121 protein-coding genes, 1 tRNA gene, 1 pseudogene and 2 CRISPR repeat arrays (1 of these 125 running past the window's edge) are annotated in these 111,666 nt (G+C 45.5%); of the genes and pseudogenes, 45 read left to right on the top strand and 78 right to left on the bottom strand.

Annotation, left to right across the window (positions count from 1 at the left end):
- Positions 1–165: 165 nt before the first annotated feature.
- A complete protein-coding gene (gene sodB / locus EE116_RS02705; protein ID WP_122873125.1) occupies positions 166–816 on the bottom strand; it encodes a superoxide dismutase [Fe] in 651 nt (216 codons plus the stop codon).
- 356 nt (positions 817–1,172) lie between these two features.
- Between sodB and EE116_RS02700 the strand changes: the two genes are divergently transcribed.
- The 5 genes from EE116_RS02700 to EE116_RS02680 all read left to right on the top strand — a co-directional run bounded on the left by EE116_RS02700 (position 1,173) and on the right by EE116_RS02680 (position 6,807).
- Positions 1,173–2,171, top strand: a complete 999-nt coding sequence (locus EE116_RS02700) for a DctP family TRAP transporter solute-binding subunit (RefSeq protein ID WP_122873124.1) — start codon at positions 1,173–1,175, stop codon at positions 2,169–2,171.
- Between the two features lie 6 nt (positions 2,172–2,177).
- Positions 2,178–2,720 (top strand): TRAP transporter small permease, encoded by a 543-nt coding sequence (locus EE116_RS02695; protein ID WP_122873123.1) that lies wholly within the window; start codon positions 2,178–2,180, stop codon positions 2,718–2,720.
- 9 nt (positions 2,721–2,729) lie between these two features.
- Positions 2,730–4,013: a TRAP transporter large permease gene (locus EE116_RS02690; protein WP_122873122.1), complete on the top strand. Its 1,284-nt coding sequence runs from the start codon at positions 2,730–2,732 to the stop codon at positions 4,011–4,013.
- 221 nt (positions 4,014–4,234) lie between these two features.
- On the top strand, positions 4,235–5,500 hold the full coding sequence (locus EE116_RS02685; RefSeq protein ID WP_122873121.1) for a sensor domain-containing diguanylate cyclase: 1,266 nt from the start codon (positions 4,235–4,237) through the stop codon (positions 5,498–5,500).
- A gap of 182 nt (positions 5,501–5,682) precedes the next feature.
- The gene (locus EE116_RS02680; protein WP_122873120.1) at positions 5,683–6,807 is read left to right on the top strand and encodes a hypothetical protein; all 1,125 of its coding nucleotides are present in this window, start codon (positions 5,683–5,685) and stop codon (positions 6,805–6,807) included.
- A gap of 188 nt (positions 6,808–6,995) precedes the next feature.
- Here the strand turns inward: EE116_RS02680 and EE116_RS12405 are convergent, their stop codons facing one another.
- The 3 genes from EE116_RS12405 to EE116_RS02670 are packed head-to-tail and all read right to left on the bottom strand — an operon-like array spanning position 6,996 to position 9,635.
- Positions 6,996–7,145: a hypothetical protein gene (locus EE116_RS12405; protein ID WP_163026379.1), complete on the bottom strand. Its 150-nt coding sequence runs from the start codon at positions 7,143–7,145 to the stop codon at positions 6,996–6,998.
- 16 nt (positions 7,146–7,161) lie between these two features.
- A complete protein-coding gene (locus tag EE116_RS02675; protein ID WP_122873119.1) occupies positions 7,162–9,009 on the bottom strand; it encodes a mechanosensitive ion channel domain-containing protein in 1,848 nt (615 codons plus the stop codon).
- Positions 9,006–9,635: a carbonic anhydrase gene (locus EE116_RS02670; RefSeq protein ID WP_122873118.1), complete on the bottom strand. Its 630-nt coding sequence runs from the start codon at positions 9,633–9,635 to the stop codon at positions 9,006–9,008. The genes EE116_RS02675 and EE116_RS02670 overlap by 4 nt, the downstream gene beginning before the upstream one ends.
- Before the next feature lie 159 nt (positions 9,636–9,794).
- On the opposite strand from EE116_RS02670, the gene EE116_RS02665 reads away from it, so the two are divergent.
- The 8 genes from EE116_RS02665 (at position 9,795) to EE116_RS02630 (ending at position 16,925) form a co-directional block, all read left to right on the top strand.
- Positions 9,795–10,496 (top strand): Bax inhibitor-1/YccA family protein, encoded by a 702-nt coding sequence (locus EE116_RS02665; protein WP_122873117.1) that lies wholly within the window; start codon positions 9,795–9,797, stop codon positions 10,494–10,496.
- Positions 10,489–10,872 (top strand): thiamine-phosphate pyrophosphorylase, encoded by a 384-nt coding sequence (locus tag EE116_RS02660; protein ID WP_122873116.1) that lies wholly within the window; start codon positions 10,489–10,491, stop codon positions 10,870–10,872. Before EE116_RS02665 ends, EE116_RS02660 begins: the two co-directional genes overlap by 8 nt.
- A 62-nt stretch (positions 10,873–10,934) precedes the next feature.
- Positions 10,935–11,264, top strand: a complete 330-nt coding sequence (secG, locus tag EE116_RS02655; protein WP_122873115.1) for a preprotein translocase subunit SecG — start codon at positions 10,935–10,937, stop codon at positions 11,262–11,264.
- A 9-nt stretch (positions 11,265–11,273) separates the two neighbouring features.
- The gene (locus EE116_RS02650) at positions 11,274–12,236 is read left to right on the top strand and encodes a polysaccharide deacetylase family protein (protein ID WP_122873114.1); all 963 of its coding nucleotides are present in this window, start codon (positions 11,274–11,276) and stop codon (positions 12,234–12,236) included.
- Complete coding sequence (gene frr, locus EE116_RS02645; RefSeq protein WP_122862362.1) at positions 12,226–12,783, top strand: ribosome recycling factor; 558 nt, start codon at positions 12,226–12,228, stop codon at positions 12,781–12,783. Before EE116_RS02650 ends, frr begins: the two co-directional genes overlap by 11 nt.
- 312 nt (positions 12,784–13,095) lie before the next feature.
- Entirely contained in the window at positions 13,096–13,707 is a 612-nt protein-coding gene (pyrE, locus tag EE116_RS02640; protein ID WP_122873113.1) for an orotate phosphoribosyltransferase, read from the top strand.
- A gap of 692 nt (positions 13,708–14,399) precedes the next feature.
- Positions 14,400–14,822 carry an RDD family protein gene (locus tag EE116_RS02635; RefSeq protein ID WP_122873112.1) on the top strand — a complete coding sequence of 141 codons (423 nt, stop codon included), beginning with the start codon at positions 14,400–14,402 and terminating at the stop codon, positions 14,820–14,822.
- A 540-nt stretch (positions 14,823–15,362) separates the two neighbouring features.
- Positions 15,363–16,925 carry a type IV secretory system conjugative DNA transfer family protein gene (locus EE116_RS02630; RefSeq protein ID WP_277418956.1) on the top strand — a complete coding sequence of 521 codons (1,563 nt, stop codon included), beginning with the start codon at positions 15,363–15,365 and terminating at the stop codon, positions 16,923–16,925.
- A gap of 301 nt (positions 16,926–17,226) precedes the next feature.
- Here the strand turns inward: EE116_RS02630 and EE116_RS02625 are convergent, their stop codons facing one another.
- Together EE116_RS02625 and EE116_RS02620 are read right to left on the bottom strand one after the other, a co-directional pair.
- Positions 17,227–17,820 (bottom strand): hypothetical protein, encoded by a 594-nt coding sequence (locus tag EE116_RS02625; protein ID WP_241091617.1) that lies wholly within the window; start codon positions 17,818–17,820, stop codon positions 17,227–17,229.
- A 75-nt stretch (positions 17,821–17,895) separates the two neighbouring features.
- Positions 17,896–18,633, bottom strand: coding sequence for a hydroxymethylpyrimidine/phosphomethylpyrimidine kinase (locus EE116_RS02620; protein ID WP_122873109.1), 738 nt, complete (start codon positions 18,631–18,633; stop codon positions 17,896–17,898).
- A 142-nt stretch (positions 18,634–18,775) separates the two neighbouring features.
- Here EE116_RS02620 and EE116_RS02615 point away from each other — a divergent pair, with 142 nt between their 5' ends.
- The 4 genes from EE116_RS02615 (at position 18,776) to EE116_RS02600 (ending at position 21,267) form a co-directional block, all read left to right on the top strand.
- Entirely contained in the window at positions 18,776–19,606 is an 831-nt protein-coding gene (locus EE116_RS02615; protein ID WP_122873108.1) for a class I SAM-dependent methyltransferase, read from the top strand.
- Positions 19,607–19,781: 175 nt separating this feature from the next.
- Positions 19,782–19,869 (top strand) — tRNA-Ser (locus tag EE116_RS02610).
- 55 nt (positions 19,870–19,924) lie between these two features.
- On the top strand, positions 19,925–20,614 hold the full coding sequence (locus EE116_RS02605) for a metallophosphoesterase (RefSeq protein ID WP_122873107.1): 690 nt from the start codon (positions 19,925–19,927) through the stop codon (positions 20,612–20,614).
- Positions 20,611–21,267: a metallophosphoesterase family protein gene (locus tag EE116_RS02600; protein WP_122873106.1), complete on the top strand. Its 657-nt coding sequence runs from the start codon at positions 20,611–20,613 to the stop codon at positions 21,265–21,267. The genes EE116_RS02605 and EE116_RS02600 overlap by 4 nt, the downstream gene beginning before the upstream one ends.
- An 80-nt stretch (positions 21,268–21,347) precedes the next feature.
- Here the strand turns inward: EE116_RS02600 and EE116_RS02595 are convergent, their stop codons facing one another.
- From EE116_RS02595 to EE116_RS02375, 45 genes are all read right to left on the bottom strand, one after another.
- On the bottom strand, positions 21,348–22,142 hold the full coding sequence (locus tag EE116_RS02595) for an undecaprenyl-diphosphate phosphatase (protein WP_122873105.1): 795 nt from the start codon (positions 22,140–22,142) through the stop codon (positions 21,348–21,350).
- Positions 22,143–22,703: 561 nt separating this feature from the next.
- Positions 22,704–23,258, bottom strand: a complete 555-nt coding sequence (locus EE116_RS02590) for a cysteine hydrolase family protein (RefSeq protein ID WP_122873104.1) — start codon at positions 23,256–23,258, stop codon at positions 22,704–22,706.
- A complete protein-coding gene (tkt, locus tag EE116_RS02585; protein WP_122873103.1) occupies positions 23,255–25,165 on the bottom strand; it encodes a transketolase in 1,911 nt (636 codons plus the stop codon). The genes EE116_RS02590 and tkt overlap by 4 nt, the downstream gene beginning before the upstream one ends.
- Positions 25,166–25,213: 48 nt before the next feature.
- On the bottom strand, positions 25,214–26,080 hold the full coding sequence (locus tag EE116_RS02580) for a hypothetical protein (RefSeq protein ID WP_122873102.1): 867 nt from the start codon (positions 26,078–26,080) through the stop codon (positions 25,214–25,216).
- Positions 26,081–26,198: 118 nt separating this feature from the next.
- Positions 26,199–27,467, bottom strand: a complete 1,269-nt coding sequence (locus EE116_RS02575) for a hypothetical protein (protein WP_122873101.1) — start codon at positions 27,465–27,467, stop codon at positions 26,199–26,201.
- Between the two features lie 149 nt (positions 27,468–27,616).
- A complete protein-coding gene (locus EE116_RS02570; protein ID WP_122873100.1) occupies positions 27,617–28,867 on the bottom strand; it encodes a hypothetical protein in 1,251 nt (416 codons plus the stop codon).
- A gap of 207 nt (positions 28,868–29,074) precedes the next feature.
- Positions 29,075–29,956 (bottom strand): polyprenyl synthetase family protein, encoded by an 882-nt coding sequence (locus EE116_RS02565; RefSeq protein WP_478210136.1) that lies wholly within the window; start codon positions 29,954–29,956, stop codon positions 29,075–29,077.
- Positions 29,957–30,334: 378 nt separating this feature from the next.
- Positions 30,335–31,546, bottom strand: coding sequence for a DUF7488 domain-containing protein (locus tag EE116_RS02560; RefSeq protein WP_122873098.1), 1,212 nt, complete (start codon positions 31,544–31,546; stop codon positions 30,335–30,337).
- Positions 31,543–31,860 (bottom strand): YbaB/EbfC family nucleoid-associated protein, encoded by a 318-nt coding sequence (locus tag EE116_RS02555; protein ID WP_122873097.1) that lies wholly within the window; start codon positions 31,858–31,860, stop codon positions 31,543–31,545. The genes EE116_RS02560 and EE116_RS02555 overlap by 4 nt, the downstream gene beginning before the upstream one ends.
- Positions 31,861–32,242: 382 nt before the next feature.
- A complete protein-coding gene (locus EE116_RS02550; RefSeq protein ID WP_122874425.1) occupies positions 32,243–33,019 on the bottom strand; it encodes an EFR1 family ferrodoxin in 777 nt (258 codons plus the stop codon).
- Between the two features lie 246 nt (positions 33,020–33,265).
- Positions 33,266–33,613, bottom strand: a complete 348-nt coding sequence (gene panD, locus EE116_RS02545; protein ID WP_122873096.1) for an aspartate 1-decarboxylase — start codon at positions 33,611–33,613, stop codon at positions 33,266–33,268.
- 55 nt (positions 33,614–33,668) lie between these two features.
- The gene (locus EE116_RS12400) at positions 33,669–33,827 is read right to left on the bottom strand and encodes a hypothetical protein (protein WP_163028017.1); all 159 of its coding nucleotides are present in this window, start codon (positions 33,825–33,827) and stop codon (positions 33,669–33,671) included.
- A 35-nt stretch (positions 33,828–33,862) separates the two neighbouring features.
- The gene (locus tag EE116_RS02540) at positions 33,863–35,155 is read right to left on the bottom strand and encodes a UDP-N-acetylmuramoyl-L-alanyl-D-glutamate--2,6-diaminopimelate ligase (RefSeq protein WP_122873095.1); all 1,293 of its coding nucleotides are present in this window, start codon (positions 35,153–35,155) and stop codon (positions 33,863–33,865) included.
- Positions 35,139–35,684 carry a histidine kinase gene (locus EE116_RS02535; RefSeq protein ID WP_122873094.1) on the bottom strand — a complete coding sequence of 182 codons (546 nt, stop codon included), beginning with the start codon at positions 35,682–35,684 and terminating at the stop codon, positions 35,139–35,141. The genes EE116_RS02540 and EE116_RS02535 overlap by 17 nt, the downstream gene beginning before the upstream one ends.
- Positions 35,677–35,946: a NifU family protein gene (locus EE116_RS02530; RefSeq protein WP_122873093.1), complete on the bottom strand. Its 270-nt coding sequence runs from the start codon at positions 35,944–35,946 to the stop codon at positions 35,677–35,679. The genes EE116_RS02535 and EE116_RS02530 overlap by 8 nt, the downstream gene beginning before the upstream one ends.
- A gap of 501 nt (positions 35,947–36,447) precedes the next feature.
- Positions 36,448–36,804: a 50S ribosomal protein L17 gene (rplQ, locus tag EE116_RS02525; RefSeq protein WP_002943070.1), complete on the bottom strand. Its 357-nt coding sequence runs from the start codon at positions 36,802–36,804 to the stop codon at positions 36,448–36,450.
- Between the two features lie 11 nt (positions 36,805–36,815).
- A complete protein-coding gene (locus EE116_RS02520; RefSeq protein WP_122873092.1) occupies positions 36,816–37,829 on the bottom strand; it encodes a DNA-directed RNA polymerase subunit alpha in 1,014 nt (337 codons plus the stop codon).
- Between the two features lie 14 nt (positions 37,830–37,843).
- Positions 37,844–38,470: a 30S ribosomal protein S4 gene (rpsD, locus tag EE116_RS02515; protein WP_122873091.1), complete on the bottom strand. Its 627-nt coding sequence runs from the start codon at positions 38,468–38,470 to the stop codon at positions 37,844–37,846.
- A 22-nt stretch (positions 38,471–38,492) separates the two neighbouring features.
- A complete protein-coding gene (gene rpsK, locus EE116_RS02510; protein ID WP_122873090.1) occupies positions 38,493–38,885 on the bottom strand; it encodes a 30S ribosomal protein S11 in 393 nt (130 codons plus the stop codon).
- Positions 38,886–38,894: 9 nt separating this feature from the next.
- Positions 38,895–39,263 carry a 30S ribosomal protein S13 gene (gene rpsM / locus EE116_RS02505; protein WP_002943382.1) on the bottom strand — a complete coding sequence of 123 codons (369 nt, stop codon included), beginning with the start codon at positions 39,261–39,263 and terminating at the stop codon, positions 38,895–38,897.
- Between the two features lie 3 nt (positions 39,264–39,266).
- Positions 39,267–39,380, bottom strand: a complete 114-nt coding sequence (gene rpmJ, locus EE116_RS02500; RefSeq protein ID WP_002947091.1) for a 50S ribosomal protein L36 — start codon at positions 39,378–39,380, stop codon at positions 39,267–39,269.
- 156 nt (positions 39,381–39,536) lie between these two features.
- Entirely contained in the window at positions 39,537–39,755 is a 219-nt protein-coding gene (gene infA / locus EE116_RS02495; RefSeq protein WP_002943098.1) for a translation initiation factor IF-1, read from the bottom strand.
- Between the two features lie 125 nt (positions 39,756–39,880).
- Positions 39,881–40,639, bottom strand: a complete 759-nt coding sequence (gene map / locus EE116_RS02490) for a type I methionyl aminopeptidase (protein WP_122873089.1) — start codon at positions 40,637–40,639, stop codon at positions 39,881–39,883.
- A complete protein-coding gene (gene secY, locus EE116_RS02485) occupies positions 40,639–41,901 on the bottom strand; it encodes a preprotein translocase subunit SecY (RefSeq protein ID WP_002953674.1) in 1,263 nt (420 codons plus the stop codon). The genes map and secY overlap by 1 nt, the downstream gene beginning before the upstream one ends.
- Positions 41,901–42,302: a 50S ribosomal protein L15 gene (rplO, locus tag EE116_RS02480; protein WP_009494836.1), complete on the bottom strand. Its 402-nt coding sequence runs from the start codon at positions 42,300–42,302 to the stop codon at positions 41,901–41,903. Before rplO ends, secY begins: the two co-directional genes overlap by 1 nt.
- A 9-nt stretch (positions 42,303–42,311) precedes the next feature.
- Positions 42,312–42,755: a 30S ribosomal protein S5 gene (rpsE, locus tag EE116_RS02475; RefSeq protein WP_002943402.1), complete on the bottom strand. Its 444-nt coding sequence runs from the start codon at positions 42,753–42,755 to the stop codon at positions 42,312–42,314.
- Between the two features lie 11 nt (positions 42,756–42,766).
- The gene (rplR, locus tag EE116_RS02470) at positions 42,767–43,123 is read right to left on the bottom strand and encodes a 50S ribosomal protein L18 (RefSeq protein WP_122873088.1); all 357 of its coding nucleotides are present in this window, start codon (positions 43,121–43,123) and stop codon (positions 42,767–42,769) included.
- A gap of 10 nt (positions 43,124–43,133) precedes the next feature.
- Positions 43,134–43,670, bottom strand: coding sequence for a 50S ribosomal protein L6 (rplF, locus tag EE116_RS02465; protein WP_122873087.1), 537 nt, complete (start codon positions 43,668–43,670; stop codon positions 43,134–43,136).
- Positions 43,671–44,052: 382 nt separating this feature from the next.
- A complete protein-coding gene (rpsH, locus tag EE116_RS02455) occupies positions 44,053–44,448 on the bottom strand; it encodes a 30S ribosomal protein S8 (RefSeq protein ID WP_122873085.1) in 396 nt (131 codons plus the stop codon).
- A gap of 9 nt (positions 44,449–44,457) precedes the next feature.
- Positions 44,458–44,643, bottom strand: coding sequence for a type Z 30S ribosomal protein S14 (locus EE116_RS02450; RefSeq protein WP_002941532.1), 186 nt, complete (start codon positions 44,641–44,643; stop codon positions 44,458–44,460).
- Between the two features lies 1 nt (position 44,644).
- The gene (rplE, locus tag EE116_RS02445; RefSeq protein ID WP_002947103.1) at positions 44,645–45,190 is read right to left on the bottom strand and encodes a 50S ribosomal protein L5; all 546 of its coding nucleotides are present in this window, start codon (positions 45,188–45,190) and stop codon (positions 44,645–44,647) included.
- 2 nt (positions 45,191–45,192) lie between these two features.
- The gene (gene rplX, locus EE116_RS02440; protein WP_002943173.1) at positions 45,193–45,429 is read right to left on the bottom strand and encodes a 50S ribosomal protein L24; all 237 of its coding nucleotides are present in this window, start codon (positions 45,427–45,429) and stop codon (positions 45,193–45,195) included.
- Positions 45,429–45,797, bottom strand: a complete 369-nt coding sequence (gene rplN / locus EE116_RS02435; RefSeq protein WP_002947105.1) for a 50S ribosomal protein L14 — start codon at positions 45,795–45,797, stop codon at positions 45,429–45,431. Before rplN ends, rplX begins: the two co-directional genes overlap by 1 nt.
- A complete protein-coding gene (rpsQ, locus tag EE116_RS02430) occupies positions 45,797–46,048 on the bottom strand; it encodes a 30S ribosomal protein S17 (protein ID WP_009494830.1) in 252 nt (83 codons plus the stop codon). The genes rplN and rpsQ overlap by 1 nt, the downstream gene beginning before the upstream one ends.
- Positions 46,049–46,058: 10 nt before the next feature.
- Positions 46,059–46,244 carry a 50S ribosomal protein L29 gene (gene rpmC, locus EE116_RS02425; RefSeq protein WP_002953667.1) on the bottom strand — a complete coding sequence of 62 codons (186 nt, stop codon included), beginning with the start codon at positions 46,242–46,244 and terminating at the stop codon, positions 46,059–46,061.
- Positions 46,231–46,656, bottom strand: a complete 426-nt coding sequence (gene rplP, locus EE116_RS02420) for a 50S ribosomal protein L16 (protein WP_002947109.1) — start codon at positions 46,654–46,656, stop codon at positions 46,231–46,233. The genes rpmC and rplP overlap by 14 nt, the downstream gene beginning before the upstream one ends.
- A 2-nt stretch (positions 46,657–46,658) precedes the next feature.
- Entirely contained in the window at positions 46,659–47,360 is a 702-nt protein-coding gene (rpsC, locus tag EE116_RS02415) for a 30S ribosomal protein S3 (protein ID WP_009494829.1), read from the bottom strand.
- A 1-nt stretch (position 47,361) separates the two neighbouring features.
- Positions 47,362–47,694 carry a 50S ribosomal protein L22 gene (gene rplV, locus EE116_RS02410; protein WP_002947114.1) on the bottom strand — a complete coding sequence of 111 codons (333 nt, stop codon included), beginning with the start codon at positions 47,692–47,694 and terminating at the stop codon, positions 47,362–47,364.
- Between the two features lie 9 nt (positions 47,695–47,703).
- Positions 47,704–47,985, bottom strand: coding sequence for a 30S ribosomal protein S19 (gene rpsS / locus EE116_RS02405; RefSeq protein WP_002947116.1), 282 nt, complete (start codon positions 47,983–47,985; stop codon positions 47,704–47,706).
- Positions 47,986–47,987: 2 nt separating this feature from the next.
- A complete protein-coding gene (rplB, locus tag EE116_RS02400; protein ID WP_122873084.1) occupies positions 47,988–48,818 on the bottom strand; it encodes a 50S ribosomal protein L2 in 831 nt (276 codons plus the stop codon).
- A 1-nt stretch (position 48,819) separates the two neighbouring features.
- On the bottom strand, positions 48,820–49,101 hold the full coding sequence (locus EE116_RS02395) for a 50S ribosomal protein L23 (RefSeq protein ID WP_002953664.1): 282 nt from the start codon (positions 49,099–49,101) through the stop codon (positions 48,820–48,822).
- Position 49,102: 1 nt separating this feature from the next.
- Positions 49,103–49,717 (bottom strand): 50S ribosomal protein L4, encoded by a 615-nt coding sequence (gene rplD, locus EE116_RS02390; protein WP_122867136.1) that lies wholly within the window; start codon positions 49,715–49,717, stop codon positions 49,103–49,105.
- Positions 49,714–50,292 (bottom strand): 50S ribosomal protein L3, encoded by a 579-nt coding sequence (gene rplC, locus EE116_RS02385; RefSeq protein WP_002943472.1) that lies wholly within the window; start codon positions 50,290–50,292, stop codon positions 49,714–49,716. Before rplC ends, rplD begins: the two co-directional genes overlap by 4 nt.
- A gap of 14 nt (positions 50,293–50,306) precedes the next feature.
- On the bottom strand, positions 50,307–50,618 hold the full coding sequence (rpsJ, locus tag EE116_RS02380) for a 30S ribosomal protein S10 (RefSeq protein WP_002947121.1): 312 nt from the start codon (positions 50,616–50,618) through the stop codon (positions 50,307–50,309).
- A 394-nt stretch (positions 50,619–51,012) separates the two neighbouring features.
- Entirely contained in the window at positions 51,013–51,507 is a 495-nt protein-coding gene (locus tag EE116_RS02375; protein ID WP_206159230.1) for a tetratricopeptide repeat protein, read from the bottom strand.
- A gap of 161 nt (positions 51,508–51,668) precedes the next feature.
- Between EE116_RS02375 and EE116_RS02370 the strand changes: the two genes are divergently transcribed.
- The 3 genes from EE116_RS02370 to EE116_RS02360 all read left to right on the top strand — a co-directional run bounded on the left by EE116_RS02370 (position 51,669) and on the right by EE116_RS02360 (position 54,322).
- Entirely contained in the window at positions 51,669–52,763 is a 1,095-nt protein-coding gene (locus EE116_RS02370; RefSeq protein WP_122873083.1) for a P-loop NTPase family protein, read from the top strand.
- Between the two features lie 11 nt (positions 52,764–52,774).
- Complete coding sequence (locus EE116_RS02365) at positions 52,775–53,656, top strand: S-adenosylmethionine tRNA ribosyltransferase (RefSeq protein WP_122873082.1); 882 nt, start codon at positions 52,775–52,777, stop codon at positions 53,654–53,656.
- 90 nt (positions 53,657–53,746) lie between these two features.
- Entirely contained in the window at positions 53,747–54,322 is a 576-nt protein-coding gene (locus tag EE116_RS02360) for a ribonuclease HII (RefSeq protein WP_122873081.1), read from the top strand.
- A 483-nt stretch (positions 54,323–54,805) separates the two neighbouring features.
- On the opposite strand, the gene EE116_RS12395 is transcribed toward EE116_RS02360, so the two are convergent.
- The 5 genes from EE116_RS12395 to EE116_RS02340 form a co-directional block, all read right to left on the bottom strand.
- Positions 54,806–54,967 carry a hypothetical protein gene (locus EE116_RS12395; protein WP_163028016.1) on the bottom strand — a complete coding sequence of 54 codons (162 nt, stop codon included), beginning with the start codon at positions 54,965–54,967 and terminating at the stop codon, positions 54,806–54,808.
- A 64-nt stretch (positions 54,968–55,031) separates the two neighbouring features.
- The gene (gene aroC, locus EE116_RS02355) at positions 55,032–56,240 is read right to left on the bottom strand and encodes a chorismate synthase (protein WP_122873080.1); all 1,209 of its coding nucleotides are present in this window, start codon (positions 56,238–56,240) and stop codon (positions 55,032–55,034) included.
- On the bottom strand, positions 56,237–56,905 hold the full coding sequence (gene rnc / locus EE116_RS02350) for a ribonuclease III (protein ID WP_009494817.1): 669 nt from the start codon (positions 56,903–56,905) through the stop codon (positions 56,237–56,239). The genes aroC and rnc overlap by 4 nt, the downstream gene beginning before the upstream one ends.
- Positions 56,905–57,342 carry a ribonuclease HI gene (gene rnhA / locus EE116_RS02345; protein ID WP_122873079.1) on the bottom strand — a complete coding sequence of 146 codons (438 nt, stop codon included), beginning with the start codon at positions 57,340–57,342 and terminating at the stop codon, positions 56,905–56,907. Before rnhA ends, rnc begins: the two co-directional genes overlap by 1 nt.
- Positions 57,320–58,345, bottom strand: a complete 1,026-nt coding sequence (locus EE116_RS02340) for a hypothetical protein (protein WP_241091616.1) — start codon at positions 58,343–58,345, stop codon at positions 57,320–57,322. The genes rnhA and EE116_RS02340 overlap by 23 nt, the downstream gene beginning before the upstream one ends.
- A gap of 63 nt (positions 58,346–58,408) precedes the next feature.
- Here EE116_RS02340 and dnaG point away from each other — a divergent pair, with 63 nt between their 5' ends.
- The 4 genes from dnaG (at position 58,409) to EE116_RS12390 (ending at position 67,536) form a co-directional block, all read left to right on the top strand.
- The gene (gene dnaG / locus EE116_RS02335; protein WP_122873077.1) at positions 58,409–60,082 is read left to right on the top strand and encodes a DNA primase; all 1,674 of its coding nucleotides are present in this window, start codon (positions 58,409–58,411) and stop codon (positions 60,080–60,082) included.
- Positions 60,079–61,065: an argininosuccinate synthase domain-containing protein gene (locus EE116_RS02330; protein ID WP_122873076.1), complete on the top strand. Its 987-nt coding sequence runs from the start codon at positions 60,079–60,081 to the stop codon at positions 61,063–61,065. Before dnaG ends, EE116_RS02330 begins: the two co-directional genes overlap by 4 nt.
- A 550-nt stretch (positions 61,066–61,615) precedes the next feature.
- The gene (locus tag EE116_RS02320; protein WP_241091615.1) at positions 61,616–62,188 is read left to right on the top strand and encodes a restriction endonuclease; all 573 of its coding nucleotides are present in this window, start codon (positions 61,616–61,618) and stop codon (positions 62,186–62,188) included.
- A 157-nt stretch (positions 62,189–62,345) separates the two neighbouring features.
- Positions 62,346–67,112: a CRISPR direct-repeat array (repeat unit 30 nt; unit sequence GTTTCAAACTCCAACGGAGTAAATTTTAAC).
- A gap of 253 nt (positions 67,113–67,365) precedes the next feature.
- Positions 67,366–67,536 (top strand): hypothetical protein, encoded by a 171-nt coding sequence (locus EE116_RS12390; RefSeq protein WP_163028015.1) that lies wholly within the window; start codon positions 67,366–67,368, stop codon positions 67,534–67,536.
- A gap of 112 nt (positions 67,537–67,648) precedes the next feature.
- On the opposite strand, the gene cas1 is transcribed toward EE116_RS12390, so the two are convergent.
- From cas1 to EE116_RS02280, 8 genes are all read right to left on the bottom strand, one after another.
- A complete protein-coding gene (gene cas1 / locus EE116_RS02315) occupies positions 67,649–68,647 on the bottom strand; it encodes a CRISPR-associated endonuclease Cas1 (RefSeq protein WP_122873073.1) in 999 nt (332 codons plus the stop codon).
- Between the two features lie 66 nt (positions 68,648–68,713).
- Complete coding sequence (cas2, locus tag EE116_RS02310) at positions 68,714–68,992, bottom strand: CRISPR-associated endonuclease Cas2 (protein WP_122873072.1); 279 nt, start codon at positions 68,990–68,992, stop codon at positions 68,714–68,716.
- A 6-nt stretch (positions 68,993–68,998) separates the two neighbouring features.
- Positions 68,999–69,499: a CRISPR-associated protein Cas4 gene (locus EE116_RS02305; RefSeq protein WP_122873071.1), complete on the bottom strand. Its 501-nt coding sequence runs from the start codon at positions 69,497–69,499 to the stop codon at positions 68,999–69,001.
- Positions 69,499–71,697: a CRISPR-associated helicase Cas3' gene (gene cas3 / locus EE116_RS02300; RefSeq protein WP_122873070.1), complete on the bottom strand. Its 2,199-nt coding sequence runs from the start codon at positions 71,695–71,697 to the stop codon at positions 69,499–69,501. Before cas3 ends, EE116_RS02305 begins: the two co-directional genes overlap by 1 nt.
- Entirely contained in the window at positions 71,675–72,385 is a 711-nt protein-coding gene (gene cas5 / locus EE116_RS02295) for a CRISPR-associated protein Cas5 (RefSeq protein WP_122873069.1), read from the bottom strand. Before cas5 ends, cas3 begins: the two co-directional genes overlap by 23 nt.
- A 1-nt stretch (position 72,386) precedes the next feature.
- On the bottom strand, positions 72,387–73,328 hold the full coding sequence (gene cas7b / locus EE116_RS02290; RefSeq protein ID WP_122873068.1) for a type I-B CRISPR-associated protein Cas7/Csh2: 942 nt from the start codon (positions 73,326–73,328) through the stop codon (positions 72,387–72,389).
- A 13-nt stretch (positions 73,329–73,341) separates the two neighbouring features.
- Entirely contained in the window at positions 73,342–75,102 is a 1,761-nt protein-coding gene (locus EE116_RS02285) for a TM1802 family CRISPR-associated protein (RefSeq protein ID WP_122873067.1), read from the bottom strand.
- 177 nt (positions 75,103–75,279) lie between these two features.
- The gene (locus EE116_RS02280; protein WP_122873066.1) at positions 75,280–75,972 is read right to left on the bottom strand and encodes a CRISPR-associated endoribonuclease Cas6; all 693 of its coding nucleotides are present in this window, start codon (positions 75,970–75,972) and stop codon (positions 75,280–75,282) included.
- A 144-nt stretch (positions 75,973–76,116) separates the two neighbouring features.
- On the opposite strand from EE116_RS02280, the gene EE116_RS02275 reads away from it, so the two are divergent.
- The 7 genes from EE116_RS02275 (at position 76,117) to EE116_RS02240 (ending at position 81,835) form a co-directional block, all read left to right on the top strand.
- Complete coding sequence (locus EE116_RS02275; RefSeq protein ID WP_122873065.1) at positions 76,117–77,289, top strand: MalY/PatB family protein; 1,173 nt, start codon at positions 76,117–76,119, stop codon at positions 77,287–77,289.
- Positions 77,290–77,503: 214 nt separating this feature from the next.
- Positions 77,504–77,977 carry a cyclic pyranopterin monophosphate synthase MoaC gene (gene moaC / locus EE116_RS02270; RefSeq protein WP_122873064.1) on the top strand — a complete coding sequence of 158 codons (474 nt, stop codon included), beginning with the start codon at positions 77,504–77,506 and terminating at the stop codon, positions 77,975–77,977.
- Positions 77,952–78,215, top strand: coding sequence for an HP0495 family protein (locus EE116_RS02265; RefSeq protein WP_122873063.1), 264 nt, complete (start codon positions 77,952–77,954; stop codon positions 78,213–78,215). Before moaC ends, EE116_RS02265 begins: the two co-directional genes overlap by 26 nt.
- Before the next feature lie 8 nt (positions 78,216–78,223).
- Complete coding sequence (locus EE116_RS02260) at positions 78,224–79,504, top strand: hypothetical protein (RefSeq protein WP_122873062.1); 1,281 nt, start codon at positions 78,224–78,226, stop codon at positions 79,502–79,504.
- Between the two features lie 146 nt (positions 79,505–79,650).
- Complete coding sequence (locus EE116_RS02255) at positions 79,651–80,592, top strand: DUF4299 family protein (protein WP_122873061.1); 942 nt, start codon at positions 79,651–79,653, stop codon at positions 80,590–80,592.
- A 240-nt stretch (positions 80,593–80,832) separates the two neighbouring features.
- Positions 80,833–81,234 carry a hypothetical protein gene (locus tag EE116_RS02245; protein WP_206159229.1) on the top strand — a complete coding sequence of 134 codons (402 nt, stop codon included), beginning with the start codon at positions 80,833–80,835 and terminating at the stop codon, positions 81,232–81,234.
- 1 nt (position 81,235) lies between these two features.
- Positions 81,236–81,835: a tetratricopeptide repeat protein gene (locus EE116_RS02240; RefSeq protein ID WP_122873059.1), complete on the top strand. Its 600-nt coding sequence runs from the start codon at positions 81,236–81,238 to the stop codon at positions 81,833–81,835.
- 188 nt (positions 81,836–82,023) lie between these two features.
- On the opposite strand, the gene EE116_RS02235 is transcribed toward EE116_RS02240, so the two are convergent.
- From EE116_RS02235 to typA, 6 genes are all read right to left on the bottom strand, one after another.
- Positions 82,024–82,836, bottom strand: a complete 813-nt coding sequence (locus EE116_RS02235) for a hypothetical protein (RefSeq protein ID WP_122873058.1) — start codon at positions 82,834–82,836, stop codon at positions 82,024–82,026.
- A 104-nt stretch (positions 82,837–82,940) separates the two neighbouring features.
- Positions 82,941–83,807 carry a DUF3137 domain-containing protein gene (locus tag EE116_RS02230; protein ID WP_122873057.1) on the bottom strand — a complete coding sequence of 289 codons (867 nt, stop codon included), beginning with the start codon at positions 83,805–83,807 and terminating at the stop codon, positions 82,941–82,943.
- 245 nt (positions 83,808–84,052) lie between these two features.
- A complete protein-coding gene (locus tag EE116_RS02220; protein WP_122873056.1) occupies positions 84,053–84,607 on the bottom strand; it encodes a LemA family protein in 555 nt (184 codons plus the stop codon).
- A 346-nt stretch (positions 84,608–84,953) separates the two neighbouring features.
- A CRISPR array of direct repeats spans positions 84,954–85,248; the repeat unit is 30 nt; unit sequence GTTAAAATTTACTCCGTTGGAGTTTGAAAC.
- A gap of 176 nt (positions 85,249–85,424) precedes the next feature.
- Positions 85,425–85,691 (bottom strand): heavy-metal-associated domain-containing protein, encoded by a 267-nt coding sequence (locus EE116_RS02215; protein WP_122873055.1) that lies wholly within the window; start codon positions 85,689–85,691, stop codon positions 85,425–85,427.
- Positions 85,688–85,948, bottom strand: a complete 261-nt coding sequence (locus EE116_RS02210; RefSeq protein WP_122873054.1) for a heavy-metal-associated domain-containing protein — start codon at positions 85,946–85,948, stop codon at positions 85,688–85,690. Before EE116_RS02210 ends, EE116_RS02215 begins: the two co-directional genes overlap by 4 nt.
- Positions 85,949–86,179: 231 nt before the next feature.
- Positions 86,180–87,988 (bottom strand): translational GTPase TypA, encoded by a 1,809-nt coding sequence (gene typA / locus EE116_RS02205; RefSeq protein WP_122873053.1) that lies wholly within the window; start codon positions 87,986–87,988, stop codon positions 86,180–86,182.
- Positions 87,989–88,106: 118 nt separating this feature from the next.
- Here typA and fliK point away from each other — a divergent pair, with 118 nt between their 5' ends.
- From fliK to EE116_RS02170, 7 genes are all read left to right on the top strand, one after another.
- Complete coding sequence (gene fliK / locus EE116_RS02200; RefSeq protein WP_122873052.1) at positions 88,107–89,555, top strand: flagellar hook-length control protein FliK; 1,449 nt, start codon at positions 88,107–88,109, stop codon at positions 89,553–89,555.
- A gap of 47 nt (positions 89,556–89,602) precedes the next feature.
- Positions 89,603–90,307: a flagellar basal body rod modification protein gene (locus tag EE116_RS02195; protein WP_122871903.1), complete on the top strand. Its 705-nt coding sequence runs from the start codon at positions 89,603–89,605 to the stop codon at positions 90,305–90,307.
- A 4-nt stretch (positions 90,308–90,311) separates the two neighbouring features.
- A complete protein-coding gene (locus tag EE116_RS02190; protein WP_122873051.1) occupies positions 90,312–91,943 on the top strand; it encodes a flagellar hook-basal body complex protein in 1,632 nt (543 codons plus the stop codon).
- Between the two features lie 149 nt (positions 91,944–92,092).
- On the top strand, positions 92,093–93,115 hold the full coding sequence (locus EE116_RS02185; protein WP_122873050.1) for a ribonucleotide-diphosphate reductase subunit beta: 1,023 nt from the start codon (positions 92,093–92,095) through the stop codon (positions 93,113–93,115).
- Positions 93,102–93,872, top strand: a complete 771-nt coding sequence (locus EE116_RS02180; RefSeq protein WP_122873049.1) for a carbon-nitrogen hydrolase family protein — start codon at positions 93,102–93,104, stop codon at positions 93,870–93,872. Before EE116_RS02185 ends, EE116_RS02180 begins: the two co-directional genes overlap by 14 nt.
- On the top strand, positions 93,869–94,501 hold the full coding sequence (locus tag EE116_RS02175) for a protein-L-isoaspartate(D-aspartate) O-methyltransferase (RefSeq protein ID WP_122873048.1): 633 nt from the start codon (positions 93,869–93,871) through the stop codon (positions 94,499–94,501). The genes EE116_RS02180 and EE116_RS02175 overlap by 4 nt, the downstream gene beginning before the upstream one ends.
- Positions 94,502–94,643: 142 nt before the next feature.
- Positions 94,644–94,862: a hypothetical protein gene (locus tag EE116_RS02170; RefSeq protein WP_002950945.1), complete on the top strand. Its 219-nt coding sequence runs from the start codon at positions 94,644–94,646 to the stop codon at positions 94,860–94,862.
- A 268-nt stretch (positions 94,863–95,130) separates the two neighbouring features.
- Here the strand turns inward: EE116_RS02170 and EE116_RS02165 are convergent, their stop codons facing one another.
- The 6 genes and pseudogenes from EE116_RS02165 to EE116_RS02145 all read right to left on the bottom strand — a co-directional run bounded on the left by EE116_RS02165 (position 95,131) and on the right by EE116_RS02145 (position 101,789).
- Complete coding sequence (locus tag EE116_RS02165; RefSeq protein WP_122873047.1) at positions 95,131–97,128, bottom strand: TonB-dependent receptor domain-containing protein; 1,998 nt, start codon at positions 97,126–97,128, stop codon at positions 95,131–95,133.
- Positions 97,129–97,358: 230 nt separating this feature from the next.
- Positions 97,359–97,544, bottom strand: a pseudogene (locus tag EE116_RS02160) (single-stranded-DNA-specific exonuclease RecJ); the annotation flags it as partial.
- 265 nt (positions 97,545–97,809) lie between these two features.
- Positions 97,810–98,115, bottom strand: coding sequence for a hypothetical protein (locus EE116_RS02155; protein ID WP_122873046.1), 306 nt, complete (start codon positions 98,113–98,115; stop codon positions 97,810–97,812).
- 59 nt (positions 98,116–98,174) lie between these two features.
- Positions 98,175–99,746, bottom strand: a complete 1,572-nt coding sequence (gene recJ / locus EE116_RS02150; RefSeq protein ID WP_122873045.1) for a single-stranded-DNA-specific exonuclease RecJ — start codon at positions 99,744–99,746, stop codon at positions 98,175–98,177.
- The gene (locus tag EE116_RS12385) at positions 99,736–99,888 is read right to left on the bottom strand and encodes a hypothetical protein (protein WP_163028014.1); all 153 of its coding nucleotides are present in this window, start codon (positions 99,886–99,888) and stop codon (positions 99,736–99,738) included. The genes recJ and EE116_RS12385 overlap by 11 nt, the downstream gene beginning before the upstream one ends.
- Before the next feature lie 236 nt (positions 99,889–100,124).
- The gene (locus EE116_RS02145) at positions 100,125–101,789 is read right to left on the bottom strand and encodes a CTP synthase (RefSeq protein ID WP_122873044.1); all 1,665 of its coding nucleotides are present in this window, start codon (positions 101,787–101,789) and stop codon (positions 100,125–100,127) included.
- Between the two features lie 132 nt (positions 101,790–101,921).
- Here EE116_RS02145 and EE116_RS02140 point away from each other — a divergent pair, with 132 nt between their 5' ends.
- The 5 genes from EE116_RS02140 (at position 101,922) to EE116_RS02125 (ending at position 106,141) form a co-directional block, all read left to right on the top strand.
- The gene (locus EE116_RS02140; protein ID WP_122873043.1) at positions 101,922–102,137 is read left to right on the top strand and encodes a DUF4492 domain-containing protein; all 216 of its coding nucleotides are present in this window, start codon (positions 101,922–101,924) and stop codon (positions 102,135–102,137) included.
- 1 nt (position 102,138) lies between these two features.
- Positions 102,139–103,668 carry a cytochrome ubiquinol oxidase subunit I gene (locus tag EE116_RS02135; protein WP_122873042.1) on the top strand — a complete coding sequence of 510 codons (1,530 nt, stop codon included), beginning with the start codon at positions 102,139–102,141 and terminating at the stop codon, positions 103,666–103,668.
- Positions 103,661–104,779 carry a cytochrome d ubiquinol oxidase subunit II gene (locus tag EE116_RS02130; RefSeq protein ID WP_122873041.1) on the top strand — a complete coding sequence of 373 codons (1,119 nt, stop codon included), beginning with the start codon at positions 103,661–103,663 and terminating at the stop codon, positions 104,777–104,779. The genes EE116_RS02135 and EE116_RS02130 overlap by 8 nt, the downstream gene beginning before the upstream one ends.
- 8 nt (positions 104,780–104,787) lie before the next feature.
- Complete coding sequence (locus tag EE116_RS12980; RefSeq protein ID WP_002943393.1) at positions 104,788–104,916, top strand: hypothetical protein; 129 nt, start codon at positions 104,788–104,790, stop codon at positions 104,914–104,916.
- Between the two features lie 79 nt (positions 104,917–104,995).
- The gene (locus EE116_RS02125) at positions 104,996–106,141 is read left to right on the top strand and encodes an iron-containing alcohol dehydrogenase (protein WP_122873040.1); all 1,146 of its coding nucleotides are present in this window, start codon (positions 104,996–104,998) and stop codon (positions 106,139–106,141) included.
- A gap of 69 nt (positions 106,142–106,210) precedes the next feature.
- Here EE116_RS02125 and EE116_RS02120 read toward each other — a convergent pair whose 3' ends face one another.
- Positions 106,211–107,509 (bottom strand): ABC-2 transporter permease, encoded by a 1,299-nt coding sequence (locus EE116_RS02120; protein WP_122873039.1) that lies wholly within the window; start codon positions 107,507–107,509, stop codon positions 106,211–106,213.
- Between the two features lie 7 nt (positions 107,510–107,516).
- A complete protein-coding gene (gene ilvD, locus EE116_RS02115; protein ID WP_122873038.1) occupies positions 107,517–109,190 on the bottom strand; it encodes a dihydroxy-acid dehydratase in 1,674 nt (557 codons plus the stop codon).
- A gap of 108 nt (positions 109,191–109,298) precedes the next feature.
- Here ilvD and EE116_RS02110 point away from each other — a divergent pair, with 108 nt between their 5' ends.
- Together EE116_RS02110 and EE116_RS02105 are read left to right on the top strand one after the other, a co-directional pair.
- Positions 109,299–110,750, top strand: coding sequence for an MBOAT family O-acyltransferase (locus EE116_RS02110; protein ID WP_122873037.1), 1,452 nt, complete (start codon positions 109,299–109,301; stop codon positions 110,748–110,750).
- Positions 110,751–110,758: 8 nt separating this feature from the next.
- Positions 110,759–111,666 carry the 5' portion of a surface array protein gene (locus EE116_RS02105; RefSeq protein ID WP_122873036.1) on the top strand. 130 nt of this gene lie beyond the right edge of the window, so 908 of the gene's 1,038 nt are visible here — the first part of the coding sequence; its start codon is at positions 110,759–110,761; the stop codon falls past the right edge of the window.

Genomic DNA, 111,666 nt, shown 5'->3' with positions numbered 1-111,666 from the left:
GACTCGAATATTACTTCAAAATAGTTTATATAAAGTAAACTTAGCCAAGAAGGAGTCCTCGTTCAAGGCTAAGTTTACTCGCGGGCTTACGCTTATTTAGAAAATAAGCCGCCGCAAATTTATCGCCGACCCTAAAAAACTCGCGAAATCGGCGAATTTTTGGCATTAATGGCAGCCGCAACCGCAGCAAGACTTCGCGCCGCCGTGAAGCTCGGTAACGTAAAATTTAACCGAATTAAGCCCCTCTTTTAACGCCCATTCGTAAGCGCTTGAGACGAAATCCCAGTTGATATTTTCAAACAGCTTCTCCAAATACGCAGGGCGCGCATTTCTATGATCGACGTAGTATGCGTGCTCCCAAACGTCCGCGACTAGAAGCGGCACGAGGCCGTCCGTTACCGGAGTTTGCGCGTTGCTTGTTTGTACGATTTGCAGTTTGTCCTCTTTTGGGTTGTAAACCAGCCACGCCCAGCCTGAGCCAAAAAGCGTAGTCGCAGCCTTTAAAAACTCCTCTTTAAAATTTGGAATATCTTTTTCTAGGCGCGCCTTTAGCTCGTCGCTCATTTGGCTTTTTTTCGCGATGCAGTCCCAGTAAAAGTCGTGATTATAAACCTGAGCCGCGTTGTTAAACACGCCGCCGGAGCTTTTTACCAAGATATCAAAGAGGCTAGCGCCCTCAAACTCAGTACCTTTTATCAAATTATTTAGGTTATTGATATAGGTTTGGTGGTGTTTGCCGTGGTGGTAGTTACAGGTTTCCTCGCTGACAACGGCGTTTGCTTTCGGATCGAAAGGCAGTTTTCTAAGTTCAAACATAATTTTTCCTTTGTAATAAAATTTATCCGTATTATAGCAATAAAATAGTAATTAATTTATTAACGCGCAAACAAACCCGCCGATGCTTCCGTTTTGTCAAATTTGACTCGTCTCGCCGCACGAAAAGATCAAATTTGATAAAAATAATGTGTATTTTAGTAACATTTAGTCTTTTTAGCGTTATATTTTACTTTGGCTTGCTCTCAAATTTAACGGTCAAATTTGAGATGTTGTTACTTATTTACACACAAATTTGAAATTTATTGCAAAAAGTCGAAACATTTTAACGCAGCCGCTTTTTTATGAATTATAATTGTACCTAGCTGATTTAGCTAATCTTTACAAAAGGATCACAGATGAAAATTAAGTTACTTTCCGCACTGCTTCTTTCTTGCGCGCTTGCGGGCAGCGCATGTGCCGCAGGCAAAACATACACGATCAAATTTGCCCACGTCGTGGCTGCCTCTACGCCAAAAGGCAAGGCTGCGGACTTTTTTGCCAAACGAGTCGGCGAGCTTAGTGGCGGAGCGATCAAGGTCGAGGTATATCCGGCTGCATCACTGATGGACGACGATAGGGTTTTTGGAGCGCTAAAGCTTGGCAACGTACAGATGGCTGCGCCTAGTTTTTCTAAATTTACACCGATAGTGCCGCAGTTTCAGCTTTTCGACCTGCCGTTTATCTTTAGAGATAACGCCCATCTTTACGCTGTTCAAGACGGCGAAGTCGGACAAGCTCTAAAAGATATGATTGCTAAAAAAGGCTTTATCGCGCTTGATTTTTGGGACGCGGGATTTAAGCACTTTAGCTCAAGCAAAAAGCCTATCGTAGAGCCTGCGGACGCTAAGGGACAAAAATTCCGCATCCAAAGCTCAAAAGTGCTTGAAGAGCAGATCAAAGTAGTCGGCGGCAACCCGCAAGTATTGCCTTTTTCGGAGGTTTATCCGGCCCTTCAACAAGGCGTAGTCGATGCGACCGAAAACCCGCTGTCAAACTTCTACAACTCCAAATTTTACGAGGCTCAAAGCTCTCTAACGCTCTCTAGTCACGGATATTTGGGATATTTAGTCGTTATGAGCGAGAAATTTTGGAAAGGTTTGCCTGATGATATGAAGGCTCATGTAACGCAAGCTCTAAAAGAAGCTACGGTATTCGAGCGCGAAGAGACGGCTAAGGAAGAAGAGCATATTTTAAGTGAGCTTAAAAAATTCGCAAGTGAGACCAAAAAGCTTGAGATCATCGAGCTAAACGCCGATCAAAAGGGTAAATGGGCAGAGGCTATGAAGCCGATTTATTCAAATTTCTATAACGTAATCGGTCAAGACCTAGTAGAAAAAACGATAAATACGAAGTAGGCTTTTATGGGTAAATTTTTTGAGATTTTAGATGTCGGCATCGCCTCGGTAAACAAAACCGTAGCGGTGCTAGGCATCGCCGCAGGTACGCTGTTAGCCTTCGTCAACGTCGTGATGAGGTATTGCTTTAACACGGGCTGGTCGTGGGCCGGCGAGCTAACCAACTACCTTTTTATCTGGTCAGCGTTTTTCGCCGCCGCTTACGGCTTTAGAAAAGGCATACATATCTCGGTTACGATTTTGATCGAGAGATTTCCCGCTCCTATCGCCAAGGCTTACCTCATCTTCGCAAACATCCTAACGACGGTGTTTTTGATGTTTATAGTAGTTTATAGCGTGCAGTATCTACAGGTGTTGATCGAGCTTGATTTCATGAGCGTGGATCTAGGCGTGCCGCAGTGGGTGCCGATGCTGGTACTTCCGATAGCGTTTTTGGGTGCCAGCTACCGCGCCGGAGAGAAAATTTTCCAGATCGCTATGACGCCTTCGGATAAAGTCATCGTAAATAACGAAGCCGAGATGATACGCGACTCGGTCAAGAAAAGCTAAGGAGAGCCTATGACCATCGCATTTTTGTTTATCTCGCTGTTTGGCCTCATGCTTATAGGCGTTCCAGTCGCCGTTTCTCTAGGAGCTAGCACAGTTATCACGATGCTTCTTTTCACGGATCTTGACGTCGCGACGATACCTCAGCTCATCTTTGACGGTATCAATAAATTTGCCCTCATGGCGATCCCGATGTTTATCCTGGCAGGAAATTTACTGAGCAAGGGCGGTTCTGCTAGACGCATTATAGATTTTGCTAAATCCATGGTCGGACACCTGCCGGGCGGCTTGCCGATGAGCGCGATATTTGCGTGCGTTATATTTGCCGCGGTTTCTGGTAGCTCGCCCGCTACGGTCGTAGCGATAGGATCTATTATGTTTGTCGCTATTAAAGAAGCCGGCTATCCGAAAGAGTACGCCGTGGGCGGCATCACAACCGCAGGCTCTCTAGGCATCCTCATCCCGCCTTCGGTCGTTATGATCGTTTACGGCGTGACGGCCGAGGTCAGTATCGCGCAGCTATTTATGGCGGGCGTGGTGCCCGGGCTGATGCTAGGTGGTATGATGATACTTCAGACTTATATAGGAGCGAAAAAACTAGGCTTTAAAGCTACTACGCCAGAGCCTTGGAGCGAGCGAGTAAAAAAATTCGGCAAGGCGTTTTGGGCGCTGCTAATCGTAGTAGTCGTTATCGGCGGTATCTACGGCGGCATTTTCACCCCGACCGAGGCTGCGGCGGCTAGCGCGATATATGCGCTGATTATTTCGCTATTTGTTTATAAAGATATCAAATTTAAAGACCTATGGGACATCTGCCTAGAGTCTGCCATCACGACGGCGATGATATTTTTCATCATCGCAAACGCGGTCGTGTTTGCGTATTTGCTAACTAGCGAAAACATCCCGCAAACTATAGCAGATAGCATCCTAGCCGCAAATATCGGCAAAATAGGCTTTTTAATCATCGTAAACATCCTGCTTTTCATCATGGGACAGTTTATGGAGCCATCATCGGTCGTGATGATCATGGTGCCGCTGCTACTACCGATCGCAACCGCGCTAGGCGTGGATCCGGTACACTTCGGTATCCTGCTCATCGTAAATATGGAAATCGGCATGATCACGCCGCCGGTTGGGTTAAATTTATTCGTCGCCAGCGGCCTAACGGGCATGAATCTAAAAGACGTCATCGTCGCGTGCTTGCCGTGGACTTTGACACTATTTATCGGACTCGTTTTGGTGACCTATATCCCGGAAATCTCGCTTTGGTTACCGAGGCTGATGTACGGAGGCTGATTTAAATTTGCAAATTTGCGGCGCCGCACGGGCTTATACGGCTCGGCGGTCGGTCCGTAAATTTGATACCATTCTTTATATTTCCGTCAAATTTACACTCAAATTTAACCGACCTAATTTATAAATTTAAACTCGGCGCAAATAGCTAAATTTAGCCGTTTCCAAAGCCTCGTTAAAGCTCGCCTGATGTATCATAACCGAAAAACAAAAAGAGGGCAGTCATGTACCGCGTCAAACTGCATATTTGTTTAACCCAAGATGTAAAAAATAAGCTTGAGCAATATGGCAAGATCCTGCCTAGGCCGCGCTTTGAGCATAAATTTGAACTCATAAAAAGCGCCTGCGACATCCTTGTGCCCATCCCAGACGAGCACCAGTATCTAATCATCGCAAGCCAGGATTGCGGGTCAAATTTATCCGAGCTAAAAAACCGCATCGGCGAAAACGGCTTTTTGGCGATTTACGCGAGGGATACAGACAAGATAACCGGCGAACAAAAACAAATCGCCGATGAAATTTGGCTTGAAAGTGCGAATTTAGACGATTTTTACTTTGAAAAGGCGCTAAATTTAATCGCCGAGCGCAAAGAGGCGTGGTTACAAAAAACATGGTTGCAGACAACGATAAACTCGTCTCCGGATATGATCTGGTTTAAAGATATGGACGGGCTGCACTTAGAGGTAAACGACGCCTTTTGTGAGGTCGTAGATAAGCAAAAAGAGCTCGTTCGCGGTAAAGATCACTACTATATCTGGAATATCCCAAAAGAAATATACGAGCAAACGGGCTATGTCTGCGTTCAGACCGAGGACGACGTCGTAGCCGCGCGCAAAACCTGCCTGCTGGACGAAGAGGTGATGAAGGCAGACGGCAAACTAAGCAAGCTAAAAACGTATAAAACGCCAATATTTGACGGTGAAACCATCATCGGCACCGTCGGTATCGCTCGCGACGTAACGAAAGAGTACGAATATCTGCAAAACATCGAGCGTCTAGCTCACTACGACCAGCTCACCGGATTAGCAAATCGCAACCAGCTAGATGCCTTTTTGGACAAGCTAAAAACCACGCATATGAGCATACTGTATATGGATCTAGACCGTTTTAAGCAGGTAAACGACGAGCACGGACACCAGGTGGGCGACAAGGCTCTAGTTGCGATTGCGGAGTTGATAAAGGAGATTTTTAACGACGCGATGAACGTACGCATTGGCGGGGACGAGTTTATCTCGATATTTACCGACGGCGCGAATATGCAAAGCATAGCGCCTCGCGTGCAAATTTTGATCGACCGATTTTTTAAAATTTGTCAAGAAAATCCGCTATTTAACGGACTATCCGTGAGTGCCGGCATCGCAGAAGGACAGATCGGGCACGGCTCGTTTGACCTGCTACTTCAGCGCGCCGACGACGCTCTTTATAAAGCTAAACACGCGGGCCGCGGAACGTACTGCGTAAATCCTTGGGAAGACTTTGAGCAAAAATAAATTTATGCAAGCGGTTGCCGATCGGTAGCCGTGGGCGCAAATTTACGGCGGCTCGTTAGCGCCTCTACCCCCCCCCCCTCGGCGACCGACCGTAAATTTGATACCGCTTCTTATCTTTTACTCTAAATTTTATTCGAATTTTGCCGATATCGTTAGAAAGCCAAATTTTAAAAGGACTTTAGATGATAGGCGGCGTAAACGGATTTAACGCAAACGTAAATTATGATTTTAGCGGCGCTCACGGGCAAAATTTAAAAGCGCGCGAGGAAAAAGAGGTAGCGAATTTAGCACCAAATTTAACGGCACGGATTGATTACGATACCGTAAATCCCGACGAACTAGACTACGACCAACTCAAAATTTGGGCGGATAACGTTGATCCCGAGAAGCTAACCGGTAAAAAATTAAGTATGTGGTTGGTTGCGAAAATGGGGTTTGATAAGTTGGAGGACGGATGGCGTAAGGAGCTCGGCCTAAATCCGAACGAGCCGGTAGCCGTGAGGAGGATATTTTCGCTAAGCGGCTACACTAAGGACGATAAAATAAGCGTCTGGGGCAAGATAAACGGGCTTGACTCATCGGTAAGCAAAGAAAAAGCCGCCGAGCTAAAAAGTTTCGTAGATAGTACGCGAGCTCTGATAGCGCACGCGGGCGATCCGTCCGATATATTTAGGCGGGACGTCTTTAGCGTGGATAAGTTTTTGAGTAAATTTAACGTGGATTTGGGCGGGTTTGGCTTAGGGCTCATGCGTAGCGGTAGCGGTCTGGCAATGGACGCCGAGGCCTCAAAGCTGCTGAATTCAGATATGAGCGAGGAGGAGTTTAAAGATAAATGGCTCGAGTACGCGGCAAATAAAATCCTAGGCGAATACGCAAACGTCAAAATTTCGCTCAAGGATGGCGCGCTAAATTTCGACCAAACGCCCGCAAAAGAGCGCATTACGCTTCTTGGGCAAGATCTCGAAACTTGCGTGAGCTACGCGGACGAAGCGAGTAAAAAAGAGTTTTTTAAATTTCTAAAAGACGTATTTAAAAACGGCGAGAGTATCGGGGACGCGCTGCAAAAAATCGCGCTAAAAAAGGGCGACTTTGACGAAATGGCCAAAGAGGAGGCGCAAGCAGACGCCGCAAAAGAAAAGAAATTTAAACCGATCAAAGCGACGAGTAAAAGCCAAACCTACGTTTATAAGGATATTAAGCGCGAGTTTTTCGAGAAATTTATCAAAGCCGAACAAGAAAAAGGAACGGACGTAACCAAGCTTTTAGAAGCTCTAAATAAAATCCGAAAGCTAGATATCAATGCGTAAAATTTAGCAAAAGCAAAAGCGTAGGGCTAAATTTAAAGCCTAAATTTACCCTGAGCTAAAAATAAGGCAAACCGCCAAGGCTCGCCGACATTAAATTTTGACAAAAATTATCCGCAAAAGCTAAATTAAACGCTCCAAATTCTGGCGGGTAAATTTAACCCGCCAAACCAAAATTTAACGCACCGAATTTACATCTCGTAGCTATCCTCTTCGTCTTCGTCGCCGTATTCGTAGTCGTTTTCGTCGTAGTTGTAGCTGTACTTCTCGGATCTCTCGTCGTCAAATTCGGAGTATTCTTCCTCCAAATCTTCCTCTTCGTAGTCAAATTCTTCGCTCATTTTTTCTCCTTTAAAATCATTTTTTCACTTCTTCGACATATAGGCTCTGGCTAGGGAAGGCAAATCCAAGCCCGTTGGCCTCTACGATATTCATTATTTTTAGCATCACATCCTCTTTGACGGCTAGAAACTCGCCCCAAACTATCGTCTTTGAAAAGCAGTACACGAGGATATTTATCGAGCTATCGGCAAACTCGTCCACGACGACGAATAAATTCGACTTATAACCGGCCAAATCGTCGATAGAGACGATGCCGCGGTCGTAGCGACTAGCCTTTTTCGAGCCCATATCGTCGCCCTTTGCGATGTCTGGGTGGTCGATTAGCATCTGCTTGATCTCATCGACACATTTTTTGATCTGCTCGGTCGTGGCGCTATATTCTAGCCCGATTAGCATCCTGATGCGTCGCCCCATCTTTCGCCTACTCCAGTTTCGGATCGGATCGCTGGCTAGCTTGGAGTTTGGCACGAATATAAGGGCGTTGTCAAAGGTTCGCACGGTCGTTTTTCTGAGCCCTATCTCCACGACCGTTCCCTCGATGTCGCCGCACACGATCCAGTCACCCTGCGAAAACGAGTTGTCAAAGAGCAGCATAACGGAAGCAAAGAAATTCGCCAAGATGTCCTTAGTCGCAAGAGCCACCGCAAGGCCGCCGATACCAAGAGACGCGATGATGGCGCTGACGTTAAACCCGAGCTTGCTAAGCACGATAAGTAGCGCGATAACGAAGATGATGAAATAGATGATCTTTAGGATCAAATTTATCACCTCTTTGCGCCCGCTTTTTTTAGTGAGTTCGTTGATGAGCACCATGCCGTAGCCGTTTAGTACGCTAAGTATGAGCCAGGTTACGGCGATGACGAAAGTGATCGCTAGGAAATTTGCAAATTTTATCGGCATCGGAGCCGGATAGTACGCGATCGAGACGCAAATATCTATCGCGTAGGCGATAAGAGTGAGAAGCATCGGGCGCTTGATGATTTCTACGATGCGCCCTTTGGTCTGCCTATCCGAGTCGTGCTTGACGAAAAATTTCATCAAAGCCCACAGCGTGAGCCTGCTAAGCAGCGTCGTAAACGAGACGAAAAACAAAAATACTATGAATATGATTGCCGCCTTGCCGACGTTAAATTTACTCGTAAAGGAGGCCTTTTCGTTCATAAAATCGATCGCCGTTTTTAAATTTAACTCCGAAATGATATAGTTTGACGTGAGTAGTTCGGCGTTATCGCGCAGGTAGTGGAGTATCTCCTCAAGCGTCTTTTTGTGCGCCTCTAGCGCCTCTAGTTCGCCTTTGTGCGCAGCGAGCGCTTCCTCGTTTAGACTATCTTTAAACTCCTTAAACTGCGAGTAAAACTCCGTCTGAAAGCTAAGCAGCGTCTCCTCGACGGCGAGCCTTACGTCCACGGCTTTGCCGCCTTCTTTGAAGATATTTTCCAAATTTAAAAGCGAGGAGTAAAACAGCCCGTCAAGCCGCATACGCTCAAACTCCAGCTTGTCTTTTACGTATAAATTTTGATTGCTAGAGTTTTTTAGCTTTTTGGTTTTTGCCTCCAGCTCTTGCATCTCTTGTTTGAAATTTTGCACCTGCTCTTCGTCGATTTCGATTTGCATGACGAGATAGGGGATCTGCTCGATCAGTTTTTCTTTTTTCTCCAAGACCGTTTTAAAAAGTACGTTTTTATCGGCGGTTTCGTTATTTTCGGCGGATTGGGCCTTGATAACGGCGATCTGCGCGTTTGCTTCGTTGATTTGATTTACGACGCTTAGGATGTCCGTCGCGTTTAGGTCGTCGATTTTGGTATTTGCTAGTAAATTTAAGCCAAAGCACAGCGCAAAAACGGCGGCTAAAATTTTTCTCATTTCTCGACTCCTAGCAGTTTAAAGCTCTTCGTCGCGAAGTTGTAGTTGTAGATTTCGCCCGTTTCTATTATGTAGTGCCAGGCGTAAATTTTTAGCTCCTCGTCTTTAAATTTAGCCTTGACGTCTGGGTAGCTTAGTAAATTTTCAAACGAATTTACGAGGCTTAAGCGCTCGGTTAGCCACTCTCTTTTTGCGATATTGTCGCCAAAAAGCTTTTGTACGCGCTTTTTTACGGGCTCTAGCAAATCTAGCCAGCGCTTTACGTTTGGCGTTTTGCTAAATTTAGCCTCGTCCATCCACAAAGCCGCGCAACCGCCGCAGTTGCTATGTCCGCAGATGATGACGTTTTGCACGTTTAGCGTTTGCAAGGCATACTCGATCGCCGAGGTCGTAGCCAAAAACTCCTCGCTTTTGCGGTACGGAGGCACGATATTTGCGATGTTTCGCACGACGACTAGGTCGCCCGGCATCGTGTTTGTTATGAGGCTAGGTACGACGCGCGAGTCGATGCAGCCGACAAAAAGAGTGTGCGGCGTCTGCTTCTCGCCCAGGCTTTCAAAAAGCTCCTTGTGCTCTAAAAAATCTTCTTCCATAAATTTGACGGCGCCGTCTAAAATTTCTTGCATTATATTTTCCTGACAATTTTTTAAAATATTATATCAAAAACGTTTCAAACTTCGTTAAATTTTTTTAAATTGCTTTTTGCGCGCCAAATTCAGCGATTTTTTATATTTTATTTACCTATTTTTGGCTAAATTTGCATCAAAAATTAAAAAGGAGAGAACATGAGTTTATATGACAGAAATTATGCAAGCTCAAGCGAGCATGAGGTTGCCGGCGAATATTCGCAAAGCGCGCTTAGCACGTTTATCAAGCAAACCTATCAGCTTTTTGCGGCTTCGCTTTTAGCCGCCAGCGTCGGAGCTTACGTCGGGCTTTACAGCTCGCTGGGAGCGACGGTAGCGGGCAACTACTGGCTATTTGTGATACTTGAGCTAGGACTTTTGGTCGGATTAATGTTTGCCAAACGCAAAGCGGGCTTAAATTTGATCCTGCTTTTTGCATTTACTTTTGTTAGCGGACTTACGCTTACGCCTATTTTGGGACGCACTTTTGCGATGCCAGGAGGCGCTGCGATAGTGGCTCAGGCCTTTACGCTTACGACGGTGGCATTTGGCGGACTTAGCGTGTTTGCGATGAACACCAAGCGCGACTTTACGACGTGGGGCAAGATGCTTTTCATCACGCTTATCGTTTTACTCGTGGCTGCGATCATAAATATATTTTTCCACAGCCCGGTTTTACAGCTTGCGATTGCTAGCGTGGGCGCGGTTTTATTTAGCGCGTATATCCTTTATGATACGCAAAATATCATCCGCGGCAACTACGAAACTCCGATCGAGGGCGCAGTTGATCTTTACCTTGATTTCTTAAATTTATTCGTTTCATTGCTTAGAATTTTAGGATTTTTTAATAGCGATGACTAACGATGAGCGGCTCTACCGCGTAATAGACGCAAATTTAAACCGCTTAAAAGAAGGGCTTAGAGTCGTCGAAGACGTCAGACGTTACGGCTTTGATGACCTAGCCCTCGCTAAAAAAATCAAAAATCTCCGCCACAAATCAAAAATCCCGCAAAAAGAATTCTTAAAATTTCGCGACGCCGCAAACGACGTGCTAAAACCAAGCCTAAAAGACGAGCAAATTCGCCTAAATTTGGACGATTTGCAAACAGCTAACATCAAACGCGCACAAGAAAGCGCAAGGGTTTTAGAAGAGTGTTTTAAGCTCGTCGACGTTAAAATTTCCGAGATTTTTAAGGCCGTGCGCTACGAACTTTATGAGATAGAAAAAGAAATTTAACCCAAATTCAAAACTTTTTTAGTATAATCGCGACTAATTTTAAAAATTTAAAAGGATTTTTAATGGATTCGCTTTTTTTAGTATTGCAGTTTATTTTTGCGGTAGTTTTGACGATCGCCGTTTTGCTTCAGAAAAGCTCCTCTATCGGGCTAGGCGCATATAGCGGTAGTAACGAAAGCCTATTTGGTGCAAAAGGACCGGCCGGATTTTTGGCTAAATTTACCTTCGTCGTGGGTGTTTTATTTATCCTAAACACCCTAGCGTTAAGCTATTTTTACAACACGCAAAGCAGCAAGTCTCTCATAGACAGCGTTGATACTTCGTCGTTGCCTGCGGCCCCTGAGGTAGTCGCGCCGCAAGCTCCTAGCGCTCCTGTAAGCGAGAAAAAATAAGGAGCGTCAATGAAAAATTTAATTTCCGCGCTCGCGTTTTTTGCGGCGGCGCAGTTTGCGCTTGCTGACGCGCACATTTTTAACTATCACAGATTTGACGACGATAGGCACCCTAGCACAAACATTTCTAGCAAAAATTTACGCGAACAGTTTGAGTATTTTAAAGAAAAAGGCTACGAGGTCATCCCGCTTTCAAAGCTCGTCGACGCGATCAAAAACGGCGAGCCGGTGTCTGATAACTGGGTCGTTTTAACCGTAGACGACGGCTACAAGAGCTTTTATGAAAAAGGCTTGCCGATATTTTTAGAGTACGGATATCCGTTTGCGCTGATGATTTATGTCGAGGCCACCGCGCGAAAATACGGCGACTTTATGACCTTTGAGCAGATTAAAGAGATTGAAAAATACGGCGAAGTCGGCTATCACTCCTACGGTCACTTGCATATGGTCGGTCTTAACGAGGAAAAACTAAAAAACGACTTTGAGGACGGCATAAGTAAATTCGAAAAAAATATGGGCTACAAACCCCGATATTTCGCCTATCCCTTCGGCGAATATAACGACAGGGTGCGCGACGTCGCGATAGAACACGGCATAGAAGTGATACTCAGCCAAAACTCGGGCGCAGTCGCGGCAGATAGCGATCTACACGAGCTAGATAGGATCCCTGCGATGAACGGCACGCATCTGCCGTCCGCGCTTGCTAGTAAATTTCTAAAAGCCGAATGGATACTTCCGCAAGACTATCCGAAGGATAATAAGATTAGCGAACTTATCATCAAAACCGACGAGAACGCGACGCATGGCTACTTCTCAATGACAGGGCAAAAAACAAAAAAAGTTAAGCTCGAAAACGGACAGATGACGCTTAAATTTAATAAGCCGATCGACCGATATAAAGTGAGAATGAGCCTTAAAGTAAACGGAAAAACGACGACAAAAATTTTAGTAAAGGATATAAATGCTGAATGAAATTTACAAAAAACAAAAAGAGCATAGCGATAAGTGTATCGAGGGCCTAAAGCGCGACTTTAGCACGCTTCGCACAGGCAAGGTAAATATAAGCATAGTCGATAATATTTACGTGGATTATTACGGTAGCCAAACTCCACTAAACCAAGTAGCCACCGTACTAACTAGCGATGCTAGCACCATAAGCATAACGCCGTGGGAAAAACCGATGCTAAAAACTATCACCGCAGCGATCTCTGCGGCAAATATCGGCGTAAATCCGAACAACGACGGCGAGAGCGTGAAGCTATTTTTCCCTCCGATGACGGTCGAGCAACGCCAAGAAAACGCAAAGCACGCTAAGGCATTCGGCGAAAAAGCCAAAGTCAGCATCAGAAACATCAGAAAAGACGCTAACGACGAGGTTAAAAAGCTAGAAAAAGATAAAGCTATCACCGAGGACGAGAGCAAAAAAGGACAAGACGAAGTCCAAAAGATCACCGACAGCTACACTTCAAAGATCGACTCGCTCGTAAAAGAAAAAGAGAGCGAACTTTTAAAAGTTTAAAATTTACGTACGGCTCGTTAAATTTGACGAGCCGCTTCTTTTGTAAAAACTTTCCGCTATTTCGCGTTTTAGCATAAATTTTAATCCGCTTTTGCTACACCCAAGAACGCGTTTATCTATTTTGTCCAAATTTTAAATTTATCACGCCATACTCGCTTTTACCAAAATTTATATCCAAATTTAAAATTGCTAGCCGTTTTTGCTCGGCAGAGGTATATAATAACGTAAAATCGCAAGCCGTCAAAAGCTCAAAAAATAGTAGCTTAAGCGCGCTTAGGGTAAAATTCGCTCAAATTTTATAAAGGAAAAACGATGGATTTAGAGAAAATTTACAAGGATGCGGGCGCATATTTGCAGGGGCATTTTTTGCTTAGTAGCGGCAACCACTCGCAGTTTTATCTGCAAAGCGCCAAAGTACTCGAGGATCCTCAGTTAGCAGGCGCTCTAGCAGACGAGCTGGCCGCCGTCATCAAAAAATCGGGCGTAGAGTTTGATAGCGTCTGTTCGCCCGCTCTAGGCGGTATTTTAGCGGGTTACGAGCTAGCTCGCGCGGCAAAAAAGCGCTTTATCTTTACCGAGCGAGTCGAGCGCGTGATGAGCCTGCGACGCGGCTTTGAGGTAAGGGAAAGCGAACGATTTATCGTTTGCGAGGACATCATAACCACAGGCGGCTCGGCGCTAGAGGCAGCGCGCGTGATCGAAAGCCTGGGCGGCAAGGTCGTGGCGTTTGCGGCGCTGGCTAATCGCGGCTTTTGCAAAGTCGAAAATTTAGCTGGTAGCGTCGCAAAACCCAGCGCCAAACTACCCGCCGACAAGCCGTTTTTCGCGCTTGGAAACTTTGAGTTTGAGATTTATGAGCCCACAAACTGTCCGCTCTGCGCCGATGGAAGCAAGGCGATAAAGCCCGGCAGCAGAGGCAACTAATTTGGCTTCGCTTGATTTGACCATGTGAATTTGGACGGATTTCATAAGCGCCAAACAAAGCAAACCGAGCATAGATCAAATTTGACTAGGTTATGTAGTATTTTGGACGATAAAGTAAAGTCAGTCGTTGCGTTTTATAGGTTGCGATCAGAGCGGGATTAAATTTGTGTTGCCATCTCGCGTATTTGGCAGCAACCGTCAAATTTAGATAAATTTACGCACGCAAAAGGGCGTCCTAAAATTTATTAATTTAAAATTTGGCGCGAGATAAACGCCTTAAATTTAAAATCCGCACTTTATAAATTTTATGGAGCTAATAATAAATCAAGCGTAAGCAGGCTTGATCAAAAAACATGCGAGACGAAAATTTATTAATCATCGCAAACTGGTATGCCGCCAAAAAGAAACAAAGACGGCAAATCTCGTAAAGATTACGCCAGGCGCATAATCAGGCGACAAACAAAGCTCCGTTTATGAGCTGAGCAAGACCGGCTGGATAAGATGGTGCAAGCGGCGGAGTGTGGAAACGGGCCCTAAATTTACCGCACCAAAGCGGCGACGCATAAAAGCAGAGCGTAAATTTGCCACACCGAAGCGGTAGCACAAGCAGGCGTAAATTTAGTCGGTAGCGAGCAAATTTGACGCTCAAATCCAAAACACGCACCCAAAAAATAGAAACAAAAGGAGTAAATTTGGCAAAACAAAAAGCGCAACTGGCCGGCATCGGCGCGCGAGTAAAGGCCTTTATCACTGATCTTTTTTTGATCGGGATGCCGATTTATTACCTCACGACCTATGTTTTTTTGGACGGCAAAGACGACTTTTTGCACAACCAAGCCGCGATATTCGGGGCAAATTTCGCAGTCGCTCTCATCTGCTGCGCCTTTTTTGCGATCAAAGCCCAGACGCCCGGCTACCGCTCGCAAAATATCTACCTCATCGACCTACGCAGCGGCCGCAAACTCGGTTTCGCACGCGTTTTACTACGCTACGCATGCTTCTTGCTTGCAGGCGTTAGCGTCGTCGGACTTTGCCTCTGCTTTTTTCGCAAGGACGCGCTAAATTTGCACGATCTGCTCACGCACTCGGCCGCCGTTTGCAAAAAAACGGAATAATTTTTGTCCGTTTGAGTGCGCTTTTGTCTAAATTTGATAGATTTTTCGCTCATTAGGCGGCGATTTTGTCCAAATTTAAGCCGAATTTAACCACGATTTTATGTTTTTAGCATAATCCGCATTCGTTTTATCGATACTTAAATCCAAGCGGCGGCTTGCGCGAATTTAGACTCAAAATTTACTCTTATCCGCTAAATCCGATGATCTCTTGCAAAATCGCGCGCCAAAAAGCCTCTAAATTTAACCCGAGTCCGGTGTTTAATTTTAAAACCTCTCCGCGTTAAATTCGCCTGAGTTTTTGCGGTGCAGGTTTGCAAAGGGCTAGATTTGGTTGAGCTCTCTTGCTAAAAATAAAATCCCTAACCGCAAAAATCCATAAATTTACCCTAACTCATAAAAGCGCAAAGATAATCGCTCATAGTCGCGAGTCTGCGGTCTTTGCGTTTTGCCGACGCCCTGCCTTTTACGGCGAGCGATTTTAAAGTATCACACCAAATTTAACCCACTCGCCGATACGTCAAATTTAAATCTTTAAACCAAATTTCGTTACAATCGCCCCCGACAAGGAAAAATATGCAAAAAATAATGGGATTTACGAGAACGCGGGAAAACGCGGAGAAAAAAGGCGCACTGATACCTAGCGACTTCACGCACGCAGCCATCATCGGAGAAACCGGCAGCGGCAAGACGACGGCGATGATATATCCGAATTTGCTTGACCGCATGCAAAACGGCTACGCGGTGTTTGCCGTGGATTATAAAGGCGGCGAGAGCGCCAAAATCAAGGCTCTAGCCCGTAGAGCGGGTCGCCTAAAAGACGTCGTGAGCGTGGGCGCGAGGCTGGACGCGCCGATAAATCTCATCGCTTCGATGAAGCCGCGGGACTTTAAAAACTGCGTGAAAAAGCCGATGGAGTCGAGGGAGAAGTTTTGGGAGGAGTTTGGCTCGAGCATCGCGACGGAGTTTTTTAAGGCGCTAAAGGCGCTTAAAATTTTCGCCAAAAAAATCACGCCGCTAAACGACTACTACACGGACGCCTTTTACGCCGACGTGCGCACGCTCGCGCGGGACTTTACCTTTGACGTCGCTACGATACTGCGCCTCTCGCAAGACCTAGAAAAGATGCTCGAGTTTAAAGACGCGCTGAGCCTCATCTGCGACAATCTCGACTCCTCGACGCTAAATTTTACCCGCGAGACGATAATGATAAACCGTGCGTTTTTGGCCACCGCGGACGAGTTTTTGGACGCGACGAGCCGCTACAAGGACATCGGCGACGAGCGCACGAGGGATGATTTTCGCAACTACTCGATGATGATGTCGCCCTTTCTTGGCCTCATGAACGACGACTCGCTAAATGGCGACGGCGAGGGCGCTGCGGGCGACGCGAGTATCGCAGGGCTGCTAAATAACGGCAAAATCGTGATATTTAACGCCGCTAGCTGCGACAAAAGCGCGCTGAGCTTCCTGCTAAACAGCTTCCTGCCCGAGCTTTTAAAGCGCGTAACGATGAAGCAAAAAAGGCCTATTAGCCTATTTCTCGACGAGTCGGCGAAACTGCTGAGCGAGAACACCGAGCTAAACGAAGAGATCCTGCGCGAGTGCGAGGTGGAGCTGGTGCTGGCGTTTCAAAATGAATTTTTGCTTAAACGCGCGATAGGCGGCACGGCGTACGAGGCGCTGATGGGCAACCTCACTAACCGTTACTTAATGCGCAACAAGGACGTCGTGAGGCTGGGCGGCAGCGAGGTGGACTGCTCTACGCTGGAGAAATTCGAGTGCGTACTAGGGGGCGACAAGATCGCGCTGGAGCCGATTTTCATCGATGAGGCGGAGTGTCTGCAGGCGCAACTGGAGTTTGAGCGCGAAAACCGCCTACACGAGCGACTGCTGGGCAAAATCTACGAAAATAGCGTGATAGAGTTTGACGAGGAGATCGTGGACGACGGCAAAATCTGGGTGCGCGACGTCGATACGGGCGAGCGAGAGTGCGTGTTTTTCAGCGACGAGGTGCTGGATATCCGCCCGCAAGATATCTATAAACGCCCGCCAAATACCGGCGGCTACAACATCTCGCTCGAAGACGGCACGGACGATGCGTAGATAAGTTTTAGGTAAATTTGACGGCGGCTAAGCGGGAGAGCGGGTTAAATTTGACCGAACGGACGAGCAAATTTGAGCGTAAATTTGGGTCAAATTTGAAGAACGGCGTAAATTTGAACAATATGGGTTGAATTTGCCGCCGTTATCCGCATCCAAATTTAACGAGCAAGCCGGACAAAACCTGCTCGTCAGCAGTTAAATTTAACAAAACCGCCCGTAATTTTATCTCTCCTCGCTTCGGATCAAATTTAGCCGCCAAACCAAACCCTAAATTTAAAGCGTCAATCTAAAATTTAGATTTTTATCTACGTTTTATATTTTTGCCGTCTTTGCTTACGCACATAAAATCCACGGTAGCCCCGCCGTCATAAATCAAAGCTACGCCGTCTGAATGAAATCTATCGTTGCAGCCCGCCTCTTTGTCGCCTCGCAGTATCTCGTCCGAAGCGTCGTCAAAAATCTCGTAATAAGCACCCCCAAAGCCCTCGTTGCGATAATAAATCGTAGTCTTGCGCTCGCCTCCAAACGCCTCGTTGCCCCAAATTCTTACGCCTATGACGTTTGCGCTTTTTAGTTTGGCTTTTAGTTCGCCAAAAGTCTGCTCGTCCCAGCCCAGTATCCGCAGAGGTTCCTGCACGCTCGTTCGCTCATCTACGCGGATGAAGCTCGCGGTTTGGTTTTTATCGGCATTCGCGGCGCTAAACGTCTCAACCAGGGTTCCGTCCAAGCGCAGGTCAAACCAAACTCCGCGAGGCCTAATCTCGCGCGCAAAATCGCGCAATGCTAAAATCTCGATACGATTTTTTTCGTAGTTTCGCGCCAGCTCCCGTCCGTCGTATAAATTTAAGTAGACGGCCGCCGCCGCGATTAGAAAAATAATAATAATAAAAGACATTTTACGGCTTATACTCATAAACCCTCGCAAGTTCTTTTATCCTTAGCCTAATTTACGGCGTCAACTACGCTAAATTTAAAATTTAACCCCGTGATTTAGCAGTTTTCTCACGCCTAGATTCGTGTCGATGCCGCTGATTATGGCGTTGTAGATGTACTCTTTGCCTTGTTGGATGGCGCCCTCTAGGCTCTCGCCGCGAGCGAGCAGGCAGGCTAGCGAGCTAGAAAAGGTGCAGCCAGCACCTATGATAACGAGCGGATCAGCCAGCGGCGTCTCAAAGTTTTGCACGCTGCCGTCCTTGCGGTAGAGCGTGTCGATGCTTTTGCCCGCGACGATGTGCTTTTTCACAATCACGTCGCACGGCAAATTCGTAAAATCATCGCCGAAAAGCACGTCCGCTTCGCGCAGGTTCGGCGTCGTGACGGCGGCAAATTTCATTAGTTCTTTTAGCCGCTCGATAGCGCTATCTTTGATGAGTTTATGCCCCATTTTCGAGACGCAGACGGGATCTAGCACCACGGGAGCGGAGTTTTTTTCTAAAAAGCCCTGCACGACGTCCATGATAGGCTCGTTAAAGAGCATGCCGATCTTGACGGCATCAAAGCTAAACTCCGCCGAGAGCATCTCGAGCTGATCGGCGATAAATGAGGGATCAAGCGAGACGATATTTTTGATCTTGTCCGTGTTTTCGGCAGTTAGCGCCGTGACCGCAGTCGCGCTATAGCAGCCAAAGTGCGCGCACGCCTTGATATCGGCTTGCAGTCCCGCGCCGCCGTTGCTGCACGAGCCTGCGATGATGAGGATTTTTTTCATTTTTTGCCTTTTTTCGTTTTTAAAAGCCGTATTATAAACGACATTGCATTAACGGCGAGTTAAACGCTAAATTTTATAAAATTTTAAAGCCATTTGCACTACAATTTTCATAAAGATTATCAAAATAAAAAGGAAAAGTTGTATGGAAAAGATCGAATTTGAGGGAACGGTCTCTGAGACGCTGCTCATAAATTTATACTTTAGAAGCAAGGAAAACCAAGAAACTACGCCCATACTAAAGGACGAGTTTTCTGGAGACGTCGTGAGTAAGATAGATTATGATTTCGCCAAATTTGACCGCTCGACGCTAAGCAGGGTCGGCACGGTGATACGCGCGAGGTTTTTTGACGACTGCATACTTAAATTTACCCGCGAGCACCCGACCGCCGTCATCGTTCAAGTAGGCGCCGGGCTTGATACCAGGCCTCTTAGGCTAGCTCCCGTTTGCCCAGAGGCGACCTTTTACGACCTTGATTTGCCGGACGTCATAGCCCTTCGCGATAAACTCGTGCCAAAAGCGCCGCGAAACTACAGCCTACCCTGCTCGATGCTAGAAACCGCGTGGATGGACGAGTTAGCCAGAAAGCACGCGGAAGAGGAGTTTGTTTTCGTGCTAGAAGGCGTGTCGATGTTTTTTGAAAAGCCGATTTTTCGGGAGTTTTTCTTAAATTTGGCAGCGCGATTTAGCGGGCTGGTACTGGTCGATCTACTCAACGACTTCGCGACAAAAATGAATACACGCAAACACGACACGCTAAAATTTATGAAAGAGGAGGTAAAAATCAAGATGGGTATCGCGGGCGAGGACGAGGTCGAGGCGTGGGATAAAGAGCGCATAAAGTGCCTGGAAATCGGCACGATGATGAATATGTACAAACATCGCTGGGGGCTAGTCGGTCGCGCGATGAGCTGGATAAAGCCGTTTCGCGAGGCGTGCAGGATGTTTGTTTTCGCTCTGGGTAAGCGCGGATAAATTTGCTCAAAATTAGGCTAAATTTGGCGGCAAATTTGACTGATCTGCGGCCTAACCCGCACCTTTATGACGCTAAAACCCTTATGCACGCTCAAATTTGACGCCGCCGTAAAACGCGATCAAACTCAAATATAAGTTTGCGCTTATTAAATTTTAGCTATAATCCAGGCTTCATAGATGGGTGTCCGAGCGGTTGAAGGAGCACGCCTGGAACGCGTGTAAAGTGCAAGCTTTCGAGGGTTCGAATCCCTTCCCATCTGCCATAATCTTATAAAACTTAACCCAAAATTTTCCACAAATTTAACGCAAGAACCAAAAATGATAAAGATAAAACACATAAACGAAGATGATTACGCGCGGATTTTCGTATTCGGCGATATGCACGGCTGCCTCGGGCTTTTTAACCTGATGCTTAAAAAGATAAATTTGACCAAAAAGGATTTGGTTATTATTTTAGGCGACAGCTGCGACCGCGGCGAGGATACGATCGGGCTATACAAAAGATACGCCGAGCTCGTTAGAAACGGATACGCGCTGATCCACGTGCTGGGAAATCACGAGAAAATGATGATGGACGGGTATTTTGGCGGCGACTCCCTGGATCATCAAATTTGGCTTAGAAACGGCGGTGATAAAACCAAAAGATCGATCTATAAGCGAAATTTAAACAGTTTCGCGCTCTCGTGGCTAAAGGATTTTATCAGCAATATGCCGCACATCGTAAGCTCGGAGCAAAGTATATTCGTCCACGCGGCCTTTGACGGCGATAAAAGCGAAGAGGAGCAGGACGAGGACTACGTGCTGTGGAGCATAGAGCCATTTTGGGAGAGTAATAATACGGGCAAGAGGATATTTCACGGGCACGTAGCTAGCGAGGAAAATAGAATAACCAGGCGCGAAAATAACGTATTTTCTATGGACGTAGGAGCCGTATTTTTTAAGCGCCTAGTTATCATGGAGATAAAAAGCGGCGAGAAATTTGAAGTGGATTTAAAGGAGCAAAAATGATTTATTTTACCTCCGATTTGCATTTCGGACATAGCAATATCATGAAATTTCATCCGTGCTTTAGGCCCTTTTCTAGCGTGGAGGCGATGGATAGCGCGCTTATTCGCCTTTGGAACGAGAGGGTAAACCCCTGTGACACGGTCTATAATATAGGCGATATTAGCTTTCACAAGGATATCGGGACCAACATATCCATATTTAGCAAGCTAAACGGCAAGCACGTCCTAGTGCTAGGCAATCACGACGAAGCGATAAAAAAGCATAAAGACGAGCTGCTGGCCATGAAAAAGCAAGACGGCAACGCGCTGTTTGAGGAAATTTGCGAATACAAAGAGATCACCGTGCAGCACGGGAAGGATAAATTTCGACTCGTGCTCTTTCACTATCCGATATCCGAGTGGAACGCAGGCCACCACGGTGCGATCCAGCTCTACGGCCATATCCACGCAAATATCGCAAATATAAAAGGCAAGGCGCTAAACGTCGGCTACGACCTGCACGGCAAGATTTTAAGCTTTGAGGAAATTTATGATTTGGTTAAAGACCTGCCGTCGTTTGAATATAGCGAACATAGGATGTTTAGCGAAGAAGATAGCATGGAGAGTAGAAACAAAAGGATAAAAGAGGTTTTAGAAAAGATAAATTTTGACTGACCTTAGTCAAATTTGCGCTTTAAATTTACAAAGCAAATTTGGGCCGCAAACCTCAAATTTGAGCCCAAATTCGCCCATTTTCATAAAAACATCGCAAACAAAAACACGCCCAAAATCATGCGGTAGATAACAAACGGCAGCATGCTCGCGCGCGCGATCAGCGCCATAAACAGCCGCACGCACAGATACGCGCTAAGGCCGCTAATCGCCGCGCCGATAGCAAGGTCGCTCCAAGGCAGCGCGTCTGGGGTTTTTATCAGTTTCACCGCTTCAAGGCCGCCTGCTAGCACGATCACGGGGATCGAGAGCAAAAACGAGAAATTTGCGCTTGCTTTGTGACTAAAGCCCAGCATCAGCGCCGCCGTCATCGTCACGCCCGAGCGCGAAACGCCTGGTATCAGCGCGATCGCCTGCGCTAGACCCACGATGAGAGCGAGCTTGATCGTCATTTCGTATTCGGTTTTTAGGCCTGATTTTTTGTCCGCGACGTAGAGCGCGATACCAAAGATTATCGTCATCGCCGCGATCACGAGCCCGTTTCTAGCGTACTGCTCGATGGCGTCGTTAAACGCTAGGCCAAAAAGCCCCACCGGTACGGTCGCAAAGCCGACCGACCACACGAGCGTGCTGTCGCCGACCCTCTCGCGACGCGCGATAGACGCGAAAAAATCTCGCATAAGCCCAGCAAGTCTGTCTTTAAAATAAAAAAGTATCGCCGCGAGCGTGCCAACATGAACGGCTACGTCAAAGGCTAGTCCCTGATCCGCCCAGCCAAGTAGCTTTGGTACAAGCACGAGGTGGGCCGAGCTAGAGATCGGTAAAAACTCGCTAATACCCTGAACTAGGGCCAAAACGATAATATGCGAAAGCTCCATTTTATACCTTGATTATAAAATTTTAGTCGTTTTACGCAAATTTGGCGGCAGATTTGAGATTTTTCGCCACAGTTTTAAAAGTCGTAAAGACGCGATTTTAGCAGAAAAATCATAAAATTTACTCAAATTTTAAGGCAAACGGGCGGGATAAATTTACGTATCGGCGCAGACAAGCGACGACGCGGTATCAAGAGCAAGAAGCGGCAATAAATGCAAAAAGCCGAGTTAGGCGTGAACACTACCAGACACTCCCGCTCCTTGCGGCGCAGAGTAGCGTATTTTAATCACGCCTTAAATCTACAATAGACCGCAAATTTACGTGAAATGGCCGTAAATACGGGCCTTAATAGACTAGCGCTTGTATGAGCGGTTTTTGGGGGGGGGGGGGGGTAAGCGCTTGGTTTTAAATTTAAGGGTTTTAGAGAAATCCTGGTAGCAAAATCTCGCAAGCGGCATGCTCGCTTAACCGCCCTAGCTTCCGAATAAATTTGTGCTAGACCGCATAAATATTCTTTCACGGCTAGCCTAAAATTTAAAAAATAGCGCACCTCGGATTAATTATTACTCGCTAAAATCCGCCAAAACCTCATCCGTGCTTTTAACGTCGGCAAAGATTCCACTCATAGCCGCCATAAACGCCTTGTGCACGAGCGCGGCGGGCAAATTTTCGCCGTTAAAGCTCATATCCTTAGTCGCGCACGCATCGTGAGCCAAAGCCACTTTAAACCCCTTCTCCATCGTGCTTCTCACGGTAGTATCGATACACATATGACTCATCGACCCGCAGACCAAAATTCGCTCCGCGCCGAGTGCCTTTAACCGCTCGTTCAGCTCGGTACCTGAAAAGCTATCCGGAGCTTGTTTAACGATGACGGGTTCGTGCGGTAGTGGGGCGACTAGCTCGTAAATCTGCGCGCCACGCGTGTTAGGTAAGAAAAACGTCGCTCCCGCGCTGGTCGCAATGTGCTGAACGTGAAAAACAGGCAGATTTTTCCGCCTAAAAAGAGCTAAAATTTTAGCCGCCTTTTTCGCCGCCGTCTCTTGCCCTACGAGTTCGTTTGTGCCGCCCTTGAAATAATCGTTTTGGATATCGATTAAAACTAACGCCGTTTTCATGCGCGTTCGCTCGCAAACTCCGCAATCTTTTCAGGCGTAAAGCCAAAGTATTCGAACAATGCGCCCGCCTTACCGCTCTCGCCAAAGCTCTTCATCGAGTAAATTTCACCCGCGAATTTATACCACTCTAGCGCGCTTGCGGCTTCGACGGCGATGACCTTGGTCGCTGGATCTATGATCTGATCTACGTACTCGCGCGGCTGCTCGCAAAGCAGGTCAAAGCACGGCGCAGAGACTACGTTCGCGCCGATACCGCGAGCGGCTAAAATTTCAGCCGCCTTGACGCAAAGCTCCACTTCGCTGCCGCTAGCTATCAGCGTGATTTTGGCGTTTTGCGCGCGTTTTAGCAGATACGCGCCGTTTTCTACCCCGCCAAATTCGCCTTTTTCAAGCGGAGCTAGGCCTTGGCGGCTTAGCACGAAGGCGCTTGGAGCGCGTAAATTTAACGCCGCCTTCCAGCAAAGCGCGTTTTCGTTGCCATCAGCCGGGCGGAAGGTATAAAAGTTCGGCATCGCGCGAAGCGTGCTGAGCTGCTCGATAGGCTGATGCGTCGGGCCGTCCTCGCCCACGCCGATACTGTCGTGCGTAAAGATAAAAAAGTGCCTGATGCTCATCAACGAAGCGATACGCGCAGACGGCTTTAGGTAGTCGCTAAAGATAAAAAACGTCGCGCTAAACGGCAAGAAAAGTCCGTATCTAGCGACCGCGTTGTTTATCGCGGCCATAGCGTGCTCGCGGATACCGTAGTGGATGTTGCGTCCGTTAGGGAAGTCGCCCATGCCTTTTAGCTCGGTTTTGTTTGATGGAGCCAGATCCGCGCTACCGCCGATAAAGCCCGGCAGCGCACGCGCGATCTCGTTCATGATTACGCCGTTACTGTCGCGCGTGGCTAGCTTTTTGCCGGTAAAATCAGGGAAGTTTATCTTGCTAAAATCTGGATTTAGTAGCGCGTTTAGCATATTTTTGCTCTCACTACTTAGATTTTCTACCTTTTTGTTCCACTGAGCTTCGGCCAGGTCGCCCTTTTCTAGCGCGGCGCGGAAGCGAATGAGCACGTCCTCGCCAATATCAAATTTACGCTCCGGATCAAAGCCAGCTGCGATTTTAGCAGCCTTTATGATCTCCTCGCCAAGCGGCGCGCCGTGGCTATGGTGGCTGCCCTCTAGCTCGCCCGCGCCCTTTGCGATGCGGGTGTTTGCGATGATGAGATACGGGCGCTCTTTTTCGGCGGCTTGCTCGAGCGCAAACTCGATCTGATCGTAGTCGTGACCGTCGATGCGCGCGACGTCCCAGCCCTGAGCCTCAAACCTCGCCTTCACGTCCTCGCTCCAAGCTATACTCGTGTCGCCCTCGATCGTGATGTTGTTGGAGTCGTAGATCAGCACGAGGTTGTCTAGATGCAGGTTGCCCGCGACCGCACAGGCCTCGTAGCTGATGCCCTCCTGCAAGTCTCCGTCGCCGCAGAGGCAGTAAATTTTATGATCGATGACGGCGTTTTGGGGGTCGTTTAGTAGATTAGCCGCGTATTTTGCCGCCATAGCAAAGCCCACCGCGTTTGCTACGCCTTGGCCTAGCGGTCCGGTCGCTACTTCGACGCCTTTTGTGTGGATCTCTGGGTGGCCAGGAGTTTTGGAGCCCAGCTGACGGAAGTTTTTTAGATCATCAAGGCTAAGATCATAGCCGCTAAGATGCAAAAAGCTATACACGAGCGAGCTTGCGTGACCGCCGCTAAACACGAGCCTGTCGCGGTTTAGCCAGTTTGGATTTTTAGGATTGTGATTTAGAAATTTAGCCAGCACGACCATGACGTCCGCTAGCCCCATCGGCGCGCCCGGATGCCCGCTATTTGCCTGCTGCACCATATCAGCGCACAAAAACCTTATCGTATCAGCCATCTTTTTTAGCATTTTTTCTCCTTAGTTTTTATGCGATTATACGAAAATTCGGCTTAAATTTTACGCTTTTAGCGCCGCCGTAAATTTTAAAAACCCGGCGAAATTTTCCTTTTTCTCTTTTAGCTCGGGAGGTATCTTATGCTCTTTTTCGCCGATTATTATAACGTCTTCTTCTCCCTCTTTTACCGTTACGGGCGCGTCTGCGATCTCGTCCCACGAGCTAAAAACCGGCTCTTCCATCAGCTCACGGCTAATTAGTCCGCGCTCGTCCAGTATCACGCCGTAAGGCTTACCAAAAAGCGAGCGGTCAAGGCTGTGAAGCATCGGCGAGACAGGCTTAAAGACGCTAAGCGATTTTGATAGCAGCTTCGTCTCGTCAAGCGGCGTTTTTAGCGCTTCGCCAAGACCGAGCTCTAAAAGTTTATCCGAAATTTTCGCCTCATCGTTTTGGACTCCGTCCTCAAAAATAGCGTTTAAAACGGCTTTTAGCGCAGTTTTCATCGCCGCTTTCATCTCGTCCTCGATTTCAAATTCGCATTTTTGTAGCTCTTGCCACGCGAGATTTTCCAGCTCGTTTTGCAGATACTTACCTAGCCTAAATGCCGCCGCTACCTCGTCTACGTTTACGGCCGACGCGTCAAATTTAACCAAAAGATGTCTTTCCGTGAGCAAAAATCCTATGCTTTTTCGCCCGATCATCTGCGCATGCACGCCGATAAACGCGAGCGGCCGGGCACCATAAAATTTAGGAGTTTTGCTATAATCCACGCCCTTTTGCAACCCTAGGCTTTTATCTAAAATTTGCCTCGTAGCTAGCGCGAAAACCTCGTTCGCATCGTCCCAAACGGGGTGTTTTGCGCATCCTAAAACCAAAACCTTTTGCGCGCTCTCGTCTAGCGACGCTAAAATTTGCTCTAAATTTCGCATATTTCTCCTAAATTTTATTTAAAAACCATCATCCGCCGCTCGTCAAATTTAGACGCCAAAATCCACCTCGCAAGCAAACATCATCGCGTCGCTGCTTGAAATTTAAACGATACACGGCTCACTCGCGAGACGGCTCGCACTTTTCGTAAAACCACTCGAGCGTCTCGTTTAGCTTAAACTCATCGCCGTCTAAAAAATACTGCTTGCTGCTTTTGATCGCGTTTTCGCCCGCGGCTACGTAGTCGCCGATAAAGCCGCGATCCATGACGTCGCGCGCCAAGATGTCCGGCTCAAAGACGTTTACCGTTTTTTGCGTTTCGCGCCATTTGCCGCTCTCATCGGGCTCGCGAAGCGCTGAGGATACGTTATTTCCCGCTTCGTCGTAGGCGTAGACGTACTCGCGCCGCTCGCCATCTGACATCTCGCGATTTTTTATCAGGTTGCCGCGCGCGTCGTAGCTAAGCTCGTTTTCAAACACGACCTCCCAGCGCTGCGACTCCCCCTGCCAAAACGACGATGCAGAGTACTTTGGCCGACCTTGCTCGGTCTCCTCGCGCACGTTTTTGTAGCAGCCGTTCCACTCGCTCTTTGCAGCGTCCCAGCGGCATCTAAGATCAGTAAAGCGCCTAAACTCGGGCTCTATTTTCTGCACCGTCCTCTCCTGCGGCTGCCACGCGCCCTGGCTCCAGGTAAAATTTATCTCGGTGCGCGCTCCGTCCGCAGCCGCAAAGGCCGCGTGCTTTGTCTGCGGCACCCATTTGCCGCGCCATTTATAACCCTCTGAGCTAGCATAAACGTCGCCTTTGTAGCGATATATCGATTTTTCGTACGGAGTCCATTTTTTGGCTTTGGCGCTCCACTCAAAGGTCGTTATGAGCGCGGTTTTATGGTTTTCGTCATAAAGTCTTTTGATTAGATACGTCGGCGTCCATTTGCCGTTTTTTAGAGTGAAATTTTGAGAGATTTCCGTCGCGCCCGTTCGCTTTTCGACGGTTTTTTGACCTTGATTTAGCTTGCCGTTTCGACCGCGCGTATCGATATAAACAAACGTGCCATCCTTTGTCCTCTCTGTTTTTGAGAACCCTGCTTTGCGCCATTTTTCGGCGCCAAAGTCCCAATCGTACTCAGTGCTACCTATCTCGCGCTCGCCTCTTTCGTCAAATTTGACAATGCTTTTCGTCCTGCGCCTGCCCTCATCGCTGATTTCGTCGTAGATTTTTTCTAGCGCTCTAGCCTTCGCGTCGTAAGCTTGGCTCGTTTCGTATTTGTAGCTCGGCACGGCGTCGCCCTGCGTTTTATAAATAGTCTTTTTTAGGCAAATTTCGCCCGACGCAGCTAGCGGCACCGCCCAAATCGCCGCTATCGCCGCTTTCCAAAAAAATCTCACATTCGCTCCTTTTTAAATTTAGCCGCCCAAACGGCGTCAAATTTGATGTGAAAGCAAAATTCAACGAGCCAAATTGACGCTCGGGCGCTCGTTAAATTTGACCGAATCCAAAGCGCCAAATTTACCGCAGTTAGGCCGCTAGCAAAAGATCATTTGACCTTTTTATACTTCCACGTCTGCTCTGAGGCGAGCTTAAATTTACCGTCCGCTGCGACGAATTGTTTAAAGCTCTTCACCGCGTATCTGCTAGGCATCTCAAAGGACATCAGCGAGCCGCCGTGTCCGACGTCGTCGGCTAGTATATGCGGATCAAAGGTCGTCTCCATGCGCTTATTTTGCACCCATCTTTTGCCGTTTTCGTCGATAACTAGCTCATAGATATCCACGCTCACGTTATCGCCGCGCTCGTTGTAGCCGTAGACGAACTTCTCGCTGCCGTCCATCGTGTCGTATCGCTGAGTTAGCAGACGCTCGCCGCTCTTGTCGTAGATGCTGCGGTTAGAGTACTCCTGCGTCCACTCTTTGCGCTCTTTATCCCACAAAAACGCCGCCGTCTCGAAGTCCGCACCCTCTACGACCGAGACGCTTTTGCTGTTGTTTTCCCATGCGTTTTGTTCGGCGTTCCAGATGAGGTTTATCGTCACGTCTTTGCCGCTAGAGGCGTCGTAGTCGTGCTTTGACATCTCGTCATAGCGCCACGCGCCGCCCTCAAATACGCTTCTTACCTGCTCGTATTTGCCCTTCACATCGCCCGCAACAGTGCTTCTTTCGCGGTTTTGCCATGCGCCGTTTTCGTAGTCCCAGCTCTCGTAGCCACGCGTCTGCCCGTCTGCGCCGTAGAGTAGCTGCGTTTTTGACTTGGGCTGCCATCTTTTGCCGTCCCAGACGCTAAGCACGATGAGCTCGTTCTCGCCGTATGCGTTCTCGACGGTTTTGGTTAGCGCAGCTTTTTGCCATTTGCCTTTTACTAGCTCGTATCTGATCTCCTCGCTAGCGTTTTTTAGGTACTTTGTGATGATTTTGCTGGCATTTTCCGGTACGCCTCTGATAAACGAACTAGACTCCTGCGTGAGGACGCCTTTTTTATAGTCGGCTTTATATTCGGTTACTTTGACCCATTTTTTCGCGGCAAAATCATAGCTATAGGCTTCAAATTTCGTCATCTTGCCGTCTTTGTTATAGTAGCTGATCTCTTTGTGTTTGCCCTTTAGGCCGTCTGCGAGCTCGGAGCTGCTCACCAGCTCTAGGCGGCGAGCCTTGGCGTCGTAGCTTTGCTTGGTCTCGTAGCTAGAAGTCGGTTCCTCAAAAGTTTTTTGCACGGTGCTAGCTAGCATGTAGTCGTACTCTTTGGCAAACGCCGCCGCACACAAAAGCGCAAGCGATAAGGCTATTTTTTTCATTATCTCTCCTTTTGATAAATTTAAAAGATTATAGCATAAAAAGGACACCGAATTTTGCCGAATTTACGGCAGGATCGGCACGGTTTAGAACGTCGTTTATTTATACCGAGCGGATAGAGTTTTGTAGTTATAGATAAAATTTGCGAAATTTGACGGCAAATTTGACGGCTCAAATTTAACCGACTCAAACGCAAATTTAAGCTAAATTTACCGCAAATGCTTGTCGATGAGGCCCGTCACGATAGCGCGGATACCAGCATGCACGCCGCCTAGCTCGCACTCTATCTTTGCGATGAGCTCGTTTTTAGCCTGCACCGCGCCCTCCACGCCAAGAAGGTTGGTAAAGGAGTTTTTCGCGCCATCGTTATGCGTCGGCTTGCCCGCCGTTTCGGCGCTTTGCGTCGCGTCGATGATGTCGTCTGCGATCTGAAACGCCAGCCCCAGATCAAGCCCGATGTCGTATATGCGCGCAGCCTCCGCCTCGTCTAGCCCCGCCACGACGCAGCCTGCTTGCAAGCTTGCTGCGATGAGGCGCGCGGTCTTGTGGACGTGCAGAAATTTTAGCTCTTCAAGCCCTAGCTTTTGATTTTCGAAATAACAATCCACAGCCTGCCCTAGCGCCATGCCGTAGATACCGGCGTTGCGGCTTAGGATCTCGACGCATTTTATGCGCGCGTCCGCGTCTAGCGGAGCCCTTGCTATCTGATAAAAGGCGTGGGTGTTTAGAGCGTCGCCAGCCAGGATCGCCGTCACTTCGTCAAATTTGACGTGCAGACTAGGCTGTCCGCGGCGCAGATCCGAGTCGTCCATCGCAGGTAGATCGTCGTGGATGAGCGAGTAGCTGTGCATCGTCTCAAATGCTAGCGCGACGTGAAACGCCGCCTCTTTGCGCTCCGGACGCACCGCTGCTACGACGCCAGCGACTAGCATCGCGCGAAAGTGCTTGCCGCCCGATTTTAGCGTGTATGAGAGCGCCTCGTCAAAACACGGATGAAAGCTAGGCGAGCTCGGTAAATGCGCACTCAAAAATGCCTTAAACTCGGCCAAAAGCGCGTCCTGATCGGCGGCGCTCGGAGCCGTTTGCTGCAAATTTGCGCCCGAGCTAAAACACGAGCCTTTTGCCGCGTTTAACGAGATCAAATTTGCTCTATTTTTTGGGCTTTGTGTCGGATTTTCGGAGTTTATTTTAGATTTGGACGCGTTTAAAATTTGAGGCTGATTTTGCGACGAGCTCGCGCGCGAACTGCGAGCTAAAATTTGACCCTTCGGCAGCGCCCGTGACTCGCTCAAATTTAACCCTCTCGCCGCATTTTGAACGCAAATTTTACCGTTACCCGTAGATTTTAATTTCATCGCTAAATTTTTTTGATCTTGCATCTATTCTCCGTTTTATTTTGTCGGCTCCAAGCATAGGCCAAATTTGACGCTTCGTTTACCCGCCAAAAGCGTCAAATTTACCGTCCGAATCTACCGCTCGTTGTAAAAAAAGTCAAAGCCGTTGCGTCTAAAGAGCAAATTTTGACCGCCGCCTTTAGCGAGCAGGCCGAGCGCTTCTTTGCGGCTTGAGACCGTTTTTTGCCCCACTTGTATCAGCTTGTCGCCGACTCTGACGCCAAATTTCGCCGCACCCGAGTTCGCGTCGACGCTTTTTACCGTTAGCTTCTCGTCAAATGTCATGCCGTAGAGCTTTTGCACGCTCGCGGCATCGCTACTTTGCGGTATGGACTGAGGTTTTGCGTCGCTAGCGGCGGCCTTTTTATCCGCCTTCATCGGCGCTTTTTGCTCTTTTTTGGCCGCATCGTCAGAGACCGCCACGCCAAATCTCAAAACCTCGTCGCCGCGCTTGATCTCAAATTTGAGCCGCTCGCCCTTTTTGGCGAACAAAATCCTCTCGTTTAGCTCGCGCAAACTCTCAAATTTCTCGCCGTTTACGCTCAAAATTTCGTCTCCCGCCATCAGTGCCGCGCCGCGTCCGAGCGGATCGACGCTCTTTACGTAGAGCTTGCCGTCTCGCTCCTCAAAGACCGCACCCACGTCTCCGTAGTACACGTCTTTATACGCCGCAAAGTGCCTTAGATAGCGGCTCGGGACGAATTTGTCCCCACCCACGGCGATACCGCGTAGCTTGCAGCACGGACTTAGCACGGCACCCGTGCCGTTTACGTCAAACGTGAGCACGTCCAGCTCGCCTAGCGCCTGTGCCTGCGCCTTTACGTGGCCGTAGACGGTCGCGTTTAGATCGCGCGTGACGCTGACCCAGTCGCTTTTTTTCGTCGCGTTATCGTCGGCCATCTTCATAGGTTCGAGTTTGGCGTCCGAGGCAACCAGATATAGGCCAAGATACGGGTCAAATTTGACGTAATTTTTCACGGGGATTTCGCCTTTAGGTACGGCGATTAAATTTGGCGTGATCGCGATGCCGCCGTTACCGGCGACGTTTACCATAGCAGGCAAATTTTTCTCGAAGCAAGCGTTAAAATCATCCTGCGTCGGGCGCGGCTCGGCTCTAAGCGACGCGGCAAATGCGCAAATCACAAAAACCGCAAAAAGTGGAGAGCAAATTTTACGGGCTAAATTTGAGTTCAAATTTACAGCCACACCGTCCAAAGCGCCGCTAAAATTTAACCGCGCAAGTCCAAAAACCGCGTCCAAACGGCGCGAGATAGCTGCGCGTTTCATTGCCCTAGCCCCATGCCGGCAAAGCCGCCTAGCATCCTTGACGCGGCGTTCTTGCGGTCGTCCTCGATCATCTTTAGCACGTCGTTTATGGCGCTGATGAGCAAGATCTGCAAACTCTCCTTGTCCTCTAGCAAGCTGTCGTCGATGCTAATATCGAGCACCTCGCCCTTGCCGTTTGCTCTAACGCTAATGAGCCCGCCGCCGCTTTTTACGCTAAACTCGCGCTTTTGGCTCTCCTGCTCAATCTCCTGCGCCTTTTTTTGCGCCTCCTCGAGCATCTGTCCCATTTTTGAAAAATCTATCCCCTCAAACATAAACATCCTTTCAAATTTCGCGTTATTTTAGCCAATTTAAGCTAAATTTACTTTATTTAAAGCCTGCAATGCAAGTTTCGTTCCCGCCTTGAAATTTGCGGCGGATACGGGCACGGACGGGTAAATTTGAGTCCGAAAAGCCGTCAAATTTGATGATGAAATTTTGCTTTAAATGAACTGCGCGCGTTTTGATCTATTTTAGTTTGGAGCATACGTATTTGCGGGGTTTTTAGCGCGGATTTTCTGTAAATTTGAGAAATTTACCTGGAATAATAGGCGGAATACAGAGCTAAAAGAGGATTTTCATCAAATTTAAAAGCCGTACGTAAAGCACAGCAAAATAAACTATCGCAGAGCTGAGACCCACGAAAACAAACGCGAATCAGATATCTTTAAACTCCGCCGCGACCGATTTTTCCAGATTTACCGCCTTGCCGAGGATCGTTATCGCCTTTTGCCTGCACTTGTTCACGCATCTGTAGCAAATCGTGCAGCGCTCGCTAAATCTCGCCTTGCCGTGCGCGATTTTTATATTTTGCATCGGGCAGGATTTTGCGCACTCGCCGCACCCGTTGCACCGCGCCGCATCGAGGCTCGGTTTGCGCCTGGCAAACGGCGTTTTGTCCCAAATTTTCATCCATAGCCGCTGCCCCAAAAGCCCCGCGATACGGCATAGCACGCCTAGCCCCTCTTGCGGCGGATTACCCGCGGCAAATGCCTCCGAGGCGCGCTCTAGCTTGGCGTTTGCCTCCTTGATCAGGCGCTCGTTTTTCTGCGCCGAGTAGCTAAAAATCGCCATGTCGAGGATAAACGCGGGCATTTTCACGTGTGCGCCGCCCGTTATCTTTGCGCCTGCCCGCTTTAGAATCCTAGCCGCGCAGCCCGCTCCGTCGCCGCTAAAAATCTCCATCGTAGCGATAATAAAGACGTTTTTGCCGCAGAAATTCGCGCTGTTTTCGTAAATAAACTCGCGCACGATCTGCGGCAGGTCGCTAAAGTAAACAGGATAGGCAAGGATCACGTCGCCATGGCGCTTTAGCAGCTCAGCGCAGCCCTCGTCCTCGATCGAAACCGCGGGGATATCGCCGCCCAGACGCTCTATAAATCTCTGCGTGCAATACTTCGTGTTGCCCGTGGAGCTGAAATAAATCGCTATCATTTTGCGAATCCTTTTAAATTTACGCGCAAGTTTTTGCCCATTTTCGTCAAATTTTACCGACCTCGTCAAATTTAACCCCAAACGGCGGCAAAATTTTAATAAATTCATATTCGGCGCATTCGCTTTTTGTCTGTTTGTAAATGACCGTCGTGCCGCACTAGCCTAAATTTTACCGCAAATTTGACCAGGCGTCACAAGCGTAAATTTAAACGGTTCTGCGCAAGAAGCACCAAATTTGGCTATATGTTATTTTACGATCTCGTTTTGCGCGTTTACCTGCACGATCTTTGGCTCGAAATCTCTCGCTTTTTTGGCGCTAAGAAGCGCATAAGCAACGATAATGACGACATCGCCTACGCAGACTTTACGCGCGGCCGCGCCGTTTAGGCAGATCTCGCCCTTTTTTTTGCCGCGGATCACGTATGTAGCGAAGCGCTCGCCGTTATTGACGTTTAGGATCTCGACTTTTTGGTATTCGCAAAGTCCCGCAGCCTCGATGAGCTCGGGTCCGATCGTAACCGAGCCCACGTAATTGAGGTTTGCGTCCGTCACGCGCGCGCGGTGGATTTTGCTTGATAAAATTTCGATTTTCATCGGCCGTCCTTTGTGTTTTTTAGAAAAATTATACTATAAATTTAGCCGCGGCGATTCATTTTTGTTTGCTCGCTACGATAAAATTCGGGGTTAAATTTGTGATTAAATTTGATTTTAGAAGCATTTGCGCGAGCGATAAAAACTGCGATAAATTTGACGCCGTTTGGTGGTAAAAATAGAAATTTAGACGCAAACAAAGGCAAATTTTACGCAAATTTACCCTTGTCTGCCGCCGTTTTATACGTAAATTTAGGCGCGTCCGTCCAAAAGTTCGCGCACGACCTGCTTGTCGCTAAACGGATACTTTACGCCTTTGATCTCTTGGTAGGTTTCGTCGCCCTTACCTAAAATCACCAAAATTTCATCCTGTGCGAGGCTTTCAAGCGCGTATTTTATCGCCTCTTTGCGGTTTGCGATGCATTTTACGCGCTCGTTCATCTCTAGGCCGCCGCAAATTTCGGCGATGATGGTTTCTGACTCTTCGCTACGAGGGTTATCACTTGTAACAACTAGTCTGTGCGCGTATTTTTGCGCGGTTGCACCCATTTTTGGGCGCTTGGTGCGGTCTCTATCGCCGCCGGCACCAAAAACCGCGACGATTTTACGATGACGCAGCGCGTTTAGAACCTTTTCGATGCCGTCTGGCGTATGCGCAAAGTCCACGATCACGAGCGGATCGCGACTCACGACCTCCATGCGCCCCTCGACGCCGTCAAATTTCGACGCCGCGCGCGCGATCTCATCTAGCGGCCTATCCGTCAGCGTCGCAACGCAAGAGGCGGCCGCGATGAGGTTATAGAGGTTAAATTCGCCGTGCAAATTTGAGCTTAGCTCCATCTGGCCGCGCGGAGTCTTTAGCGTCCCGCGTATGCCGCCCTCTAGCGAATACTCGCCGGGCGCAAAGTCCGCGTCAGCGTGAAGCGCGTAAGTTAGGGCGTTTGCTGGGTTAAATTTGATCCCGCCGCGATCGTCGACGTTTATGAGTTTTGGCGCGTCATCCGCGAAAAACTCGCTCTTTACGTGTGCGTACTCCTCAAACGTGCCGTGATAGTCGAGGTGGTCTTGGGTCAAATTCGTAAAGATTTTCATCGCAAATTCCAGGCTCTCGATGCGCTTTTGCGCGATGGCATGCGAGCTAGCCTCCATCACGAAGTACTCGCAGCCGCGCTCGCTAGCGGCTTTTAGGTAGCTAAGCGTGCGTAAAATTTCGCTCGTCGTTAGCGCCTTATCATCGATGCGTTCATTGTTTATAAAAGCGCCGCGAGTGCCGCACAGGCCGCATCCGTAGCCTAAATTTAAGAGCGTGGCGTAGATCGCCGCCGCGGTCGTAGTCTTGCCGTTCGTACCCGTGATGCCGATGATTTTGATACCCTCGTCGATGCCTAGCAGCTGCTTGCATTCGCTCAAATTTATGATTTTTGCACCCTTTGCCTCGGCGGCGGCTTCAAATTTGGCGTTCGTCGCCGTTTTAACGAAATAGCAACCCGCTTCGCACTCGTTCGAGTTGTCGGTGACGAAGCCTTCTTTAACGTAAATTTTCACTTTCGGCCTTTTCGTTGATTTCGCGAGCCAGCGCGCTTAGCCGCTCGTCGCCGGCAAACATCACGGCCGCGGTCTCGATGTAGTTTAGCCCCATTTCTATGAAGCCATTTTTGATAAGATTTTGTAAAAACTCGAGGAAATCGTCGCGGTTGTCGATCATCACGCGCGTGGAAAACATGATATCCTCGAAGGTGCTTTTAAACCCGCCGCGCCTAACAGCGTCCATAAAATCGGCATAGCTGATCGCATTTTGCTCCTCAAGGCTCTCATCGTCGTTAAATTTCGCCTCAAGCGCGCCTAAAATTTCCTCTAGTTCATAGGGGCTCATGCCGAGCTTGTCTTTTAGCTTAAATATCTCAAAAAGCGTCATCGCCTCGTCGCGACGAGTCTTAGCAAGCGAGCAAAGCATGATGAGAAAAAGCAGCTTTTTGTCAGGCTTCTTGTCATAGGCGAGCGAAAAATAGCTCGCTGCGGCGTCAAATTCGCCCTTGTTAAACGCTTTTAGCCCCGCCTTTTTGTAATCAATCAAATTTAACTTCCTCGCCGATAGGGATATTTACGACCTCTAGCTCAGGGTGGATATCCATGCGAAGCTGGCGCTCGACGCCGTATTTTAGCGTAGTAGAGCTAGCCGCACAGCCATGGCAGTGGCCGGTAAGACGGACGTAAACTTTGCCGTTTTTGATACCTAATAGCTCCATGCCTCCGCCGTCGTTTTCAAGCATCGGCAAAACCTTTTGTAGGCTTGCTTTTACAGGCTTTAAAAGCTCTTCATCAGTAAATGGGATCATTTTTAACCTTTTAAATTTTTGAGATATTATAGCAGATAAAATTTTAAATACGCTATGAGTTTGGCGTTTTGGTGGCTATTTTTGATCTAGTTAAATTTGGAATTTGAGGCGATTCTATGTGTAGATAAAACAAATTTAAAAGATACTAGTATCTGTTTAAGGATGAAAACTTGCGGTAGTAGCAGGGGCGTAATCCGTAATTCAAAACTCGAAATACCTGTGATCAATATTCCAAATGTTGTTTACAGACATGTATAAATTTGATATGGCAAGCGTTTATCGTACAAGCAAATCTTTTGAAAGCAAATTTGCACTTCAAACTGCGACAGAAATCAGAATAAAACTAGCTACAAATTTTATTATTTTCCGCCTATATGCAAAATTACGAACAATGCAACAGATGGACAAATAAAACTAATTGAGATGAAAGACTAAAGGAACTTTGAGGTAACTAAAATATGTAAATTTAAAAAGAAAAAGAGAGCCGAAGCTCTCTAAAAATTATTCTTTGATTAGCTCGATATAAGCCATCTCAGCAGCATCGCCTCGGCGAACGCGAGTCTTAACGATGCGCGTATATCCGCCGTTTTTGCCTACGAATTTTGGAGCAAGCTCAGTTACTAGTTTATTCGTAGTTTCTTTATCTTGCAAGCTGGCAAAAACTGCTCTGTGAGCGTTGCTGTCGCCTTTTCTAGCTCTAGTGATTAGCTTTTCGATATAGCTTCTCAACTCTTTTGCCTTAGGCAAGGTCGTCTCTATTTTTTCACTTTTGATGATAGCGATAGCTAAATTTTTAAGTAGAGCCGAGCGGTGAGCCGACGTCCTACCTAGTTTTCTGTATCCGTGACCGTGTCTCATTTATCTTCCTTTTACTCTTTTGCACTCATTTGTGATTTTAGGTCGGCGATTTTTTTCTTGAGTTGCTCTTTGCCGCCGCCTAGGTCGCCGCCGACCGGATATCCGATCTCTTGCATAACGGCTTTGATCTCGTCGAGAGATTTTTTGCCTAAATTTTTAAGCTCTTTTAGCTCGTTTTCATCCATCAAAGCAAGCTCGCCAATAAATCTAATCTCGGCTTTATCAAGGCAGTTGAAGCTTCTAGCGCTCAAATTTAACTCTTCTACGCTTTGTAACAACTTCGCATGCTCGCTACCTGAAGTTTGAGCGTTTAAGCCTGCAGAAACGTCGATATTTAAAACACCTTTAAACACCGACATCTGCTGATACATCGCCTCGATCGCGTGTTTAAACGCCTCAATCGCGCCCACTTGTCCGTCCGTCGTAACCGTGAAAATAATCTTCTCGTAGTCAGGGTTATCCTCAACCAGGACATTTTCCAGCTCATAAACAGCTTTTTTAACAGGCGTAAAGAAAGCGTCGAGAGCTATGTAACCTTCTTCGGTATTGTCTCTTATTTCTTCACTTGGGACGTATCCGATACCTTTTTGAATGATTACGGAAAATTTAAGCTCCGCATCCTCGTTTATGGTCGCAAGATAAGCGTCTGGATTTACGACATCTACAACATCGTTTTTTAGATCACCGGCTTTTATCTCTTTTGGACCTTTAAACGAATACTCAACCACTTCGCGCTCAGACTCGTTTTTTAGCTTAAAACGGATGTTTTTTAAATTTATAATAAACTGCGCTACGTCCTCGAGCATGCCTCTCATCGAATCAAATTCGTGAGATACGCCCTCTATTTTGACGCCCGTAGCCGCAAATCCAACCGTGCTGCTATATAAAAGTCGTCTTAGCGGATGAGCCAAAGTAACAGCATAGCCCGTCTCAAACGGATACGCGGTTATTCTGGCGACATTCTCGCTTATACTCTCTACTGAAATTTCGGTAGGCATATAAGCTGATGTGGTAATTTTTCTCATCGTTATACCCCTTATTATTTCGAATAAAGCTCTACTATGAATCTTTCCTCGACAGGAATGACGACTTCTTCCCTTTCCGGAGTTCTTGTGAAAATTCCGAATTTTTTATCTTTTTCGACGTCAACCCAAGCTACGATGCCAGTTTGTGCCGTAAGGTCGATCGCTCGAACTATTTGCGGATTGTTTTTAGATTTTTCGATAACCTCTACTTTAGCGCCCGCTTGAACTCTATAAGACGGGATGTCCACTCTCTTGCCATTTACTAAAATATGTCCGTGAGTAACTAGCTGGCGAGCAAAGCGGCGAGTCGTCGCAAAGCCCATTCTGTAAACTACGTTATCTAGTCTTTGTTCCAAAAGCTGCACCAAAAGCGCACCGGTATTTCCCTCGCGGCGAGCAGCCTCTTGGAATAAGCGGCGGAATTGCTTTTCGCTAATGCCGTACATAAATTTAGCTTTTTGTTTTTCGCGAAGCTGTAAGCCGTATTCGCTTATCTTGCTTCTTCTTTGTCCGTGTTGTCCTGGTGCATAATTTCTTTTTTCTAAAGCGCTTTTACCGGCAAGTCTTCTTTCGCCTTTTAACGCAAGAGACACACCAAGACGTCTTTCTAATTTTTCAACGGGTCCTCTATATCTAGCCATAATAATTCTCCTAAATTTCTAATTATACGCGGCGGCGTTTTGGCGGTCTGCAACCATTATGCGGAAGCGGAGTTATATCTTTTAAAAATATTACTTTTATGCCCTCTACCGCGCCTACGCTCTTGACTGCGGTCTCTCTACCGCTGCCAGGACCTTGTACTTTGATACCTACTTCTTTTATACCGTGCTCTTTTGCTTTAGTTAGAGCGTCTTCTACTGCTTGTTGGGCCGCATAAGGAGTTGATTTTTTACTTCCTTTAAAGCCTAGTCCGCCAGCACTGCTCCAAGCGATAGCATTTCCCATCTCATCGGTAACCGTTACCATAGTGTTGTTAAAAGTCGCGCTTATATAAACGATACCTTTAGCAATACTTTTTCTTACAATTTTCTTTTTAACTACTTTTCTTTTTGCCATCGCTTATCCTTATTTCGTCGCAGCGCCGACTGTTTTGCGCTTGCCTTTTCTAGTTCTAGCGTTTGTTTTAGTTTTTTGACCGCGCACCGGAAGACCTTTTCTGTGTCTTAGACCGCGGTAGCTTCCTAGGTCCATAAGAGCCTTGATATCCATAGCGACGCTTTTTCTAAGGTCGCCTTCCACCACGTGGTTCTCTTGGATCTCTTTGCGGATAGCTGCAGCTTCGTCTTCGGTTAGATCGTTTACTCTTTTATCGTAAGAAATTTTGGTAGCATCCAAAATTTGACGAGATTTGTGAAGACCGATACCGTAAATATAGGTCAAACCGTATTCGATTCTCTTTTTCTTTGGTAAATCCACACCTGCGATACGTGCCATGCTTTATCCTTGTCTTTGTTTATGTTTTGGATTTTCGCAGATTATGCGAACTACGCCTTGGCGCTTGACAATTTTGCACTTGTCACACATCTTCTTTACAGAAGGACGAACTTTCATTCTAGTCTCCTAAAAATTTATTCCACTTTTAGGCTGCATCAGGTTTAACGAAATTTTAAACCAACTATTTTCAAAACAAGTGGTGGGCTTTGAAAACAATTCTTCATACAGCAATTTGTCGCAAAGGGCTGAGTATAGCCAAATTTAGCTTTTAATTTACTTATGTCGGTAAATTATCCTACCCTTATCCAGACTGTAAGGGGTTAGTTCCACCTTTACGCGGTCTCCAGGCATTATTTTTATATAATGCATCCTCATCTTGCCCGCAATATGACACAAAATCACGTGTTTGTTGTCGAGCTCGACCTTAAACGTCGCGTTTGGCAGCGCCTCGATGACGTTGCCGTCGATCTCTATGACGTCGTCTTTTGCCACTTAACTCCTTTTTGTTAAATTTACTTTCGCCGTTTGACGAAAGTTTGGGTTTAAAATTTTAACTCACCACAAATTAAAATTTTAAAATTTACAAGTCGCACAAACGATTTGTAAATTTTAAAATTTTACGCCAGGCTTAAGATCTCCGCACGTCCGTTCACGACAGCCATACAGTGCTCATAGTGGCTGGTTCTTAGCCCGTCTTTACTGGTTACTTTCCATTTGTCAGGACCGATCACCGGAGTGCCGTCTTTTTGGCAAATCATCGGCTCCACGCAAAATACCATTCCGTTTTTGATTTTTGGTCCCGATTTTGGGCTCCCGCCTTCTAAATAATTTAAAATTTGCGGATCTTCGTGCGGGCGTCTACCGATGCCATGACCGCAAAATCCCGTTAACGGAACGAATCCGCGAGCTCTTATAAATTTCTCGATTTCAAAACTAAGCTCTTTAAAGTGCATTCCCGCTTTTACGGTATCTATCGCAAAGTATAACGCGTCTTTGGCGCAAGCGATTAGTTTTTCGTCCTCGTGCGAAATTTGACCAACACCCCAAGTCCTAGCCGAGTCGCCGAAATATCCGTTCAAATTTGAGCCGATATCGACGCTTACGATGTCGCCTTCTTGTAGTTTGTATTCGTTTGGGATGCCGTGGATGACTACTTCGTTTACGCTGATACAAGCGGCGTTTGGAAAGCCATAAAGCCCCTTAAACGCTGGCTTTGCGCCCGCAGCCCTTATCATATCTTCGCAAATTTTATCTATTTCGAGCAAAGAAATGCCGGGCTTGAGCACGCTTTCTACGTAGTCGAGAGTTTGAGCGACGATTTTATTCGCCGCTCGCATTTTCTCTATGTCGTTTGGCTGCATAATGGTTATAGCCATTACAAGCCTACCGCGCTTAGAGTTTGATATTTATTCATATAAATTTGAGCTTCTATCCTTCGCATCGTATCAAGCGCGACAGAAACCACGATCAGTACCGACGTGCCGCCGAAATAAAACGGAACGCCCATAATTTTAACGAGTACCCAAGGAAGCGTCGAGATAAGACCGAGGTAAATCGCGCCGCTAAATGTTAGTCTTGATGCCACTTCGTTTAGATAGCCCGCAGTACCCTCGCCCGGTCTAATGCCCGGGATAAATCCGCCCTGTCTTTTTAAATTTTCGCTGATATCTTTTGCATTAAACGCGATTGAAGCGTAAAAATATGCAAAAAATACGACCAGCAAGAACGTCAAAAAGTTGAAAAAATAGCTATTTGGATTTAAAAAATCGTGAATAGCTTGGATGTAAGGATTTGTGCTGGCCTGCAAAATGGTGCTCGGAAACATCAAAATCGCACTGGCGAAAATCGGAGGAATAACGCCGCTTAAATTTACCTTGATAGGTATATAGTTCATGATACGTTTATTTTGATTTTCCATCACGACTTTACGCGAATAGCTCACCGGTACGCGTCTCTCGCCCATCTCGACGTAGATAACTATGCCTACCGTGACCAAGATAACAAGCAAAATTACGATAACTACAAGGAAGTTCATCTCGCCCGTATTTACCAAATTTACCGTTCCGCCGATGGCTGAAGGTATGCCGCTAACGATACCAGCGAAGATAATAAGGCTGATGCCGTTGCCGATACCGCGCTGCGTGATCTGCTCGCCTATCCACATCAAAAGCATAGTTCCAGTTAACATCGAAGCTGCCGCAATCGCGATAAATAAATTCATATCTATCATTATCGCGTCCTCTCCGCCTCTGCCGTGAAGGCTCTGAAGCCCCATACTAACGCCTACTGCTTGAACAAGCGTGATACCGATAGTGGCATAGCGGATGATCTGCATATATTTTTGCATGCCGTCGCGGTCTTTTTTCATCTTGCCCAAATTTGGGAAAGTAGCCGCTAAAAGCTCCATAATAATCGATGCCGTGATGTATGGCATAATGCCTAGAGAGATGATGCTGAGGCGCTCTGCAGCCTTGCCGCTGAACATATTAAATAGTCCAAGCGCATTTGCAGAATTCGAATCGAAAAACTCTTTAATAACATTGACGTTTACGCCAGGAACCGGCACGTATGCCAGTATCCTGTATGCAAATAAAAATGCCAACGTGATTAAAATCTTGTTGGTCAATGTCTTATTCATTACGCACGTCCGCTAACGGTTACGTTCTCGTCTTTGATTTTCGAAGCCAAATCTTTCGCGCTCACTCCGATCAATTTGATTTTCTTGACGCTGCTTGAAATTTTGTGTACGGTAGCGATAGTAGCGATAGTGATCTCGCTTAGCTCTTTTACCGCAACGATTTTTTCTACGTTGATTACGTAAGGTTTTTCAAATTTAGACGTAAAGCCTACTTTCGGAAGGCGTCTTTGAAGCGGTTGCTGACCGCCCTCAAAGCCTCTTTTTTCATTGTAGCCTTTTCTAGCTCTTTGACCTTTGTGTCCTTTGCCCGCGGTTTTACCTTGACCGCTACCTTGACCGCGACCTAGTCTTTTGATTTGTCTAGTCGAGCCCTCGGCAGGTTTTAAATTTTCTAGTCCCATATCTTCTCCTTAGCCTTTAAGCATACTTAGCGCTTTTAAAGTAGCGCGAACGACGTTTGCCGAGTTGTTTGAGCCAAGCGATTTTGTTAGGATATCCTTGATGCCCGCAAGCTCTAGAATAGGACGAGCACTACCGCCCGCGATCACGCCCGTACCTTCGCTAGCAGGGCGAAGTAAAACGCGGCTAGCGTTAAATTTAACCTCTACGTCGTGAGGTATAGTCGAGCCTTTTCTTTTTACCTCGATGATGTTTTTAAACGCGTCGTCGACGGCTTTTCTCATAGCATCCGGCACTTCTTTTGCTTTACCGAAGCCAAAGCCTACTAGGCCGTTTCTGTTTCCTACTACAACAAGAGCCGTAAATCTAAATCTACGACCACCTTTTACGACCTTTGTAACGCGGCCGATATCAACCATTACTTCTTCAAATTCTTCTCTGTTATATTTTTCCATAGCGATTTTCCTTATAGTTTGATACCGTTTTCACGTAATGCGTCTGCAAAAGCCGCTACCACACCGTGATACAAATAGCCGTTTCTGTCGAATAATGCCGTTTCTATTTTTTTAGCTTTTAGAGTTTTTGCGAATTCTTTAGCCAAAGTTACGGCGCCTTCTTTGTTTGCTTTTATGCCTAGTTTTCTGCCGTCTGCTGCCGCTAGAGTTACGGCTGCTACGTCATCGATAGCTTGGACGTAAAGAGTTCTGTTTGATTTGAAGATAGAAATTCTAGGCAATACCGCAGTGCCGGAAATTTTGGCTCTGATTCTTCTTTTTCTCTTGATTCTAAGAGCGAGTTTTCTTTTTAATACATTTGCTGTCATTATCTATCCCTTACTTCTTAGATGTCTTACCGGCTTTGCGGATGATGCGCTCTTCTACGTATTTAACGCCTTTGCCCTTATACGGTTCAGGCGGTCTGTACGCCCTGACTTGAGCTGCAATCTGGCCGACCACTTGCTTATCGTCGCCTTTGATAGTTATGATATTTTTCTCTACGCTGATTTCAACACCTTTTGGCACTTCGTGATTTATCGGGTGAGAAAATCCTAAAGTAAGCTCAAGCACTTGGCCTTTAGCTGCAGCTTTGTAGCCGACGCCGTTGATCTCAAGCTGGCGAACAAAACCTTTTGTGATGCCGATGACGATATTGTTTGCAAGCGCTCTGTAAGTGCCCCAGTAGGCTCTATCTTGTCTCTCGTCGCTCTTTGGAAAAAATACTATGTGAGCATCCTCGACTTTAACGTCTACGTGCCCTTTTGTGTCAAGCTCTTTTAAATGAGCGCCTTTTTTAAATTTAAGGACGTTGCCTTCTACGCTGACTTCTACTCCGCTTGGAATAGCTATCGGCTGTTTTCCTATACGTGACATTTTTTTCCTTTTTACTTGTCTAGGGTATGTCTACTTTTACGAATGGATACCGCAATACCATAAAAATAGAAATGAATCGAAGCGATAAAAACCGCTTCAAACACTTTAATTTTCTTGTCAAATTTGACTTATTTTTCAGAGTTATTTTCCAAAATTTAGCGCCAAATTTGACATCGTCGTTTTTAAATTTAGCTTTGGCAAATTTGGGTAAATTTGCAAGTCGAGCTAAATTTGGGAAGTCTCTTAAATTTGAGCCTCCGATTTTAAATTTTAGAAATTTGACGATGAAAGTTTTCAGTAAATTTTATAAAATACAAAAACGTACCGAGTCAAATTTCATTTCTAAGTAATCTAAAACGCTACCTCGTAGCGTTTTAGACAATTACCACACAGAGCAGAGGATTTCGCCGCCTACGCCAACTTTGTGAGCGTCTTCGTTGCTTAAAACGCCTTTGCTGGTGCTAACGATGATCGTTCCGTAGCCGTTTTTAAATCTCTTGATCTCGTCTTTTCCCTTATAAACGCGGCGACCCGGGCTTGATACGCGCTTAAGCTCGTTAATCACGCTTCTACCGTGCTCGTCGTATTTTAAAACTACGTTTATAAATTTCTTTTTATCTTCTTCTACGACGTTGTAGCTCTCGATATAGCCTTTAGCCGCAAGGATAGATAAAGTAGCCTCGACGACGTTTGAATGAAGAAGCTTCGTGGTCTCGAGTCTTCTCATTGCGGCGTTTCTAATGCGAGTTAGTCCGTCTGAAATTAAGTCGTTTAACATTTCTCTTCCTTACCAGCTTGCTTTTTTTAGACCCGGGATTAGTCCCTCGTTAGCCATTTTTCTTAGGCATACGCGGCAAATTCCAAAATCTTTATAAACCGAATGCGGACGTCCGCAAATTTGGCATCTCGTATAGCCGCGAACCGCAAATTTAGGCTTTCTGGCAGCCTTTGCTATCATTGATTTTTTCGCCATATTACTTTCCTTTCGCAAACGGCAAACCAAATAGCTCAAGCAATTTGAATGCCTCTTTGTCGCTGTTTGTCGTCGTGACTATAACTATATTCATACCGTGAGTGCGTAAAATCTTATCATACTCGACCTCTGGGAACATTAGCTGCTCGTTAAGACCGAAGTTGTAGTTTCCACGTCCATCAAAGCCGTCTTTTGGAAGACCTCTAAAGTCCTTAACTCTCGGTAGAGCAATAGAGATTAGTTTGTCTAAAAACGCAAACATATTCTCTTTTCTAAGCGTTACTTTTACGCCGACAGGAAATCCCTCGCGCACTTTAAAGCCCGCGACCGATTTTTTAGCATCGGTAACTACGGCTTTTTGTCCTGCGATTAGCGAAATAGTATCGGCGATGTTTTGAAGTTGCTTTTGATCTTTAGCCGATTCGCCAGCGCCTACGCTTATCACGATCTTTTCGATCGCAGGGATTAGCATAGGATTTTTGATGTCGAATTCTTTAGCCAAAGCAGGCTTTACGACCTCATTGTATTTAGCTTTTAATCTATTCATTTTCAGCCCTCAACTTTTGCAACATTTGAGATATCAATAGGCATCTCTTTATTGATAAAGCCGCCGTTTGGGGTCTTTTCGCTAGGTTTTATAGCTTTTTTAGCTACCTTGCAGCCCTCGACGATGACTTGTCCTTTTTTGGCTAGGACGGATAAAATTTTACCTGTTTTACCTTTGTCGTCGCCTGCGATGATCTTAACGGTATCGCCTTTTTTTACTTTAAATTTAACGTTAGCCATTATAACACCTCCGGAGCAAGCGAAACGATTTTCATAAAGTTAGCATATCTAACCTCACGGCCGACCGGTCCAAAGATACGAGTACCGATAGGCTCGCGTTTGTTATCTAGGATGACGGCTGCGTTTTCGTCGAAGCGGATTAGCGAGCCGTTGTCTCTTTGAACCTCTTTTTTAGTTCTAACGACGACCGCTTTTACCACTTGACCTTTTTTTATCTTACCGTTTGGAAGCGCCTTTTTGACCGAGCAGATGATAACGTCGCCAAGCGTCGCGTATCTTCTCTTGCTGCCGCCCAAAACTTTAATACACATTAGCTCTTTCGCGCCGCTATTATCGGCGACCGTAAGCCTCGTAAAAGATTGTATCATTACTCAACCCCCGTCGCTAAAATAGTCTTTAAGCGGAAAGATTTTCTCGCGCTTAGCGGTCTGCATTCGATAGCTACGACCGTATCGCCCGCTTTAGTTTCGTTCTTTTCGTCGTGAATCATATATTTTTTAAAGCGTTTTACGAATTTGTGGTATCTTGGGTGCATAACGCGTCTCTCAACCAAAATCGTAGCCGTCTTATCGCCGGCCTTTTGTAAAACGACACCTTGAATTTCTCTTTTTAATGCCATTTCTCACCCCTTACTTTGAAGCGCTAATTGCAGTGTTGATTTGCGCTATTTCCTTGCGGACGGCGCTAATCTCGTTAGGGTTGCTTAGCTGCATAGTTTTTAGCTTTTGTCTTAAAGTAAATAAAAGCACCTTTTTCTCTTTCAATAACGCGTTAAGTTCTGCAACGCTTTTGTCTTTAATATCAGTATATTTCATTTTCACTCTCTCGCGTTACGATTTTAGTCTTAAACGGAAGTTTGTGGATAGCTAGAGTTAGAGCTTCACGCGCTAATTCCTCATCTACGCCCGCCATTTCGACTATTATACGACCTGGTTTTATATTCATAACCCACTCTTCGACTCCGGCTTTACCTTTACCCATACGAGTTTGTAGAGGTTTTTTGGTTAGCGGCTTATCTGGGAAAACTCTGATCCAAGTTTTAGCCTGGCGTTTTACGTGGCGAGTTAGAGCCACACGAGCCGCTTCGATCTGGCGCGAATTTACGCGGCCTGCTTCTACGGCTTTGATTCCGATCTCGCCCATGGCAAGATCAGCGCCGCGAGTAGCTTTACCGCGGTTTCTGCCTTTCATCTGTTTGCGAAATTTAGTTCGTTTTGGCATCAACATGATTATTTACCTCTTCTTGCTCTGCGCGGTTTTTTATCGGCTTTTTCTTCTTCGTTCTTTTCAGGTTGAACGCCTTTTTGAAGAACCTCGCCTTTAAATATCCACACTTTTATACCTATGTTTCCATAAGTCGTATGTGCTTCAGCAACGCCGTAATCGATCTTAGCTCTTAGAGTATGAAGCGGAACGCGACCCTCTAAGTACCACTCTGTTCTAGCGATTTCTGCACCGCCAAGACGTCCAGCAACTGAAATTTTGATACCCTTAGCGCCTGATTTTTGAGCACCTTGGATAACTTTTTTCATCGCACGTCTAAATGCAACGCGTTTTTCAAGCTGCATAGCTACGTTTTCCGCAGCTAGTTGAGCCGAAGCTTGAGCTTTTCTTTCTTCTTTGATATTTACGTTTACTTCTTTGTTGATCAGCTTTTGGATATCCTCTTTAAGCTTCTCTACGTCAGAGCCCTTTTTGCCGATGATAATACCAGGGCGAGCTGCTACGACGGTTACGCGGATTTTCTTAGCTGTTCTCTCGATCAAAATTTGAGAAACGCCCGCGTAGTAAAGTTTCTTTTTCAAGAAAGCGCGAATTTTGTAATCTTCGCCGATATTTTCAGCCAAAGTTCCTTTAGCAGGAAACCATCTTGACTCCCAGTTGCGGTTTATTCCTAGTCTTAGACCTATCGGATTTACTTTCTGACCCATATTACGCTTCCTTCTTTTCAGGTTTAGATACTTCTACTAAGATATGAGAAGTCGGTTTGCGGATTCTGCTTGCGCTTCCTCTCGCTCGCGGTCTAAATCTTTTTAATACTGGTCCTGCGTCTACGCGGCAGCTTGTCACGATAACCTCTTCAGGCTCGAATCCGCCGTTAGCTACCGCCGAGCTGATAGCCGTAGCGATAAATTTGGCGCCGCGGTTTGGCATAAAGCTAAGGCTAGCTAGTGCAAATTCGGCGTTCATGCCTTGTACTTCTCTTGCGATTAGTCTGGCTTTAGTCGGAGATAGTCTTACGAATTTAATAATTGATTTGCTCATCTTATCCCCTTACTTACCGATTTTCTTTTGCACTGAGCCTTTGTGACCCTTAAATGTGCGCGTAGGAGCAAATTCGCCTAGTTTATATCCGATGTGGTTTTCCGTAACGTATACTGGAATGAAACTCTTGCCGTTATGAACGTTAAACGTTAGGCCTATCATTTCAGGCACTATCGTGCTGCGTCTAGACCATGTTTTTATCGGCTTGTTGTCGTTAGCTTTTTTAGCGGCAACGACTTTTTTCATTACATGCTCATCGACAAAAGGTCCTTTTTTGAGTGATCTTGCCATCTCTATTTACCTTTCCTTCTTGAAATTATAAGCTTATCGCTAGCCTTTTTGCGGCGAGTCTTAGCACCTTTGGTCGGTTTACCCCATGGAGTAACAGGATGACGGCCAGAGTTTTTCTTGCCCTCACCACCGCCGTGCGGGTGATCTACCGGGTTCATCGCAGAACCGCGAGTTTGAGGACGGATACCTCTATGGCGATTACGTCCGGCTTTACCGATAGTTACGTTCGCCCAGTCTTCATTACCTACTACGCCGATACTAGCCATGCACTCTGCAAGCACTTGTCTCATCTCGCCGCTTGGTAGGCGAAGCATTACATATTTTTCCTCTTTACCCATTAGCTGAGCGTAACCGCCGGCTGAACGAGCCATCTGAGCGCCCTTGCCAGGTTTTAGTTCCACGTTGTGTACAATAGTACCAACCGGGATGTTTCTTAGTTTCATCGCGTTGCCAGGTTTTATGTCTAGACCTGCCTCGGCTGCTGCTACGACGTCGCCAACGTTTAGTCCGTTTGGTCTGATGATGTAGCGTTTTTCGCCGTCTTTATAAGCGATAAGCGCGATGCGGCAGTTTCTGTTCGGATCGTACTCGATAGCTTCGACTTTGCCTTCGATACCAAATTTGCGGCGTTTAAAGTCGATGATTCTATAAAGTTTCTTCGCTCCGCCTTCTTTATGTCTAGAAGTTATTCTTCCGTTGCTATTTCTACCGCCGCTTACAGGGATCTTTACAAGCAGGCTTCTCACGCTAGGTTTAGCAGTGATATCTTCGCTTGATAGGCCCGTCATAAATCTGCGGCTAGGTGTATAAGGTTTATAGGTTTTTATCGCCATCTTACGCCTCCGTGTTTTCTAGGCTTGAGCCTTCAGGCAACTGAACGTAAAATTTCTTTATCTCGTTGCGTTGTCCTTCTCTTCCTTTGAAACGCTTAACTTTTCCGTCGATTCTAAGCGAATTTACGCGAAGCGGCGTTACCCCAAAATATTCTTTCAAAATTTCTTTCAGCCTATTTTTAGTCATCTTAGGCGAAGTTTGTATAACGACCACGCCTTGCTCTTGAAGACCGAGAGTTTTTTCCGTATATAAAATCGTTTTGATATCAGTTATATCTGCCATTTCAGCCCTCTTTTATTATAGTTTCAAGTGCGGCCTTCTCGATAACGACGGCACCGTAAGTCGCCACTAAGTAAGCGTTTATCTCGCTCGCATCGATTAGATAGCAGTTTGATAGATTTCTAAACGCTAATAGCGTGTTGTCGTCAAGCAGATCTTTTACGACCAATGCGTCTCTCAAATTTAACGCGCTGATAATTTTAGCCGCGTCTTTAGTCTTACCGCTTGCGATCTCTATGCTATCTACCGCGAAAATTTTACCCGCGTTAGCTTTTTCGTTTAGCGCGAACTCAAGCGCCAATCTTTTTTGCTTTTTATTGACCTTTTGGAAGTAGTTTCGCTCGTTGCTCGGACCAAATGCTACCGCGCCGCCTACCCAGACGTTAGTTCTGGTTGAGCCCGCTCTAGCGCCGCCGCGACCTTTTTGTCTCCACGGTTTTTTACCGCCGCCGCTTACGAAAGCTCTGGTTTTGGTGTGAGCCGAATTTGAACGCATACCGGACAAATAAGACTTAACGTAAAGATATAGGTTGTGCGGGTTGATCTCAGCGTAATTAGCCGGTAGATCAAGCTCGCTAGCTTTTTCAAATTTTTCGTTTAATACGCAAACTTTACTCATTTTACTATCCTTATTCTGCCCATTGCGCCGTTATAGCCAGCGACGCTGCCTTTTAAAACCAAAATTCCGTTTTCGGCGTCAAAGCTTACGATCTCGTTTTTAACGGTAACTTTTTCGTTTCCGGTGTGTCCGGCCATCTTCATACCAGGCTGAACGCGTCCCGGCCACTCGCGGTTACCGATAGAGCCGTGTCTTTTGTGGAAGCGAGAACCGTGGCTTTTCGGACCGCCGCCAAAGCCGTGTCTTTTCACGACGCCTTGATAGCCTTTACCTTTTGAGCTGAAGCTAACTTTTAAAATTTTAGCCGAGCTAAGCGGACTAAAATCAAGATCGCCCGCCTCTTTATTGGCGACTTGTAGAGTTGCGAATTTATTAAATTCCGCTGTTAGGCTATATTTTTTTTGCTGACCCTCTATGGCTTTATTTTTTGCTTTACCTTTAGCATAAGCTACTATCGCGCTGCCGCATTCGCTCACTTCGCAAACTTTAGCGTTTACGACCTTTAGAAGCGTAACGGGGATGCTTGGGTTGTTTACCGTTCTGCTCATGCCTATTTTTTCTACGATATATTCCATCTTTCACCTCGCCTTTATTTGCCCATCGCGCGGACTTCGACGTTAACCTCAGGGGCTAAGTCAAGCTTTGTTAGCGAGTCGACGGTATCGGGCGTAGCCGCTACGATATCTAGCATTCTAGCGTGAATTCTCATTTCAAACTGCTCGCGTGAGTCTTTGTTGATGTGTGGTGATTTTAAGACCGTGTAGCGTTTGATCTTCGTAGGCATCGGCACCGGACCTCTGACGTCGGCGCCCGTTCGTTTGACAGCTTCTACTATTGCTGCAACTGTGCGGTCGAGAACTCTATGGTCATAAGCTTTAAGCTTAAGCCTGATTCTTTCCATTTTCTTTCCTTTGAATAGAACTTGTCGCAAACATACGACACTTCTTACTTGTGTAAGAGACTCGGATTTTATCCAAATGGCTTTTTAATGTCAATATTTTGAGCAAATTTGATGAAATTTAATAAAATTATTTCCTTTTTATAAGGAAGTTTTTGTAAATTTGGCTAAAAATTTGAAGCGATATATTTAAATTTGATTTGGGATAAATTTGGACAGTTTAAAGTCATGTCCAAATTTTAAAATCACCTTGAGCCTTGTTTTAAAAGTTCGTACATTCCGCAGGTTCGTTGCCAAAGTCTAACGCCTTCTTCAAAAGATTGAACAACATTATCGGTAGCCCCAGCAGTACATCCTCTTTGATAATATTTCATTGCGTCGTTTTTTTCATTTATTCTTAAGTATACATCGCCCAAAAAGCTGCAAGCAGTAAAATCCGGCGTGATGTCGCAGCTTTTTTAATACGCCCAATTCCTTCCAAAAACGCTTGCTTCTCATTTATGCCTGAAACATGCTTATTGATATACAAAAATCCGAGATTTCTACAACCGAGCGCGTCGTTTCCGATGTCGCAAGACTTAGTATATAACTCAAATGTCTTTTTATAGTCTAGTTTTACGCCTTTTTCATTTTCGTACATAAACCCTAGATTATTGCACGACCTGTAGTTTCCATTATCGCAGCCCTTTTTATAAAATTTCATCGCCTTGCCGTAGTCTTGCTTTACCCCGTACGCCTCAAAGGCAAAATCATAAACTCCGCCCGCCACGCCGCACGCCATCTCGTCTCCGGCATTACACTTGTTTTCATAGTCCTTTAGTATATCTGCCATCGGATTGTCTATCGCCAAAGCGCTTATTAACATCAGACCAAAAACCGTAATTTTTTTCATAATATCCACCTTTCAAATAAAAATTTAACGCATTCTACCCCCCCCCCTTTTTTTTTTTTTAAAATCGTTAAATTTACCCTTGTTTTTTGGCGTCAAATTTTAATTAGCTTCCTCTTTACAAGGAAACTTCGCTATAATTTTCCAAATTTTAAAGGCTAAAAATGCAAACTCTAAACGCGCTCTACCAAACCCCGCCAAAAAATATCAAATTTATAAATAGAAAATTTGAAATCACGGCACCAAAAACACTGATAAAAGGCGGTATAGGAAGCGGCAAAACATCTCTAATCGCTGGCTTTTTGTCGGCATTTGAGAGCAAAGAGTTTTTGTATGTAAATTTAGGCGATCTTCGCATAGATGCGGATGAGATTTTGTCAAATTTGCCCGAGTTTTTACGCCAAAATCCGCAGATAAAAATTCTAGCGATCGATGATTTCGAGCAGAGATTTCAGGATAAATTTGAGCCGGTTTTGGAGCTAAATTTATCAAATTTTATCGTCGCTTCGCGGCTTAAAGATGCAAATTTGAGCGGCTTTAGCGAGCTAAATTTGGATTTTTTAGACTACGAGGAATTTATCGCTTTTTTTTCAAAAAAGATCGATCCCCAGACGCTTTTTAGCCACTTTTTACTTCACGGCAGGAGTCCGGCATCAGCCTTTTGCGATGCCGAAAACGTCGCAGCAAATCTGCAAACCGCGCTAAAATCGTCGCTATCCGCCACGCAAATAGCAGTGCTAAGAGAGTGTGCGAAAGCTCAGGCGCAAAACGTGAGCGTTTTTGAGATTTTTAGCACATTAAAATCCGCCCGAAAAATCTCAAAAGATAGCGTTTACGGCGCGCTTAGCGAGCTAGAAAACATGAGCGCGGTTAGCCTAGTAGAGAAATTTAACGAACCAAACGCCGCAAAAAGGCTTTATTTTAGCGACTTTGCGTTTAAAAGCGCGCTGAGCCTAAAAAAGGACTTCGCTAAAAATTTTAACAACACGGTTTTTTGCGAGCTAGCCAAATTTAACGAGCGGATTTTTTATACAAAAGAGCTTGATTTTTTCCTGCCAAAAAGGAAACTTGCTATCATTTGCTCGCCGTTTAGCGATGCGGATTTGGTCTTTTTAAAATTTAAAAAACTGCACGCAAATTTAAAAAATTTAGGTATAAATAGGCTACAAGCAATCAGCGTGGCAAACTCGGGCGAGATGAGCGTAGAGGGCATAAAATGCGAGGTCGCACCGTTTTCGCGCTGGGCGCTAGGCATATAAAAGGAGCGGTTATGAGAGCGGTTGCGGCGATATTTTTGGCCTGCGTTTTGGCGCTAGGCTACGAGATCAGGCACGAAAATGAGGGCAAAATTTATAAATTTGCAGGCGAGGCAGACGGGAGCAAATTTGAGCTCTACATCAGCGAGCTTGAGGCTGAGTTTGAAAATTTTAGCGACAAGGGCGCCGTTTTACCGCCCAAATTTCAAGGTCACGCCTTTTTCGAGGGCGCTAGATACGACTTTAGTAAGGGCAGCATCGAAAAATCGGGCGCCGATATAACTGCCGTAAATGCGGTCACCGAGTGGCTAAATCTAAGCGTGAAAGCGGATAACGGCGAACTAACGGGCAAACTAGCGATCAGAGGCAAGGCGCGAAAGGCCGTGCTAAAACAGGTTGCAAGCTATGATTTTACCACGCTTGGGCTGCAAGAGATCGGGCGAGACGGAGCGCGATTTGAAGCTGTAGTGAGTGACTTTTACTCGCCTAAATTTGCTCAAAATAACAAAAAATCTCTCGCCGCAAAGCTTGAAAATTTTAAGTCGGCATGGCTCAAAGACTCCTCAAACAGCGCCGCAAATGTGCTAAATAACCTCGAGTATCAAAACGGCAAAATAAGAAGCGTCTGCGAACTAGGCGCAAGCGGAAAAGTCTGCAAAACCGTCTGGCTCAAAAACCTAAAAAAGGTAAATTTAAGCGACGTTTTTAAGGATCTAAACGACGCAAATTTGACCGCGATTTTCGCAAAAGAAAAGATAACGCCGAGCGAAAATTTTACGCTCTCGCCAAGCGGCATTACCTTTTATGATGGCACGGCCGGCGGTAAAAATAGCGAGATCTCACTACCGCTTGAGCCCATCAAAGAGCATTTAAAGCAAAATTTCGGGCTGTTTTAGGCAAATTTTCCGCCAGAAAAGGAAATCTTGAAACATGCAAGACAAAATTTGATAGCTTAAATTTTGCAAAATTTATTTGAAAGCGTAGCGATGAAAAACAAATCTGACGCCCAAATCTGCGGTATCGACGAAGCGGGTCGCGGCGCGCTGGCAGGGCCTTTGGCGGTAGCTGCATGTGTACTAAAGCGCGAGATAACGGGCCTAAACGACTCAAAAAAACTAACGGCGAAGCGGCGCGAGGAGCTGTTTAAAGAGATAATAAAAAACTCGGAATTTCTTATCGTATATTTTTCAAACAAAGAGATCGACGAGCTGGGCCTTAGCGAGTGCCTTAGACGCGCGCTGCGGCTGTTTAAGGCGCATTTTGCGGGCTGCGAGCTGCTCTACGACGGCAACGTAAACTACGGCACGGGCGTAAAAACCATGGTCGGAGCCGACGGCAAGGTCGCGCAGGTGAGTGCGGCAAGCATCCTAGCCAAAGTAAGCCGCGACGCGCTGATGACGGCGTGGGACGGCATGCATGCTGGCTACGGATACGCCGCACACAAAGGATACGGCACGAAAGCGCATCTGGACGCGGTAGCAAGACTGGGCGACTCGCCGCTGCAAAGGCGCAGCTTTCGCGTAAAAAGCTTTGAACGCGGGCTATTTGACGAACAAATTTGACTTTGCGTAGCCTTGTTTTCGTAAAATAGATTGAACATTTGCGCGACGGTAAATTATACGAATTTTACGCATAAACGTCAAAAACTAAAACTGGAATGTCTTTAAATTTAGCCGTTTTATCGGCGACCTTATGAGTGACCGAATTATGCGATACAGCCTAATTGCCAAATTTGATTTTACAAGAAAACAAGAGTAAATTTGATATTTACGCATACTTCTGATCCCTAGGACAGCTCTCGTTCGACGTAGCGTAAAACTACAAATTTGGCTTATTTCGCAGGAGATGTTTTAGAGATCTACAAAACTCCTCGTAAACGTCATAAACAGACTCGTCCGTGTAAATATCGTGCCAATGCATGGATTTCCGAGCTTCGTAGCCTGATTGTCGCGATTTTTTGAGGGCGTATTTGCGCTTGGCGTTAGGATTAAAAAGTCTAAATTTACGCGCTTCTAGCCCCTCGCTGTGCCCTATTTTTCTATGATTTATTGCATAAATTTTAGATATTTTACGGCGCCTGCGAGTAAATTTTCTAAGCCGCCGTGCGAGATATTTTTTACATCAAAGATGTCCGTTATGCCATTTTTCTTGCCATTTATATCGTAAATATAAATTTGCCAAATATCTTTGCTGTGCGCAAAAATCATCGCAAATTTTACGCGCTCAGCGTCCGTTTTGCTCCACTTTGTTTGGAGTGCGGTTATCTTGGAGTTATCCGTAAATTTTCTTTAAATTTGCTAGATTTGCGCTCAAATTTAAAAGCAGCATATCGGCCGTTACTAGCCTTGCCATCGCGGTGGCTACGACGCTACCGCGCACTCCGATACACGGATCGTGCCGCCCGCGCAGCTCGCAGAGGGTATCCTCTCCGCACACGTTTTGCGTCGCCTGAGATAAAAATATCGACGGAGTCGGCTTAAAATGCGTCTTTATCACGACTTCTTGTCCGCTCGTCATGCCGCCCAGCGTTCCGCCCGCGTGATTTGAGGCGAATCCGAATTTTTCGTCCGAATTTGAGCCGCAGCAAGCCGCGCCGTCCGCCTCGCTTTTGCATTCGTCAAATTTGCTGCCGTTTAAATTTGATAGCTCACCCGAGCCGCCTAGAGCCGAGTCGGTCAAATTTACGCGCGCATACGCCGCACTCATCGAGTCGTTATTTTCGCTGCCGTGCATCTTGCTTGCGTTTACACCCTCGCCGATCTCTACGGCTTTGACGCCGTTTATGCCCATCATCGCAGCCGCGATGGCTGCATCAAATTTATAGTATAGCCCCTCGCCAAGCCCGGCCGGCGCGCCGCGGATAACCGTGATGACGCTAGCTCCGACGCTGTCGTGTTCCTGCTTGGCTTTTAGGATTTCCTCTTTCATCGCCTCTTCGTTACCCAGCGAAAATATCTCCGAGCGCGCCGCGAGATCAAAGTCTAACCGCTCGCCGCACGAAATTTCGCCCACGCTAGCCACGCCGCTTTGTACGCTGACGCCAAATTCGCCCAGCAAAATTTGAGCTATCGCACCGCCCGCCACACGCACGGCCGTCTCTCTAGCCGAGCTACGTCCGCCGCCTCGGTGGTCGCGGATGCCGTATTTTCGGTAGTAGGCGTAGTCTGCGTGCCCTGGTCGAAAGAGCTCGCGCAAATTTTCATAATCGCCCGATTTTTGATTTTCGTTTCGGATGATAAAGCCGATCGGAGTGCCCGTGCTGACGCCTTCAAACACGCCGCTTAAAATCTCCACTCGGTCGCCTTCGCTCCTGGCCGTGGCAAATTTCGAGCCGCCCGGCCTTCGTTTGTCAAGCTCGCTTTGGATAAAAATTAAATCGATACGCACGCCTGCGGGAAAACCGTCTAGCACGCCGCCGATCGCCACTCCGTGACTCTCGCCAAACGTCGTTAGCGTTAGTTTGCGTCCAAAGGTGTTCACTTGCCCTCTCCCAAAATCTCAAGCGCGGTTTTGGCTGCTTTTTGCTCGGCTTCTTTTTTGCTCTTGCCTGCGGCTCGCGAGATCTCGCGCTCGTTTAGCATAAGCGCGATCTCAAATTCCTTCTTGTGATCTGGCCCTTTTGAGCCCACTAGCACGTATTTTGGTATCTCGGCGAAGCGCGCTTGAGTGAGCTCTTGCAGCGCGGTTTTGTAGTCTTTTACCATGCGGTCGAAATTTATATCGGGGTAGCATCTCTCAAAGGCTTTTAGGCTAGCTGCGCGCACGGCGTCAAAGCCGCTTTCTAGGTAGATCGCGCCCATCAGTGCCTCAAATGCGTCCGATAAGATCGAGGCTTTTGCCCGTCCGCCGTTGTGCTCCTCGGCGGGCGAGATATTGATGAGCTGACCCAAATTTAGATATTTGGCCAGCTCGGCAAAGCTTTTTTCATTTACGAGCGCGGCGCGCAGTTTGCTTAGATCGCCTTCGCTTAGGCGCGAAAATTTGTGAAAAAGATAATCCCCGATCACCAGATCCATCACCGCATCGCCCAGAAACTCGAGCCTCTCGTTGTTTGCGCCGCCTTTTACGCTTTTGTGCGTGAGCGCGGTTTTTAGCAGCTTTTCGTCTTTAAATTTATATCCTAATTTCTCTTCCAAATTTCGCATTATTCGCCTTTTAAGCTATTTTTGATCTTTACGGCTTGTTCGCGCGCCATCTCGTCGCAAAGCTCGTTTTGCGGGTGTCCGGCGTGGCCTTTGACCCAGATCGCCTCGACCTCGTGCGGCTCGCTTGCGCTTATATATTCCTGCCACAGTGGGACGTTTTTTACGTTTTTAAAGCTTTTCTTTACCCAGCCCTCTAGCCACGCATTTACGGCGTTTGCGACGTATGAGCTATCGGTGTAGAGCTTCACGCGGCAGGGCTGCTTTAGCGCTTTTAGCCCCTCGATCGCCGCTCGTAGTTCCATTTGATTATTCGTCGTGTGCGCCTCGCCGCCGCTTGCCGTTTTTTTGTGCTCGCCGTACTCTAGGATGTACGCCCAGCCGCCAGGCCCAGGGTTATCCAGACACGAGCCGTCGCTAAAAAGGCATACTGTTTTCATCGGATTTTTCCGTGATGTGAGGCAAAATTTGCACGCTGCCTAGTTCGCTACACATCGGACAGCGGTAAAAATGCATCGGAAAGGCGTTTTTGCAGCTCTTGCAAACGTAGTTAAAGCTAAGCGCGGCCTTGTCGTAGTTTGCCGCCCTTAGCTTCTTTAAAACCTCTAGCTCAAAGCCCAGCGGTGCGCCGTCCTCGTCGCTCATGCCTTTGATGAAAAACAGGCTCTTATACTCGGGGTCGGCTAAATTTACGGGCGTGTTTTGATAATAAACCAAATCCAAAACGTCCCCTAGCGGCGGGAAATCGCTAAAATCCTTAAACCCCAAACCGTCTAAATTTAACCCCTCCATCGCCATACGCCGTACGAGCGCAAATTCATCCTTTAGCGCTAAAATTTCGCCGATCTTAGCGGCTTCGTCCTTGCTTTTATCCGCTAAAATTTGCAGCGCTTTGATATACGCCGTTTGCGCTCTCACGTCGCTGCCAAGCTCCTGCAAAGCATCCAGGGCCTGCAATGCGCCCTCATAGTCTTTTAGTTTTTCGAAAATTATCGTTAGAGATTTTAGCGCGATTTGATTTCGCGGAGAGATTTTTAGCGCCTCTAAAAAGACGCTTTTTGCGCGCTCCAAAAAGCCCGCCTTAAAATAAGTCTGCCCAAGATCGGTGAAAATTTGCTCCTTTGCAGCTCGGTTTTTAGCCCGCTCCAAAGCCACGGCATAGACGTTGATAGCCTTTTCAAAATACCCGCTTTTTGAAAACGTCCCCGCCAAAAAGCACATCGTAGCCGTATCTGCGCCCGAGTTTATCAAAAGCTGCTTGTTTTCGTCGCTCAGGCCTTGAGATTTGCCGAATTTTTTCAAAAATCCCGCGATCTCCGCCTTTTCGTCCTTGCTCTTAAAAACGCCCCATGCGTAGCTAAAAACGGCGATCACGAGCACCGCGGCGACTAGCACCACGAGACCGAAAATCGGGTCTCTAAATTCGATAAAAAATATATCCAAAATGCCGCTTTCTAAAGTCAAATTTAACGCCGATTATAGCAAAACGATTGTATAATCTCACTTATGATCGATCCAAAATCAATAGAAAGACTAAAAGCGCAAACCGATATCGTCGATGTCGTCGGACACTATCTGCCGCTGAAAAAAAGCGGCGCGAACTTCGTGTGCGTCTGCCCGTTTCACGACGATAAAAATCCGAGCATGAGCGTGAGCCCGTCTCGCGGGATATTTCACTGCTTTTCGTGCAAAGCCGGCGGCGACGCGATCAAATTCGTGATGGACTACGAAAAGCTAAGCTACCCAGAAGCCGTCGAAAAGATCGCCGGACTGCAAAATTTCACGCTAAACTACGTGCGCGGCGGCGAACCGGCGAAGGAAAACAAGCACATCCTAGAAAACGCAAACGCCTTTTACCGCTCGCTACTTTATAAAACTCCCGCGGCCGTCGAGTACCTGTATTCGCGCGGTATCACAGACGAGCTGATAGATAAATTTGGGCTGGGTTTTGCGCCTGAGAGCGCACAAACGATAAGGCTACTGCAAAACGAACAAATAGAACCCAAAGAAGCCCTAGAAGTCGGCATCGTAAAGCAAAACGAAAACGGCATTTACGCTAGTTTCATAAACCGTATCACCTTTCCCATCTACACGCATGCGGGGCGGCTGGCGGGCTTTGGCGGGCGCACGATCAGCGGCAACCCCGCTAAATACGTAAATTCGCCCCAGTCCGCGGTCTTTGATAAATCAACGCTTTTTTACGGCTATCACCTGGCAAAGCGCGAAATTTTCACCAAAAATCAGATCATCATCACCGAAGGCTACATGGACGTCATCATGCTGCACAAGGCGGGCTTTGGTAACGTCGTAGCGGTGCTGGGAACCGCGCTTACGACCAAGCATTTGCCGCTTTTAAAACGCGGCGAGATTAGCGTTATTTTATGCTTTGACGGCGACGATGCGGGCATAAACGCCGCGACGAAGTCCGCCCTGCTGCTCGCGCAAAACGAAATCGACGGTAGCGTCGTCATCATAGAAGGCGGCGCCGATCCCGCCGATATGGTCGTAGCCGGCAAGATAGAGTATCTGCGGCAAATTTTTGAAAGCGGTACGGAGATCGGAGAATTTTACATCAGGCATTTAGCCAGCGGCTTTGACCTCTCGCGCCCCGTACAAAAGCAAAAAGCGCTAGAAGCGATCCAGGCTTTTACCGCGAGCCTAAAGCCCGTCGTCGCAAACTCCTACGTCCCACTCGTGGCTAAAATTTTAAATATAGCCAAGGGGTCGTTTTGGCTTTCTCGCGGATCAAATTCGCCGATGCGGCAAGGCTACGGCGGGACGGAGCAAAACGCGCAGGGTTACGAAACGCAAAATTTACGGGCAAACTCGGGGCGCAAAGACCCGCTAGAAATCCAAATTTTAAAAACGATGATAGAAAACGAGAGTCTAAAAAAATTTATTTTAGAAAATTTAAAGCCCGATTATTTCGCGCGCCACAGGGCAGTCTACGAGGCGATAGCAGCGGGAGCGGACGCGAACGATCCGTCCGTGCGCGAGATAATATTTGAAAAATACGAGGCGTTTAAAAACGAGGAGGAAATTTTACAAAACCTAAAATTTTTTAAAACAAGATTTTACAAAAATTTATACAAAAAGTATTCGGCGTCGCAAATCTCGCTAGAAGAAAAGCAACCGATACTAAAAAAAATCAATGAAATTTTAAAGGAACTTAAAAAATGAAAGCGTTAGTTTTATTTAGCGGTGGGCTGGACAGTATGATCGCCATCAAGCTACTGACAAACCAAGGCATCGACGTCACGGCGATCCACATAGATATCGGCTTTAGCGGCGACGAGAAAAAGGCGGAAATTTTACGTCGCCGCGCGAACGAAGCCGGAGCTGAGCTTAAAATAATCGATATCAGAAATGAATACCTGCGCGACGTGCTTTTCACGCCAAAATACGGCTACGGCAAGCACTTTAACCCCTGCATCGACTGCCACGGATATATGTTTAAAACGGCGCTTGCGATGATGCGCTCTGAGGGTGCAGATTTTATCGCGACGGGCGAAGTGATCGGCCAGCGTCCGATGAGTCAGAGACGCGACGCGATGTTGCGGGTCAAAAACGCCGCGGGCGACGAGGATGATCTCATCTTGCGCCCGATGTCTGCGCAGCTGATGAAGCCCACAAAGCCCGAGCGCGAAGGCTGGGTCGATCGTAGCAAACTGCTCGCCATCAGCGGACGCGACCGCAAAAGACAGCTCGCGCTTGCGAAAGAGTTTGGCTTTAGCGAGTACGAGACGCCCGGCGGAGGGTGCTTGCTCACGATCGAGAGCTTTGCGAATAAAATCAGAGATTTCATCAAATTTGACCCGGATATGACGAGCGCGGATATGCAGCTACTGCGCCTCGGACGCCATCTGCGCCTAACAAACGGCACCAAAATGGTCATTGGCCGCGACGAAAACGATAACGCCAAACTGCTAGCTCTAAATAATCCAAAATTTACTCAGATCAAATTTGACGGCGATATCGTGGGCGCGGTGAGCTTAGTGGACGCTAAATTTAACGAAGCCGACCTCGAGTTTGCCGTGCGTCTGGCACTTACCTACACCAGAGCGGATAAGGATACGGCGGTGCGAGCTAGGATCGGCGAGCGCGAAATTTGCGTGAAGCCTTTTGAGAGTAAAGAGCCTGCGCAGGAGTTTTTCGTTAGTTAAATTTGCCTTAAAAAGCTCGTCAGCAAAATAAATTTGACGCCGAATTTGAGATTGCTTTCATAGCAAATTTGGCGGCTAAAATTTAGCTATATATCCTTTGCCATCTCAAATTTGGATTTGCTCGCGAGCTAAATTTGGCACCAATTTCTGGCTACTTTGGGCTTAAATTTGTTTGATTTGCTAAAGCCCAAGCTTCAAATTTAGACTGACGGGCAACTAAATTTCGCCCTTTTTGTACGTATAATTAGTCGGTAAATTTTGCTATCTTTTGTAAATTTACCAAAGCACGCCGACTGCACTAGAACTCTGCGCGATTTGGTAAAATTTACCGTAAATACGTCGCTTTTATGTAGATTAATCCCGAATTTGAAATTCAAGCCTTTTGCTTTGCGCAGAAGTATCACTAAAAGCTCAAATTTTGGTTTATCGCTCAACGCGCCAAAATCAAAATGATACTGGTTTTTATTTTATTTTGAGATATTTTAAGTATAATTCTCATTTTAATATAATAATGAGAGTTTTCGCGATGGATTATCAAGGATTATTTTTATTGGCGCAGTTTTTAAACGAGAGAAAAAAGGCGAGTCGTAAGGAGATAGCGGAGTTTTTATCGAGCAAAACGGGTGCGAGTCAAAGCAAAACGGACGCGCTTTTAAGCATCATAGCAAATAGCCCTAAAATTCAAGCCTTGCCGCAAGAAAAAAGGATCATTTTAAAGACTTCGCGCGGGATTTACGAGATAAGCAAAGCCGGCGAAAAACTCCTAAAAAGCAAAAATGCTCGGCAAAATTTTGAAGCTTGGATTGACGGCGTTTACGACGAAACTAAGACGCAAAATTTACCCGCCCCCAAAACTAAAAAATACCTAAAAACCATCACTGCTCTCGTCGTCCACGAGATAAAGGACAAAATGATCGGCGAAGCAATCAAAAAGCCGATAGAGGCGATAAAAACGCTTGCGCTAAAGCTCATGAAAAAGCATAAATATTTAGGCAAATTTTATGCTTTTAGACACGTTTTTTTGGCGCTATTGGCTGCCAAGATCGCGTTTGACGTCGTCAAATTCTTTAAAAATCGCAAGCTAGAAAAACTGCTTGCAGGCAATCAACCGGTAGGCTGTTAGCTAAGTTAACAGAAAATCATAAATTATTTATTACAACTTTATTTTTGTCGCCCGTCTATAATCAATCGCACAGCATACTAAGCCGCAAAAATTGATTGCATCAAAACTCCAACGGAGTAAACGTTGACAAGGGTTATGAATTAACCTACACACTTGTGTTTCAAACTCCAACGGAGTAAATTTTAACTCCCGTAGTCTGTCCGACCTTAGAAGCAAGATTTTTGTTTCAAACTCCAACGGAGTAAATTTTAACATAGTCCTCGGCGTCCGTATCGTTTGGGAGCAAAAAGTTTCAAACTCCAACGGAGTAAATTTTAACTCTGGACAATCATCATCTCAAAAATCATTCGTACGGTTTCAAACTCCAACGGAGTAAATTTTAACCAGTTGTGTCCTTAAATTTTCCTTGTTCTATGTATTTGTTTCAAACTCCAACGGAGTAAATTTTAACGGGCGGTAGCCATCAAGCTTGAGAGCGATGAACTGTTTCAAACTCCAACGGAGTAAATTTTAACCAACGTCGAAATGAGAAAGCAGTTACTCGAAACCGGTTTCAAACTCCAACGGAGTAAATTTTAACGTTTCTGTCGAGTATGGTTATTTTTCTGCCGTCGGTGTGTTTCAAACTCCAACGGAGTAAATTTTAACTTTAGGCGTAGCTCTTAAATTTTGCGTCTGATAAAGTTTCAAACTCCAACGGAGTAAATTTTAACAAGGAGACGGTATTTTTCATTTCAAGGATTAGGCTTTGTTTCAAACTCCAACGGAGTAAATTTTAACATAAAATTGCGTGGATTTTTCAAGCTCTGAATATGCCGGTTTCAAACTCCAACGGAGTAAATTTTAACTCAAAGAGACTATATGCAAAATTTCTCTTTTGTAAAGTTTCAAACTCCAACGGAGTAAATTTTAACTTTTGAGTGCAGGCAGACTTCGCAGGCAAGATAACGTTGTTTCAAACTCCAACGGAGTAAATTTTAACTCTATTTGACGAAGCACAAACAGTATTGTTTAATAGTTTCAAACTCCAACGGAGTAAATTTTAACAATTTGGGTCATACAATATTCGTGGCCGTATTTTAAGTTTCAAACTCCAACGGAGTAAATTTTAACATAAATAGCGTATGCGGCCGCGTAAATGAGCTTTGTTTCAAACTCCAACGGAGTAAATTTTAACTAAAGTAGACGGCGGCAATATAACCGATTTGCAACTACGTTTCAAACTCCAACGGAGTAAATTTTAACCGGGCGAAATGGCGGGAATGTTTTACTACGTCGCGTTTCAAACTCCAACGGAGTAAATTTTAACCGTTATCGCAAAAAGCATCATAGCCCCAGCAACCCTGGTTTCAAACTCCAACGGAGTAAATTTTAACTTAAAGGTTTTCGTATATACGTCAAGCTCTATTAAAGTTTCAAACTCCAACGGAGTAAATTTTAACTTGCGCTGTAAACGCCCATATTGCGCCCTAAGTTAGTTTCAAACTCCAACGGAGTAAATTTTAACCAAACATCTCGCCCGTTTCGCTACGCGTTAGTTTCGGGTTTCAAACTCCAACGGAGTAAATTTTAACCCTTTGCCCCTTACGCTCGTTCGGTGCGAAACGCAAAGTTTCAAACTCCAACGGAGTAAATTTTAACGATGTTTTCAATAGAGATGATAGGGAAATGGATAGTTTCAAACTCCAACGGAGTAAATTTTAACATTTAAATGAGTTTAGAGCGATAGAACAATATAAATTGTTTCAAACTCCAACGGAGTAAATTTTAACAGGCGACTATATCGCAATCTTTTTCGAGATAGCAACGGTTTCAAACTCCAACGGAGTAAATTTTAACGCTTATGGTGCAAAATTCCAAAACGCCCTTACCAGCAGGTTTCAAACTCCAACGGAGTAAATTTTAACCCAAACTCGCTTATTTTGTAGGGGCATTGACCCTTGTTTCAAACTCCAACGGAGTAAATTTTAACTTGATTAGCCCCGCTCCATTTTTTGCGACCGAATTAGTTTCAAACTCCAACGGAGTAAATTTTAACTGCAATACGCGCGAGTAGTCTAAGAAAGCTATTTGCGTTTCAAACTCCAACGGAGTAAATTTTAACCAAAAACGCAAATCTAGGCGCGACTTCGCAAGCTTTGTTTCAAACTCCAACGGAGTAAATTTTAACTCTTGATACTGTGCTTTCATCTATACCGCTATCTTGTTTCAAACTCCAACGGAGTAAATTTTAACTCACAGCTTCTGTATGAATACCCGCCAAATTTGTGTTTCAAACTCCAACGGAGTAAATTTTAACCTTGCAGCTTATCTAGCAGGTCTTTTTGAATTCTGTTTCAAACTCCAACGGAGTAAATTTTAACCACGAATAACACTTTTAAGAGCGATGTTGAAAACAGTTTCAAACTCCAACGGAGTAAATTTTAACCGTTTTTTAAAAGACGCTGACCGCTCGGTTTTAACGTTTCAAACTCCAACGGAGTAAATTTTAACCTTGGCGTACCGCTTGAGGTAGCCAGTTTCGTACCGTTTCAAACTCCAACGGAGTAAATTTTAACGGTCTGGGTTGTTGTCAGGTTTGCAGTTTGGATTAGGTTTCAAACTCCAACGGAGTAAATTTTAACAGGAAAAAGAGGATAATCTTAGCAAAGAAACTACTATGTTTCAAACTCCAACGGAGTAAATTTTAACATTTAATCAAACTTTAATGTTTAAGCTTCTTACGTCGTTTCAAACTCCAACGGAGTAAATTTTAACTTAAGTCAGTTTTTGTTCCCTCAACAAATTTATTGTTTCAAACTCCAACGGAGTAAATTTTAACCGCTGTTTTTGTGTAGTGGTTTTGTTTATGCCGGAGTTTCAAACTCCAACGGAGTAAATTTTAACCTCATCGGGAACGGCGAAAAAGGTATTAAATACAGTTTCAAACTCCAACGGAGTAAATTTTAACCAAAAGCTTCCCCTAATCCATTTCTAAAACAAAAAGGTTTCAAACTCCAACGGAGTAAATTTTAACAAAGTTCCAATCGGCACGCCAGTCATAATAGATTTTATGTTTCAAACTCCAACGGAGTAAATTTTAACAACGAGCCGAGGGAATATGTCTGTTTATTTTAGAGAGTTTCAAACTCCAACGGAGTAAATTTTAACAGCAAGATAACGGCCAGGATAATGCCTACGTAACTAGTTTCAAACTCCAACGGAGTAAATTTTAACCCAATATCCAAGAGCAAGAAAGGCAACAAAGAGAACGTTTCAAACTCCAACGGAGTAAATTTTAACTAGGATAGAAATAGCTACAATGAATGCTTATCAAGACCAGTTTCAAACTCCAACGGAGTAAATTTTAACTTATGTCATTCCAAAAGAAAGCTTTGGCCACAACGTGTTTCAAACTCCAACGGAGTAAATTTTAACATCGCTCATCATTATGCTATATTCTTTACAAAGGTGTTTCAAACTCCAACGGAGTAAATTTTAACTTTGTTTGAGTCTAACGGCTTTTACTACGTCGACGCGTTTCAAACTCCAACGGAGTAAATTTTAACTTTTTACCTCACTGACACAAAGTTACAATTCGGTAATGTTTCAAACTCCAACGGAGTAAATTTTAACAAAGCTCTTAAGCTCATTATTCTCGGCTTTTAGCTCGTTTCAAACTCCAACGGAGTAAATTTTAACTGCGCGTGGAAATTGTATTGCGGCTTGTCGTTTTTGGTTTCAAACTCCAACGGAGTAAATTTTAACTAATACGCCTAAAATATAAAATACGAGTGCTAGAGTTTCAAACTCCAACGGAGTAAATTTTAACTAGGGGATTTTTCACCTATTTTTTATATTTAAAAAGTTTCAAACTCCAACGGAGTAAATTTTAACTTAATGCAAGAAGTCACAATCGCTATGATAAGCGGTTTCAAACTCCAACGGAGTAAATTTTAACAGATATCGGTCTTGTGTTCTTTTTTGACCACTGCAGTTTCAAACTCCAACGGAGTAAATTTTAACCGAAGCCAAAGATATCTTTTTGTCAAACTCTAAATTGTTTCAAACTCCAACGGAGTAAATTTTAACGACGACCTTATGAAAAACGGAGCTGGCATATTTTTGTTTCAAACTCCAACGGAGTAAATTTTAACCGACGCTACAAACACCGATCTAACGATGCAGATGAGTTTCAAACTCCAACGGAGTAAATTTTAACCTAAAAACTGCTTTGACTTTTTGCCGTATGGCTGCTGTTTCAAACTCCAACGGAGTAAATTTTAACTGCCGATAGAACACGGCGGCGCTATGCTGAATCTTGAGTTTCAAACTCCAACGGAGTAAATTTTAACTTTGTTGGCTTTGGAGCAGACGTAAATTCTATCCCCGGTTTCAAACTCCAACGGAGTAAATTTTAACTGAAATCTACTAGCCATTTGTTGTTCATTGATGAGTTTCAAACTCCAACGGAGTAAATTTTAACCACAACCTCATTGCCCGACGTGCTTTCAACCTCAGTTTCAAACTCCAACGGAGTAAATTTTAACATGAATACCAACATGAAACAGCCAAAAATAGGACATTGTTTCAAACTCCAACGGAGTAAATTTTAACACCATGAGCGAGCTAGTTATCAGAAAGATTATGGGCTTGTTTCAAACTCCAACGGAGTAAATTTTAACCTAATAGTAAGGGGTGCACCATTCTTGATTTTATATTGTTTCAAACTCCAACGGAGTAAATTTTAACATAGAAAGGGTTAAATTTGTATCGTGCTGGTAGAGTTTCAAACTCCAACGGAGTAAATTTTAACGTTAAAAGGCGACATAAAGGACGCAAAAGCGGGGCGTTTCAAACTCCAACGGAGTAAATTTTAACAGCGGAGGCCGACGGTCTTGGCTTGGCTGAGGAGGTTTCAAACTCCAACGGAGTAAATTTTAACAGCACCAAAATATACATTTTTAGGGCTATTAAAACTCAAAGTCTATATTTTTACGCCTTAAATTTGCATAAAAAGCAAAATAGTATCGATACGAAATACCCTAAATTTCATCATTTCTAAAATCTTAGAAAAAGCTTTATCGACATAGTTTAGATTTAAAAAGGGCACTTAGAAATCAAATGTCCCGTTACGGTAAGAGCAAATTAACAACATTCAACCCGCTATAGCGATCAAAGCAAATTTTATAAGTCGAGTGCATTTTATATTTTATCACAAACATCCAAAGCAAAATCACAAACGCCGTTTTAGTGCAAAAACCAATACCGCGGCAAAGACGCATAAGTCAAATTTGATGCGAATTTTCTCAACGCTGGGAGCAAAACAACCAAAGACGCATAAGTCAAATTTCGTCGCAAATGCGTAACGATTTTTGCGCAACATTTTTGGCGTGAGTTTTTATGAAATCGTGCTGTCACAATCAAATCATCAAAATGCAAGCAATACCCTTTGTTGCCCCCGCCGACAAAATATCAAATTTACCCCCACTTAAATCCCTCATAAGGCGCATCCTCGCAGATACATTTCTTGATCTGATTAGCCTCGCGGCGGATCACCTGCCGCCACGTGAGGTTTTGCCCGTTTAGGCAGATCGTTTCACCAAGCCTCGCGATCATTTTTAGCTCGATCTTTTGCACGGCGTCGTTGCTAAATTTTATCCGCCCGGCGTCAAATTGGAAGTCCTTTGCGGTGATCTCCTTTTTATTTAGCATATTAAAAATCAGCGTATCGCCCAAAATCGGCTTAAAAATCTCCGCAAGATCGAGGTGCAGGCTCAGCGCGCGGTAGTTTGGCTCGTGCAAAAAGCCGATGCGTGGATCAAGCTCGGTTTTGTAAATTTCGCTGAGGCAGACGTTATAAATACGCGTATTTACGTAGCTTATGAAGCTGTTGATTTTATCGGCGGGCGGGCGCTTGGAGCGGACGGTAAATTTAAAGCTTTTTTGATCCGCGATTATCTCGTTCCATTTTTCGTAGTAGAGTTTTTGAAACGCCCCTTCTACCGCCATTATCGCAGGCACATCCGCGGCGGCGTTTAGCGCCTCTATGTGGGGCGATACGTCAAATTTCACGCCGTGTTTTTTGCAGTTTGACGCGTCGTTTAGGATGTGCGCGCGAGTGATCTCGCGGGCGATGTAGGTGCGCTTAAGCGGATCGTCAAAAGCGCGGACCTGATTTAGCAGCACAAAGCCGCTTTTATTGACCGAGTTTGAGGTATTTGGATAAAAATTACCGCGAAAGCTCTGATACGGGCTAAAAACGTGCAAAAGGACGTTGTTATCCGCTAAAAACGCCATAGTGTAGGTATCGATCTGCACTTTTGCCAGCACGTAAATTTCATCGATCGCGTTTATCGGCAAAATTTTACTAGCGGCAACCGCGCCCGCATCGTCAAATTTATCAAAATAGATATTGTTATCTTGCCTGCGAAGCCTGCCTGCGCTCAAAATAAAATGCGTCCTGTCGCTTTTTTGCATCTTTTTTCCTTAAATTTAGCTGGGATTTCAAGCGCCGCCAAACTCGGCAAATTTACGCGAGCAAATTTAACTAAACAGCGCGCCGCTTTTATCCTGTCCGATTACGATACGCTTGGAATACTTAAGCGAATTAAACGTGTAAATCACGATAGAATCGAGCTGCGTAATGCACTCTTTTTGCAAAATTGCGGTTAGTTTTTTAAAATCGCTCTCGCGAATCTCACCTTCAAAAACGGAAAACTGCACGCGCGGCAAAAACTTCTCGACCGCCTTTCTGATGCGGTTTGCGTTGTTTTTCTCTTTTTGCTCGGCGCCGGCGATGTCATAAAATAAAATCACGTACATTTTTATCTAGCTCACGCAATATCCGCTATAAGCGCAGTTTGCACAAAATTTGCCCTGCGTAAATTTCGGCGGCCGCTCCATGTTCGCAAGCGCCGTTATCTCGCTTAAAATTTGCTGGGTTAAAGCGAAATTTTCGCTACTATCCTCCACCAAAATCACCTTTTTACCGCTGATTAGTTTACCTTTTACCTCTTTTAAATTTAAGCCCGTCTTTAAAAGATAGACGTAAAAAAGTAGCTGCATCTTGCCCGCAAGCTCGTTTTTTAGGCTCTTTTTGTATTCGGTGACGAGGTAATGTCCGCGCTGCTTGGAAAGTTTGTCGAATTTCAAATTTGAAAATGCAAAGTCCTGCAAATCGCTCTCTTTGATCTCCGCCAGCGCCTTGCCCATCAGCACGTTTTCATCCTCCTGATCGGCGTGGATATGATGCGCGTAAAGCCACGCCTCACGCTTACAGGTGACGTAATAATTCACAAGCGTGCCGGTGATTTGGTCTTTGCAAAACATTAGTCGAATACCTCATCCGTGATGTCTAAATTCATATCTTTTTTAAGCCCGTAATCCGTGCTATAAAAATAAGACGAACCAAATGGCAGATAAAACATATCTTTTAGTCCGCGTATTTGCCTTAAATTCGGTAATAATTTCTCTTTATCTTTTAGTGTTACGTTTATGCTAAATTTCGACAACTTTCTGATGTGGTTTTTTAAAATATCTCGTATCGTAAATTCGTCATTTGAGCTATTTTTAATTTCAAGAATTTTAGCTTCAAAATCCTTGATAAAATTTTCTTCGGGCTCGATTATTAGCGTCTGCTTGTGATTGTCCTTCATAATTTCTTCGATTTTTTGATTTATATTTTCGAATTCTAGCTTTTTTATCTCGCTTTCTATATATAAATTTTCCAGTTGATCGCTGATTTTTTGAAAATACAAATTTGAAATTTCTAAAATTTCGCTCTCTCGCACCTCTCTTTGCCTAAAATTCTCCAAAATAGTTCCGCTTACTTTATACAAATCACCGTAGATAGATTTTGTAAATTTACTTATTTCAGGAAAGACGTATAGCTCTCCGCAAATTTCTCCAAAATGCCTATTTACGCGCCCCGCGGTCTGTATGACCGAGCTAATGGGCGAGACTTCGCGAAATCCCACGTCAAAATCAAGATCCACTCCAGCCTCGATAGACTGCGTGGAAATTAGTAAAATTTTACTCGCAAGCGGACCAACTTTACTTTTATCTATTGCGCACCTTACCGCCTCGATAGTAGCGCGTTTGTGATCATCATACATATATCCGTTTAAGCAGAAGCAGCTAAATTTATCCTTTAGTTTTACGAATAACTCCTGCGCTTTTTTGATCGTATTTACGACGACGAGGGTATTTTTATCGCTTGCGGTCTCGCAAATCTTTTCTAAAAGATCCTCTTCGCCGCTTATATCAAGCCATTTTATGACGTATCTATCCTGTTTTGAAAAATACTCTAAATTTGAAATTTCTTTAAAATTTTCGCTTTTAATAACCGGCATCGTCGCCGACATAAATATAAAAATAGTGTCAAGCCGCCGCGAAATGATCTCGCAAAGCAGGATAAAATCTTTTCTAAAATTATATGGGATCGCTTGCGCCTCGTCGATGATGACGACGCTATTTTTGAGCTGATTAAATTTGACGTTGTCTTTGTTTTTATTGCCAAATAGCGCAAATATCAGCTGATAAAGAGTAGTTATATTTATCTCGCCGCTAAAAGATTCCATCAAAAATTTGATCTTAGAATACCTATCCTCCTCGGTTAGATTTTTTTCATCTATCGTCGTTTTGTGGTGAGCCTTACTAACCGAAATATCGCTATTTTTATAAATTTTTGCGATAATATCGTAGGTCTGATCGATTATCGAAGTGAAAGGAAGCGCATAAATTATGCGAGATTTATTAAATTTCAAGGCAAAATTTAGAGCAGTCAAGGTCTTGCCGTAGCCCGTAGGCGCAGTCAAAGTAAAAAGTTTGTGATTTTCGTCAAAGTTGTTTAAAACAAAATTTCTAAATGTATCTCGCTTTTTATTTGGCGGTAAACTTTGGATATCACTCTCTAAAACATCTATCGGTATATTTTTAGTTTCCTGTTTTGGCATGCTAAAGATAGCCTCAAATTTATCGCTATAAACCAAATTTGAATATAGGCTTTTGAAATTTATGAAATCCTCATAAGTAAATTTGTGTTTATACTGCAATAAAATTAAGTATCGGCGAAGCTTTTCCGCTCTATCTAAAAACTCATCCTTTTTTGTAGATAATCCCGAATAAACCTGGGTATTTTTTGCGGCATTAGCTACTTCTTCCCAGTACTCTAGCTCTTTTGAATTTTTAAAAAATTTATTAGCATCTCGAGCTAATGTCATTAAATTTACCGCGTCGCCGTGGTGCGAAACAATAACAAGAAAACCAAATAGAGTCGGCATTTCATCAAATTTTGAGTTTAGCAAGAAAAAATATGCCGACAGAAATGAGTGATTTTTATCCAGCTTATCGTTTGAGGTATCTCTGATGTAAATTTGAAAATTATTTTTTAGTTTTGCGATGTCGTGATAGAGTTTGACCTGCTTATCCAGCTCTTCATCGCCAGCAGAGATCATATTTTTTATATGATTTTCTAAAAGTTTATTTGGATGAGACCAAAACTCGTCAAATAAAATAGACTCTTTCATTGTTTATCTGATATATATTTCCGCGATTTTTAGATTTTATAGCTTCTTTGCCGTTTATTTCCATTACAAAGTCTCTAAAATCTTTAAAAATTCGTCCATTTTCGCAGTCGCAAGGCATTCTAGCCGTAGTTAATTTCGCATTTTCATTAATACCATCAAAAACAAAGTCGTCCATAAGTGTAAATGTATATATAAAGCTTTCATCTTGCGATATTTTTTCGCATATTTTTATATCGATCCAGCTAAAATCGGCTATACAAAAGTTTATCCCAAGATACGGCGTAAAGGCGGTTTTATGCTCTTTTAAATTTGAAATTATCTTATCCCGATATCTTTGCTCTAAATTTTCTAAATTTAAAAATACGATATAAGACGGCGAGCATATGAGCTCTCTGTAAAACTGCTTTTTCTCCTTTGCGTTTTGGTAGCCTTCCTCTATGTGCATATTGCTTGAGAGGGCAAATTTTATGCCGTTAAAAACAAAACTCTTTTTTAAAATTTGCCTATCTATTTTTACACTGTATTTGATGCCAGATAGCTTAAAATACTCCTCCTCGCCTATAACGGCGCCTAAAAAGCCCATTATAGCGGTCTTTGGCGGCACCGGATAGGTTAGACTAGAATAAATCGTCGCTGGATGCGAAAAATGAGCGTAATCGCCGAACAATCTAAAAGCAATAATGCTCATTTTACGCCTCTATCTTTTTCCAGCTACTGTCAAAATTTTCTTTGTTTATCGCTTCAAAATCATAATCGCTCATATACTCTATTTTTTCTATATTTGCGACATATCTTGCGAGTTTATTCTTTAAATTTGTGAAGTCAATAACGTATTCGTTGATACTTCTTATCGCCCTATCTTCTTTTTCGCTTTTTAGGCTTATACTATTATTTAGATCGCCCGCAAACGTATCGTCTTTATACGTGATGATTAGCATAAACCTTGGAGTCTGGCCGATTTTGGAGCGAGTTGTTAAATTTTTAGTGCCGTGCCACAAAGCTTTTAAAATTTTAGCCTCATCGGCTTCGTTAAAGCCGGTTTTTGCCGCATTATAGTTATCGATAACGCCGTAAGTAGCAAAAATAGCGTATTTTAAAAATTTTTCCTCTCTAAAAGTCGCTTGATCTTTTTGTTTTTTAGGATCGTTTGGATCGTAATCGCTAGCAAAAGCGCCGGTTCCTCTTACGTGCTCTATCTCAACCTTGTTTAGGGATTTGCTTAATCTAAACTGTACCGGCCCCGTAAACTGAACGCCTGCGGTTTTTATCTCTTTATCCTGCTTCATCTCGTCTTTATCCGAAATCGGCAAGACGCCACCAAATGCGCGAATATCGATAAATTTAGAGAGAATTTCTTTTTGCAGTTCGCTTTTACTTTGCCTTATGTTTATGCTTTGTCTGATCGCCGTTTTAGCGTCCAGCACGGCATCTTCTATCCTATACTCCTTTATAAAAATCGACGCCTCGTCTTTTTTCATAATTTCGTCTCTAATAGTTCTTTTTATGCGCACGTCCGTTACTTCGGCTATGCCGGTTTCATCATCATACCTAGGAGCGTTATCCTTTAGCATATCGCCGTTTGGATTCCAATTCTCTCCGTCCCACAAAAAAAGTATCTCTTTTTTTTGCATCTTATTCTCCTTTTTATTTTGTCTTATCTTTTAGAAATTTGCGATAATCGCTTCCGCCCATAGCAAAAGCAAGCGTGGTATGTGAGCTTTTTACTATCTTGCCTTCTCTAGAAAAGACTTGCGGTAAAATTTCAATCAAACACTCTTTTATATTTTCAACGTTAGAATTTGGTTTGCCAGAAGCAGCCTTAAGCTTTCTAATCATCTCATCGCCCTTGGTCCAAATTCGCTCCAAATTTTCCCTGCTTATTGAGCCGCAGTTATCAAGCCAGTTGCTAAACGATACGCCGCCATTAACGCCAAATTGCCAGTTTATCAGGGCTGCGCTTAGCATACCGAGCAAATAAGCGCTAATGAGCGCATCGTTTTGATTTAAAAATTCGCTATTTTTTATTAGCTCTTTAATCAGTTCTTTTTTATCGGTTAAATTTTCCAAATCGCACTCCTTTTGAAACACTAGTTTTTTATTTAACACATCGATCTCGTTAAAAAAATTCTGATATTTTTTAATAACATCAATCGTTCTTTGCCTATAAAAATCGTTAAAATACTTACTCCACTCTATTTTCTCCGCATAGTCCTTATTGACGCTACCATAACAAATCAGATCGCTATATCTTTCTATCATAATTTCTAAATCAAATTTATTTCGCGACAACAAAAAACTCATCACGCTTAGTCTATCTTCAAACAAATTTTGCAAATAAATCGTTTCATTGGTTCCGCTGTTTTTTTCGTAGAAAGCTTTAATATCAAAATTGCCCATTAAATTTGAAATTTTAGAGATAAAAGAGGGCAAAACATCATCTATCGCAAGCTTTAAATCGATAGCAGCATTGCTTTGCGTATAAAATAAAATCGTATTTAAAACAGGTAATTTTTCCTGTTTTTTAGCGGCGATTTCGAGATAACTGTTTATACTTATGGCTTCTTCGGCCATCTCAATATTTTTCATATCGCTTTTTGAAGTTTCTTCTAGTATTTTTACAATCTCTTCTAAATTCACCGAGCCATCTAAAATCGTCGGCAAAATCGCCATTTTCATACCGTAGAAATTATGCGATAGCTTATCTTTTATCGCTTTAAAACCGTTTTCTACCTTTTTTGCGCTAATAGCGTTTAACGGCAGGAGTTTTGATTTGATAAATTGCATATTTGCGGGCATCTCATTTACCGAACAAAATGCCAAATTTGCATCACCGCCGATACCTTTTTCATTTGTTAAAATATCGTATCCATAGGACGATTTTTGCTCTTTTACGCTGATATGATTTTCAAAAACTTGCTTAAAATAGGCAGAAACGGGCTTGCCCTTGTATGAGAGCGAGAAAAAAGTGGCGACTTTTTTGCCTTTTTCCTTTTTTATCTCATCAAGGCCTTTGATCTCATCTATAATATCGGCAAAATATCCTTCATTTATGCTGGGTAACATAGACAAAATAGCCTCTTTTTCTATATCGCTCGGCTCAAAACACGAGAGCAAATTTGAAACCGATCTCAAAACGCCTTTTGTAAATTTAGCTTCGTCTTTATTTACTTCTTTGGATAAAAATTGAGAATTTGGAAAAAGATTACCGGAATTTGCGCCTACGCCAAATCTACATATTATCAGATCGTCTTTGCTTATGTTTAAATTCGGTTCTATTTGCTTGGTTTCTATGTCACAGAGATATACTTTGATCGCGTCGTATTTATAGGCTTCGTTTTTGAGACGCTTTTCGTCTTTTTGATATATTTCGCCTATGTCGGCGAAAATTTTAACTATATCGCCCAAAATATTTTCCTTAAACTTATTTCTCGTATTTTACTCTAATTTATTTTTAAAGTCAATGTTATTGTAATTTTAAATGCAGAAATATTTTTATGGTTTGCTTTTTTATTCATATTTTTATAAAATAACTTATTGAAAAGCAAGTTCCTCTTATCCTTGAAGGATTTTAAATTTGTATTTTTATATGCCTTGCTTTTCTTCCATCGCCTCCACAAACCCAGCTCCGCAGTTCATACATCCGCTTCCGACGCCGGCATCAAGGATCAAATTTATAAGCTCTGGCTGTGCGCAAATTTTCCATTTCGCTTGCCAAGCCTGAACCGGTGAGCGATTGTTGCCGTAATAAAAATTAAACGGATTTTGCAAATTTTGCCAGAGCAAATTTAGCTCAAATTTGCCGTCGTATCTGCGCCCGGTAAGCGTTTCAAATCTTTGCAAGGCATTTGTTTTCATCATCTCAAGATGCCTGGAATCTTGCGGTTGCAGATAAATTTTATGCCCCAAAAGCCCGCCTACCGCGCATGCCACACAGCCTTGTAGCACCGCTTCGCTTTGCGTAGTTCTATGTTCGCTCACCGCCACCGCCATATCGCACAAGCAAAGCTCGCCTAAGTTTAACCCGTCTTTTAGCACGGCAAGCGCGATTATTTTTTCAAATTCCGGCTCATAAGAGGTAAATCTAATCCGCAAATTTGCACCATTTAAACGAAAATCGAAATTCGTTCGTTTAAAAATTTTACCGCTTGGCTCGTGCCTATATCCTTCGTGCTCGGCGCTTGGCAGATAGCGGTAAATGTAGCCTTGGATGAGCTGAGGCAATGCCTTTGAAATTTTTAAATTTGCGCTCGGCAAACGTGAGGTTATCGTGAGCATTTGCGTCCTTGAATTTAGTAAATTTTAGACGTAATTATAAAAAATCTCGTATTAAAAATCGGTTTTGCGCAAAAGTGCGTCGAAATTTCAAATTTTACCAGTCAAATTTGCTAAAATATCCTAAAAATCACGCAAGGAGAGCAAATGAAATACGATTTTGACGCACCAGTAGAGCGAGGCGGGACGTATTCGTCAAAATGGAAAACGAGCGGCGACGAGCTGCCGATGTGGGTGGCGGATATGGATTTTAAGGTCGCACCCGAAATTTTAAAAGCGCTGCAAAAGCGCCTGGATAACGGGGTTTTTGGCTATTCGTACGTGCCGCAGGAGTGGAGCGAGGCCATTTGCTCGTGGTGGAGCAGGCGCCACGACGTCAAATTTGACCCGAGCTGGCTGATTTTTTGCACGGGCGTGATCCCGATTATTAGCTCCGCCGTGCGCAAATTTACGAGCGTGGGCGATAAAATCGTGATCCAAAGCCCCGTCTATCACGTCTTTTACCGCAGTATCGAAAACAACGGTAGGATCGCGCTCGCAAACGAGCTAGCCTACGACGGGCGCGGCTACGATATTGATTTTGCCGACCTAGAAGAAAAGCTCGCCGATCCGCTAACTACGATGTTTATCCTTTGCAACCCGCACAATCCCGTAGGTAAAATTTGGAGCGAGGAAAAGCTAGCCAAAATCGGCGAACTATGCGCTAAGCACGGCGTTTTGGTGATATCTGACGAGATACACTGCGACATCACGAGTCCCGGCAAAAGCTACGTGCCCTTTATCCGCGCGAGCGAAACTTGCAAAAACATCTCGATCACCTGCGTTTCGCCGACTAAAGCCTTTAACATCGCAGGCCTGCAAAGCTCCGCCGCCGTGGTGCCAAACCCAAAACTGCGCGCCAAAATGGCAAAAGCCATCAACGACGACGAGGTCGGCGAGGGCAATGCGTTTTCTTGTATCGCGGCGATCGCGGCGTTTGAACGGGGAGAAGCGTGGCTCGAGCAGATGCGCGAATACGTAGAGCAAAACCGCAAAATCGTAAGCGAGTTTTTGCAAAACGAACTGCCGCAGATCAGGCTTGTAGAGCAGGACGCCACGTATCTGCTCTGGCTTGACTGCCGCGAAATTTGCGACGACGCGAGCGATTTTCATAAGTTTTTACGCCAAAAAGCGGGGCTTTGGCTAAACGACGGCAACGCGTATAGAGGTGCCGAGAAGTGCTTCCTGCGCCTTAACATCGCCACGCAAAGATCGCGCGTGCTGGAGGGGCTAAAACGCCTAAAATCAGGCGCTCTAGCCTACGCGAAAAGCAGGCAATAATATATTTACGAAAAATTGGGATAAAATTTAGACCTTTTTGGTATGATTTGCGCGTCCGACAAGAAAACCTCCTTTTTGTAACGGCGCCTCGGCTCCCCCTGCCGAGGCGTTTTTGTCTTATTCATTAAGCTTTTTTAGTTATAATCCTTCTCATAAATTTACTCCGCCTAGCTCAAATTTAAGCAAATTTAGCGTTTCAGGCGAAAGGACGAAAATGCTAACTCACATAGACGAAAACAACCGCCCCAAAATGGTCGACGTAAGCGACAAGGGCGTAACTACGCGCATAGCCGTAGCAAGCGGCATCATAAAAATGTCGCGCGAAGCCTTTGACGCGATCAAAAACAACACGGGCAAAAAAGGCCCCGTCCTGCAAACCGCCGTCGTAGGCGCGATAATGGGCGCAAAAAAGACGAGCGAACTCATCCCGATGTGCCATCCGCTGCTAATCAGCGGCATAAACTGCGACATCGAGGAGTTAGAGGGTATCTGCGCCTACATGCTAACCGTTAGCGTCAAGATAGACGGCAAAACAGGCGTCGAGATGGAGGCGCTAACAGGCGTTAGCGTCGGTCTCCTAACGATCTACGATATGATAAAAGCGATAGATAAAACCATGCAGATAACAGATATCGCGCTAGAAAGCAAGAGCGGAGGCAAAAGTGGCGACTACGTGCGATCTAAATAAAGAACCAGAAATCATCTATCCAAATTTTTGGGAATACAAAATCATCGTGCTCGAAAACGAAAACGCCGAAGCTATCGCGCAGGGCGTCGTAGGCGAAAGGCAGCACAAGATAACGCCGTCAAAATCGAGCAAAGAGGGCAAATACAAAAGCTACAATCTAAGCGTTTTGGTTAATTCTAACGAGGAGCGATTAGAGATATTTTCCGCGCTAAGACGCGTTTGCAAATACGTACTATAAGGACTTTCATGCAAAATTTAGTCTTCATCCAAACCATAAAAGAGAACAAAAACGACCCGCAAATTTCCGTTTTGATAAGGGAATTTGCGCTAAGCGAGTTTAGAAAAAGCGTCAAAGGCGCAAAAAACGGCGACGCAAACGCGGCTCTGGCTAAAGAGTTTGAGCAAATTTGCGAGGCGCTAAAGAGCGAGGATCTGCTAAACCGCCAAAACGTCGCCAACCTCATCCAAAGCGCAGGAGACGCACTTAGCGAGGCAAAAGAGCAGTACATCCACCGCCTAATCTACGAAAAAGAGCAGATCGAGCGTCAAATTTACGCGCAAAAAGACGAGATCAAAAACGACGTGCGCGAGCTGCTTGAAAATATGGAAAATTTCATCAAAAACAGCGACCTGGCGGATAAAGAGGAAATTTTAACTGCGATAGACGAAAAAATGCTCTGCGAACTGCAAATGCTAGGCATCCTAAAAGAAACTACCGAAGCGGCGTTTCTAACCGCGATCGAAAAGGGCGACGACGTGAAAGATACGGTGGAGCAAATCGCAAAAAACGTCGTGCTTAGCGCGATAAACGAGGGCGAAGCGAGCAAAGAGCGCATCCTGGATATCGCAAGAACGGTCTGCGAGGCGGCGAGCGAGATAGCGGGCATCGATCAGGCCTTTGCCAAAGAGCTAATCAGCGGCGCGATCGGCGGCGTAAAAGAGGCGCTTAGCAAGAGGACGGAGAAGTTTATCGAGGAGATCAAATTTGCCCCGGACAGTCAGACGCTGCTAGGCGAAGCTAAAGAATTTATAAGGCTTGAGGAGAGATTCGTAGCGATGCTGCGCGATATGGCGCGCTCAGAGGAGCCGTCTGCTGCCGTGATAAACGAAATCCTAGACGAGTCCGTCGATAGCTACTTCGCCAAATTTAAGCGCCTGCAAAACGACGTTTCCCGCCAGATCGAGCTTCAGCTAGAAGAGCTAAAATTTAACGAAAATATCGATAAATTCGCGAGCCTTGCGGGAGCTAAATTTGAGGAGTTAAAGCGCGAAGTAACTCAAGCCGGCGATAAATTTAAAGAAAATTTTAATGCCAAAGAACGCCTCGAAGCGCTCAAAAAAGATATCGGCGACTTTGAAAAACGAACGCAGGAGAAGCTAAGCGCGATAAATGCGAGCGAGATCGGCGAAAATCTCAAATCAAAATCAAAAGAACTAGGCGAGAAGCTCTACAAATCCGCCGAAAATCTCATAAAAACCGCCAAAGAAAAGATCGGCAAAAAAGATGATGAGAAAAAGGACGAGTGAGCTAAATTTGGGCGCGTATGCTTAAATTTGCGCCCGGATTTTACTTGTTTATTTGGACGGCGGCAAATTTGACGCGGTAAATTTACGCCCAAATTTGACTCCGCCAAGACGCCGCGAAAGTCAAATTTAACCCCAAAGGATCAAAAATGAGCATCACGTTTTTCGTCAAAAATAAAAAGAAGTTTCTAGTCGGCCTTGTGCCCGTGATGAGCGTAGAGGAGGCGCTGCGACTGGTGCCGAATTTATCGCAGTTTAACGCGGACGAGGATGACGAGGAGTTTGACGCAGAGAGCTTTTATGGCGCGAAGCTCGACGAGCTTGACTGCCTCGTCGCCGGTACGGACGGACTTAGCGGGCGCGGCTTTGAGATCGGCTACGAGGATGGCGCCTACAACGTCCGCATCGGCACGCCAAGCACCCGCACGGACTGGCAAATCGCGCTAGAGTACCTAAAAAACCTAGCCCTAAAAATGGACAGCGAAATAACGAGCGAGGACGGGGAGAAATTTAGCGCGCAAAATATCGAAAGCTTTAACTATGAGCACGACATACGCGCGGGGCTAGAGGCGATAGAGCAAAATTTGCAAAAAGAGGCGCAAATCAGTACTATTTACGGCATAAGAAACGAAGTGTCGTTCGATCAAAAGATCATAGCTCGTATCCTCGGCGCGAAGGATCCCGCGGGCGAATTTAGCAAATTCGTAACCGATATCCAAAACCTGGATGCGTATTTTGCAAATCAGATGTTTTATCGCAGGAACGATAACGGCGAGATCAGCGGAGATTACGTCCTGTCGCAAGATGTCGTTACCGTGCTGCCGTATGAGCCTAGCGTAGAATATAAAAATTTGCAAATGCTAGGCGATGAGAAAGTCGTACACTGGTCGGTCGCGATATTTGGCGGAGAGGGCGATGATGAGGAAAAATACGAAATCCTAGCGACGCTGAAATATGAAAGTTTCATCCAAAATTTGCCAAAAGAAAAGTACAAATTTATCGACGCGAAAAATATCGTCGTAAGCGCGTTTAGCAAAGATGAATTTGACGCGCTCATTGCAAAATGCGGCAAAGAGGGGCTGGCGGACTAAACGGCTTGCTTGGCAATAAATCGCTGCCGCCGTGCGGTAAATTTAACGGCATAGTTAAATTTATGGCCGAATTTGCCCGCCGCCTTACTCCAAAAAGAAGCCAAATTTGACGCAAGATAGATCAAATTCGGCGTCAAATTTAAAGCTCCGCAAGGCTGTAAATTTAACCGCAAGCCAAAAATATTGACTTGCGCCGTACCTTTAGATAAAATCAGGCGCAAAAATCAAAGGAGATCAAAAATGCGAAAAATTTTCCTGCCGCTTTTATGCGCCTTCCTGCTAGGCGGATGCACTACGTACGGCATCGGCCCCTCTAATATATTTCTAGAAAACAAAGAGCTAACTCAGCTAAAAGGCCGCCATATCCTAGATATGGAAAAATACTCCGGCGGCTGGTCGCACATCGAGATAGGTATGCTTTCGAACAAATTTTATATGCAGCACGAACCGCGCGAAGTGCTATCGGTAGAGAGATCGTGCAACTTCTGGGGCTGCAGCGTAGTAGGCGTCAATTACAGCACCTACGGCTTTGTTTACTTTACTACCGACAAAGACGGCTATATCACGGACTACACCGAGGATGGCGACGCGATAAGGAGCGTCAAGCATAAATTTAAAGACCTGCTAGTACTGGAGAACTAAGATGAAAAAGACGGTAATAACATTATGCGCGTTTGCGATCACTGCGGCGTTTGGGCTCTCTAACGAGGATTACGATAAATTTATAGCGTTAGACGATAGCGGAAAATACAAAGAAGCGTTGGCGTTCATTACGCCGCGAGCGGAGGCGGGCGACGCTAGAGCCGTCACGCTCGTAGGCTACCTATACGAGGTGAGGATGTCTAATATCGGCGAAGGCGTAAAATGGTATAAAAAGGCCATGGGACTAAACGATTCGCTCGCCCACTCTAATATGGCGCGGATCTACTACCGCATGACGGACTATAAGCTAGCCGCGCAGACCCTTGAAAAGGCAAGCAAACTAGGCGACACTGGCGCGGACGCAATGTTAGGAAATATGTATCTAAACGGAATACACTTTAAAAAAGACTATAAAAAAGCGCTCGTCTACATCCAAAAAGCCGTTGCCGATGACGATCCGCAAGCTCTAACCGATCTAGCTATATGCTACGAGAACAGCTACGGCGTCGCAAGGGATATGGATAAAGCCATAGAGTTTTACAAGCGCGGAGCGGCGGGCGGTAACGAATACGCCAAAAGGGCGCTAGAGAGGTTGCAGTAGCAGGCTGCGAAACCCTGCCCGAGTTTTGACGATACCGATTTTATCCGTCTGGTAGCGGCGACTCGGGCTAGCCGGGAGAATAAATTTAGACTCGCTTGAGCTCAAATTTTAGTTTTTAGTAAACCGGTCGATACTGGCGATCGGTTTGCCGACTTCGCCTCTACTAAATCACTCAAATTTGAGTAAATTTAAACCCAAACCAAGTCAAATTTAATAGATAAAAAGCCCCGTGTCTTTTGCTTCGCCAACCTTTCCGTTTTCACCCAAGCTGCAATATAGATGAAAAAAGAAGCCACGAGCAAAAAGAAACCAAATACCGCCAAAACACCGCTCGCCCAGAGTAGCTCGCCCGCAAAAAACATGCAAACGTAGACGCGAAAAAGCCCGTTTCTAGTTAGTCTCGCAAGCTCGAAAAAGACCCTCCCCCACACGAACGCGACATAGCCAAGCAGCAGTAGCGCGATGACGGCCACTAGTTTAGCGAGCGGATGAGCAGCGTCCGCCATATAGGACGCCAGCGTCGCCGTGACGTGAGCGATGAACATCACGATCATCGCCTTGCCGTAGTTTACGTGCAGATCCTCGCTATGAGCGAGCCTGGCGACTCCGCCTAGCGCAGCATAGGTTAGCAGTGCAGCCGATATGACGGCTAGATTGTCCGCGATCCGTAGCGCTAGTCCCGAGTAGCTCGCGATAAAGTACGCATAGATCTTGATCACGGCCGGCACGATACCCGATGCGATGCCTAGCGTCCTAGCCAGCTCAAACGCCGCACTCTCTTTTAACGCAGCCTTCGTCTCCTCGCTTCTGCTATCCTTTACCGCGCGCTTTTCGCCCTCGTCTGCGATCACAAATAGATCTCTCGCAAACGCCCCGTCAGGACGAAACGCCGCTCGCTCGCCGCCGCTAGGTCGCCCCGAGCGCACGTCCTCGAAGCTAAATTTATAGTACTTCCCGTCATCGCCGATTATCGTAGTTTCGTTTATCGCTACGCCCTTCACCAACTCTCCTTTTTGCGTTTTTGCCGCCCTGTTTTAGATTAGCCCGCTTGTTTGCATTTTTGGGGTGCGGGTTATGCCGCACGTCAAATTTGACGCCAAAGTCCCTAATCCAGCCAAATTTTACGGTTTAGCCGCAGCTCCTCGACGATACGCAAAAAGCCGCCGATCTCGTCTTTATAAAATCTATTCGCACCCTTGCCCACGAGCGGACGGCGCAGATCAGGCTCGAAGTTATCGCGCCCCGTGCGGATCGCCATGCAGATTTTATCGCCTATTAGTACGATATTTATCGGGCGGTGAAATCTCGTTTTTAGCAGTTTTAAATTTTCCATCAGGCTAGGCGTGAGCGCATATCTAGCCTCGATCTGATCGGTCGTATAGACGCGAAATAGCCGCTCAAACTCAGCATCATCCATCCTCGCGCGCTTGCCGCCGTAGTCCTTAAAATCATCCACCCCGCTGCAAATTTGCGTGACGCCCTTTAGCCGTTTAGGAAAATCGGCGACAAACAAAATCCCCGCAAAAAGCACTCTATGCGTCTTGTTTCCGCGCAAATCCTCTTTGATGCTTAGCGCCTCTACGTCGCTAAATTTGACCCGCACTCCCTCTATCTGACCGAAAATCAGGTCGTTGCCAGAGTATTTGTCGATGTCAAAATCATAAATCATATAAAGATAATCGCTCTCTACGCACTCGCCCGGATAATACGTGAGACCGCACTCCTCCACGATACCTCTCACGACTTTTCGCTTAAATTTAAAGGTAAAACTATCGGTAAAAATGCTCTCGAAAAAATAGTACATCGCAGCCCCGCAGACCACAAACGCACACGCGCTAAGAGCGGCGTTTTGCGCGGCTAGATACAGCAACCAAGCCACCGTGGCGGCGACGAAGACGCAGGTGAGCTTTAGCCTAAAAAGCGAACGCAAAACCTTTTGCCGCTCAAGCTCTAGCAAAACCAGATCGTCCATTTTTGCTCCTGTTTTAATCTAACGCCGTTTTTGCAAATTTGGCTATTTTGCGGGCTTTCGTCTTTAAATTTGCGTTTTAAATCGCTTAATTTTAAGCTCTTTTTTGCGGGCGGCGACGCTCAAATTTGGATCAAATTTGCCGCTTTTGCTTTTAAATTTAACAAGCTGACAAAGCCCGCTTGTATTTTAGGAGCGCAGTTAAAGCGCTCAAATTTAACGTCAAATTTGACGAAGCGAGCGCAAATTTAGCGGTTAAAAAGCTCGTGCACATCGTGCGGATCGTCTTGACCCTTAGGCACCTCGAAAAACGCCGCCTTATGAAACCTCGCCCAGCTAGCGACGATGTTTGACGGAAACATCTCCACGGCGTTGTTATAGTCGGTCACTGCGGCGTTGTAGGCGCGGCGCGCGGCGGAGATCTGCTCCTCGATCTCGTTTAGCGTCTTTTGCAGGTGCATGACGTTTTCGTTGGCTTTGAGCTCGGGGTAGTTCTCGACGACGACGTTGAGCTTTGAGATGAGGTTTGACAGCTCGCCGTTTAGCGCAAATCTCTGCTCGTCGCCCGCGGCCTTTTGGACGCCGCTTCTAAGCGCGGAGATGTTTTCCAGCAGCTCGCGCTCGTGCGTGATGTACTGCTTGACGGTGGCGACGAGGTTTGGGATGAGGTCAAAGCGCCTTTTTAGCTGCGTATCGACGCCGGATCTGATGTTTGAGACTTGGTTGCGCTTGCCCACTAGCGAGTTGTAGACCGAGATAACGATGAGCGCGAGAACGGCAATGATGCCTAGGACGATGTACATTTTTGCTCCTTTTTTGAGTGGGATTATAGCTAAACGGGGCTAAAATTCGTAAATTTGAGCTTGATTTTCGGCTTTTGGATGGCTGTTTGGTTGCCCGCTACTGCGCGGAATTTTGATCGTTTGCGCAGCTTGTTTGCGTATTTTGGTTGCGCTAAGATTTAAAGGCTTTAGCTTGACGGCGGATGTTTTTACTGCTACTGCGGATGAAGATCAAATTTGACTTCGGATGTAAATTTTCAAGCGGATTAAAATTGCTGCCAAATTTGATCTCGCACCAAATTTGGTATGCTTTCAATAAAGTAAATACGAAAATAATAAATTTAAAAACACGTAGTTAGATTTTAGCATTAAAATTTACTCCGCTGGAGTTTGAAACCCGTTTTCTAACCAAAATTCTACCTGCGGCTCTAAAGTTAAAATTTACTCCGTTGGAGTTTGAAACAAACACTACTTGATCTTCTCTATCCTAAACACCTGATCGTTAAAATTTACTCCGTTGGAGTTTGAAACACGTCCGAAGCGCAAAATGGGAGTATATCGATTTTGGTTAAAATTTACTCCGTTGGAGTTTGAAACGAAATAATAGTTTTTCTCTTTCCTCATCTGTAAAAGTTAAAATTTACTCCGTTGGAGTTTGAAACTAGCACAAGATGCCAAAAATGTCAAAAAGTGTAATGTTAAATTTTACCCCATTGCAGCAAAACAATGTTTCAAAGGGCGTAGAATATAAAATTCGCAGATAAATTTCACGTTTTCAAAAAGCCGTATCCGAAGCCAAAATCATCGTAAATTTAACCTCGTATACGACCGATGAACGCTATTTGGCAGATTTTAAAATCGCCTGATAGCCTTGTTTTTTGAGCACTTCTACGACTGTATTTTCCGCAAAGTCGTCCTGGACGACGATGTCGGCCGTTTTAGCTTCCAAATTTACCTCAAATTTCTTCACGCCGTTAAGCGTATTTAACGTCTGCGTGATGACCTCGTAGCAGCTCACGCAGGACATATTGGGGATCTCGTAAACCAGAGTCTTGTCTGCAAATGCCGCCGCGCAAAGCGCCAGCGCTAGAGCTAGCTTTTTCATTCTTTGATACCGACTTTGTATTTTTTGGCTTGGATCGCGTTCACGACGTCCATCACGTTTACGCTGCTATCTGCGGTGATGTTTACGTCTTTGCTTTTTAGATCAAAGCTCACTCCGGTGACGCCCTTGACGCCCTTTGCGGCATCTTCGATTTTCTTAGCGCAGCCGCTGCAGTTCATATTCGGCACGTTTAGTTCGTAGGTTTGCTCTGCAAAAACAGCGCCGCAAATCGCCGCCAAAAGTAAAATTTTCTTCATCATCGCTCCTTAAAAATAATATTTGATGTGAAATTGTATCACTATATTTCTTATATATTTATTATTTTTATTTATATTAAAATGTAATATAATTTACTTTTTCCTTATATTTAAAGCTAAAATTTGACGGTAAAATTAAGCAGATTTAAAGCGAGTGAAAAATGTGAGAGAGTATCTAGGAGCAAAATTTAGCCCGCAAAAAGCGCAAATTTGCAGGCTAAATTTATAAAACTATTCTTTGGTTTTTGCCATTCTGCGGCGCATAGTAGGATCTAGATAGCGTTTGCGCACGCGTATATTCGTCGGCGTAACTTCGACCAACTCATCCTCCTCGATCCACTCCAGAGCGCGCTCTAGGCTGAGCTTTCTAGGCGGCACGAGCTTGATAGCGTCGTCAGAGCCGCTAGCGCGTACGTTGGTTAGGTTTTTGCCTTTGATTGGGTTTACGTCCAGATCGTTTGGACGGCTGTGCTCGCCGATGATCATGCCCACGTAGGTTTTGGTTTGCGGATCGACGAAAAGGACGCCGCGATCTTGTAGATTCCAGAGGCTATACGCCAGCGTTACGCCGTTTTCCATCGAGACCAGAGCGCCGTTGCTGCGGTGCTCGACGCTACCGATGAGCGGACGGAACTCGAGGAAGCTGTGGTTCATGATGCCCTCACCTTTCGTATCGGTCAAAAACTGGCTTCTAAAGCCGATAAGACCGCGCGCAGGGATCTCAAACTCGATCCTCGTCTGCCCGTCGCCGGTCGGGTGCATCGAGACCATCTCGGCCTTTCTGCGTCCGAGTTTTTCGATCACGGTGCCGCTAAACTCGTCCGGCACGTCGCACACTAGCAGCTCAAACGGCTCGCAGCGCACGCCTTCGATCTCTTTTACGATAACCTCCGGACGTCCCAGACAAAACTCAAAGCCCTCGCGGCGCATATTTTCGGCCAAAATCGTGATTTGTAGCTCGCCGCGCCCGCTAACCTTAAATTTGCCCTCGCCGATGTTTTCGTAGCGCATCGCGATGTTTGTTTTCATCTCGCCCGATAAGCGCTCGTCGATCTTGTTTGAGGTTACGTGTTTGCCCTCGGTGCCGGCTAGCGGACCGTCGTTTACGCTAAATACGACGCTAAGCGTAGGCTCCTCGATCTTTAACGGATCAAGCGGTATCGGAGAGTTTGGATCTACGACGCTATCGCCGACGTCCAGCGCCTCAAAGCCCGCTATCGCCACGATATCGCCTACCTGCGCCTCATCGATGTCGCGGCGCTCAAGACCAAGAAAGCCGATGAGTTTTGAAATCCTACCCGTCGTTTTCGTGCCGTCGGCTTTAGCGAGCATCACGTTTTGGTTTTTAGAAATTTTACCGTTGAATATACGCGCGATGCCGATTTTACCGACGTAGTTGTCGTAATCAAGCGTGAAAACCTGAAGCTGCAAAGGGTTGTTTATATCGCCGCTAGGAGCCGGAACGTGAGACAAAATCGTCTCGAAAAGCGGCTGCATATTTACGTTTTCGTCGGCCAAATTTAGCTTCGCGTAGCCGTTTCTAGCCGCTGCGTAAACGACGGGAAACTCTAGCTGCTCGTCGTTTGCCTCAAGCGCTACGAAAAGGTCGAAAATCTCGTTTATCACGCGATCCGGATCGGCTGCGGGTTTGTCGATTTTATTTACGACGACGATCGGGCGAAGGCCGAGCGAGAGCGCCTTTTTCACGACGAATTTAGTCTGCGGCATTACGCCTTCTTGCGCGTCTACGAGCAGCAAAACGCCGTCTACCATCTTTAGCACGCGCTCTACCTCGCCGCCAAAATCGGCGTGGCCCGGGGTGTCGATGATGTTGATCTTGGTGTCTTTGTAGCGGATCGCTGTGTTTTTCGAGAGGATCGTGATGCCGCGCTCGCGCTCGATGTCGTTGCTGTCCATCACGCGTTCGCCGACGGCTTGGTGCTCGTTAAAAGTACCAGATTGTTTCAAAAGCTCGTCAACCATCGTAGTTTTGCCGTGATCGACGTGAGCGATGACGGCGATGTTTCGTATCTTTTCCAAAATTTTTCTCCGTTATTAAAATAGGGCTGATTTTAGCCAAATTTTCCTTATAAAAATAATAAAGCTACTTTGGAACGTTTCTTGCATAGTTTATGAAAGTTAAATTTAAAGGGTTTTTATGCAAACTACTCAAAACGATATTTTATCATTTGACGCGAGCATCAAAGGCGGCGTGAAAAAACAGAGTAAAAGCTCGCAAAAAGGCGGTAAAGAAGACAGCGCATTTCTCTCTATGGTGCTAGACGCGGCCGCGAAAAAGGGAGAAAATTTAAGCGAAAAAGACCTAAAAGAGATGGCAAAAGCCGTAAATTTATCCACTCAAACGACTCAAAATCAGCAAACCAAAGCGCCTATCCAAAGCACGGACGTAAAAGAAATTTTAGGCGAGGAAGCGGCGGAAAATTTGTTTGAAAACGCGACTTTTATGCAGCTTTTGCAAATTTTGGAGATGCTTAGCGGCGGCGAGAAAATCAGCAAATTTCCAAATTTTGAAAACCGCCTAGCCAAAGCGCTCTCAAGCGAAACGACGCTAAACGAGCTAAGGGGAGCCAAAAATCTAAACGAGCTAATAGAGATCGCAAATAAGCTAAATTTAGGCCTAGAAAATATCGAAGTAACGCAAGCCCAGGCGGACGAACTGGGCGAGAAATTTCCAAATTTGGCGAAAAAAGATTTCTTTGAACCGGTGGCGCCTAAGAAAAATTTCGCTTTTAGCGAGCTAAAAAACAAGGTCGAAGAGGCCATAAACGCAAACGAGCCCGAGCCAAAAGATACGCTAAACAAGCTACTAGCCGCCGTGCAAGAAGAGCAAAATAAGACCCAGCCAAAAGACGCCAATGCAAAAGCACAAGACGCACAAAATTTGGCTCAAAACTCTAAAATCATAAAAGAAGCGGTAAAAAATGAGGGTGAGAAAGAAGCAAATTTAAAAGACGAAAAGCCAAACCCCAAAGCCGAAGGCGAGCTAAATTTAACCGCCGAAAAAATCGAAAAATCGGGGCTCGGCCAAGACTCTAAAAAGATAAATTTGCAAAATTTGCTATTTCCGGAGCGAGAGAGCGCCGAGGAGCAAGTTTTAACCGAACCGCAAAGCGGCGATAACGAAAACAGCGAGCTAAACGCGATGGTAAAAGACGTCATCTCAAACGCCAAGGCGCAAAGCAGAAATTTCCAGGCCGTGCGCGAGACGTTTGATAACTTTAGCTCAAATTTGAAAGAGCAAGTCGCGGCATACAAATCGCCTTTCATGCGCTTCAACATCACGCTAAATCCGCTAAATTTGGGCGAAGTCGAGATCACGATGGTAAATCGCGGCAACAATCTGCACATAAATTTTAGCTCCAACACGCAGACGATGAACCTCTTTTTACAAAATCAGGCCGAGTTTAAAAACAGCCTCGTAAATATGGGCTTTACCGAGCTTGAGATGAACTTTAGCGATCAAAATCAGCCTAAAAAAGAGCAAGGGCAAAAGAGCTACAAAGGCTCCAAATTTAGCTCCGACGACGCAGAGCAAAGCGAACCGACTACGCCTCGTTTAGAGCTCGTCGTTCCGCGCTACGTGTAAATTTGGAATCAAATTTGCTTGAGATATAAAAATTTAAAGGATAAAAGATGTCAAACGGACTAGAAACCAATAACTTTACGGTAAACAACCAAGCCGCCAAAAAATCGGCGGACGCCCTACAAAAGGCCGCAGGCACCAATCCAAACGCCCAGCTAGATAAGGACGCTTTTATGAAACTTCTTTTAACCGAGCTTCAGTATCAAGACCCAACAAGCCCGATGGACACGGAAAAAATGCTAACTCAAACCAGTCAGCTAGCTTCGCTTGAAATGCAAGAAAACACGAACAAAATGATGCAAAAGCTAGCCGACCAACTAAAAAATAGCACAAATATGTACGCTGTCGGAGTACTCGGCAAGATGGCTAAAATCGGCGATAGCGGTATCGTAAAAGAAGAGGGCTCGGGCGTCAAATTTGCGGGATTTTTAGAAAGCGCGGCAAAAGGCGGCACGATAAATATCAAAGACGGCACCGGCAAACTCGTAAGAAAGCTGGAGTTTGGCGAAGCAAAAGCTGGCGCAAATACATTCGAGTGGGACGGCAAGGATAGCGCGGGCAACGACGCAAAAGCAGGCACCTACTCGGTAGAGATAAACTATGTCGATCACGCTGGCGGCGCCAAAACCGGCGGCGTAGGCAACTATCTCGTAGAAGGGGTTAAATTTATCGACGGCGTCGCACAGGTAAAGGTCGGCGGACAATACGTCAGCATCGACAAAGTCAAAGAATTTACCGAGCCGTCAAAAGGATAAATCCATGGTAAGAAGCCTATATAACGGCGTTAGCGGAGTCAGAACGCAGGGATTTAGCATGGACGTGTGGGCGAACAACATCGCCAACATAAACAACGTCGGCTTTACCGCTTCGATACCGGAATTTAAAAGTATTTTTTATCAGACATCCTTTGCCGCGGGCAATAACCCGACCCAAGATCAAGTCGGCCTGGGCGCTACGGGTATGACGACGGCGCTTAGCTTTTATAAGCAAGGCCCGTTTATGAAAACGGATAACGTCCTAGATATGGCGATAGGCGGCAAGGGGTTTTTCGGAGTAACGAACGGCTCTGGCACATACTATACGCGTGCCGGAAGCTTTGGCGTCGATAAAGAAAGATATCTCGTAACAAATCAAGGCAACTACGTACTAGGAACGCAAAATACGCTAACGCAAGTAACTCCAAGCCAGGGCGCGATAGAGGCTTTCGGTAGAGTAAACAGCACCGCCGCAGTCACGCAGGCATACACTTTAGGATCAGACACCACAGACCTTGACGTCGGCGACATCGGCTCCCAGGGCAAAATTCGCTTGCCTGAGTTTTTGTATCTACCGACCAAACCGACTTCAAAGGTGACCTTTAAAGGAAATCTCGACTCGTCTTTTAAAACCGAGCCAACCACTTTGCCAGTCGATAACGCTACATATAATAGCAGCATAAATAACCCCTCTAGAACTATAAATTTACGAGGACGAGTCACGGCTGACGATACGATAACTCGCCCTAGAAAAGGCGATATGGTTACCGTAACGGCAACCGACGCAAACGGTAAAACGGCTGAATTTAGCGCTCCGATCGACGAAAACGGCAACTGGAGCATAAGTCAAAAATTTGAAAGAGATTTTGATCTAACGACCGCGCCGAATTTGACTGCAAAAATAAACACTACTAAAGAAGCGGCAAATCAAGAAAAATTCGTAACCGAGCTTTTAAATGCGGACGGCACGAAAAATAAACTCGAGCTAACGCTAACAAAACGCGTACCTCAGAGCGCTAACGGTACGGTTTGGGACGCGGCGGCGACCGTAAAAGACGCAAGCGGCGCAGTGGTCTCAAATACTAACGGCGAGCTAAATTTTGATCACGAGGGCAGGCTTGTTAGCTCTACTTTAAGCGCTCTAGATAATAACGGCTCGCAAATCGAGTTAGACTTCGGCACTCCCGTGGCTGCGGGTCAAATTTACTCAGGCGTCACTAGCACGTCTCAAGCAAAAAGCATCTCGATCGCGCAAGACGGCGTACGAGAAGGTATTTTAAAGGATTATTACACCAACGATTCTGGAAATATCTTGGCGCAGTTTACAAACGGCCAAGTCCGCTCCGTCGGCAAAGTCGCTCTCTATCACTTCCAAAACGAGCAAGGTCTTGCAAAAATGGGTGATAATATCTATTCGCAAAGTGCGAATTCCGGTGCGGCCTTTTTCTATAAAGACGCAGGCGGCAAAAGTATCTACGGCGCCAAACTAGCTAGCAGCACGCTAGAACAGTCAAACGTCGATCTAGCGCAGGCTTTAACGGAGGTCATCGTCACGCAAAAAGCCTACGACGCTAACGCCAAGAGCATAACAACCAGCAACGAAATGCTCCAGCGCGCAATCGAGCTAAAACGCTAAATTTAACCCGTGAATTTGACGCGGGTTTTTTAATTTTAGCTGCAACCGTAAAGCCAAATTTAACGCGATAAAATAGTCTACTTCAAGATATCTAAATAATTTTTTAGCTAAAATCAGCCCCGAAAATTTACCGAATAAAGAAAAAAATTATGAACCGAAAAAGAATCTACAATCCAAGCTCAAACGAAAATTTGACCGATCGCCGCGTTTTTAACGGCAATCCGCACGGCATTTTAAATTTCACCAAGGCAAAATATCAATGGGCGCTCAAGCTCTGGGACCTAATGGAAGCCAACACGTGGTTTCCAAAAGAGGTCGACACGTCGGGCGACGTACGCGACTACGCCTACAACCTCACGCAGGCTGAAAAACGCATGTACGACTTAGTCTGGAGTCAGCTCATCTCGATGGATAGCTTCCAAACCAACAACCTAGCCGACAACATCAACCCATACATCACCGCGCCCGAAATCAACGCCTGTCTAGCACGCCAAGCCTACGAAGAGGCCAATCACTCCAAGTCCTACGCCGTCATGGTCGAGGCCATCTGCGACAACACCGACCTGATCTACGAGATGGAGAAGCACGACGAGGTTTTGCGCGAGAAAAACGACTATATCTCAAGCGTTTACGAGGAGCTTGCAGGCGAAGTCACGGACGAAAAGCTACTGCTAGCCATGGTTGCAAATCAAATTTTAGAGGGTATTTATTTTTATAGCGGTTTTACGGCGATCTATGCGCTGGCGCGTGCGGGCAAGATGCTAGGCAGCGCGCAGATGATCCGCTTTATCCAGCGCGACGAGATCACGCATCTACTGCTATTTCAAAACATGATAAACAGCGTCCGCACCGAGCGTCCCGATCTTTTCACGCCTGAGACGGAAGCTAAAATTTACGACATGTTCGAGCGCGCGGGCGAGCTTGAGATCAAATGGGGCAAATACATCACGCAAAACCAGATCATGGGCTTTACCGACGACATCATCGAGCAATACATCCGCTACCTCATCGATCAGCGCCTAGTCGCCATCGGCCTAAAGCGCCGCTACAACGTCCCTCACCCGATCAAATGGGTCGATGATTTTGCTAAATTTAACGACCAAAAGTCAAATTTCTTTGAAGCAAAGGTGACAAACTATAGCAAGGGAAGCATCAGTTTTGACGACTTTTAGTCCAAATTTATGTCCTATCGTCCTAACTGCGCCGACCTGCCAGCAAAGACAAGACGAACTGCTAGAAAAAATCGCCGCCGCGCCCAGAAACTCCATCATCTTAGCCAGCGAGCTATGCGTGAGCGGATATGATTTCGACGGATTTTTTAGCGGCGCAAACCGCGCGATACTGGGCGGTTCGATCGGCAGCTTTGACGCTATACTTTTTGAAGCCCTACAAGAAGCGCTCAGTCCTGATAAATTTCTCGGGCTCACACACCTAACGAGCCTAAACCGCGCCAAAGGTCTAGCGCAAATTTCAATCACGCAGGCGCAAAAAAACGAAATTTACAACGAATTTATCCTGCTAAACAGCCAAAACGTCTTTTACACGCAAAATAAATCAAAGCTTTTTCGCCCAAATTTAGAGCACGAAATTTTTGCCGCAGGAGACGAGTCGGCGGTAAAGCCGTTTGATTTTAAAGGGCTAAAAATTGGCGTTCTCATTTGCTTTGAGCTAAGATTTGCTCATCTTTGGCAGCAACTAAAAGGTTGCGACGTCATCCTAGTGCCCGCCATGTGGGGCAAGGCGCGAGAGGACGCATATCTTACGCTTTGCAAGGCCTTAGCGCTTGCTAACAGCTGCTACGTCGTAGCCTCAAGTTCGCTTGATTTAGAGTTTTCGGGCGTATTTTTGCCAGGCGGAGAATTTGCGCAAGAGGCCAAATTTGATCCAAATTTGATCCTTGAAACCAAACGAAATTTGGGGATTTTATGACCGCTCTTGAAAAATCAAAATGCACAAACATGGCCGATGAGATCGGCGATATACTCACTCTGACACCCTCGCTTTATAGGGCGCTTTGCGACACTCCGCGTGAGATATTTGCGCCCGTCACGCGCCACGCGTACAGCCTAGACGCCCAGCCAATCGGCGGCAATCAATGGATCAGCTCGCCACTAACGGTCGCCAAAATGACGCTAGCGCTCGAAGCCGAAGATATCGACAACGCCCTAGAGATTGGCTGCGGTAGCGGCTATCAGGCAGCTATTTTGTCGCATTTGGCGCACAGGGTTTTTAGCGTCGAACGCATAGAAAAGCTCGCAAACGAAGCCAAAAAACGCTTTGAGGCGCTTAAAATCCACAACGTTCACGTGCGATTTGATGACGGAAACGTCGGCTGGAAGAGCTATGCGCCATACGACAGGATCTTGCTTTCAGCGGCTGCACAGCAGGTGCCTCAAACGCTTTTTAACCAGCTAAAAAACGGCGGCATTTTGGTAGCTCCTATCAAAAATGACGGCAAACAGTTTATCGTCAAATTTACAAAGGACGCTCGCGGCGAGATAACGCAAAAAGCGCTTGATGAGTGCTTATTCGTGCCGCTTTTGGGTGGGATAGAGTAGCGCAGGTCGTCAAATTTGACGCCGTTATTTTATGAGTGCGGCTTTAAATTTGACTACGCAAACCCGCTCGCCGCGAAATTTTGCCATACGTTAAACCTAAAACTGTATAATCATCATACAAATTCTTAGCAAAGGAGCTAAAATGGCAACAGATCGCGAGTTGGTTAATTTCTCAGAGGAGCACGAGCTAAACACGGTGCTAGCAAGACACGGCAAGGCTCAAAGCATCGCAAACCGCGAGGTGCTTTGCGAGCTCGGCAAAGAGTGCAAGGAAAAACTAGGCAAAAGAGTGCTAACGCAAGATGAATTTGACGAGTTTTTAAAACCTGTTTTAAATCGCTTGGAGAATAAAAGAGCTTAAATTTCGGGGGACTTTCCCCGAAATTTCTATCCAAATTTCCCGCTTTTCCAAATACTTCTACTATTCTCTCGTTTTCAAATTTACATTCTCAAAATTTAACTTCAAATTTGATCGCCAAGCGTCAAAAACGCACGCAAATTTACAAACCCAAAAACGGGCAAGAGCCATAAAAGCCAGGCACGTTAAATTTGACGTTAGTATAAATTCGGAGCGGCTTAAAAAACAAAGCATAAAGCCAAAACCGCGCCGAATTTAACCGAGCTACGCCTTAAAAATGCACCTTAAATTTCGCCCAAAAGCTTCTGCCCGGCTCATAAAGCCTCGTGCCGTTCGGGATAGTCTCGTAGCCTGCGATACCGCCGCCGTAGCCGCCTTTTGAGTTATGATAGGCGTATTTGGCGTCGTTTAGGTTTTCCGCCGCTAGCAAAAATTGATAATTTTTGTATTTATAGCCCGCGCTTAGCCCCAGCGTCCAAAAGCTATCGCTCTTGCCCAGGTCCATGCCGCCCACGTCGCCGTAGCCTTTTTGCGCGCGGTTTTGCGACGCATTAGCGTAGAAGTCGGCTTTGACGAACCAGTCTGGCTTTTCTAAACCGGCGCTTAGTTTAAACGCTAGAGGCGAAACCTTAGGTAGCGCGTCGCCGTCTTTTAAGCCGCCCGCGTTTTTAGTCACCTTGCCGTAGACGTAGGATACTCCCGCCCCCAGCCTAAACATATCGGCTAGTAGCGTAGTGCCCTCTATCTCGCCGCCGTATAGCAGAGCGTCGGTATTAAAGGCGTCTGAGGACATGCCCATAGTATTATATTTTAGCATGATATAATCATCCATCTTTGAGACGAAGAAATTCGCACTTAGTTCGTAATTTTGATCTTTTAGCACTGCGCCAAAATCCAGCTGAGTATTTCTTTCTTTACGTAGCTCTAAGTTCGCGTCCTTGTTCGTTTCCCAGTGATCGGGCATCCTTTGCGCGTGCCCTAACCCCGCATAAAGCGTTAAATTTTGCAGATATTTTTCGTATCTAAAAAAACCTGAGAATAAATTTTCTTTCCTGCTCTTATGCGTTTTTAACAGTTTTCTCTCGCCCGCGTCCAGCCTAAGTCCGCCAAAAAGCCCGTAGTCGTTTTCAAGGACGTATTCGTTTTGAGTGTATATCGTTTTATACGTTACCTTGCGCTCTTTTACGTGCGGCTTTGATACGGCGGCATCCATTTCGGCTTTAGATACGCCGGCTCCGCCCGTTCCGGCACCCCGCCATTTAAAGGAGTCTTGCGAATAGCCCGCGCCGATGAAGCTGGTTAGATTATCGAAATTTAACTCGCCTTCTAGCTTAAAGCCGTACATATCGCGTATCGGGTGACTGATGCTATATCCCTTGCCGCGCCCCGTGCCAGGCACCACCGGACGCATGGTGAAGTTGTCCATTATGTGATCGATTTGATGATAGTACGAGCTTAGCCTGATCTTGTGCTCGCCGACGTCTTGTTCAAATTTGAGTCCGAAAGATTTACGGTCAAACTGTATGCCGTCCCTCATCCTGTCGGCATACGCCGCTTCGCCCTCGCCCAGATCCGCGCTTAGCTGCAAGGCGGTAGTTTCCGTGGGCGTTAGCGTACCCACGAGCGAGACGCTGTTGCGTTTATAGTGCGTATGCATTTTCTGCCCGCCGCCGCTTTTATAATCGCCGCTCTCGTAGTGTCCGCCGGAAACCTCTATACTGCCCAGCTCGTTACCCGCCGCTACGTCCGCGGTAGTTTCAAACCGCTTAAAACTGCCGCCCAGCACGCTTACGTTTCCTCCGAAGCTCGGTTTTGACAGCCTTGCTATCTCTCTATCGAAAAATATACCACCGCTAATGAGCGCACCGTATCTGATGTCTTGCGGGCCTTTTACGATACGAACCGAGCTGTAGTTTTGCGCCGAGATGTAGGTGATGGGCGTATCCATACGCATGCCGCAGCCGCCGTTTAGCGTGCTACCGTCGATCAGCACCGGCAGCCTAGCCGCCGTCTGCGAACGATAATAAACCTCGCTGCCGCCTCCGCCCTTACGCTCCATCGTAAAGCCGTTCAAATTTGAAAGCGATTTGGCGATGTCGCTGTTTTCCAGTATCGCGCCCTTGCCGACTATTTGGGCATTAGTCGGCTCGTCGAGGGCTGATTTTTGCATTTTTGACGAGACGGTAACGGGACTCAAGCTTACCGCTTCCTCGGCGCTAAGCATCAAATTTGACACCATGGCCAGCGCCAAAACGTAAGAAATTTTCATTTTCGCTCCTGCAAAATTAATATTAAATATTGAAATTGAAGCAAAAATAAACTTAAATAAAGAACGAATATTTATGTAATATTAATTATTTTGTGTGAAATTTAGCTCAAACTGTGCTATTTAGGCAGTTTGCGTTAAGTGTGTAGAAAAGTAACTTTAACGGATTAAAATTATAAATTTAGGTAATCTCGGTTTCATCAAATTTGAGCTCAACAAAACCGAGATTAAATTTACAAAATCTCTTTTACCAGTAATTGCGGCGTGACGAGTCCGCGAAACGAGTTTTTAGATACCGAAAAAACGAGGTCGATACTCTCGCCTGCATGCGGCTCGCGAGTGAAGTTAAAAAACAGCGCCTCGAGGCATTTGCCGTCTTTTTGCAGGATGAGTTTTAGGTGATTTTGCTCCCTGCCGATGCTGTCCGTGATAACGATTGCGTGTTTAAATTGCGGCATTTTGCTTTTAAATTCGATATAAAACTAGAACCGAGTCGCATCTTAAATAAGACGGCAAATATCAAAAATAAATTTTCACAAGACTCTAAAATTGACTCATAGATTTTAAAATTTCGTGTTTTATCCGCGAGAAATTGCCGTTTTGCGATGGGATTTGAAAATTTATCGTATGATTTTGTCGAATTTAAGCGCAAATTTTAAATATTAATATTAAATTTAAATTTATTTAGTGCGTTCTTCTTGAGAAAAATCTTTTATGACGAGAATGTTTGTATACTTCTCTACAGTTCACCTTTTTCATTGCCTCTCTTATCGCGTCCGGCGTACCTTCTCTGAGCGCCTCCAGCATGACTTCGGGCGGCTGTTCTTCACAGACTATCTTTTTCTCGTTACGAGTAAACGTGCTAATGATATAGAAGATTACGGCGACGATAGCGATAAACGTATAAAATAAAATATCATAGGTTATTAACTGGCTAAAAATAGTTTTCTTTTTGCTAGATTTATCTTTTATTTGTTTAGATTTAGCCATAAAATTACCGCCGAAAAATCTCTAAATTTAATCCAAAATCCAGGTAAAACCAGCCGAATTCACGATATCTCTTTTACCAGTAGTTGCGGCGTAACCAGTCCGCGAAACGAGTTTTTCGATACCGAAAAAACGAGGTCAATGCTCTCGCCCGCATGCGGCTCGCGAGTAAAGTTAAAAAACAGCGCCTCGAGGCATTTGCCGTCTTTTTGCAGGATGAGTTTTAGGTGATTTTGTTCCCTTCCGATTAGTTTTTTGTTTTTGACGACGGCGGATTTGATCTCAAAGAGCGGACGCGGATTTTTCTGTCCGTATGGCTCGAAATGCTCCAAAATTTCAAGCAGCTCAAAGTCCACTTCGCCGGCTTCTATCTCGCCTAACGGCTCGTCAAACGCGCTAAATTCGTGCAAATCCATCAGCATACACGAGCTATTTATCGCGTTTTTAAACGCTTCTAAATTTGCCGGATCTATCACGATGCCCGCAGCCCCCTTATGCCCGCCGTAGCCTGCAAGTAAATTTTCGTGGCTAGCGATGAGCGAGAGGATGTCTAGCTTGCCCACGCTTCTAGCGCTGCCTTTGGCGCGGTTTTCATCGATACTAAAGACGATGGCGGGCTTTTTAAACTGCTTAGCCAGGCGCGATGCGACGATGCCGATGACGCCCTCGTGCCAGCCCCTGCCCCACGTCACGATGATATGCTCATCCTCGCGCACGTCCTTTAGCGAGCACTCAAAAAGCGTACGCTCCTCCTCCTTGCGCGAGTTGTTGAAGCTCACGATGGTGTCGAGACACTCGCAGGCACGGTCTATGTTTTTGGCGCGCAAAAACTCAAAAGACACGCTCGCATCGTCCATACGGCCAGAAGAGTTTATTAGCGGCGCGATGAGAAAGCTGATGTCGTCGCACTCAAATTTATCCTTGCCGTAAAGCTGCTTTATCGCCGTAAATGCGGGCCTGCGCGAGCTGTTTAGGCGGTTTACGCCAAGCTTAACCAGGATGCGGTTTAGGTCGCGAAGCTCCATCATATCGGCTATTATCGCGATGGCGAGGAGATCGAGAAATTTACCCATATCGTAGTTGATGCGGCACACGTCTTTTAGTGCGCCCACTAGATACCACGCGACCTGAGCGCCGCAGATTTCGACGTTTGGAAAGTGGCAATCCTTTTGCTTCGGGTTTATGATCGCATAGGCCTCGGGCAGGACGTCGGGCGGCATGTGATGATCGGTGATGATGAGATCGATGCCTTTTTGCTTGCAAATTTGAGCCGCGTCGTTTGCCGAGATGCCGTTATCTACGGTCACGATGAGCCCTGCGTCCGCGATCTCCTCGACGATTTGCGGATTTAGCCCATAGCCGTCGCTAAAGCGATTTGGGATACGCACGAAATACTCGCTAACGCCCAAATCATCGAAAAACTCGGCCATTATGACGCTGGCGATCACGCCGTCCACGTCGTAGTCGCCGACGACGACTATCTTTTCGTTTTGTTCGATCGCGCGTTTTATGCGCTCGGCACCTTTAAATACGTCCTTTAATGCATCAGGCGTAGGAATTTCTGAAAGTTTTTTGTGAATGTCCTTTTCAAATCTTTGGTTCAGTAATTCCTTTATCTTTTCCTTATTTAACATCGTTTTGACGGGCTTTCGCGTAAGCCTCGCCGTCAAATTTCGCCGCCTTGCCACCGTTTTTGCCTAAATTTTCGCTCGCCTCGGGGGTCAAATTTACCCCTATCGCGCCGCAAAAAAGGCTAAATTTTGGTTCAAATTTCATCTTTTTCCTTCTTTTTTATTTTCTAATGCGCAAATTATAGCTTTTTGAAATTTAATTTCTTATAATTGTAAATAAAGCGGCTATTTTACGGCTTGGATACGGATTTAAAAGCTTTGCAGAATTGATACTCTTTACAAATTTAACGTTTTTAAAAAGGTGAATGCGAGCGTAAAATTTTAAATTTAATGGAAGTAAATTTATGAAGGAAATTTAGAGCCGAGCGGCTCTAAATTTGATTATTTCGATTTTTCTAGGCTAGCTTTGATAAAACCCAAAACTACGGGATTTGGATTCGTTAGACGGCTGGTAAATTCCGGATGAAACTGCACGCCGACAAACCACGGATGCGAGTTTTTAGCGCCCGCCGCAGGCGAGCTAAGCTCGACGGCCTCGATCAGCCCGTCGCTCTCGCCGCTAACTATCAAGCCGTTTGCTTCAAATTCGGCTCTGTATTTCGGATTTGCCTCGTAGCGGTGGCGGTGGCGTTCTTTGACGCATTTGGCGCCGCCGTAAATTTGACTCAGCAACGAGCCGGGCTTCACGTCGCAAGCATACGCCCCAAGCCTCATCGTGCCGCCGACCGGGCTTTGGTGCGTGCGGATCTGCGTCTGGCCGTGCGCGTCGATGAAACTATCGATAAGATAGATGATAGGATTTACGCACTCGGGCTTAAATTCGACCGAATTTGCATCCTCGAGCTTTAGCACGTTGCGGGCAAACTCGATGAGCGCTAGCTGCATACCTAGGCAGATGCCAAGATACGGCACGCCGTTTTCGCGGGCGTATTTTATCGCCTCGATCTTGCCGCTCACGCCGCGCTCGCCAAAACCTCCGGCGACAAGCACGCCGCCCACGTCTTTTAGTAGCTCCTCGACGTTTGAAGGCTCGATTTTCTCACTATCTATCCACTTTAAATTTACCCTCGCGTCAAGGCTCGCGCCCGCGTGAATTATACTCTCGGTCAGGCTCTTGTAGCTCTCTTTTAGATCGACGTATTTACCCACAAATGCTATCGTGGTTTCTTTCGTCGGCGCGATGATGCGCTTAACTAGGCTGTCCCAGTTGCGCATATCAAGCTTTAGTTCGCCCAAATTTAAAATTTCGGCGATCGGGGTTAAGACGTCTTGATTATAAAACGCGAGCGGCACCTGATAGATGCTAGCCGAGTCGATACTCTCGATGACGCAGTTGCGCTCTACGCCGCAGCTGGCGGCTATTTTATCCTTTAGCTCGCGGTTTAGCGGCTGCTCGGCGCGGCAGATGATCATATCTGGGCTAATGCCGATACGGCGTAGCTCGCCGACGCTGTGCTGAGTCGGTTTAGTTTTTAGCTCGCCTGCAACCTTGATAAAGGGCACGAGAGTTAGGTGAATATTCATCGCGCGTTTGCGGCCGACCTCTATGCGAAGGGCGCGGATAGCCTCTAAAAACGGCAAGCCCTCGATGTCGCCTACGGTGCCGCCGATCTCTACGATCAGTATGTCGCGACCCTCGCCCGCCTTTTTGATACGGTCAACGATCTCGCCCACGATGTGCGGGATAACCTGGATAGTTTTGCCCAGATAGTCGCCTCTGCGCTCTTTTTCGATGACGGAGCTATAAACGCGGCCGGTCGTGAAGTTGTTATCTTGGCTTAGACTCTCGTCTAAAAATCTCTCGTAGTGTCCTAGATCCAGATCCGTCTCCGCACCGTCGTCGGTAACGAAAACCTCGCCGTGCTCGAGCGGACTCATGGTGCCAGGATCTACGTTGATGTAGGGATCTGCTTTTAGCATGCTTACTTTTAAGCCCGTGTTTTTAAGAAGCGTGGCGATAGAAGCCGCCGCGATGCCCTTACCTAGCGAGCTTAGCACGCCGCCGGTTATAAAAATATACTTTGTTTCGTTTGAATTTTTTTGCATATCGCGCCTTTTAAATTTTTAGCGAGATTATACCTTATTTAAAATTTATAAACGCTTGAGGGTGTAAATAATTTTATAAAATCAAAACTTTAAAATTATATTTTAAGTTAAATTTCTGTAGTATGTTAAATTATGATTAAAAAATATATTAAAAACATCTCGTCTTTGTATATAGACGGCTTTAGGAGCATGAAGCTCGGAAAGAGCCTGTGGCTCGTGATAGCTATCAAGCTACTTATAATGTTCGGGATTTTAAAAGTATTTATCTTTGATGAAAGTTTAAATTCAAAATTTGAGAGCGACGAGGCCAAAGCGAACTTCGTCATTTCAAATTTGACAAAGGAATAAAATGTCTGAAATCGCTTCGGTCGATTGGTCTAGAGCGCAGTTTGCGCTCACCGCCATATACCACTTTTTGTTTGTTCCGCTCACGCTGGGACTTAGTTTTATCATCGCCATTATGGAGAGTATCTACGTCAAAACCGGTAACGAGCAGTGGCTAAAAATCACCAAATTTTGGCTCAAACTCTTCGGTATAAACTTCGCTATCGGCGTAGCTACCGGTATCATAATGGAATTTGAGTTCGGCACCAACTGGGCAAACTACAGCTGGTTTGTTGGCGACATCTTCGGCGCGCCGCTAGCTATCGAGGGCTTGCTCGCGTTCTTTATGGAGGCGACGTTCTTTGCCGTTATGTTTTTCGGCTGGGATAAGGTTAGCAAGAAATTTCACCTCATCTCGACCTGGCTCGTGGCTATCGGCTCAAATTTGAGCGCGCTTTGGATCCTCATCGCAAACGGCTGGATGCAGTATCCAATTGGTATGAAATTTAACCCGGCAACCGCTAGAATGGAAATGGAAAATTTCTTTGAAGTAGCGCTTAGCCCGGTAGGTATCATCAAATTTTTACACACCGTTACTAGCGGCTACGTTGCTAGCGCGCTTTTCGTGATAGGAATTTCAGCGTGGTTTATCCTAAAAGGACGCCACCTAATCATGGCTAAAAAATCAATCATCGTAGCGGCAAGCTTCGGCCTCGTTACGTCGCTGTTTTTGATGTTTAGCGGCGACGAGAGCGCATATCAAGTCGCACGTACTCAGCCGATGAAACTAGCCGCGATGGAAGGCCTTTATAAAGGCGAAACAAATGCCGGCCTAGTCGCGATGGGCGTGCTAGATCCGTCTAAAAAAGTAGGCGACGACAAAGATCCGTTTTTATTCGAGATAAAATTTCCTTACGCGCTCGGAGTTATGGCTACGAGAGGGTTTAACAACTTTACTCCCGGCATCGACGACCTAGTGCACGGCAATGAAACTCACGGCATAGAAGGCGTCGCAAGTAAGATGGCCAAAGGCTCGTTAGCCGTTAGCGCGCTAACAACCTATAACGCCGCTAAAAAATCAGGCGATAAAGCCGCGATGGAACAAGCCGAGCAAACTCTAGCTCAAAATATGAAATTTCTAGGCTACGGTTATCTTGAAAAGCCTGCCGACGCCGTGCCGCCTGTGGGCTTAACGTTTTATAGCTTCCACGTGATGGTTGCGCTTGGCACTTACTTTTTAGCGCTATTTTTCGTCGTGCTTTATCTTTGCATGGCGAACAATATCGAAAATTTCAAAAAGCTACTCTGGCTTTGCGTATTTAGTATCCCGCTAGGACTAGTGGCGATCGAGACGGGCTGGATAGTAGCCGAAGTAGGGCGCCAGCCGTGGGTCGTACAAGATCTCATGACGGTGGGCGTGGGAGCGACGAATTTAGCCGATACCAACGTCAAAATTTCGTTCTGGCTATTTGCCGTTTTATTTACGGCGCTTTTGATAGCCGAGATAAAAATCATGCTAAAACAGATAAAAATAGGATTTGAAAACCATGCTTAGTTTAGAATTTTTACAAATTTACTGGTGGTGCGTAGTTAGCTTGCTAGGCGGTTTGCTAGTGTTTATGATGTTCGTTCAGGGAGGGCAGACGCTGCTTTTTGGGCTTTGCAAAAACGAGCTTCAAAAGGACATGGTGATAAATTCTATCGGGCGCAAATGGGAGCTTACTTTTACCACGCTCGTAATGTTCGGCGGTGCGTGTTTTGCGGCGTTTCCGCTATTTTACGCCACAAGCTTCGGCGGCGCGTACTGGGTATGGCTGGCGATTTTGTTTTGCTTTATCCTCCAAGCCGTGAGCTACGAATACCGCAAAAAACCAGACAACTTCCTAGGTCAAAAAACCTATGAAATTTTCCTTTTCATCAACGGCTCTTTAGGCGTTATACTGATCGGTATGGCGGTTAGCACGTTTTTTTCGGGTAGCGACTTTTTACTAAACGAGCACAACTTCGTGCAGTGGCAAACGCCGTTTCGAGGACTTGAAGCGCTAGGCAACATCATGCTCTATCCGCTAGGCATCGCGGTATTTTTTCTCTCTCGCGTGGGCGGAGCGCTCTACCTCATCAACAACATCGACGATGCGGAGATAAGAGCCAATGCCAGAAAAGCGGCGCTAAAAAATACTATTTTGTTTTTGCCGTTCTTTTTAATCTTCATCGCTTGGATATTTACCAAAGCCGGTTTTGCCTACGACGAGAGCGGCGTAGTAAGCCTAGTGGGCTTTAAATACGCTCTAAATTTACTCCAGATGCCGCTTGTGGCTGCGATGATAGTTATAGGCGTCGGACTCGTGCTTTTTGGTATATTTAAAGGCGCGTTTACGACAAGCATCTACGGCGTAGTGCCTTACGGCGTGGGCGTAGTGCTAACGGTTACGGGACTATTTTTGATATCAGGCCTTGCGGACACGGCGTTTTATCCGTCGTTTTCAAATTTACAAAGCTCGCTCACGATCAAAAACGCAAGCTCTAGCCACTACACGCTAAACGTCATGGCCTACGTGAGCCTGCTAGTGCCGTTTGTTTTGGGCTATATTTTCGTCGTTTGGCGCGCGATGGATAGCAAAAAGATCACGGCCAATGAGATCAAGCACGATCATCACGCATATTAAGGATAAAAATGATAGAAGCGATAGTTTTTCTTTTTCTTTGGGTTTTGGCGCTTTTTGGCGGATATAAATTCGTCCATTTTAACATCAAGCACGTCGAGAAAAACGACGACAAATACTTTGGAAATTTGCGCGAATAAGCGCTGATCCGTAAATCTCGTTCTACTTAAATTTTAGCTTTTGTCGCTATAATGAGGCTAAAATTTTAAGGAGAACGAGATGTTTGACTTCACTTTTCACAACCCCGTAAAAATCGAATTCGGCAGAGGCAAAGAGCGAAATATCGGGCTTTATATGTGCGAATTTAACGCTAAAAGAACCCTACTTATCTACGGCAGCGACCGTATCAAAAAAGACGGACTCTTTGACAAGGTTACGGCAAGCCTAAAAGAAAACGGCATAGAGTTTATAGAACTTGGCGGCGTAGTTAGCAACCCCGTGCTAAGCAAAGTTTACAAAGGCATCGAGCTAGCTAGGAGATTTAACGCCGACAGCGTGCTAAGCGTAGGCGGAGGCTCCTGTCTAGATAGCGCCAAAGCCATCGCCGCGGGCGCGCTGTACGAGGGCGACGTGTGGGACTTTTTCACAGGCAAAGACCCGAGCCGCGCACTAAAAATCTTTGACATCATCACTCTTGCGGCGACGGGCAGCGAGATGAACTCGGGTGCGGTCGTGACAAACGAAGCTACAAAACAAAAATTCGCCATCCACGGCGACGTGCTATATCCGCTAGTCTCAGTCGTAAACCCGCAGCTGCAAGCAAGCGTTAGCCGCGAGTACCTAGTCTACTCCGCTGCCGATATCATCGCGCACAGCATCGAGGGATACTTCACGGCTAAAGTGCAACCTGACATCATCAATCTCTACATCGAAGCCAACATCAAAACCGTGATGAAAACGACCGAAATTTTACTAGCTGACCCCGATAACTACGACGCCAGAGCCGAGTTTGCCTGGGCGGCGACGATGGCGCTAAACGGCCTAACCTACGTCGGTACGCACGGCTACTCCTACCCGAACCACATGCTCGAGCACGCCATGAGCGCGGTCGTAAACTGCGCGCACGGAGCGGGCCTAGCGGTCATAATGCCTGCGTGGATGAAGTGGTATAAGAGCCGAAATTTGGGCGCATTCGAGCGTTTTGCGCGCGAGATTTTCGGCGTAAATTCAGCCGATGAGGGCATCGCCGCCTTTAAAGCGTGGCTTAGTAAAATCGGCGCTCCAGTTAGCCTAAAGGTCGTCGGCATAGAGGACGAAACGCTAGAGGAAGTCGTAAATTTAGCCCACGACTACGCGGTAAACTGGCGCAAAGATAAGCTATACACGAAGGAAAATATCAAAGAGATTTTTGAGCTGGCAAACTAGATAAATTTGAAGATATAGTTAAAATTTGATGTTACATAAAATTGGCATCAAATTTTAACAGTATTTTGTTTAATTTATAATATTTTTCTCCGAAATCCAAAATCTGTAATCATCTATTTTGCTTTTATTTTGATCTTTTGATACGACTTCTAGCCAATATCTGCCGTCTGATTTTACTTTTACTAGGATGTTTTTAAATTTTACCGTCGAACTTGACATTTCGTCAGATATGCAGGTATATTTTATAAAATTTATATCTTCATTTGGCTTATCTTTGCATTTAATGTTCTCTAAATTTATATACCCAGGGATATTCTCTCTTTTGATGTCAAGATCGGTTTGATAGTTGCCTATGCCGGCAATTCGCACGAATGCTCCGCTTAAAAATATCATAATAAGTATTGTAAAAATAATCCCTAATACAAAGGTGAATTTATAATCTAATAAGCTACTAAACAATGTCAAAAATCGCATAAAAATAATCCATACATATAATAATATTGTTATAAATACCATAAATGTATCATTATAATTATAGTACACTATCAATAGTATAAATAAATCAGTTATAAAAATTAAGCAAAAAGATAAAATACAACTACTAGGTTCTTTCTTGTCGCTTTTTTTGAATGTATACACGAATGTGAATATTGTTAAAATAGGGTACATGGAAACCAAACAATTCATAGCAGATTCTGTATTTAAAGATAGCCACTTGATGGACGTTATTTTATCGACGATAAAAGGAGCAAGAGCCATAATTACAAATAACAATATATTTATAGCCATAAATATAAATTTAGAAAAACCAGGATTGCCGCTAAAAGCTCTAAATAAAAAGATATTTTGCGAAACATAGAAAAATAAAAAATATAATCCATAAATTAAACCTATAAAGGCAGCTATAACTAAAGACATGGGCATACTATCTAATGAAATGTCTGGAGTTTTTGCTATTTTTATAAAATATGGCACGCAAAACAAAGTACCGAGAAATACCAGATTTAGTATGGAAAATACTTTATGTTTTATCAAAAATTTTATCGTATTTCTTAAATCATACTCCATAGTATTTATAGAGTGTTTTTTTAAAAAGTCTTTGTACTCAGGCTTATTGCAAGCTTTTGTTCCCATTCTCTCATACGCATTATATATAGATTTTTCAGTTTTTAGAAAATCTATATATAATCTATTGCATTTTTCCTTATCTATCGACACTTTTTGAGATTTTATTATTATATCTTCACTTTTCAGTAGTCTTTCAAGTCCGGTTTTTATATACAGTTTATCACTTTGTAAATCACTGATGTACTTGAGCTCTTGTTCTATATCCGATAGGTCTTTTTCAGTAAAATATCTCTCTAACATTAATTTTCTACGCCTCCAAAATCGCTCCGTTGCTAGCATTTGTTACAAGCTTGCGATACATTCGCAGCCAGCGAAACGGCAGAGGCTTTTCGATCGGCTTAAATTTAGCTCTGCGCTTGGTGATCTCGGCTTCGCTTAGACGCACGTTGATCGCGTATGTGTCCACGTCGATGTCGATGATATCGCCGTCCTCTAACAGTCCGATCATGCCGCCCTCGGCAGCTTCGGGACTCACGTGTCCGATACTTAGCCCTCTAGTAGCGCCGCTAAACCTGCCGTCCGTGATTAGCGCCACGTCCGCGCCCAGCCCTCGCCCCATGATTAGGCTCGTAGGGCTTAGCATCTCCTGCATACCCGGGCCTCCGCGCGGCCCTTCGTAGCGGATGACGACCACGTCGCCTTTGTTTACCTTGCCGTTTGAGATGCCCTCTATCGCCTCGTCTTGGCTGTTAAAGCACACGGCCTTGCCGCTAAATTTGCGTTCGCCGATGATGCCCGCGGTCTTGATGACGCAGCCCTGCTCGGCTAAATTTCCAAACAAAATCGCCAGCCCGCCGACCTGCGAGTAGGCGTTTTCGACCTTACGGATGACCGATTCGTCTTTTATGGCGCTAGCTCCGACACGCTCGCCTAGGCTCTCGCCCGTGACCGTTAGCGCGTCTAGACCAAGTAGCCCGTTGTCGCGGCGCGAAATTTCATTTATCACGGCGCTTAGACCGCCCGCAGAGTCGATGTCCTCCATATGCACGTTTGGTAGGCTCGGGCTGATTTTAGCGATGTGCGCGATCTTGCGGCTGATCTCGTTAAGTCCCGCGATCTGTAAATTTACCCCAGCTTCGCGCGCGATAGCTAGGATGTGCAGCACGGTGTTGCTGCTACCGCCCATCGCCATATCGACGACTAGGGCGTTTTGGATCGATTTTTCGTTCACGATGTTGCGGATTTTGTATTTTTCATCGAGCGCTATCTGGCAGATGCGACGTCCCGCCTGCCTGATAAGCTCCTCGCGCTCAGGAGTTAGGGCTGGCACCGTGCCGTTGCCTTTTAGCGCGATACCCATCGCTTCGCACAGCGTATTCATCGAGTTTGCCGTAAACATCCCCGAGCAGCTGCCGCCGCTTGGACAGGCTTTGCACTCGATCTCTTTTAGCTCCTCGGCGCTGATCTCTTTGGTTTCAAATTTACCCACTGCCTCAAACGCCGTGGATAGGTCGATCGGCTCGCCCTTTTTGGTGTAGCCCTTTTTCATCGGGCCGCCGCTAACAAAAACCGTCGGCACGTTCACGCGAAGCGCGCCCATCACCATGCCGGGCACGATTTTATCGCAGTTTGGCATACACACAAGACCGTCCAGGGCGTGCGCATTCATAACCGTTTCGATCGAGTTTGCGATGAGCTCGCGGCTAGGCAGGCTATAGAGCATCCCGCTGTGCCCCATTGCGATGCCGTCGTCCACGCCGATGCAGTTAAACTCAAACGGCACGCAGCCGTTTTTGCGGATCTCGTCTTTTAAAATTTCGGAGTATTTGTTGAGGAAAAAGTGCCCGGGGATAATCTCTATGAAGCTATTTGCCACGCCGATAAATGGCTTTTCAAAGTCCTCGTCCTTTAACCCAGTCGCTCTTAGCAAGCTTCTGTGCGGCGCGCGCGTATAGCCTTTTTTGATGATGTCGCTTCTCAAATTTGATCCTTTTAGTGGAATTTGGGCGATTTTATCGAATTTAGCTTTAAAAAGCTTAATTTAAATCAAATTTGAGTATATTTAAACTCTTTTAAAATAAGGGTAAAAATGCTTTTTAACTCATTTGCGTTTATAGTTTTTTTCTTACCGATTACTTTTGGAGTTTATTTTGTTTTAAATAAACTCAAATTCGTTCAACTCAGTATCTTTTGGCTCACGGCCGCTTCGCTATTTTTTTATGGATATTGGAATTTTATTTATATCCCGCTTATTTTAGGTTCGATTACGTTTAACTTCTACGTCGGTCATCTACTTTGCGCCCATCCCTCCCGCAAAAAGCTTATTTTATGGGCGGGCGTCGCGGCAAATTTAGCCTTGCTGGCCTACTACAAATATACCGACTTTTTGATAGAAAATTTTAACGGAATTTTCGGCGCCGACATACCGCTTCACCACGTTATTTTACCTCTTGGCATCAGCTTTTTTACCTTTACGCAAATAGCGTTTCTAGTAGACTGTTATCACGAAAAAGTAAAAGAGCCCAGTTTTCTTCGCTACGCTCTTTTCGTGACGTATTTTCCGCATCTTTTAGCCGGTCCTATCATACACCACGCCGAGATGATGCCGCAGTTTGCAAATTTACGTTTAAAGCGCATAAACTATAAAAATTTAAGCATCGGACTTTTTTTATTTTCGATCGGGCTTTTTAAAAAGGTCGTAGTGGCCGATTTTTTCGCTAGGTTTGCCCTTCACGGTTTTGACGTTTACCCTACGCTTAGTATGAGTGAGGCGTGGATCACGAGCATTAGTTATACGTTTCAGCTGTATTTTGACTTTAGCGGTTACACCGATATGGCCATCGGCATTTCATATATGTTTAACATTATCCTGCCGTTAAATTTCAACTCCCCTTACAAAGCGCTAAATATCCAAGACTTTTGGCACAGATGGCATATGACGCTTTCGAGATTTTTACGCGACTACATCTACATCCCGCTAGGCGGCAACCGCAGAGGCGAATACCGTACCTACGCCAACGTTTTTGCGGTGTTTTTGCTAGGCGGACTCTGGCACGGAGCGGGCTGGATGTTTATCATCTGGGGAGCGTTACACGGGTTTGCGATGATGATCTGCAGATTTTACGGCGCGCATTTTCGCCCGATGAATAAATTTCTAGCTTGGTTTATAACGTTTAACTTTATAAATATCACTTGGATATTTTTCCGTGCTAGAGACCTAGATAGCGCGATGAAAGTGCTAAAAGGCATGTTTGATTTTAGCTCGGTTAAGATAAATTTTAACTACTTAGAGTACATAAGCAACTCTCTGGGATACAATCAAATAAATTTTATGGAAACACCGCAAATAGCCATGGGTACGTTCTGCGCTATTATGGGTATTACGCTTTTGGTTACGATTTTTGGGCGAAACTCGAACGAAATGGCCGCTAGAGCAAAATTTGGCTTTCTTACCGCGCTGTTTACGGCATTTTTGCTTGCTTTGGTTTTTGCGATTAACTCCGGCGCGCAGGAGTCGCCGTTTTTGTACTTTAACTTTTAGGATTAAATTTGAAAAAATATAAAATTTTTCTTTTGACGCTTCCTATTTTGACGCTAGTTATGATCGCGTTTTATATGGCGTTTGCGATGTTTCTCATCAGGGTTTCATCGGCTCATCACTACGCGTATAAAAACTACCTCATCTCAAACACGACCGAACAAAACCGTATCATCGTCGAAAGCGGCTCAAACTCCTATCACGGTATCAACTCCCAGATGCTTGAAAAGCACTTTGGCAAGCTAGTTATAAATTTAGCCGATCACGGCGGTTATCCGCTACGCCACAGACTCTACCGAGCGGCCAAACTAGCGCATAAAGGAGATATTTTTATCCTGCCTTTGGAGTACAGGTACTACATCAACGATGTTCCGCCCGATACTTATTACTACGGACTTTTTTTTGAAATTCACCATTTTTACGACTATCTGCCGTTTTTTGAAAAGCTAAAAACTATATCGCAAATCCCGTTTCAAGCATTTATAAACGCGGCAATAAGAGACTATAAAGAAATAGCGGCGTTTGAGATAAATTTCGATAACTTTATCAACAAAAAGCCTCAAGCCGTGCACGATTTTTCGCCGGATTTTAGAAACGGCGAACGCGGCGATTATAAATACATCGGCAAAGTAGAAGAAGCCAAAGACACGCAGATGCCGTGCCAAAAATACATATTTTTTACTGATTTTTCAGGCGGCAAAATCGGTATAAGCGATATTTTCAAAGAAAATTTAAATTTTATGAAAAAACTTGAGCGCGAAAAAGGGATCAAATTTATCTTTACCTACCCGGCTGTCGCAGGCGACGACTGCTACGATCTAAACTACCCGCACGCCGCGGATAATCAAAAATTTTTAAAAGACGTAAAAAAACTCATCGAAGATAACGGCTTTGAGATGATCGGCGATTATAAAGATAG

The organism is Campylobacter showae (assembly GCF_900573985.1).
Taxonomy (GTDB): domain Bacteria; phylum Campylobacterota; class Campylobacteria; order Campylobacterales; family Campylobacteraceae; genus Campylobacter_A; species Campylobacter_A showae_E.
Note: the sequence above shows the minus strand (reverse complement) of the source record. Positions and strands in the feature narration are given on the sequence as shown.

What these genes read in the sequence shown, in the direction of transcription:
- EE116_RS02520 (WP_122873092.1), bottom strand. Translation starts at nt 37,829, where the DNA reads ATGAGAAAAATTACCACATCAGCTTATATGCCTACCGAAATTTCAGTA.
- EE116_RS02675 (WP_122873119.1), bottom strand. Translation starts at nt 9,009, where the DNA reads ATGAGAAAAATTTTAGCCGCCGTTTTTGCGCTGTGCTTTGGCTTAAAT.
- pyrE (WP_122873113.1), top strand. Translation starts at nt 13,096, where the DNA reads ATGGATTTAGAGAAAATTTACAAGGATGCGGGCGCATATTTGCAGGGG.
- EE116_RS02700 (WP_122873124.1), top strand. Translation starts at nt 1,173, where the DNA reads ATGAAAATTAAGTTACTTTCCGCACTGCTTCTTTCTTGCGCGCTTGCG.
- EE116_RS02260 (WP_122873062.1), top strand. Translation starts at nt 78,224, where the DNA reads ATGCAAAATTTAGTCTTCATCCAAACCATAAAAGAGAACAAAAACGAC.
- rplR (WP_122873088.1), bottom strand. Translation starts at nt 43,123, where the DNA reads ATGACAGCAAATGTATTAAAAAGAAAACTCGCTCTTAGAATCAAGAGA.
- rpmC (WP_002953667.1), bottom strand. Translation starts at nt 46,244, where the DNA reads ATGAAATATACTGATATTAAAGACAAAAGCGTTGCAGAACTTAACGCG.
- cas5 (WP_122873069.1), bottom strand. Translation starts at nt 72,385, where the DNA reads ATGAGCATTATTGCTTTTAGATTGTTCGGCGATTACGCTCATTTTTCG.
- cas7b (WP_122873068.1), bottom strand. Translation starts at nt 73,328, where the DNA reads ATGCAAAAAAAAGAGATACTTTTTTTGTGGGACGGAGAGAATTGGAAT.
- EE116_RS02215 (WP_122873055.1), bottom strand. Translation starts at nt 85,691, where the DNA reads ATGAAAAAGCTAGCTCTAGCGCTGGCGCTTTGCGCGGCGGCATTTGCA.
- EE116_RS02195 (WP_122871903.1), top strand. Translation starts at nt 89,603, where the DNA reads ATGTCAAACGGACTAGAAACCAATAACTTTACGGTAAACAACCAAGCC.
- rpsK (WP_122873090.1), bottom strand. Translation starts at nt 38,885, where the DNA reads ATGGCAAAAAGAAAAGTAGTTAAAAAGAAAATTGTAAGAAAAAGTATT.
- EE116_RS02230 (WP_122873057.1), bottom strand. Translation starts at nt 83,807, where the DNA reads ATGGACGATCTGGTTTTGCTAGAGCTTGAGCGGCAAAAGGTTTTGCGT.
- EE116_RS02595 (WP_122873105.1), bottom strand. Translation starts at nt 22,142, where the DNA reads ATGGAGCTTTCGCATATTATCGTTTTGGCCCTAGTTCAGGGTATTAGC.
- rplO (WP_009494836.1), bottom strand. Translation starts at nt 42,302, where the DNA reads ATGGGACTAGAAAATTTAAAACCTGCCGAGGGCTCGACTAGACAAATC.
- EE116_RS02620 (WP_122873109.1), bottom strand. Translation starts at nt 18,633, where the DNA reads ATGAAAAAAATCCTCATCATCGCAGGCTCGTGCAGCAACGGCGGCGCG.
- EE116_RS02145 (WP_122873044.1), bottom strand. Translation starts at nt 101,789, where the DNA reads ATGCAAAAAAATTCAAACGAAACAAAGTATATTTTTATAACCGGCGGC.
- EE116_RS02130 (WP_122873041.1), top strand. Translation starts at nt 103,661, where the DNA reads ATGCTTAGTTTAGAATTTTTACAAATTTACTGGTGGTGCGTAGTTAGC.
- sodB (WP_122873125.1), bottom strand. Translation starts at nt 816, where the DNA reads ATGTTTGAACTTAGAAAACTGCCTTTCGATCCGAAAGCAAACGCCGTT.
- EE116_RS02365 (WP_122873082.1), top strand. Translation starts at nt 52,775, where the DNA reads ATGAGAGCGGTTGCGGCGATATTTTTGGCCTGCGTTTTGGCGCTAGGC.
- EE116_RS12405 (WP_163026379.1), bottom strand. Translation starts at nt 7,145, where the DNA reads ATGAGCGAAGAATTTGACTACGAAGAGGAAGATTTGGAGGAAGAATAC.
- rpsJ (WP_002947121.1), bottom strand. Translation starts at nt 50,618, where the DNA reads ATGGAAAGAATCAGGCTTAAGCTTAAAGCTTATGACCATAGAGTTCTC.
- EE116_RS02190 (WP_122873051.1), top strand. Translation starts at nt 90,312, where the DNA reads ATGGTAAGAAGCCTATATAACGGCGTTAGCGGAGTCAGAACGCAGGGA.
- rpsC (WP_009494829.1), bottom strand. Translation starts at nt 47,360, where the DNA reads ATGGGTCAGAAAGTAAATCCGATAGGTCTAAGACTAGGAATAAACCGC.
- rpsQ (WP_009494830.1), bottom strand. Translation starts at nt 46,048, where the DNA reads ATGGCATTAAAAAGAGAAATTCAAGGTGTCGTTTTACAAAAGGCCGGC.
- rpsM (WP_002943382.1), bottom strand. Translation starts at nt 39,263, where the DNA reads ATGGCACGTATCGCAGGTGTGGATTTACCAAAGAAAAAGAGAATCGAA.
- rpsS (WP_002947116.1), bottom strand. Translation starts at nt 47,985, where the DNA reads ATGGCAAGATCACTCAAAAAAGGACCTTTTGTCGATGAGCATGTAATG.
- EE116_RS02330 (WP_122873076.1), top strand. Translation starts at nt 60,079, where the DNA reads ATGAAAGCGTTAGTTTTATTTAGCGGTGGGCTGGACAGTATGATCGCC.
- rplX (WP_002943173.1), bottom strand. Translation starts at nt 45,429, where the DNA reads ATGGCTAACGTTAAATTTAAAGTAAAAAAAGGCGATACCGTTAAGATC.
- tkt (WP_122873103.1), bottom strand. Translation starts at nt 25,165, where the DNA reads ATGCTAAAAAAGATGGCTGATACGATAAGGTTTTTGTGCGCTGATATG.
- EE116_RS02695 (WP_122873123.1), top strand. Translation starts at nt 2,178, where the DNA reads ATGGGTAAATTTTTTGAGATTTTAGATGTCGGCATCGCCTCGGTAAAC.
- EE116_RS02680 (WP_122873120.1), top strand. Translation starts at nt 5,683, where the DNA reads ATGATAGGCGGCGTAAACGGATTTAACGCAAACGTAAATTATGATTTT.
- EE116_RS02245 (WP_206159229.1), top strand. Translation starts at nt 80,833, where the DNA reads ATGCGAAAAATTTTCCTGCCGCTTTTATGCGCCTTCCTGCTAGGCGGA.
- EE116_RS02665 (WP_122873117.1), top strand. Translation starts at nt 9,795, where the DNA reads ATGAGTTTATATGACAGAAATTATGCAAGCTCAAGCGAGCATGAGGTT.
- EE116_RS02605 (WP_122873107.1), top strand. Translation starts at nt 19,925, where the DNA reads ATGATAAAGATAAAACACATAAACGAAGATGATTACGCGCGGATTTTC.
- EE116_RS02305 (WP_122873071.1), bottom strand. Translation starts at nt 69,499, where the DNA reads ATGTTTTGCAAAGACCAAATCACCGGCACGCTTGTGAATTATTACGTC.
- EE116_RS02275 (WP_122873065.1), top strand. Translation starts at nt 76,117, where the DNA reads ATGAAATACGATTTTGACGCACCAGTAGAGCGAGGCGGGACGTATTCG.
- rplP (WP_002947109.1), bottom strand. Translation starts at nt 46,656, where the DNA reads ATGTTGATGCCAAAACGAACTAAATTTCGCAAACAGATGAAAGGCAGA.
- EE116_RS02690 (WP_122873122.1), top strand. Translation starts at nt 2,730, where the DNA reads ATGACCATCGCATTTTTGTTTATCTCGCTGTTTGGCCTCATGCTTATA.
- EE116_RS02685 (WP_122873121.1), top strand. Translation starts at nt 4,235, where the DNA reads ATGTACCGCGTCAAACTGCATATTTGTTTAACCCAAGATGTAAAAAAT.
- EE116_RS02360 (WP_122873081.1), top strand. Translation starts at nt 53,747, where the DNA reads ATGAAAAACAAATCTGACGCCCAAATCTGCGGTATCGACGAAGCGGGT.
- rplC (WP_002943472.1), bottom strand. Translation starts at nt 50,292, where the DNA reads ATGGAATATATCGTAGAAAAAATAGGCATGAGCAGAACGGTAAACAAC.
- rplV (WP_002947114.1), bottom strand. Translation starts at nt 47,694, where the DNA reads ATGAGCAAATCAATTATTAAATTCGTAAGACTATCTCCGACTAAAGCC.
- fliK (WP_122873052.1), top strand. Translation starts at nt 88,107, where the DNA reads ATGCAAACTACTCAAAACGATATTTTATCATTTGACGCGAGCATCAAA.
- map (WP_122873089.1), bottom strand. Translation starts at nt 40,639, where the DNA reads ATGGCTATAACCATTATGCAGCCAAACGACATAGAGAAAATGCGAGCG.
- rplQ (WP_002943070.1), bottom strand. Translation starts at nt 36,804, where the DNA reads ATGAGACACGGTCACGGATACAGAAAACTAGGTAGGACGTCGGCTCAC.
- EE116_RS02450 (WP_002941532.1), bottom strand. Translation starts at nt 44,643, where the DNA reads ATGGCGAAAAAATCAATGATAGCAAAGGCTGCCAGAAAGCCTAAATTT.
- rnc (WP_009494817.1), bottom strand. Translation starts at nt 56,905, where the DNA reads ATGCGAAATTTGGAAGAGAAATTAGGATATAAATTTAAAGACGAAAAG.
- secY (WP_002953674.1), bottom strand. Translation starts at nt 41,901, where the DNA reads ATGAATAAGACATTGACCAACAAGATTTTAATCACGTTGGCATTTTTA.
- EE116_RS02375 (WP_206159230.1), bottom strand. Translation starts at nt 51,507, where the DNA reads ATGAAAAAAATTACGGTTTTTGGTCTGATGTTAATAAGCGCTTTGGCG.
- EE116_RS02530 (WP_122873093.1), bottom strand. Translation starts at nt 35,946, where the DNA reads ATGATCCCATTTACTGATGAAGAGCTTTTAAAGCCTGTAAAAGCAAGC.
- EE116_RS02255 (WP_122873061.1), top strand. Translation starts at nt 79,651, where the DNA reads ATGAGCATCACGTTTTTCGTCAAAAATAAAAAGAAGTTTCTAGTCGGC.
- EE116_RS02125 (WP_122873040.1), top strand. Translation starts at nt 104,996, where the DNA reads ATGTTTGACTTCACTTTTCACAACCCCGTAAAAATCGAATTCGGCAGA.
- cas1 (WP_122873073.1), bottom strand. Translation starts at nt 68,647, where the DNA reads ATGCAAAAAAGCGACAGGACGCATTTTATTTTGAGCGCAGGCAGGCTT.
- rplE (WP_002947103.1), bottom strand. Translation starts at nt 45,190, where the DNA reads ATGAATAGATTAAAAGCTAAATACAATGAGGTCGTAAAGCCTGCTTTG.
- EE116_RS02185 (WP_122873050.1), top strand. Translation starts at nt 92,093, where the DNA reads ATGAACCGAAAAAGAATCTACAATCCAAGCTCAAACGAAAATTTGACC.
- recJ (WP_122873045.1), bottom strand. Translation starts at nt 99,746, where the DNA reads ATGTTAAATAAGGAAAAGATAAAGGAATTACTGAACCAAAGATTTGAA.
- frr (WP_122862362.1), top strand. Translation starts at nt 12,226, where the DNA reads ATGCTGAATGAAATTTACAAAAAACAAAAAGAGCATAGCGATAAGTGT.
- EE116_RS02135 (WP_122873042.1), top strand. Translation starts at nt 102,139, where the DNA reads ATGTCTGAAATCGCTTCGGTCGATTGGTCTAGAGCGCAGTTTGCGCTC.
- cas3 (WP_122873070.1), bottom strand. Translation starts at nt 71,697, where the DNA reads ATGAAAGAGTCTATTTTATTTGACGAGTTTTGGTCTCATCCAAATAAA.
- secG (WP_122873115.1), top strand. Translation starts at nt 10,935, where the DNA reads ATGGATTCGCTTTTTTTAGTATTGCAGTTTATTTTTGCGGTAGTTTTG.
- EE116_RS02170 (WP_002950945.1), top strand. Translation starts at nt 94,644, where the DNA reads ATGGCAACAGATCGCGAGTTGGTTAATTTCTCAGAGGAGCACGAGCTA.
- EE116_RS02210 (WP_122873054.1), bottom strand. Translation starts at nt 85,948, where the DNA reads ATGAAGAAAATTTTACTTTTGGCGGCGATTTGCGGCGCTGTTTTTGCA.
- EE116_RS02560 (WP_122873098.1), bottom strand. Translation starts at nt 31,546, where the DNA reads ATGAAACGCGCAGCTATCTCGCGCCGTTTGGACGCGGTTTTTGGACTT.
- EE116_RS02240 (WP_122873059.1), top strand. Translation starts at nt 81,236, where the DNA reads ATGAAAAAGACGGTAATAACATTATGCGCGTTTGCGATCACTGCGGCG.
- EE116_RS02590 (WP_122873104.1), bottom strand. Translation starts at nt 23,258, where the DNA reads ATGAAAACGGCGTTAGTTTTAATCGATATCCAAAACGATTATTTCAAG.
- EE116_RS02165 (WP_122873047.1), bottom strand. Translation starts at nt 97,128, where the DNA reads ATGAAAATTTCTTACGTTTTGGCGCTGGCCATGGTGTCAAATTTGATG.
- EE116_RS02280 (WP_122873066.1), bottom strand. Translation starts at nt 75,972, where the DNA reads ATGCTCACGATAACCTCACGTTTGCCGAGCGCAAATTTAAAAATTTCA.
- rnhA (WP_122873079.1), bottom strand. Translation starts at nt 57,342, where the DNA reads ATGAAAACAGTATGCCTTTTTAGCGACGGCTCGTGTCTGGATAACCCT.
- EE116_RS12395 (WP_163028016.1), bottom strand. Translation starts at nt 54,967, where the DNA reads ATGATTTTTGCGCACAGCAAAGATATTTGGCAAATTTATATTTACGAT.
- EE116_RS02625 (WP_241091617.1), bottom strand. Translation starts at nt 17,820, where the DNA reads ATGTCTTTTATTATTATTATTTTTCTAATCGCGGCGGCGGCCGTCTAC.
- EE116_RS02220 (WP_122873056.1), bottom strand. Translation starts at nt 84,607, where the DNA reads ATGTACATCGTCCTAGGCATCATTGCCGTTCTCGCGCTCATCGTTATC.
- rpsE (WP_002943402.1), bottom strand. Translation starts at nt 42,755, where the DNA reads ATGGAAAAATATAACAGAGAAGAATTTGAAGAAGTAATGGTTGATATC.
- EE116_RS02395 (WP_002953664.1), bottom strand. Translation starts at nt 49,101, where the DNA reads ATGGCAGATATAACTGATATCAAAACGATTTTATATACGGAAAAAACT.
- rpmJ (WP_002947091.1), bottom strand. Translation starts at nt 39,380, where the DNA reads ATGAAAGTTCGTCCTTCTGTAAAGAAGATGTGTGACAAGTGCAAAATT.
- EE116_RS02650 (WP_122873114.1), top strand. Translation starts at nt 11,274, where the DNA reads ATGAAAAATTTAATTTCCGCGCTCGCGTTTTTTGCGGCGGCGCAGTTT.
- EE116_RS02110 (WP_122873037.1), top strand. Translation starts at nt 109,299, where the DNA reads ATGCTTTTTAACTCATTTGCGTTTATAGTTTTTTTCTTACCGATTACT.
- rpsH (WP_122873085.1), bottom strand. Translation starts at nt 44,448, where the DNA reads ATGTTAAACGACTTAATTTCAGACGGACTAACTCGCATTAGAAACGCC.
- EE116_RS02615 (WP_122873108.1), top strand. Translation starts at nt 18,776, where the DNA reads ATGGAAAAGATCGAATTTGAGGGAACGGTCTCTGAGACGCTGCTCATA.
- rpsD (WP_122873091.1), bottom strand. Translation starts at nt 38,470, where the DNA reads ATGGCTAGATATAGAGGACCCGTTGAAAAATTAGAAAGACGTCTTGGT.
- EE116_RS02550 (WP_122874425.1), bottom strand. Translation starts at nt 33,019, where the DNA reads ATGATAGCGATTTATTTCAGCTCCACGGGCAACACGAAGTATTGCACG.
- EE116_RS02670 (WP_122873118.1), bottom strand. Translation starts at nt 9,635, where the DNA reads ATGCAAGAAATTTTAGACGGCGCCGTCAAATTTATGGAAGAAGATTTT.
- EE116_RS02370 (WP_122873083.1), top strand. Translation starts at nt 51,669, where the DNA reads ATGCAAACTCTAAACGCGCTCTACCAAACCCCGCCAAAAAATATCAAA.
- EE116_RS02120 (WP_122873039.1), bottom strand. Translation starts at nt 107,509, where the DNA reads ATGTTAGAGAGATATTTTACTGAAAAAGACCTATCGGATATAGAACAA.
- cas2 (WP_122873072.1), bottom strand. Translation starts at nt 68,992, where the DNA reads ATGTACGTGATTTTATTTTATGACATCGCCGGCGCCGAGCAAAAAGAG.
- EE116_RS02570 (WP_122873100.1), bottom strand. Translation starts at nt 28,867, where the DNA reads ATGAAAAAAATAGCCTTATCGCTTGCGCTTTTGTGTGCGGCGGCGTTT.
- EE116_RS02140 (WP_122873043.1), top strand. Translation starts at nt 101,922, where the DNA reads ATGATTAAAAAATATATTAAAAACATCTCGTCTTTGTATATAGACGGC.
- panD (WP_122873096.1), bottom strand. Translation starts at nt 33,613, where the DNA reads ATGAAAATCGAAATTTTATCAAGCAAAATCCACCGCGCGCGCGTGACG.
- EE116_RS02175 (WP_122873048.1), top strand. Translation starts at nt 93,869, where the DNA reads ATGACCGCTCTTGAAAAATCAAAATGCACAAACATGGCCGATGAGATC.
- dnaG (WP_122873077.1), top strand. Translation starts at nt 58,409, where the DNA reads ATGATCGATCCAAAATCAATAGAAAGACTAAAAGCGCAAACCGATATC.
- EE116_RS02555 (WP_122873097.1), bottom strand. Translation starts at nt 31,860, where the DNA reads ATGTTTGAGGGGATAGATTTTTCAAAAATGGGACAGATGCTCGAGGAG.
- EE116_RS02660 (WP_122873116.1), top strand. Translation starts at nt 10,489, where the DNA reads ATGACTAACGATGAGCGGCTCTACCGCGTAATAGACGCAAATTTAAAC.
- EE116_RS02580 (WP_122873102.1), bottom strand. Translation starts at nt 26,080, where the DNA reads ATGCGAAATTTAGAGCAAATTTTAGCGTCGCTAGACGAGAGCGCGCAA.
- EE116_RS02155 (WP_122873046.1), bottom strand. Translation starts at nt 98,115, where the DNA reads ATGGCTAAATCTAAACAAATAAAAGATAAATCTAGCAAAAAGAAAACT.
- rplB (WP_122873084.1), bottom strand. Translation starts at nt 48,818, where the DNA reads ATGGCGATAAAAACCTATAAACCTTATACACCTAGCCGCAGATTTATG.
- moaC (WP_122873064.1), top strand. Translation starts at nt 77,504, where the DNA reads ATGCTAACTCACATAGACGAAAACAACCGCCCCAAAATGGTCGACGTA.
- EE116_RS12980 (WP_002943393.1), top strand. Translation starts at nt 104,788, where the DNA reads ATGATAGAAGCGATAGTTTTTCTTTTTCTTTGGGTTTTGGCGCTTTTT.
- rplF (WP_122873087.1), bottom strand. Translation starts at nt 43,670, where the DNA reads ATGTCACGTATAGGAAAACAGCCGATAGCTATTCCAAGCGGAGTAGAA.
- EE116_RS02600 (WP_122873106.1), top strand. Translation starts at nt 20,611, where the DNA reads ATGATTTATTTTACCTCCGATTTGCATTTCGGACATAGCAATATCATG.
- rplN (WP_002947105.1), bottom strand. Translation starts at nt 45,797, where the DNA reads ATGATACAATCTTTTACGAGGCTTACGGTCGCCGATAATAGCGGCGCG.
- EE116_RS12385 (WP_163028014.1), bottom strand. Translation starts at nt 99,888, where the DNA reads ATGAAATTTGAACCAAAATTTAGCCTTTTTTGCGGCGCGATAGGGGTA.
- rplD (WP_122867136.1), bottom strand. Translation starts at nt 49,717, where the DNA reads ATGAGTAAAGTTTGCGTATTAAACGAAAAATTTGAAAAAGCTAGCGAG.